Raw genomic sequence first — 111,274 nt, forward strand, 5'->3', positions numbered from 1 at the left:
AAGCCACCAAGGAAGCGACCCCCAAGACCCCGTAAGAAGCTAACCGCCGCCCACGTCTCTCTTTCTTCTCATCTCTGCAATTGTCAAAAAACACGGCGGAAAACTCCGCCGGCGGATCCATGCAGCGTCAGCCGCAAAAAATCCTGGAAACATCCCGATGATCTCGGATCGTTTCAATCACACTCAACAAGGCCAGATCACTTCGATCCGCTGACACAAGAGCGAACTCTTTCGCTCGCCGCCGGCGCCGCCCCGTCGATGAGCGGTTTATAGGATAACCACCCAAACCAAGTCAACAACCAAAATCAGGAAATCGACGCCAACAGCGCAAATTTCGTAAGGCGCTGTTCTAACACGCAAAATCAGACCGACGGCGCCAAGGCGATCCCGCACCGTGTCGGAAACATGACACCCAGGAGGACATGCCAAAGCGCGGAAAGCGCCTGTCGGCACGGCTCAAACGCCTGCGCACCTGCGCGACATCCTGCAGGTCGTCGNGCTGTTCTAACACGCAAAATCAGACCGACGGCGCCAAGGCGATCCCGCACCGTGTCGGAAACATGACACCCAGGAGGACATGCCAAAGCGCGGAAAGCGTGCCGTGATCCCGGCAGAAGCGGCACTTCGTGCGCCGTACGGGCGGCCTTGCCGGCCACCCGCTCGCTCGTTCCCCGATCCTTTCGGATCGACGGAATCGTCAGACCAGGCGGGCGTCCAGCGTCACCTCGATCGCGCCGAGGGCCTTCGACACCGGACATCCCTCCTTCGCCTTCCGGGCGAGCGCCTGGAACGTGGCGTCGTCGACACCGGGAACCTCGCCTTCCAGCGTGATGGTGCTCTGCTTGATTTCGAACCCGCCGGACACCTGTTCGACGCTCACCACCGCGCGGGCGTTCAAGCTCGTCGCGGGCGTGCCGTTTTCGGCGAGGAAGTGGGAGAGCTGCATCGCGAAGCAGCCGGCATGGGCTGCGGCGAGCAGCTCCTCGGGATTGGTGCCGGACTTGCCGCTCTCGTCCTCGAATCGCGCCTTGAAGGAATAGCCGTGCTCGGAGAGAGCGCCCGACTGCGTGGTGATCGTGCCCTTGCCGTCGCCGAGGGCGCCGTGCCAGACCGCGTTTGCATGACGTTTCATGATGGTGTCCTTTCCAGGTGGGTCGGGGGCAGCGTCGTCTGCGCCAAAGGCGCGCTCGCGCATCCCGTCGCGTCACCAACTCCATGCGGGTTCGAGCGTTCCCTCCGGCACGGAATGTCCGCCGGGCGACGCGCCGCCGCTTGGCCTTTCCTGCAGCGCGGCGCCCATCTCGTCACGTGGCGAGCCGATGCCTCGGGCGGTGCTCTTCTCGTGACGCGAGGCCGGTGTCCTTCGTGGCAGTGCCATGGCCTTCACGGGAGCGTAATGCGTCGCGCATCATGCTGCGGCAGCCTGTTCCGCCTTCGGCAACGCGTTGCCCGCCCCGACCTTCGACCGAGAAGCGATCCCGCCATGACACAGCCGTTCCTGATCTGCGCGACGCCGGACCTTCTCGGGCACAAGGGGGATTGGTTGCGCGCGTTGGAGGAGGAGCGCCGCGCGAGTCCCAACACCGTCGAGGCCTATGAGCGGGACGTCCGGCAGTTCCTCGGCTTTCTCACCGGCTATCACGGGCGTCCGGCGTCGCTCGGCGATCTCGCGGACCTGAAGCCGTCGGATCTGCGGGCGTTTCTTGCGGATCGGCGTCGCGACGGCGCGGGCGCGAAGACGCTCGGCCGCGGGCTGGCGGGCGTGCGCTCCTTCGTGCGTCACCTCGAGAAACGGGGCCTCGCCTCCGCGGCGGGTCCCCGCGCCATGCGCGCGCCCAAGCAACCCAAAAGCCTGCCGCGCCCCTTGAGCGTCGGCGATGCGCTGGCGGTGGCGGAAGACGGCGGCGCGCTCGGCACGCTGCCCTGGGTCTCCGCGCGCAACTCGGCCGTGATGACGCTTCTCTATGGCTGCGGCCTGCGCATCTCGGAAGCTCTGGACCTGCCCGGCGATGCGCTGGCCGACCCGGCCGCGCGCTCGTTCCGCGTCACCGGCAAGGGCGGCAAGGAGCGGCTGGTGCCGCTGCTGCCGGTCGTGCTCGCCGCCGTGGCGGATTATCGTCGCCTCTGCCCCTTCGATCTCGTCGCGGGCGAGCCGCTCTTCCGGGGCACGCGCGGCGGCCCGCTCCGGCCGCAGATCGTCCAGCGCGAGATGCAGAAGCTCCGAGGCTATCTCGGCCTTCCCGAGACCGCGACGCCGCACGCTCTGCGCCACTCCTTCGCGACGCATCTTCTGGCCAAGGGCGGTGATCTCCGCACGATCCAGGATCTTCTCGGCCATGCCAGCCTGTCGACGACCCAGGTCTATACCGGGGTCGACGGCGCACGGTTGATGGAGGTCTACGAGAGCGCCCATCCCCGCGCCCGCCGCTGACGGCGGCGCGCGGCACCGCAGGCAGGCGGAAAGGCATCCTCCATCGAATGGGCAAGGCCATCTTCAGGCTTTGGTCGCATTGCGGCCCTAAGCTTTGAATGACTTCTCTCCGCGGACCTCGCCCATGCCGACGATTCTCCCCCCGCGCCGTTTCGTCCCGGCGCGCCTGTCCGATCGGGTCCTGCCCTCGTCGGCGAGCCTTCGACCCGGCCTCGAGCGGGTCCGGCGCGGGGTCCTCGCCCTCGCCCTCGGCTTTCCCGCGCTGCTCCTCGCGGCCGTCCTCGTCGCCGGCTTCGTCCTGCCCGCGCGCGCGCAGACGCCGAAACCCGCATCGGGCGCCGATTGCCGCGCCGAGAGCCTTCTGTCCCGGCTCGAAGGCTCCGAGCGCCTTGCGCCGCTCGCCGCCGAGGCGGAAGCCGAGCCGAACGGTCGGGGAAAGCTCTTCCGCGTGGAGCGCGAGGGGCTCAAGCCTTCCTTCCTCTACGGCACCATGCACATGACCGATCCGCGCGTGCTGGCGCTGGAGCCGCAGGCGGACGCGGCTCTGGCGGGCGCCGATCGGCTGGTCATCGAGACCACGGACATTCTCGGCGGCAAGGACGCGAGCCTTGCCGTTCTCGCCCGGCCCGATCTCCTGACGCTTCCGGCCGGCAAGACGCTCGACGACTATCTGGCGCCCGAGGTGAGAACCCGCATCGAGGCGAAGCTCGACGAATACGGCATTCCCTTCGGCTCCGTGGAGCGGCTTCAGCCCTGGTTCTTCTCCGTCGGCCTGCTCCTGCCGCCCTGCGAGGCCGCCCGGCAGGAAAGCGGCGCGGAGGTCCTCGACGTCTCGCTCGCGAGCCGCGCCAAGGCGGCGGGCAAGCCGGTGCTCGGTCTGGAAACGGCGATCGAGCAGGTCGAGGCCATGGCCTCGCTCTCGATGGACCTCCAGGTCTCGAGCCTTCTCGCCATGCTGGAGCTGAAGCCCGACATGCCGGGCATCTTCGAATCCATGATCGAGCTCTACCTGTCCGGCGACATCGCGATGATCTCGGCCGTGGCGGAAGCCGCGATGCCGCTCTCGGACGTCCCGGCCGAATCGGTCGCCGCCTATGCCGAGTTCGAGGATCGCATCGTGGAGAAGCGAAACGTCCTCATGGCGGAGCGCCTGCAGCCGATCCTCTCGGCGGATGGCGGCACGTTCGTCGCGGTGGGCGCGCTGCATCTTCCCGGTCGGACCGGCCTCGTCGAGCTGCTGCGCAAGGCCGGCTACAGGGTGACGCGGGCGGACTGATCGCCGGCGAAGCACGGGGCCCGAGAACGGAACGGGGCAGCGGGGAAGGCCGAAGACGCCCTGGGCTCCCGGCGCCGCGGCGCCGATCCTCGGCGCCATCCCGGACCGATCGGCCGGTCGCGTCGTTTGCGCAACGTTCGGCGCGACGCGAGGCGGGCGCAGCGTGAGGACATCCTCGACGCCCGGGACATCTCGAAATGCCCTCGAGGCCGGCGGGAGCGCGCGGATCGCCGGCGCTCGGTTCAGCCGATCTCCTCGGCGACCAGAAGGTTCGTCCGGGGCAGCCTCAATCGGCTCGAGATCGTTTCGGGCCTGTGCACGCCTCGGATCGCCGCGACGAGATAAGCGAGGGCCGAGAGGAGATCGCCCTTCGTGAAGGGCTTCTCCAACACGCCGAACGCTCCGGCGAAATCCTCGGGCAGGCGTCGCACGTTCGCCGTCGTGTAGACGACCTTGGTCTTGCAGTTCTGGTGAATGAACTGGCCGATGGCCGGGCCGGTGACCCCGTCGGCCAGGCTGAGATCCACGAAGGCGATATCGGGTTCCGCCTCGATCGCCAGGCGGCAGGCCTCGCCGAGGGTCGTTGCGATCCCGACGACGGAATGCCCCGCCGCCGATGCGATCATTTCGACTTGCCGGGCGATCAGGAGTTGATCCTCGACGATCAGAATCTGCAAGCTGGGTGCGTTCATGCCCGGGATGGCTATCAATGAATCGGAAGCATGAACCTAACACACGTGCCCGGAGAAATGGGGATCCACTCGATGCTGGCGCGCAGTTGGCGAACCAATGTTTCGATCAGCGTATGGCCGAACCCGGTTCCCCGCGAGGTCGAATGGTGCATTCCGATGCCGTTGTCCTGGATGGCGATCTCGTAGGCCGCCTCGATGGGCCTGACGCTGACCCTGAGATCGCCGGATCGTCCCGCCGGAAACGCATGCTTCAAGGCATTCGTGATCATTTCGTTGATCACCAGGGCCACCGATGCCGCATCGTCCGCCTTGATCTTGATCATCTGCGTCTCGAGGATCAGGTCGATGTCGCTTCGTCCCGACGCACCGACGAGATTGGCCGCGATCTCTCGCGTGAATTCGCCGAGATCGAAATCCGTGATGCTTTCGGACTGGTAGAGACGCTTGTGCACGAGGCCCATCGCCTCGACCCGCTCCAACATCTCCTGCAGCGTATTCTTGATCTTCTCGTCCGGAATGCTCATCGACTGGAGCATCAGCATGGCGCTGATCATCTGGAGATTGTTCTTCACACGATGATCGACCTCATGCAGAAGCAGATGACTGGTGGACAGCGCCTCTTCGAGCTCTTTCGTGCGGGTTCGCACGCGCTGGTCGAACTCGGCGACGAGGCGCGTGCTGGAATCGAGGGCATCCTCGAGCTCTCGCGTCCGGATCGAAACGAGTCGCTCCAGGTCGCTCTGGAGATTGATCGCGTTCAGTTCAAGCCGCTTGCGCTCGCTCGCATCGATCTGCGAGGCGAAGAAGTACTGAATCTTCCCGTGCATGTCGTGCACGGGACTGATGTAGAGACCATTCCAGAAGGACGTTCCGTCCTTCCGGTAGTTCAGGATGTCGGCCGCGATGTCCTCTCCCCGGGCGAGGGCGTCGCGGATCTTGCGAACCGTCGCCGGGTCGGTGTCGGGACCTTGGAGGAAGCGGCAATTGCGACCGTTGACCTCTGGTCGGCTGTAGCCCGTCATCTCCAGAAAGGCATCGTTGGCGAAGATGATGGGATTGTCGACCCCGTGAGGATCCGTGACGATCATGGGCATGCGTGTCGCACGGATCGCAGCGGAAAACGGATCGGCCTGCCCATGCTGAACGTTCAGGGTCTCGGTCAAGAGCCACGCGTCTGATTTTTCCATAGACGATCCTCGACCCGGCCATTACGCAAAGATATGTGTACAAATTTAGCATTCACGTAAGAAATAAGAAATAATGCTTATATGACGGACAAAGAACCCCTTCGGCAGTGTTAAATCAAGAACATTGGCGTGTTCGTAAGTTGTACGTTTGAAATTTCCGCGACGTTATGTCAGTCGGCCGAATGAAAGCTGCCACCCGTCGGCGAGAACGGATTTCAGTCTCGGCCCGTCTTTGCCGCAGCCCCTGTCTTGTCACGGCGGCTTCCTGTCACGTCCCGGAGCCCGTCGATCACGTCGAGCCCGCGGCTGCGTCGCGTCAGAAGGCTTGGCGGTAGAGCGCCAGCGCGTCCGACGGCGTGACCTCGACCGGATTGTTCTGGAGGAGCCGTGTCTGCTGCATGGCATCGGCGGCCAGAAGCGGCAGTCCATCCTGCGTCACGCCGACATCGCGCAGCCGACGCGGCGCGCCGCTCTCGTCCATCAATCTCGTCATCGCTGCGATGAAGGCTTCGGCCCCCGCTTCCGCACCGGGCCCGCTTCCGGCGCCGATCACGGTGGCGAGTTCGGCGTAGAGGGGCCCTGCCGCCGAGGCGTTGAATGCGAGCACCGGCCCCAGCATGAGCGCGTTGGAGAGACCGTGCGGGATGTGATGGCGGCCGCCGAGCGGATAGGCCAGTGCGTGGACGGCGGCCACCGGCGCATTGGAGAAGGCCTGCCCCGCCAGCATCGCGCCGAGAAGCATGGCCTCCCGCGCCGGCCGGTTCGAGCCGTCGCGGCACGCCGGCACGAGATGGGCCGCGAGCAGCCGCAGAGCCTCCCGAGCCAGCGCATCCGACACGGGATTCTTGCGGTGGCGGCTCGTATAGGCCTCGATCGCGTGCACCATGGCGTCGATCCCCGTCGCAGCCGTGTGAATCGCGGGAAGGCCCAAGGTCAGCTCGGCATCGAGCAGCACGTGGTCGGCATAGAGCTGCGGCGCGACCACGCCCGTCTTGGTCGTCTCCCCCGTCGTGAGGATCGAGATGTTGGTCACCTCCGAACCCGTGCCGGCGGTCGTGGGGAGGAGAACGAGCGGCAGGCGCGATCCGGCGATCCGGTCGATTCCGTAGAGCGCCGACAGGGGCTGGTCGGCGGCGAGGAGCACGGCGGCGAGTTTGGCGACGTCGAGCGAGGACCCGCCGCCGATCCCGATCACGATGTCGGCGCCCGCCGCCTTCCCCTCGTCCACGCAGGCGAGAAGCACCGTCTCCGGCGGATCGGCCACGACCCGATCGAAGACCGCGACAAAAAAGCCATGCGCCCGGAGATCTCCTGCGATCGGCTCGATGAGGCCCGCTTGGACGAGGCCCCGATCGGTCACGAGGAGCGCCCGACGCGGGGCGAAGCGCGGCGCGAGGCGTGCGCCGAGCCGCTGCGCCCCCGACCATTCGACCGCGATGGCGGGAACGGTGCGAAACTCGAAGGGCCGCGACGACGTCTGAACGGAAGGCGGTTGCATGGCGCTGGTACTCCTGCAGAACGCCACCGCGATAACGCCGTTCCGACCTCGCGTCGAGACGATCGCCCGGCACCGGCCGGGCGTCACGGGAGTTGGCCGGGCATGGCGAGGCTTGGCAGGCTCCGGGCGGAACGGGCGAGCCGGCCGGGGCGGACTCCCGTCATCGTGAACGCGCAGCTCTTGCCCGACCCGTCTGCGAGGCACAGACTTCTCCGGACGACCCAGCCACAGGAGATTTGCAGCATGAAGACATGGATGAGCGCGACCCTCGCCCTCGGCCTCCTCGCCGCCGCCTCCGCGCCGGCGCTGGCCGAATGCCGCGGCCACAACAACACCGCCGATTCCGGGACCTCGACCCCGATCATCACCGCGGACACCGTGGCCATGCCCGGGATCTCCGGCGAGAAGGGCTGATCGGTCCTTCGGCACGGACGATGCACCAACGAAGAAGGGCCCGAGGCTGTCCGCCCCGGGCCCTTCTTCGTTGGTGAACGCCCCGGACGGGATCGAATCGATCCCGCCGGACCGCCTCAGGCGTGGATCGGCTTGCCGGAAAAGGCCGCGAAGGCCGCCTCGCGCACGGCCTCCGACAGGGTCGGATGGGCATGGCTGGTGCGGGCGAGATCCTCGGCCGAGCCGCCGAACTCCATCAGAACCGCCGCTTCCGCGATGAGGTCGCCGGCGCTGTGGCCGAGAATGTGGACGCCCAGCACCCGGTCGGTCGCGGCATCCGCGAGGATCTTCACGAAGCCGTCCGTCGCGATCATCGCGCGGGCGCGGCCGTTGGCGGTGAAGTTGAACTTGCCGGTCCGATAGGCGACGCCGTCCTTCTTCAGCTCCTCTTCCGTCTTGCCGACGGAGGCGACCTCGGGCGAGGTGTAGACGACGGACGGGATCGTCCCGTAGTTCACGTGCCCGGCCTGTCCGGCGAGGATTTCGGCGAGCGCGACCCCCTCGTCCTCCGCCTTGTGGGCGAGCATCGCCCCGCGCACCACGTCGCCGATGGCATAGACGCCCTTCACGCTGGTCTGGAAATGGTCGTCGATCTCGACGCGGCCCGCCTTGTCCATGGCGATGCCGAGCTCGCCGAGACCGAGGCCCTCCGTATAGGGTTTGCGGCCGGTCGCCACGAGCACGACGTCGGCTTCGAGGATTTCCGCCGCGCCGCCCGCCACCGGCTCGAACGTCACCGAAGCGCCCGCGCCGGTTTTCTCGACCTTCGTCACCTTGGCGTTCAGCTTGAACTCGACGCCCTGCTTGGCGAGCAGCTTCTGGAAGGCGTTGGAGATGTCGGCATCCATGCCGCCGAGCACCTTTCCGAGATATTCGACGACCGTGACCTTCGCCCCGAGGCGCGACCAGACCGAGCCGAGTTCGAGCCCGATCACCCCGCCGCCGACGACGACGAGATGCTGGGGCACGGCTTTCAGCGCGATCGCATGGTCGGACGAGACCACCGTCGTCTCGTCGAAGGTGACGTCGACGCCGGGAATGCCCGCGACCTCGGAGCCCGTCGCGATGCAGATCGCCTTGGCCTGCAGCACCTTCGTCCCGCCGTCCTCGGCGGTCACCTCGACCGTGCCGGCGGCCTTGATGCGTCCCGTTCCGATGATGCCGTCGATCTTGTTCTTCTTGAAGAGGAAGGCGATGCCGTCGACATTGGCCTTCACCGTCTTGTCCTTGTGGCCGAGCATGGCGGGGAGGTCGAGCTCCGGCTGAACCTTGATGCCGAGCTCGCCGAAGGAATGCCCCGCCTGCGCGAACATTTCGGACGCGTGAAGCAGCGCCTTGGACGGAATGCAGCCGACGTTCAGGCAGGTGCCGCCGTAGGTCTTGCGCTTTTCGACGACGGCGACCTTCAGGCCGAGCTGCGCGGCCTTGATGGCGCAGACATAGCCACCGGGGCCGGAGCCGATGACGACGAGATCGTAGGATGGCGTGTCGGACATGGGAGTTCGCGTTCTTTTTGAAGGATGGGAAAGGGTTCAGAGAAAGCGGATGAGCATCAGCACCAGCCCGAGCAGGGACGCGGCCCAGGCGAGGCTGCGAATATAGGGAATGCCGAAGAGGTAGAGCGGAATGTAGACGATCCGCGCGACGAGCCAAAGCCATGCGCCGGTCTCGCCGATGCCACCGGTGCGACCGGTGACGGCAAGGCCGAGCGCCAGCGCGACGAAGGCCGGATAGGTCTCCTGAAAGTTCTTCAACGCCCGTTCCGCGCGGCCGGCCATCGGACCGAGGGGCTTGGCCTCGCCGTCGCGGGCGCCGGCGTTCCAGCCCAGGCCGCGCTCGGCGGTCGCCAATTGTCCCTGCAGGGCCACATGGACGAGAAGCAGCACCACGGACCAGCCGAGAAGGGCGAGTTCGGTCGAAAGCGGAATGAAACTGTCCATGCTGTGGTCCTCGGATTTGGCGCCCTTTGCGGGCAGAAGCAGGCGATCATCCCTGATCTAGGGCAGAATCGCCCGGGCGCCCGAAACGTCGAGGATCGCGCCGGTGGAATAGCTGGCCGCCTCCGAAGCGAGCCAGAGCACGGCGCGGGCCACCTCCTCCGCCGTTCCCGGCCGCTGCATGGGCAGGCTCGGCGTGATGTCGCGCACCCGGTCGGGCAGCCCGCCGGAGGCGTGGATCTCGGTCTCGATGATGCCGGGACGCACGGCGGTGACGCGGATGCCCTCGGTCGCGAGTTCCTTGGCGAGCCCGATCGTGAACGTGTCGATGGCGCCCTTCGAGGCCGCGTAGTCGACATACTGGCCGGCCGCGCCGAGCTTGGTCGCGGCCGAGGAGAGGTTGACGATCGCCCCGCCCGCGCCCCCACGCCGCGTGGACATCCGTTTGACCGCCTCGCGGGCGCAGAGCATCGAGCCGATCGTGTTGACGCGGAACATCCGCTCCAGCCGCGCCGCACTCATGTCGGCGAGCGCCTGCGGCAGATCGACGATCCCGGCATTGTTGACGAGAACGGCGAGCCGCCCGAACCGGTCCGCGGCTTCGAAGAGCGACAGGATGTCGGCTTCGACCCCGACATCGCCTCGAACCGCGACGGCCCGCCCGCCGCCGGCCTCGATCTCCGCCACCAGTGCCTCGGCGGCATCCTTACGGGCCGCGTAGTTCACGACGACGTCGTAGCCGTCCCTGGCCCCGAGCCGGCACACCGCCGCCCCGATGCCGCGCGATCCGCCGGTGACGAGAAGGACGCCGCGATCACCCATGCATTCTCTCCGTCGCAAGCTCGCAGGCGGCGAAGGCGTCGATCGATGGGGTCATAAGTTTTCCTCGGCCTAAGCGCCACGCGTCGGACCAAAATGTGCGAACTGTGTCGATCGGACAGTCGCTCCACCGTCTCGTGGAAGCGACGGCCAATCGCTGCGGCTCAACCGCTACTCGGCTGCGGACGGGCGATCCGCGTCTGCTTCCACGCGGCGGATCCACGCCGCCGCTTCCGGATCCACTTCCGCCCGAAGCACATCCGGGCAGATATCGATGTCTGCTCCGTCGTGACCGATCCAATCGTTGGAATGTCCGTATTCGTAGAGCCGCACGTCGCGAAACACTGCGGGATCCCGCAACGGCGCAGAGGCCGGCACCTTACGGACGAAGCGTCCGAAATCCACCACACCCTTCAATCCATCGATCCAGACGATCTCCAGTCGGAGGCCGTCGACGGCGCGAGCCTGCTGGATGCGATAGGTCATCACGCGATCCCCTCGGGTCGGCGACCGGCCCCGATGTCGTTCCAAGCTCTCATCATATCGCCGCGATGGCCATCGAGCCACCGCGCCCATGTGCGTTCCATCGCGATCGGGCCGCCATCAACCATGACGGTGTCCGTAGCGATGATCATCCTCACGCTCGTCTCGCCGACGAGAGCAGGAAAGCGTGGCGGATCGTGATCCTTCGCAAAAGATCACGATCGGGAGGCCGCCGACGAAAGGCGACTGTCGGCATGATCTCTCAGAGATCGAGGACGAGCCGCTCCGGGTCCTCCAGCGAATCCTTGACGCGCACGAGGAAGGTCACCGCTTCCTTGCCGTCGACGATCCGGTGATCGTAGGAGAGCGCCAGATACATCATCGGCCGGATCTCGACCTTGCCGCCGATGGCGACCGGGCGCTCCTGGATCTTGTGCATGCCGAGAATGCCCGACTGCGGCGCGTTGAGGATCGGCGTCGACATCAGGGAGCCGTAGACGCCGCCGTTCGAGATCGTGAACGAGCCGCCCTGCATGTCGGAGACGCCGAGCTTGCCGTCGCGGGCGAGAAGCCCGAGGCGTCCGATCTCCTTCTCGATCTCGGCGATGCCCATCTGGTCGGCATCGCGCACGACCGGCACGACGAGGCCCTTCTCGGTCCCGACCGCGACGCCGATATGGGCATAGTTCTTGTAGATGAGATCGGTGCCGTCGATCTCGGCATTGACCGCCGGGATCTCCTTCAGCGCATGGCAGACCGCCTTGGTGAAGAAGCCCATGAAGCCGAGCTTCACCTTGTGCTTCTTCTCGAAGAGATCCTTGTACTTGGCGCGCAGCTGCATGACGGCCGTCATGTCCACCTCGTTGAAGGTGGTGAGCATGGCCGCCGTGTCCTGGGCGTCCTTGAGACGCCTGGCGATGGTCTGGCGCAGGCGCGTCATCTTCACCCGCTCCTCGCGCGGGCCATCGGCGGCCGGCGAGGCCGCGCGGGGTGCTGCGGCCGGCTTCTCCTGCGTGGAAGACGGCGCGCCGCGCGCGATCGCGGCGAGGACGTCGCCCTTCAGGACCTGGCCCCGGCGGCCCGATCCCTCGACGGCGCCCTCGGACAGGTTGTTCTCGGTCATGATCTTGCCGGCCGAGGGAGAAGCCGGCATGGCCGGACCCTTCGCGGCGGATGAACCGGCCTCGGCGGGTGCCGGGTCGGCCTTCGCGCCGCCGCCGTAATCGGCGGTCTGCGTGGGTGCTGCGGCCTGTGCGGGTGCGGCGGCCGGCGCGGGAGCGGGTGCCGCGGCAGGCTTGGAGGCCGCCGCGCCGTCGCCGGCGCCGATCGAGCCGAGAATGCCGCCGACTGCGACCGTCTCGCCGTCCTTCACCGAGATGTCCTCGAGAATGCCGGCGGCCGGCGCGGGAACCTCGACCGTGACCTTGTCGGTCTCGAGTTCGGCGATCGTCTCGTCCTGCTCGACGCGATCGCCGATCTTCTTGAACCACTGGCCGACCGTCGCCTCGGTGACGGATTCGCCCAGCGTCGGGACCTTGATTTCGGTGCTCATCGGGATGCTCGTTCTTTCAGCGAAGGGGGCGGCTTGCGAAATGGGAAGCGGCTCCGGCAGGATCTGCCGGAGCCCTTGCGTCGGGTCGGCTCAGCCGAGCGCTTCCTCGAGGAAGGCGGCGAGCTGCGAGAGATGCTTCGACATGGTGCCCGCGGCCGGCGAGGCCGCCGCGGCGCGGCCGGCATAGCGCACGCGCCGCTTGCTGGCGCCGATATGCTCCAGCACCCATTCGAGATAGGGATCGATGAAGCTCCAGGCGCCCATGTTCTTGGGCTCCTCCTGGCACCAGACCATCTCCGCCTGCTTGAAGCGCGAAAGCTCGCCGATCAGGGCCTTGGCCGGGAACGGATAGAGCTGCTCGAGCCGGAGCAGGTAGACGTCGTCGATGCCGCGCTTCTCGCGCTCCTCGTAGAGGTCGTAATAGACCTTGCCGGTGCACATCACGACGCGCTTCATCTTCGCGTCCTTCACGAGCTTGATGCCCGCGTCCTTCTTCATCTCCGCATCGTCCCAGAGGAGGCGGTGGAAGGACGTGTCGCCGGACATTTCGGAGAGGTCCGACACCGCCCGCTTGTGGCGGAGCAGCGACTTCGGCGTCATGAGGATCAGCGGCTTGCGGAAGTCGCGCTTCACCTGGCGGCGCAGCGCATGGAAGTAGTTCGCCGGCGTCGTGATGTTGGCGACCTGCATGTTGTCCTGCGCGCAGGCCTGCAGGAAGCGCTCCAGACGCGCCGAGGAATGCTCCGGACCCTGGCCCTCGTAGCCGTGCGGCAGGAGCATGACTAGGCCCGACATGCGCAGCCATTTCGCTTCGCCGGACGAGATGAACTGGTCGATCACGACCTGCGCCCCGTTCACGAAATCGCCGAACTGCGCCTCCCAGAGCGTCAGCGCGTTCGGCTCGGCGAGCGAATAGCCGTATTCGTAGCCCAGCACCGCCTCTTCCGAGAGCATCGAGTTGATGACCTCGTAGATCGCCTGCCCCTTGGCGAGGTTGGCGAGCGGCACGTAGCGCGTCTCGTCCTCCTGGTCGTAGAGCACGGAGTGACGCTGGCTGAACGTGCCGCGCTCGGAATCCTGACCCGACAGCCGAACCGGATAGCCTTCCGTCACGAGCGTGCCGAAGGCGAGCGCCTCGCCCGTCGCCCAGTCGATGTCCGAGCCGGTTTCGATGGCGTTGGAGCGGTTGTCGAGGAAGCGCTGGATCGTCTTGTGGACGTTGAAGCCCTCCGGCACCTTCGACAGCTTGCCGCCGATCTCGCGCAGCGTCTTCAGGGGAACGCCGGTCACGCCGCGGCGCGGCTCGTCCTCCTGCTCGGCCCGGCGCAGGCCGGACCACGCGCCGTCCAGCCAGTCGGCCTTGTTCGGATTGTAGGCCTGACCCGCCTCGTGCTCGTCTTCCAGATGCTTGCGCCATTCGGCCTTGCGCGCGTCGACCTCGGCCTGGCTGACCGTGCCTTCCGCGACGAGCTTCTTGGAATAGATCTCCAGCGTCGAGGGATGCTGGCGGATCACCTTGTACATGATCGGCTGCGTGAAGCCCGGCTCGTCGCCCTCGTTGTGGCCGAAGCGGCGATAGCAGAACATGTCGACCACCACCGGCTTGTGGAAGGTCATGCGGAACTCGGCCGCGATCTTGGCCGCGTAGGTCACCGCTTCCGGATCGTCGCCGTTCACGTGGAAGATCGGCGCCTCCACCATCTTGGCGACGTCGGACGGATAGGGCGAGGAGCGCGACAGGCGCGGATTGGTGGTGAAGCCGATCTGGTTGTTGATGATGAAGTGCACGGTGCCGCCGACGCGGTGGCCGCGCAGGCCCGACAGGCCGAAACACTCCGCCACGACGCCCTGGCCGGCGAAGGCGGCGTCGCCGTGGATCAGCAGCGGCATGACCTTGGCGCGCACCTCGAGCGGCACGATCTCGGTGCGCGTGCGCCCCAGGATCGCGTCCTGCTTGGCGCGCGCCTTGCCCATGACGACGGGATTGACGATTTCCAGATGCGACGGATTGGCGGTGAGCGAGAGGTGGACCTTGTTCTGGTCGAACTCGCGATCCGCCGAAGCGCCGAGATGGTACTTCACGTCGCCGGAGCCCTCGACGTCCTCGGGCTTGTAGGAGCCGCCCTTGAACTCGTGGAAGATCGCGCGATGCGGCTTGCCCATGACCTGGGCGAGCACGTTCAGGCGGCCGCGATGGGCCATGCCGAAGACGATTTCCTTGAGGCCGAGCTGGCCGCCGCGCTTGATGATCTGTTCGAGCGCCGGGATCAGCGCCTCGCCGCCGTCGAGGCCGAAGCGCTTGGTGCCCTTGTACTTGACGTCGATGAACTTCTCGAAGCCCTCGGCCTCGATCAGCTTGTTGAGGATGGCGCGCTTGCCCTCCGGCGTGAAGGTCACGCCCTTGTCGGCGCCCTCGATGCGCGACTGGATCCAGGCCTTCTCGGCCGGGTTCGAGATGTGCATGAACTCGATGCCGAGCGTCGAGCAATAGGTCCGCTCGAGAATGTCCACCATCTGGCGGAGCGTGGCGAACTCCATGCCGAGGACGTTGTCGATGAAGATCTTGCGGTCGTAGTCGGCCTCGGTGAAGCCGTAGGACTTCGGCGACAGCTCGTTGTAGTCGTTGTCGGGCTGGGCGGCGATGCCGAGCGGGTCGAGCTTGGCGTGGAGATGGCCGCGCACGCGATAGGCGCGGATCAGCATCAGGGCGCGGACCGAATCCTGCGTCGCCTGCGTCACGCCGGAGGCCGCGACCTCGACGCCCGCGTCCTTGGCCTTCTCCTTGACCTTGGTCTCGACCTTGGCCTGCACGGCGCCCCAGTCCCCGTCGAGCGCGGAGACGAGTTCGCCATTGGCCTGGATCGGCCAGCCGGGCTTCGCCCAGGACGCGCCCTCGGCGTTCTTGAGGACGGTCGCCTTCTCGTCCTTCAGTTCCCGGAAGAAGTCGGCCCATTCGGCCGCGACGGAGGTCGCGTCCTTCTCGTAGGCCGCATAGAGGCCCTCGATGTAGTCGGCGTTGCCGCCGTAGAGGAAGGAGGTCTGTGCGAAGATGTCGTTCGCCGGATCACGTGCCATGTGCGTTGCGGGGCGCCGGTCGAGGCGCCGTCTCCTTGAGGTTCATCGCTGACCACCGGCGGAAGGTCCTCGTCCGCACCGGTGGCCGTTCACTCCTGCGGGGATCCCCGATACAAGCGGGTCCCGCCATCCCGTCCCCTCGCCCCGAATTCCGGCCTTTTGCCGGCCGGCGCGCAAGATCGATCGATCCCTCGCGCCGCAGGACGGATCAGCCCTTCAGAACTTCCACCAGCGTCTTGCCGAGGCGCGCCGGCGAGGGCGAGACGCGGATGCCCGCGGCCTCCATCGCCGCGATCTTGTCCTCCGCGCCGCCCTTGCCGCCCGAGACGACCGCGCCGGCATGGCCCATCGTGCGGCCCGCCGGTGCCGTGCGGCCCGCGATGAAGCCGGCCATCGGCTTGCGGCGGCCGCGCTTGGCCTCGTCGGCGATGAACTGCGCGGCCTCTTCCTCGGCCGAACCGCCGATCTCGCCGATCATGATGATCGATTCCGTCGCGTCGTCGGCGAGGAACATTTCCAGCATGTCGATGAATTCGGTGCCCTTCACCGGATCGCCGCCGATGCCGACCGCAGTCGTCTGGCCGAGACCCTCGTTCGTCGTCTGGAACACCGCCTCGTAGGTGAGGGTTCCCGAGCGCGACACGATGCCGACCGAACCTTTCCGGAAGATGTTGCCGGGCATGATGCCGATCTTGCACTCGTCGGGCGTCAGCACGCCCGGGCAGTTCGGTCCGATGAGGCGCGAGGCGGACCGGTCGAGCCGCTCCTTGACCTTCACCATGTCCATGACCGGAATGCCTTCCGTGATGCAGACGATCAGCCCGATCTCGGCCTCGATGGCCTCGAGGATCGCGGCGGCGGCGCCGGCCGGCGGAACGTAGATCACGGAGGCATCCGCGCCGGTCTTGTCCTTGGCTTCGGCGACGGAGGCGAAGATCGGGAGCGTCTCCCCCTTCGATCCCGTCCACGTCTCGCCGCCCTTCTTCGGATGCGTTCCGCCGACCATCTGCGTGCCGTGATAGGCCAGCGCCTGCTCGGTGTGGAACGTGCCGGTCTTGCCGGTCAGGCCCTGCACGATGACCTTGGTGTTCTTGTCGACGAGAATGGACATGAGGTCCCCTAAGGATGAAACTTGAAGCCGCGCTTCGAAATCAGGTGATGCGGCCGGCGCCAGGGATCGAACCCGTGCTGTCTGGCCGTGGAAACGGTGCGGCGCGAGGAACGCCGGCGCATCGGGGCAAAGGAGAGCCGGGACGTTGCGCCCGGCCTGTCCGTCCGATGGCGATCGCTCCTCCCGCCGTCTCGGTCTTGCCTCAGCCGACCGCCGCCACGATCTTCTGCGCGGCGTCGTCGAGGTCGTCCGCCGCCGTGATGGCGAGGCCGCTCTCGTTCAGGATCTTCTTGCCGAGATCGACGTTCGTGCCCTCCAGGCGCACGACCAGCGGGACCTTGAGGCCGACGTCCTTCACCGCGGCGACCACGCCTTCCGCGATCACGTCGCACTTCATGATGCCGCCGAAGATGTTGACGAGGATGCCCTTCACGTTGGGATCGGCGGTGATGATCTTGAAGGCCGCGGTGACCTTCTCCTTGTTGGCGCCGCCGCCGACGTCGAGGAAGTTCGCCGGCTCCTTGCCGTAGAGCTTGATGATGTCCATCGTCGCCATGGCGAGGCCCGCGCCGTTGACCATGCAGCCGATGTCGCCGTCGAGCGCGACATAGGCGAGGTCGAACTTGGAGGCCTCGATCTCCTTGGCGTCCTCTTCGCTCTCGTCGCGAAGGGCCTTGATGTCGTCGTGCCGGTAGAGCGCGTTGCCGTCGAAGGAGACCTTGGCGTCGAGCACGCGAAGGCGCCCGTTCGTCATCACGATCAAGGGGTTGATCTCGAGGAGCGCCATGTCCTTCTCGGTGAAGGCCTGGTAGAGGATCGGGAAGAGCAGCATCCCGTCCTCGCGCGCCTTCTCCGTCAGGCCGAGCGCGTCGCAGAGCTTGCCCGCGTCTTCGTCGGTCACGCCCTGAGCCGGATCGATCGGGACGTTGATGATCTTCTCCGGCGTGTCGTGGGCCACCGTCTCGATGTCCATGCCGCCCTCGGTGGAGACCACGAAGGCGATGCGGCCGACCGAGCGGTCGACGAGGATCGAGAGGTAGAGCTCGCGCTCGATGTCGGCCCCGTCCTCGATGTAGAGGCGGTTGACCTGCTTGCCGGCCTCGCCCGTCTGCTTGGTGACGAGCGTGTTGCCGAGCATTTCCTTGGCGTGGGCGACCGCTTCCTCGATCGACTTGGCGAGCCGGACACCGCCCTTGGCGTCGGGACCGAGCTCCTTGAACTTGCCCTTGCCGCGCCCGCCGGCATGGATCTGGCTCTTCACGACGTAGAGCGGGCCCGGCAGCTGGCGGGCCGCGGCCTCGGCCTCGTCGGCGGAGGTGATCGGAACGCCGGCGGCGACCGGCGCGCCGAAGCTCTTGAGGACGTCCTTGGCCTGATACTCGTGGATGTTCATGAAATCTCTCGGAAGGTGGAGGAAGCGGCGCTGGCGGCGCTCTGCGTCAAAGGCTGAAAAAGCCGGGCGTCTCCGCCCGGCTCCTCGATCACTTCAGGTTCGGCGCGATGCCCTCGCAGGCTTCCATGAGCCCGCGCACGGAGGCGACCGATTTCTCGAACTGCGCCTTCTCGTCGCCGATGAGCTCGATCTCGATCACGCGCTCGACGCCGTCCGCGCCGATGACGCAGGGCACGCCGACATACATGTCCTTCTGGCCGTACTCGCCCTTGAGGGCGGCGGCGCAGGGCAGGACGCGCTTCTTGTCCTTCAGATAGCTCTCGGCCATCAGGATCGCGGATGCGGCCGGCGCGTAATAGGCCGAGCCGGTCTTCAGCAGGCCGACGATCTCAGCGCCGCCGTCGCGGGTGCGCTGGACGATCTCTTCCAGGCGTTCTGCCGTGATCCAGCCCATCTTCACGAGGTCCGTCAGCGGCACGCCCGCGACGGTCGAATACCGCGTCAGCGGCACCATCGTGTCGCCGTGGCCGCCCAGCACGAAGGCGGTGACGTCCTCGACCGAGACCTTGAACTCCTCGGCGAGGAAGGTGCGGAAGCGGCCGGAATCCAGGACGCCGGCCATGCCGACGACCTTGTTCTTCGGCAGGCCCGAGAACTTCTGCAGCGCCCAGACCATCGCGTCGAGCGGGTTGGTGATGCAGATGACGAAGGCGTTCGGCGCGTACTTCTTGAGGCCGGCGCCGACCTGCTCCATGACCTTGAGGTTGATGCCGAGAAGATCGTCGCGGCTCATGCCGGGCTTGCGCGGAACGCCCGCGGTGACGATGCACACGTCGGCGCCCTCGATCGCGGAATAGTCGTTGGCGCCGGAGAGCTTGGCGTCGAAGCCCTCGACCGGGCCGGACTGCGCGATGTCGAGCGCCTTGCCCTGGGGCGTGCCTTCCGCGATGTCGAAGAGGACGATGTCGCCGAGTTCCTTGAGACCCGCGAGATGGGCGAGCGTGCCGCCGATCATTCCGGAGCCGATGAGTGCGATCTTGTTGCGGGCCATCTTGTCCTGCTCGTCCTTTGCGGGGGAGATCGTTGCTGCCGTTCGGGAATCGACGCCGGAAACCCGGCGACCATCCCCTGGCGTTTCACGCCGGACCCGTCCCGAGGAACGGTCCGGGAGCGCCTGCGCCGACGGACGCGGCATCGTCGCCGCGCTCGTGCCCGTCGAACCGGCAACGCCGGAAGGGAATAGGCCGAGAACGCGTCAAATTCAACCGTCACACGGACGCTACAGCGAATTCAACCGGTTAGAACATGTGGCATTGACGTAAACGGAAGAGTGATTCGTTATGCGGATCAAGACGAAGCTTCGCTTGGGCATGGTAGCGAAAATTTCATGCGCTCTCTCGATCGGGCGACGAGAATGGCCGCCCGACCTCTGCCGGAGATGGCATCGGCATCATCGCGCCGGGATCGACGCGCCCGCTCCGCCCGGCGGGGCGACCTCGTGCGCGGCGAGATACTCGTCCGTGCGCATCTCGTTGAGGCGCGAGATGGTCCGGGCGAACTCGAAGGCCTCCGCCCCCTGTCGCCCGACATAGAGGTCCTCGGCCGGCGCCGCGGCGGAGACGACGATGCGGCGGCCGACGTCGTAGAGCGTGTCGACGAGGGTGATGAAGCGCTTGGCCTCGTTGCGCTCGCCCTCGCCCATCACCGGCACGCCGTCGAGGACCACGGTGTGGAAGCGCTTGGCGATGGCGAGGAAGTCCTGCGAGCCGACCGGACGGCGCATGAGGTCGTCGAAGGTGAAGCGGGCCGCGCCGTTGCCCGCGCGCGGCACGGGCACGGTGTGGCCCTTCACCGAGAGCGAGGCCGGCGACGCCTTCTGCCCGTCGAGAAGAAGACTCCAGATCGCGTCCACCCGCGCCGTTGCGTCCGCGCCGAGCGGCGTGACGTAGAGATCGGCCGAGCCGAGCGTCGCCATGCGGTAGTCGGTCGCCGCGTCCAGCCGCACCACGTCGGCATGCTGCTTCAGATCGTCCACGAAGGGCAGAAAGAGCGGCCGGTTGAGCCCGTTGCGATAGAGATCGTCGGGCGCGACGTTGGAGGTCGCGACGAGCACCACGCCTTCGGCGAAGAGAACCTTGAAGAGCCGCGACAGGATCATCGCGTCGGCGACGTCGGTCACGGTGAATTCGTCGAAGCAGAGAAGCCGGGCCTCGGACGCGATCGAAGCGCCGACCGGCGGCATCGGATCGTCGCCTTTCGCCGTGCCCGCCTTCACCGCCTCGCGGTGCGCTCCGATCCGGTCGTGCACATCCGCCATGAAGGCGTGAAAATGCACCCGTCGCTTGGGCTGCACGGTGGCGGAGCGGAAGAACATGTCCATGATCATGGTCTTGCCGCGGCCGACATCGCCATGGATGTAGACGCCGCGCACGGGTTCGGGCGCCTTGGCCCGCCCGAAGAGCCAGCCGAGCGCGCTCGACTTGGCGGCGAGCGTGGAGGCGGACAGGGCCTTGTCGAGCTGGTCCAACCGGTCCGCGAGGCGGCGCTGCGCGACGTCGGGCTCGATCTCGCCCGAGGCGACGAGCCGGTCGAGCGCCGCGCGCACGGGACCGGAGCGTGGGGAACCATCGGTGGGTCGCGATGAGGTCGGCATGTCGGGCTCCAGCCGCGGAGCGAAGACGGCGCTCCGGTTCAGCCGCCGGGGGATGGGGAGCGCGGCCCTGGCGGGTCGAAAGGGGGAAGGCAGGATCGCCGGCCGCTTCCGGCCGGCGTTTCGGGCGCGAGCGGCATGCGCGGGCACGGCGGCGCGCGGCCGGTGCCCACCGGCCGTCAGCGATAGAGGCTGATCGCCTGTCCGCCGGAGGTCGTGCCGTCATAGCGCGTGCCGCCGGAATTGGAGAGGTTGGCGACCGTCGTGCCGCTGGAATCCTTCAAGACGACCTGGCTGCCGGACACGTCCCAGGCCGAGACGTCCGCGACCTGTCCGGGGCAGCCGCGCGACGCGGCGCGGTAGCCGCCGGTCCACTTGGTGAGCGCCATGAAGATCTGGCAGTTCCCGCCGCCGGACGAGACCTTCCAGGCCCCGACGAGCCCGTCGCGCGAGACCGGCGCGGCCGAGGCCGTCTGCACGGGGGCCGTGGTGGCGGCCGGCGTCTCGGTAACCGGCGGGGGCGTCACGGGCGCGGCGGCCACCGGCGGCGGCGGAGCCGGCGGCGGCGGCAGCTGGCTGGATGCGACCTGACCCGTCGGCGCGGGCCGCAGCGGTTCCGGCCGCATCTCGCTGATCCGCGCGGGCTCCGAGGTCGAGGCACAACCTGCCGCCGCCAGTGCCAGCGCGAGAATTGCGCTCGTGGTGATCGTCCGCGTCATCGCTCAACTTCCCTTCGCCACGGCTCCGGCCCCTGGCTCGGATGCGCGTGTCGGCGTTCTCCGCACCGGTCCTGATGCCGATCGGGCCTTCAGGATGCCGGTCCGGGACCGCCTCGTGCCCCTTCGTCCGCCGCTCGGCGCCACTCGCCGTCCCGTTGTGGAACGAAGCGGCGTCGAACGACCTGTTCACTCTCTGTTAAAGCGGAGGTTCGACAGGCTTCGCAAGTCGCAATGCGCCGAGAAAGCGCTTCCAGCGTGGATTGCGTGCCAAAATCGATCAGTGCGCCACACTGAGCGCATCGCCAGCGAGGTGCGGGCGTCTCGATGCCTCGTCCCGCCCGGCGCGAGGCCGGGTTCAGTCGACCAGGCTCATATCGGTGACCGGACGCTTGAAATCGCCGGTTTCGGGGTCCATCGCCCAAAGCTCGCCGGTCGAGATGTCGAACCAGGCGCCGTGCAGCGTCAGGCGGCCCTTGCCTTCCAGGATCGACACGCAGGGGAACGTGCGCAGATTGGCCAGCGAGAAGCGGATGGAGATCCGCTCCAGCGCCGTCTGGCGCTCGCCCGCCGTCATCAGCTCGTTCGCCATCACCATGCGCGCGGGCGCCTCGACCATGCTCATCCACTTGCCGATGAAGTCGCCCGGCGACAGCGGCGCCGAACCCGGCGCGAGCGCGGCCTTGATGCCGCCGCAGCGGCCGTGGCCGAGCACGACGATATGCTCGACCTTCAGCGCCTGAACCGCGAATTCGAGCGCGGCCGAGGTCGAATGGTATTCTCCGTCCGGCTCGTAGGGCGGCACGAGATTGGCGACGTTGCGGATGACGAAGAGCTCGCCGGGCGCCGCGTCGAAGATGGTCTCGGGTGCGGCGCGGGAGTCGCAGCAGGCGATGACGAGGGTCTTGGGTTCCTGCCCGGCTTCGGCGAGAACGCGATATCGCTGCTCTTCCGTCCGGTAGCGGCCGGACATGAAGGCCTTGTGGCCGTCGAGGAGCGAAGCGGGCAGGATCTCCATGGGATTGGTCCTACCGCATTGCAGCGTCCGCGACAATCTGGATTGATTCCCATCGCGCGACCGTCGCCCGCCGGCGGAAGAAGAGGGCGTCCGCACCGCCCCGACCTTGGGTCTCGAGCCCCGTGCGACGGCGGAGGCGCTCGGCCCGGGAGGGGGACGAAAGCGAGCGCCGACGGGCGGATCACGGCGGGGCGTCGGGGCCGGCGGCGGATCGAATGGGACGATCCGCTGTCGGTCGGAAGGTCGGTCGGAAGACGCGGTCCCTCAGGCCCAGATCGCGATCGGCAGGCCTCTGGCGTCGCGCTCGGGCGGCTCGGGATGGGCGCGCGCCACGCCGGCCCGGTACCGCTCGGCGACGAGGAGCATCGCGCCGGCGTCGAGAAGGTCGTCCTGTCCCGCGCCCGCCGGCGGCGGCGCGTAGAGGAGCGCCCGCGGCAGTCCGCAGGCGACGAGCAACCGGCGCCGCTCCTCCAGTCCGGCGGGGTTCACCTGACCCTTGATCTTCTTGGGCAGGCGCATCGCGGCGCCGTCGTTGAGGACGCGGAAGGCGAATTCCGGATGGCTCTCGATCACCCGATCCGCCAGTGCGGGATCGGCGGCGAGCAGCCGGTCGATCTCCAGGATCTTGGGAAACAGGCCGAAGCCCTGGATCGAGATCCGGCGCGGCGGATGCGACAGGCGCTCGGCGATGCGGCAGGCCTCGGCGTGGCACTCGCGGCGGTGGAGCTCGGAGCGGAACGGTCCCGCCCCCGCCTCGACGGCGGCCCGCGCCGGAATCGAGAAGACGCTCGACTGCCGCTCGCCGAGGAGCGGGCGAACCGCCTTCTCCGCCGCCCGTCCCGCGCCCTCGATCCGCTCGGGCAGGCCGATCGGCATGTCCACGGCGATCACCGCGCCCGGTCCGGTCCCGTCGAGCAGGAAGTCGAAGCGCGGAAAGACCCGCGTCACCGGCGCCTCGTCCGCCGTCCGGCGCATCATGGCGATCCAGCCGGCCCGGCAGCCGTCCACGCCGACCGCCAGCGGCGCCACGCCCTCCTCCGCCGCCCCGCGTCCCGCGCCCGACGTCGTTTCGCTCACGCCCGGCGGTTGCCGTGCGGCAGGCCGAGACGGCGCAGTTGCACCATGGCCATCGGATGCTTCAGGCTTTCCGCGTCGGTTTCCAGCGTCAGCTCGTCCGCGCCGCGCTTGGTGGTCCGCGCGAGGATCTCGTAGACCGCGGCGGTCGTCGTCTGCAGCGCCTTCTCCGGCGTCGCGCCCGACAGGATGCGGGCGAGGAAGACCGCCGAGGTGAGATCCCCCAGCCCGTTCGGCGCATTGTCGATCTGGCGGTGCTCGGCGAGCAGCGCATGCGTGCCGTCCACGAGGAGGTTGCCGATGCCGCCGCGCAGCAAGGGAAAGGCCGAGGTGACGACCACCGTCTGCGGTCCGAGCGCCATCGCGGCATCGATGAGATGCGCGTTGTCGGAAAATTCGAGGCCGGTCAGGAATTCCAGTTCGAACCGGTTCGGCGTCGCGATGTCGGCGAGCGGCATCAGTCGGTCGCGGATCCCCTCCAGCGTTTCCTCGGGTTGGTAGAGCCGCCCGCCGTCGCCGGTCACGGGATCGCAGAGGTAGAGCGCCTGCGGGTTCGCCGCCTTCACCGCCTCGACGAGCCGAGCGGCCGGCTCCACCTGGTTCGAGGCGCCGAAATAGCCCGTCACGATCGCGCCGACCTCGCCGAGCCAGGGTGCGTTGCACAGGTCCGCCATCAGGCCCGCGAAATCCTCGGCCGACGCCACGATCCGCGTCGCCGGTCCGCGGCCGGGATGCCAAGGCAGCGTCACCGTCGGCACGCTCCACACGGGATGCCCGAGCGATTCCAGCGCGAAGACGACGGCGCGATTGCCGACCGTGCCGCGCGCGACATGGCTGGACACCGAAATCACCGCCGGCTTGTCGCGGCGGTCGGACGGGGTCGTCATGGACATGGCGCTCAGTCGTAGAGGAGTTGGGAGGCCAGGAGGACGGCCAGGGCCAGGAAGGCGACGAAGCCCAGAAGCCGCCCGATCCGCATGCCGACCACCTCGATCCGGTCGGCGGGATCGGCGTCGCGCGCGGCGAAGTGGCCGGCGATCCCGCCGAGCATCCCCATCGTGCCGGCACCGACCTGCGGCTCGGTCTCCTGGCGGACGCGCCGCAGGATGGCACGGGATTCAGCGACCCCCGCCTCCTCGTGCGGCTGCCGGGCGCCCGGCCTGTCCAACGTCTTTGTCATGCGGGAAGCCTGACGGAAAAGCCGGCAAAGGGCAAGGGATCGCGACGGCCCGTCCCCGTGCGGCGGTCCCCTCGCCCGTCCCGGCTTGCCCCTGTCGCGAAAACCGGCGCCGCGCTATAGAACGGGTCCGGCGACCGTCATCGCGCCGGGGTTGCCGGTGCCGCTTCCGCGGCGCGGCTGAGACCGGAGCCTCGACATGCCGTTCATCCCTTCGATCGCCGTCTCCCGCGCGCCCTCGCCAAGGGCCGTCGTCCTCGGTCTCCTCGCCCTTCTCCTGCCGCTCCTGTCCGCCTGCGGCATCAACAACGTGCCGACCTACGAGGAACAGGCCAAGGCCGCCTGGGCCCAGGTGCAGAACCAGTACCAGCGTCGCGCCGACCTCATCCCGAACCTCGTCGAGACGGTGAAAGGCTTCGCCGCGCAGGAGAAGGAGGTCCTCACCGCCGTCGTGGAGGCGCGGGCCAAGGCGACCTCCGTCAACATCGACGCCAGCCAATTGTCCGACCCCGCCGCGATCAAGGCGTTCCAGGAGGCGCAAGGGCAGTTGTCCGGGGCGCTCGGCCGCCTGCTCGCCACCGTCGAAGCCTATCCGGACCTGAAATCCAACGCCAATTTTCTCGCGCTCCAGAGCCAGCTCGAAGGCACCGAGAACCGCATCGCGGTCGCCCGCCGCGACTACATCGAGGCCGTGCGCGTCTATAACACCGAGCTTCGCACCATCCCCGGCTCCTGGTGGGCCTCGATCTTCTACCCCGAAGCCCAGCCCCTCCAGCCCTTCACCGCCGACGAGGCCGCCGCAAGGCCGCCGACCGTCACGTTCAACTGAGGCGGCGGCTTTGGGCGAGACAAAGCAGGGGACGCCGTCCCCCGCACCCCCGGCCAAGGGACAAGTCCCTTGGATCCCTCTTCGCTTTCCGTCTTCGCGAGGGACCGTCGGCCCCTCGCGAAGACGGACGAATGAAAAGAAGGGTCCGGGAATTCTTTCCCGGGCGGGGTTCGGGGTGGCAGCCCTGCTCCTTCTCGCTCTCCCGCTCGCCGCCCAGGAACTGCCGGCTCTGACCGGGCGCGTGGTCGATGGGGCGAACCTCATCGAACCCGCCGCCGAAGCGGCGCTGACGGAAAAGCTCGCATCCTTCGAGGCGACCTCGTCGGACCAGATCGTGGTCGCGACGGTCCCCGATCTCCAGGGCTACGCGATCGAGGAGTTCGGGGTCGCCCTCGGTCGCGCCTGGAAGATCGGTCAGGCCGGCGAGAACAACGGCGTCATCCTCCTCGTCTCCTCCGGCGACCGGAAGGTGCGGATCGAGGTCGGCTACGGTCTCGAAGGCCAGCTGACCGACGCCATCGCGAGAACCGTCATCGAGACCGCCATCGTGCCCCGCTTCAAGAGCGGCGACTATGCCGGCGGCATCGAGGCGGGCGTCGAGGACATCGTCGAGGTTCTGTCGGGCAATGCCGCGGAGCTCGAGGCGCGCGCCGAACGCAACCAGGAGGGGGCGGACTGGAGCGCCGAGGACACCGGATTCGCGCTCGCCATGGCGCTCTTCATCCTCGTCTGGGCGGTGATCATCGGCATCGGGATGCTCTCCTTCCTCGCCCGGATCTTCGGCCGCAAGACCGGACGCAACACCTGGCGCTGGCTCGGGCGCAACTGGACGTCGACGGCGACGCGCGGATCGGGCATCGCGATCGGGGGATCGTCCTGGTCGAGCGGCTCGTCCTCGGGCGGTTCATCGGGCGGCGGCTTTTCGGGCGGCGGCGGGTCTTTCGGCGGCGGAGGCTCGTCCGGTTCATGGTGAAGCGACTGACATTCTCGCCGGCGGACCACGCCCGCATCAGCGAGGCGATCCGACAGGCGGAGGCCGAAACGACGGGCGAGATCTTCGCCGTCTTCGCACGCTCCAGCGACACGTATCTCGGTCAGGCGACGGCCACCGCCCTCGCCTTCTCGCTCGCGGCGGGGCTGGTCACGTCCACGATCCTCTTCGCGGCCGGCATCCCGGTGCCGGCCCTCGCGCTGGAGCTCGCGCAGGCGCTCGGCGCCCTCGCCCTTGTCGGCCTGCTCATCGCCGTCCCCGCGTCCCGGCTGCTCCTCGTGCCCCGCGGCGTCCAGCTTCGCCATGCCAGGCGTCTCGCCCGCGCGCAGTTCCTGTCGCACAACGTCCACGCGACGGAGGCGCGGACGGGCATCCTCCTCTTCGTCTCCGAAGCCGAGCACCATGCCGAGGTCATCGCCGATTCCGGCATTGCCGCCAAGGTTCCCCAGGAGGCTTGGGATGCCGTGGTCGACCGCCTGACGGAAGCGGCCGGCGCCGATCGCCTCGCCGACGGCTTCGTCCTCGCCGCCGAAGACGCCGGCCGTCTTCTCGCCCGGCACTTTCCCGGCCGCCCCGGCGACCGCAACGAACTGCCGGACCGGATCGTCGAGATCTGACAGCGCGTCGTCCGGCTCGACCGGGGGCTCGCCGTGCCCCTCAGCCCGAGAGATCGCCGAGGAGACCGGCCGCCACCGTCAGCCGGGCGACCGAGGTCTCGCCCGATCCAGCCAGCTGCGTGATCTGCCGGCCGACCCGCTCGACCACGTCGCGCCGACGCTCGGCCCAGGCCGCGACCGGCGTCGCGCCCTCGGATGTCGCGCCCTTCAGGGCTTCGCCGGTCAAGGCTCGCCGCGCGCCCGCGATCTGTCCGGCGGCCCGGTCGAGCGCCAGCATCTCGAAGTAGTCCGTGGGCTCCAGCCGGTAGAGCGCCGATTCCAGCCGCCCGATCTCGAACAGCCGCGTGATGTCGAAATAGCTGGCGATCGTCTCCTCCATCGCCATCCCTGTTTCACGTGAAACGGCCGCGATATCGGGCACGAGCGCAAGAAGCGGCAGCAGCGCCATGTCGGCGGCGAGATCGTCCGGTGCGCCGGCCTGCACCCAGCGCCGACGACGATCCTCCGCCTCGGTGCGCGCGCGCTCCGTCGCCAGCGCCAGAAGGCGCGGCGCCAGCGTCTCCACGCCGCGACGCACCTCCGGCACGATCGCGCCGAGCCCCTCCCCCATCCGCCCGTTGCGCACGAACCAGCGCGTGGTCGTCTGCAGGAAGGCGCCGAGCGTTTCGTAGAGGCCGTTCTGCGCGTCGCCGGACACGGTGCCGTCGAGAGCGTCGATGCGTCGATAGAGATCGGCGGCGCCGAATCCGTCATGCGCCGCGAGGAAGCCCGCCACCACCTCCGCCGCCGAAGCTCCTGCGGCGTCGCGAAGCGCGGTGACGAAGGTCGGTCCGATCCGGTTCACGGCAAGGTTCGCAGCGACCGTCGCCACGATCTCGCGGGCGAGGCGATGGCGACGGATGTCGCCCGCGAAATCCCGGCGCATCGGCTCCGGGAAGTAAGCGTGCAGCCGACCTTCGAGATAGGGATCGTCCGGCAGCCCGCTCGCGATCAGCTGGTCGAAGAGCACGATCTTGGCATAGGCGAGGAGCACGGCCAGTTCCGGCCGCGTCAGGCCCCGGCCGGATGCGCGAAGGTCGGCCAAGGCGGCATCGCCGGGCAGCGTCTCCACGTCGCGGTTGAGAAGCCCCGCCTCCTCGAGGACGCTCATGAACCGCGCCTGCAGCGGCAGGGCCTTCACGCCCTTGCGCTCCTCCAGGGAGAGCGCCAGCGTCTGTTCGTAATTGTTGGCGAGCACCAGGCCGGCGACCTCGTCGGTCATGCCCGCGAGGAGCGTGTTGCGGGCCTCGCGGGTGAGGCGGCCCTCCTCCATCGCGCTCTTCAGCGCGATCTTGATGTTGACCTCGACGTCCGACGTGTTGACGCCGGCCGAATTGTCGATCGCATCGGTGTTGATGCGCCCGCCCTGGCGCGCGAACTCGATGCGCCCGCGCTGCGTCGCGCCGAGATTGGCGCCCTCGCCGACGACCTTGGCGCGGATGTCCCGGCCGGTGACGCGCAGCGCGTCGTTCGCGCGGTCGCCGACCTCGGCATTGGTCTCGCCCGTCGCGCGGATATAGGTGCCGATGCCGCCGAAGAAGAGGAGGTCGACCGGCGCCTTCAGGATGGCCGTGATCACCTCGGCCGGCGTTCCCGAGCGCCGGTCCCAGCCGATCGCCGCCGCGGCCTCCTCGGACAGGCGGATCTCCTTCTCGCGCCGGGAGAACACGCCGCCCCCCCTGGAGATCAGCGCCTTGTCGTAGTCGGCCCAGGACGAGCGCGGCGTGTCGAAGAGGCGTCGGCGTTCCCCGAAGGAGGTGCCGGCGTCCGGCGCGGGGTCGATGAAGATGTCGCGATGGTCGAAGGCCGCGATGAGACGCGTCTGCCGGGAGAGGAGCATTCCGTTGCCGAAGACGTCGCCCGACATGTCGCCGCAGCCCACCGCCGAGAAGGGCATGGTCTGGATGTCGACGGGCCGCCCGTCGCGGTCGATCTCCCGGAAGTGGCGCTTCACGGCCTCCCAGGCGCCGCGGGCGGTGATGCCCATGGCCTTGTGGTCGTAGCCGACCGAGCCGCCCGACGCGAAGGCGTCGTCGAGCCAGAAGCTCTCCGACTGCGCGATGGCGTTGGCCGTGTCGGAGAAGGTCGCGGTGCCCTTGTCGGCGGCGACGACGAAATACGGGTCCTCGCCGTCGAAGCGGACCACGTTGTCGGGCGTGGCGATGTCCGTTCCCACGATGTTGTCGGTGACCGAGAGAAGCGAGGCGATGAACACGACATAGGCCGATCGCCCGGCTTCGAAGATCGCCTGCCGGTCGCCCGATTCGGGCAGGCGCTTGGGGTAGAAGCCGCCCTTGGCGCCGACCGGCACGATCACGGCGTTCTTCACCTGCTGCGCCTTCACGAGGCCGAGCACCTCGGTGCGGTAGTCCTGCGCCCGGTCCGACCAGCGCAGGCCGCCGCGCGCCACCCGCCCGAAGCGCAGATGAACGCCTTCCACCCGGGCGTCGAAGACGAAGATCTCGCGGAACGGAACCGGCGCCGGCAGGCCCTCCACGCAAGCGGAATCCAGCTTGAAGGCGAGCGCCGGCTCGACATGGCCGGGCTCGGACCCCGCGAGGGCGGAGATGCCCTCGACCGCGTAGAAATTGGTGCGCAGCGTGGCGAGGATCACGCCGAGGAGACGGTTGAGGATCCGATCCTCGTCGAGGCTCTCGACCGCCTCCAGCGCCTGCCGGATCTCGGCGAGGACGCCCAGCCCGCCGCGCTCGGCGGCCAGCCGGCTCTGGCGGTCCTCGCTGCCGTCGGCATGGGCGGGCGCGGCCTCCAGCCGGTCGCGAACGTCGCGCTTGGCCGGATCGAAGGCGGCGTCGAAGAGCTTGAAGAGCAGCGCCGCAATGGCGGGCTGGCGCACGAGCACGCTGGCGAGGAGGTCCTGGCCGTAGGGAAGGCCGGCCTGCCGCAGGTAGCGCGCATAGGCGCGCAGGACGTTCGCCTCGCGGAAGGAGAGGCCCGCCTCCAGCACGAGAGCATTGAACCCGTCGCTCTCGATGCGCCCGGCCGCGACGGCCTCGTAGGTCGCCTCCAGCGCCGGGCCGCGATCCCCGAGCGGGATCGATCCGCCGCGCTGGCGGCGCAGCTCCATGTCGTGGAGGTGGACCGTCTCGCCGTCCGCCCGGCGCATCTCGAAGGTCCGCTCGGAGACGACCGCGAAACCCATGGCCTCCAGCACCGGCACGCGCGTCGAGAGCGCGACCGCGCCGCCGAGATGGGTGAGCTTCAGGCGCAGGAGATCGTCCCAGTCCTCGGCGCGGCGATAGAAGTCGATCGAGAGCGGGCGATCCGCCGTCAGGCCCGCGATCGCCACGACGTCGCCGACCGCGTCGGCCGGCGAGAAGGCCTCCCGGTAGCCGTTCGGCAGCCGGGCCGCGGTGCGCGAGAGCTCGGCCGGCCGGCCGGCCTCCGCGAGCGCCCGGTCGAAACCGTCGTTCCAGGTCTTCGACATCTCCACGATGCGCGCTTCGAGTTCGGCCGGGTCGATCTCGGGCGTCGCGCCGCCGCGGCGGCCGATGATGAAGTGGACGCGCGCGAGCGGTCCCTCGGGAAGCGCGGGATAGAAGGCTGAGACATGGCCGGCGAAGCGGCTTGCGAGGAGTTCCCCGATCCGCTCGCGAAGCCGCGCGTCGTAGCGTTCGCGCGGAACGTAGACGAGGACCGAGACGAAGCGGTCGAAGCGGTCCGGCCGCACCAGCACGCGCACGCGCGGCCGTTCGCCGAGATCGAGGATCACGCCGGCGAAGCGCTCCAGCCGGTCGACGTCGAGCTGGAAGAGATCGTCGCGGGGATAGGATTCCAGCGTGTTCAGGAGCGCCTTGTCCGAATGCGAACCGGGCTGCAGGCCGAAGCGCGAGATCACCGTCTCGGCCTTCAGCCGAAGATAGGGGATGGTCAGGATCGAGCGTGTGTAGGCGGTCGAGGTGAACAGGCCGACGATCCGAAGTTCGCCGGCGAAGTTTCCGGCCGCGTCGTAGCGCTTGACGCCGATGTAATCCATGTAGGCGCGGCGATGCACCAGCGATCGCGAATTGGCCTTGGTGACGATCAGCGGGTTGGGCGCGTTGAGAAAGGCGCGGATCTCCGGCGTCGTCGTGACCGGCTGCCCGGAACGCGAGAGAACGCGCACGTCCGGATCGGCGAGGATGCCGAGCGGCGGCTCGTCGCGGCGCTCCAGCGCCTCCTCGTTCTCGCCGCCGACATAGTCGAACTCGCGCGCGCCGAGGAAGATGAAGTTGTCGTCGAGCAGCCAGGCGAGGAGCCTTGCCGATTCCGCGACCATGTCCCGCGTGCCCGGATCGGACTGCGCCGCCGCGCGGGCCTCCAGATCGGCGACCGCCGCCGAGACGCGCTGGCGCATCGCGGAGAAGTCGGTGACCGCCATGCGGACCTGCCCGAGAACGCGCTCCAGACCTGCGGCGAGAGCGGCATCGCCGTCCGCGCCGCCGCCGAGCGCCAGCGCCACCTGGATCAGGCTGACGCGCGAGCCGCCCGGCGCCGCGACCGGGCCGGCCGCCGCATAGCGTGCGATGCGCCCGTCCGCGTCCCGCGAAACGTCGAGGATCGGATGTGAGATGTAGTGAATGTCGGGCGTCCGCTCCGTGATCTCCGCCATCACGGAATCGAAGAGAAACGGCATGTCGTCGTTGACGATCGTGACGAGAGCCAGTGCCTCGGAACCGGCGGCGAAGCCCTCGGGTCGCTCGACCCGCACGACGGGATGTCCGGACCGGTGCTCCGAAAGGGCGACGCCCGCCCGGTTCACGGCCCGCGAAAGCGCGTCCGGCGCGAAGGGGTGAAGATCCTCCACCGGCGGCCGCGCCAGGAGAAGGTCGCCGAGCGAGGCCTCGAAGCGCGATGGCGCGATGTGCGACGCCACCGCCGCCAGTAGTTCCGCCTTGGTCATGTCGTGTCCCCCTCGGCACCGCCGACCTGTGTCCGCCGGCTGCGATGCGCCATCCGTCCGGTCGGGTCTCCCCGACGCCATCCTGATCGCCGAAGCTGACACCTGGGTGACCAGACGGAAAAGTCCCGCCAACGAGTGCGGATATTTTCACGACGGGTTGCGCGAGGAGGGCGGCGCGAGGGGCGCGCGACGGTGCCGTTTGGATGGTCCGTTCGGATCGACGCTCGGGAAGCGTCCCGGATCGGGTTCTGCGTCCGACGGTCCGCCGCGCGCCGCGGGCCCGGCCTCCTCCGGCTACTTCTTCTTCGGCGCGGAGGGCGTGTCCTTCTGGGGCGCCGCGAACTTGCTCGTCACCGTCGCGGGCGCCGCCGCCTTGGTTTTGTCCGCCTTCGGCTTGCGGGTTTCCTTGTTGCTGCGCATCTGACCCTTGGCCATGTCCTGTCCTCCTCTGGTGCTGGCGATCCCGGCCAAACTAGCACGCGCCGTGCCGCGCGAAACGGGCTCCGGGGGCCCGGCCGCCAAATTTCGTCGCGACCCGGGATACCTCGGTTCTCCGACGCGCTAGAAGCCCATCGCAGCCCTCTGCGCAAGGAACCGTCCATGACGATGACCCCGCTGAAACCGCCGCTCCGGCGCGCCGCCGTTCGGGGCTGGATGAGCTTCGACGTCGCCGCCCAGCCCTTCTTCACCGTGGTGATCACCTTCGTCTTCGGTCCCTATGTCGTGGCGAACCTGGCCGAGAACCCGGCGGCGGGTCAGGCGGCCTGGGGTGCTGCGGCGACTGTGACAGGTCTCCTCGTCGCGGTCCTCTCGCCCGTCTTCGGCGCGATCGCCGACCGGGCCGGCCCGCGAAAGCCCTGGATCGCGGCTTTCGCCACGGTGAAGATCGCAGCCCTCGCCCTTCTCTGGTTCGCCGCGCCCGGCGTGCCGATCCTGCCCGTTCTCCTCCTCGTCGTCGCCGCGCAGGCTGCCGCCGAGTTCTCCATCGTCTTCAACGACGCGATGCTGCCGAGCCTTGTCGAACCGGACGCCATCGGGCGCGTGTCCAACATCGCCTGGGGCATCGGCTATGCCGGCGGCCTGGTCTTCCTCGTCGCGGTCCTCGCCTTCCTGGCCGCCGACGCCGCGACGGGCCTGACCCTTCTCGGCATTCCCCCGCTCTTCTCGCTCGATCCCGCGACCGGCGAAGGCGCCAGGGCCACCGCTCCCCTCGCCGGCCTCTGGTACCTCCTCCTTCTCCTCCCGATGATGATCTTCACGCCGGACCGGGCGCAGCGCGCCGCCCTTGGTCCCGCCGTCGGCGGCGCGATGTCCGACCTTCTCGCCACCGGCCGCGAGGTGCGCCGGCGCCCCCATCTCTTCCGCTTTCTCCTCGCGCGGATGATCTACCAGGACGGCGTCAACGCCCTTCTCGTTCTCGGCGGCACCTTCGCCGCCGTGCTCTTCGGCTGGTCGATCACCGAAAGCGGCCTCTTCGGCATCCTCCTCAACGTCGCGGCCATCGTCGGCTGTCTCCTGGCCGGCCGGCTCGACGAACGGGCGGGGCCGAAGCCGGTGATCGCGCTCTCGATCCTCGTCCTCTTCGCCGCGACGCTCGGCATCGTCTCGACCGGACCGGCTTCGACCCTGTTCGGCCTCCTCGTCTTCGAGCCGTCGGGCGGCACGGGGCTCTTCGGCTCGCCCGCGGAGAAGGCCTATCTCGTCTGGGGCAGCCTCATCGGCCTTGCCTTCGGGCCGGTTCAGGCCTCCTCGCGGTCCTGGCTCGCCCGCAGCGTCGCGCCCGAAGAGGCCGGCCGCTTCTTCGGCTTCTACGCCCTCACCGGGCGCGCGACGTCGTTTCTCGCGACGCTCTCGGTTTCGGCCCTGACGGCCGCCGCCCTGCCCTTCGCCACCGCCGAACTCGCCGCGCGGATCGGCATGTCCGCGCTCGTCGGCTTCTTCGCCGTCGGCCTCGTCCTTCTCCTCGCGACGCCCGCGCCGGCCGCGCCCGGCGACAAGACGCTTTCCTGACGGGCCGGCATCTGGAACATGGGCCGGCGCGGCGCAGCGGCCGCGAAGCGGAGAGCCCGATGTCGCCCGACCTTCCAACCCTCGCCTGCCTCGCCGCCCTCGCCATGGCCTCGCCCGCGCTCGCCAACGATTCCGCCGCGCAGAAGGCGGCTGGCGGTCTCGTGCTCGTGGAAAGCGGGACCGTCGCGATGGAAAGCGAGGATCTCACGATCTCGCCGACCCGGATCGACATCGCCTATGTCTTTCGGAACGCCGGCGATACCGACGAAACGCTGACCGTCGCCTTTCCCCTGCCGCCGATCGAGGGCTACGGCGTCGACATGCAGCCGGTGGAGCTTCCGCGCCTGGACGAGCCGAACTTCGTCGGCTTCACGGTCGAGGTGGAAGGCGAGCGGATCGAACCCGATCTCGACGAGCAGGCCTATGTCGGGGCCGCCAACGTCACGGAGCTCCTGGAGAAGCACGCGATTCCCCTGAACCCGCTGACGCCCGCCAGCGGCGAAGCGGTGTCGAAACTGTCCGATGCCGCCTATGCCGAACTCGAAGGCGCCGGCCTGCTCGCGCCGCGCGATTTCGGCGAGGCCCTCTGGCGCTACGAGGCGAGCTTCCACTTCGACGTGACCTTTCCCGCCGGCGAGCCGGTGGAGGTCCGTCATTCCTATCAGCCGGTGGCGGGCATGAGCTTCCTGTCGGCCGCCGACGTCGAGCCCGGCACCGACCTCTCCGACACCTATTGCATCGATGCGGGAACGCGGAAGGCCCTCGGCGCCGTCATCCGCAAGGCCGCCGATGCGGCGGGAACGGACGATCCGTCCAACGCCCTCGCCTTCCTCAGGACCGTTCCCTACATCCTGACGACGGCGAACAACTGGTCCGGCCCGATCGGCCGCTTCCACCTGACGATCGACAAGGCCGCGCCCGGCAATGTCGTCAGCCTCTGCGAAAACCGCATCGAGAAGATCGGCCCGACGCGCTTCGAGGTCACCTTCGAGGACTACACACCCGCCCGCGATCTCGCGATCCTCTTCGCCGCGCCCGATCCGGCAAATTTTCAGGCGAGGTAAGCCGCCCCGCGCCAGCCCGGCCTCAACGTCCGGTGCAGGGGATCCATGGGCTCGCCGACCGTTTCGAGGTCACCGCCGCGCCCGGAGCCGCGCGGCTTCCACGGCCACGCCGAGCAGCGTCGCCTGGACGATCGTGTGGGCCAGAGCCGATTCCTTGCGGCTTTGCAGGATGTCGGCCTCGATCCGCGCCAGCACCGTCGAGAGTTCCGACAGAGGCCAGAGGCCGAGCGCGGTCTCCAGCGCCGCCTTGCGCCGAAAATGCGGATGCCGGCTTTCCGCGACGCGCGACACGCTCTGGCCACCCTTCTCGACCGACTGGCGCATCAGCTGGAGAGACTGGAAGTGGCGGAGCAGGCCCTGCTGCAGGAGGAACCCCTGCGTTCCCGCCGCGGTCAGCCGCTCGATCAGTTCGGGCAGCTTCTTGACCTCGCCCGTCGCCGCCGCGTCGATCGTCTCATCGACCGTGTCGACCGAGACGTCGCCGACGATCGCCTCGATATCCGCGATCTCGATCGCGCCCTTTCCGTGGCAGTAGAGGCAGAGCTTCTGCACTTCGCCGCGCGAGGCGAGACGGTCGGCGCCGAGGCGCTCGCGCAGGGCCTCGCGGGCCTCCTTCGAAATCGACAGGGCCGCGATCTTCAGCTCCGCGTCGATCATGCCGTCGAGCGCCCGCGCCTCGTCGGGATAGCAGGGCAAGGCCATCGCGGCCCGGCCCTTCTCCGCGGCCAGACGCAGCGGCGCGCCCTTCTTCATGTCGCCGCCCTCGACGACGATGGTCGCATCGCGCGGCGGATCGTCACCGAGGGCTGCGACGGCCGAGGCGAGGTTCTTGCCCGAGCCCGAGCCCGCGCCGCGCACCCGGACGAAGCGCCGGCCGCCGAAGAGCGAGAGCGTGCGCGCCTCGTCGAAGAGCCGCCCGACATCCTTCTCCACCTCGTCCGCCTGGAGCGTGACGGCGGAGAAGGGATCGGCGGCGTCGACGCCGGAGAGTTCGGCGATCTTCGCGGCCCGCTCCGAAACGAGACCGGCGTCCGGTCCGTAGAGGAGCACGACGGGAAAGCTCGTATCTCGCCGCGACAGAAAAGCCTCGACCTCGCCGGCCTTCTTCTGTGCCATCAGCCGAAGACCGAAAGCCGGCTCACGACCGGCCTTCCAGATCCTTCGCGATCGCATTCGCCACCGCCAGCGTCACGCGCTCGGCGGCTTCCTTGCCCGCGGTCTCGCGCGCGTCGAGCACGGCCCGCGATGCGGCGAAGAGCTGCTCGCTGCGGTCGAAGGGCGTGGAGGCGAAGCGCGTTCCGCTCGCGATCACCTGCGAATCCGAGATGCGCACCACCTGATAGCTGACCGTTACGCGGAAGAGGCTGGCGGAGGGAACGCCCGTGCCCCGCTGGATCGACACGACCTGCTCGGCCCCGCGCACGATCGGACGGATCTCGTAGAGCAGCGGCGAAACCGGTTCGCGGCCGCCGTTCAGACCGAAGATCAGCTGGTTGCGCACGATCTGCGCGGTGCGATCGTTGGCGGGGGCGACGCCGATGCGCCCGCGTGCGGCGGCGAGCCCGCCGATCGTCGGGGCCTTCAGGTCGAGCGAGGCGTCGCCGCCCCGGTAGAGCGGCTGCACCGTGCAGCCGGCCGCCATCGTCAGCGCGGCGAGAAGCGCCAGGCCTCTTCCACGCGACCCCAGACCCTCAAACCACGACATTCACGATCCTTCCGGGTACCACCACGATGCGCTTCGGCGTGCGCCCCTCGAGGGCGCTGGCGACGAAATCGAGCGCCATGACGGCGGCCTCGACATCAGCTTGGACGGCCTTGGCCGAGACGGTCAAGTCGCCGCGCTTCTTCCCATTGACCTGGACCGGCAGCGTGATCTCGTCGACGACGAGGAGCGCGGGATCGGCCGCCGGCCAGGACGCGGCGGCGCAGAGGCCCTCCTGCCCGAGCGCCGCCCAGCATTCCTCGGCCAGATGCGGCATCATCGGCGCGACCAGCCGCACGAGATAGGAGAGAGCCTCGCGCGCCGCCTCCCGCTGCGCCGCATCGCTCTCCAGGTCCGCTTCGCCGAAGGCGGCCGACAGCGTGTTGACGAGTTCGTAGAGCCGCGCGACCGCCTTGTTGAAGGCGAGCCGCTCGATGTCGTCGCCGATGCCGGCCGCGGTGCGGTGCGCCGCCCGGCGCAGGGCCGTAGCCTTCACCGCGTCCGTGCCGGCCGCGCCGCCCGTCGCCCTGAGGCGGGGCGCCGTCTCCGACACGAGCCGCCAGAGCCGCTGCACGAAGCGGTGCGCGCCTTCGACGCCCGCCTCCGTCCAGATCACGTCGCGCTCCGGCGGGGAATCCGACAGCATGAACCAGCGCGCGGTGTCCGCCCCGTAGGAGGCGATGATGTCGTCGGGATCGACCACGTTCTTCTTCGACTTCGACATCTTCTCGATCGAGCCGATCTCGAGCGGCGCGCCGTCGGAGATGCGCGTCGCCGTGCGCGTGCCGTCCTTCTCCTCTAGGCGGATGTCGGCCGGCGCGACCCAGTCGCGGCCCGAGCGATAGGTCTCGTGGACGACCATGCCTTGCGTGAAGAGGCCCTTGAAGGGCTCGACGAGGTCGAGATGCCCGCAATCCTTCATCGCGCGGACGAAGAAGCGGGAATAGAGGAGGTGCAGGATCGCGTGCTCGATGCCGCCGATATACTGGTCGACCGGCAGCCAGCGATTGGCGATCTGCGGATCGGTCGGCTCGTGGGCACGCGGCGCGGTGAAGCGCGCGAAATACCAGGAGCTGTCGACGAACGTGTCCATCGTGTCGGTTTCGCGCAAAGCCGGCCCGCCGCATTGCGGGCAGGTGGCGTTGCGCCAGGTCGGATGGCGGTCGAGCGGATTGCCGGGCTTGTCGAAGTCGATGTCGTCGGGAAGCTTGACCGGCAGGTTCGCCTTCGCTTCCGGCACGACGCCGCAGGACTCGCAGTGGAGCACCGGGATCGGACAGCCCCAATAGCGCTGGCGCGACACGCCCCAGTCGCGCAGGCGAAAGTTCACGCGACGCTCGGCCTGCGGACGGCCGTCGAGGAGGTTCGCCTCCAATTGCCGGGCGACGGCGTCGAAACCCTCCGAGGGCGTCATCCCGTCGAGGAAGCGCGAATGGAAGAGCCGCCCCTCGCCGTCATAGGCGGTCGTCGCGACCTCGAAGGTCGCGGCATCCGCGCCCTCCGGCAGGACGACGGGCACGACCGGTAGCTCGTACTTGCGGGCGAAGTCGAGGTCGCGCTGGTCGTGCGCGGGGCAGCCGAAGATCGCGCCCGTGCCGTAGTCCATGAGGACGAAATTCGCGACATAGACCGGTAGCGTCCAGTTCGGATCGAACGGATGAACCGCCTGGATGCCGGTGTCGAAGCCCCGCTTCTCCGCCGTCTCGATCTCCTCCGCCGAGGTGCCCCCGCGCTTCACCTCCTCGATGAAGGCGGCGAGCGCCGGGTTGGTCTGGGCAGCGGCCTTCGCCAGGGGATGGTCGGCCGCGACCGCCAGGAACGACGCGCCGAACAGCGTGTCCGGCCGCGTCGTGAAGACGGAGAGCTCGGCCTGGCCGGCCGGCGCCCCGGCTAGCGCCCAGCGGACCACGAGGCCTTCCGAGCGGCCGATCCAGTTCTTCTGCATGAGCCGGACCTTGTCCGGCCAGTTCGGCAACGTGTCGAGCGCGGCGAGCAGGTCCTCGGCATAATCGGTGATGCGGAAGAACCATTGCGTCAGTTCGCGCTGCTCGACCTCCGCGCCCGAGCGCCAGCCGCGCCCGTCGATCACCTGCTCGTTGGCGAGCACGGTGTTGTCGACGGGGTCCCAGTTCACCTTGGATTTCCGGCGATAGGCGATGCCTTTCTCGAGGAAGTCGAGAAAGAGCATCTGCTGGCGGTGATAGTATTCGACGTCGCAGGTCGCGAACTCGCGGGACCAGTCGAGCGACAGGCCCATGCTCTTGAGCTGCCCGCGCATGGTCGCGATGTTCTGGTAGGTCCAGTCGCGCGGATGCACCTTGTTCTGCATGGCGGCGTTCTCGGCCGGCATTCCGAAGGCGTCCCAGCCCATCGGGTGCAGCACGTTGAAGCCCTTGGCCCGCTTGTAGCGCGCCACCACGTCGCCCATCGCGTAGTTGCGCACATGGCCCATGTGGATGCGCCCCGACGGATAGGGAAACATTTCCAGGACGTAATAGGTCTCGCCCGCCGCATCGTCCCGTGTCTCGAAGAGCTTGGCCGCCTCCCAGGCCTCCCGCCAGCGCGGCTCGGCCTCGCGGGGGTGGTAGCGTTCGATGGCTCGGTCGCTCGACCGGTCGCTGGTGGTGGACATGAGGGTCGCGTCTCGTTGAAGGTCGGGCGTCGATCGGGATCGGCTTGTATCTCGGCTGTCGCCGTTCAACACGGGAGCCGGACGCGCGTCAACCAAATCGCGCCGGTGTCTGGGCGGGATCGAAGCGCTGGGATAGAAGATGACAGGATCGGTTTTCGGGGGCGGAAGCAGCAGCGCCGGGCCAGCGGCGCGACCGGGGGAGACGGGCTCCCCCAGCTGAGGCGACAGCCTCGCTCCCGAGAAGGAGGTGATGCCATGTGGTTCATACCACTCAGCATCGCGCTGGATGTGAAACGGACACCGAGTGGCTGGCGAGTCACTCTCCGGGTCCTGATCTGACTCTCGTAAAGGATGCTGGCCCTAGGTTCAGCAGCCGCTCCTGCAATGTAGCCCATTCCGGTCTCATTTTCATAGCATCCGTTCGAAAGCCCAGATATGACCGTCCTCGATCAGTACCGCGCCGTCGCCGCCGCCATCGCGGAGGCGGAAAGCGAGGCCGGCCGTCCCGCCGGTTCCGTCGCCCTTGTCGCGGTGTCGAAGACCTATGATGGCGAGGCGATCCGCCCGGTGCTCGACGCCGGACAGCGCGTTTTCGGCGAAAACCGCGTGCAGGAGGCCATGGGCAAGTGGCCCGCCCTTCGCGAGGCCTATCCCGGCGTGGAACTCCACCTCATCGGCCCGCTCCAGTCGAACAAGTCCGCGGAAGCGGTCGCGACCTTCGACGTGATCGAGACGGTCGACCGCGAAAAGATCGCCGCCGCCCTTTCGGCGGAGATGATGAAGCAGGGCCGAAGGCTCGCGGTCTACGTTCAGGTGAACACCGGGGAGGAGCCGCAGAAGGCCGGCATTCCCCCTCGCGAAGCCGTCGCCTTCGTGACCCGCTGCCGCAGCGTCCACGGTCTCGATGTCGTCGGCCTCATGTGCATTCCGCCCGCCGACGAGAATCCTGGCCCGCATTTCGCCCTTCTGGCGAAACTGGCAAAGGAATCCGGCTTACCGAAGCTCTCCATGGGCATGTCCGGCGATTACGAGACCGCCATCGCCTTCGGCGCGACCAGCGTGCGCGTCGGCTCCGCGATCTTCGGCGCGCGCCCGCCGCAGGGCTGAGAGTATCCGGCCGGGTTTCGTCGCCTGTCCCCGCGTGACATGACCGGCGAGACGGAGCCGGCGAAACGTGGTGGATAAGACGAGCGGATAAGACGGAGCGGGCGGGCCGGCGAGCGGGCTGCGCGCCCTCCGGCTGCCCGCTGTCCGGCCTACTCCCGCAAAGGGGGAGAAGACCTCCGTCCCGAACGGTTCCGTCGTCCCTCGCCCCCACGCGCCGCGAGGATCGATACCGTCCGATCCGATGGAACGGCCGCCCCGTCCCCGCATTCCCGTGTCGCCGCCGCGCAAGGGGCGCTCGAAGCCGGGGGAATGCCGATGTCCGACGTCACCGCGGGAGCGCACCGGCGCAGGGTCGCCAGCGATACGCTGGTCGTCACGGGCATCGTCCTCGCTTCGGTCCTTCTCGTCCTCGTCGTCTATGCCGCCTCGACGGCCTTCCTTCTCGTGTTCGCGGCCCTGCTGCTCGCCGCGATCTTCTGCGGCCTCGGCCATCTCCTGCAGCGGCTCGGCCTGCCGCGCGCGATCGCCATGGTCGCGGTCTATCTCCTGGCGCTGGCCGCCATTGTCGTCCCCATCGCCTGGGGCGGCATCGCTCTGGTCCAGGAGTTCAACTCGCTCCTCGCAGGTGCGCTGAAGCAGGCCGACAGGCTCTGGACGATGCTGGGCGACATGGGCTTGCCCGTCGGCGGCGAGGATGGAAAGCCGATGGCCTCGACGCTGCAGGACCTTCTTCCCAACTCCTCGGGCCTGGCCGCCTCGGCGCAGAAGGCGATCTTCTCCTTCCTCGGCGGTTTCGGAAACCTCTTCGTCGTCGTCTTCCTCGCGATCTTCATCTCCTGGCAGCCGCGCCTCTACCGCTCGGGCGTGACCAGCCTCTTCCCCCGCCACAAGCGCGCCCGCATCGGCGACGTGCTGGACAGATCGGCCCGCTCGCTGATCCTCTGGGTGGCGGGCGACGCGATCTCGATGGCGACGATCTTCGTCGTCTCCTGGGCGGGCCTCTGGCTCATCTCGATGCCGAACGCCTTTCTCCTCGCGCTGCAGGCGGGCCTTCTCGCCTTCATCCCGACGCTCGGCGCCTTCGTGGCGGGCGTCATTATCCTTCTCTCCGCGCTGGCCGTCTCGCCCGAAATGGCGCTCTGGGCGCTCGGCGTCTACGTGCTCATCCAGGGCATCGAGAGCAACGTCACGACCCCGATCGCGCAGCGCTACATGACCGCGCTCGCGCCGGCCCTGACCCTCGGCTTCCAGATCCTGTTCGGCCTCCTCTTCGGCCTTCTCGGCTTCATCCTCGCGGTGCCCTTCCTGGCGGTGCTGAAGGTGCTGGTGGACGAACTCTACATCAGGGACGTGCTCGGCGGCGCCGAGCCGGCCGAGACCTGAGCCGCTGCGGAAGCCTTCGAAAGTATGAGACCGGCCGTCTGGAACTCTCCCCGCCGCCTGTTTAGATTGCGCGGGTGACGCAACAGCACCCCCCGAGGATCGGGCACGATCCTCGGACCGGACGGGTGTGGAAGCGCCAGCACGGATAGAGAGATTCACAAGCGTTGGAGCGTCCTTCGTGCGTCCGGAAGGACGCCCGGCGCTCGAAGGGCGGCCGGTCGGGTCGCCAGGGACGACGCCGTCGCGCGGAGAGGCCCGGATCCGGGTGCGCGGACGGCATCGGACAGACACGAGGCGTCCGGTGTTTCCGCGTGGAAGCGCCCGGCGCCCGAAGGGCTTCCGCCGAAGAGAAGCCGCATCGGGATCAAGGGGGAGAACGGGCATGGTGACGATCGCGGTCAAGGACGAATGGAAGGCGGGTGCTCATATCGACGAGGCCGGCTATGAAGCCGGCTATCGCCGGTCGGTCGAGGATCCCGACGGCTTCTGGGCCGAGGCCGCCCAGCGCATCACCTGGATCGAGCCCTTCCAGACGGTGAAGAACGCCTCCTTCGAGCCCGGCGCCGTGTCCATCAAATGGTTCGAGGACGGCAAGCTCAACGTTTCCGCCAATTGCCTCGACCGGCACCTCGCCTCGCGGGGCGACCAGACCGCCATTCTCTTCGAGGGCGACGATCCGACCGATTCGCGGGCGATCACCTACCGCGAGGCCTATGAGGAGGTCTGCCGCATGGCGAACGTCCTGAAGGGCCGGGGCGTGAAGCGCGGCGACCGCGTGACGATCTACATGCCGATGATCCCCGAAGCCGCCTATGCCATGCTCGCCTGCGCGCGGATCGGCGCGGTCCATTCCGTCGTGTTCGGCGGCTTCTCGCCGGATGCGCTCGCGGGCCGCATCGAGGGCGCGGCATCGACGGTCGTCATCACGTCCGACGAGGGCCGGCGCGGTGGCAGGACCGTGCCGCTGAAGGCCAATGTCGACCGCGCCGTCGAGATCGCGGCCAAGGCCGGCCAGGCCGTCGAGACCGTGCTCGTCGTGAAGCGGACGGGCGGCGACGTCGCGGTCACGCAAGGCCGCGACCTCTGGTGGCACGAAGCGCGCGAGAGCGTTCCCGCGACCTGCGAGCCCGTGGCGATGGGCGCGGAGGACCCGCTCTTCATCCTCTACACGTCGGGCTCGACCGGCAAGCCGAAGGGCGTGCTGCACACGTCCGGCGGCTATCTCGTCTACGCCGCGATGACGCACCAGTATGTCTTCGATTACCGCGAGGGCGAGGTCTACTGGTGCACGGCCGATGTCGGCTGGGTCACCGGTCACAGCTACATCGTCTACGGCCCCCTCGCCAACGGCGCGACGACCGTGATGTTCGAGGGCGTGCCGAACTATCCCGACGCCTCGCGCTTCTGGCAGGTCATCGACAAGCACAAGGTCAACATCTTCTACACCGCCCCGACCGCCATCCGCGCCCTGATGAGCCAGGGCGAGGGTCCGGTGAAGTCGACCTCGCGCGCCTCGCTCCGCGTGCTCGGCTCGGTCGGCGAGCCGATCAACCCGGAAGCCTGGAACTGGTACTACCGCGTCGTCGGCGACGAGCGCTGCCCGGTCGTCGACACGTGGTGGCAGACCGAGACGGGCGGCATCCTCATCACGCCCCTCCCCGGCGCGACGCCGCTGAAGCCCGGCTCCGCCACCCGCCCCTTCTTCGGCGTCGTGCCGGAGCTCGTCGACAACGAGGGCCATGTCCTCGAAGGCGCCGCCGAGGGCAATCTCTGCATCACGCAGAGTTGGCCCGGCCAGATGCGCACCGTCTACGGCGATCACGAGCGCTTCGAGCAGACCTATTTCTCGACCTATCCCGGCAAGTACTTCACCGGCGACGGCGCACGGCGCGACGAGGACGGCTATTGGTGGATCACCGGCCGCGTCGACGACGTCATCAACGTCTCCGGCCACCGCATGGGCACGGCCGAAGTGGAATCCGCGCTGGTCGCCCATCCCAAGGTCTCGGAAGCCGCCGTCGTCGGCTATCCCCACGACCTGAAGGGTCAGGGCATTTACTGCTATGTCACGCTGATGGCCGGCATCGAGCCCTCGGACGAGCTGAGACGAGAACTCGTCGCGCATGTGCGCCATGAGATCGGCCCGATCGCATCGCCCGACAAGATCCAGTTCTCGCCGGGCCTGCCCAAGACCCGCTCCGGCAAGATCATGCGCCGCATCCTGCGCAAGATCGCGGAGGACGATTTCGGCGCGCTCGGCGACACCTCGACGCTGGCCGATCCCGGGGTCGTGGACGACCTCATCGGCAACCGCCAGAACAAGCGGGGCTGAAAGGCGTCGGGTCGGAGGAACGAGAGGACGGGCTCCCGTGAGGACAGGAGGGAGCCCCGTCCCCGGCGGCTTGCCCCGCCGTTGGAACTTGAGCAGAAACGTCCTTTTCCGCCCAAGGCTTGCGTCAATCTGACGTCTTTTTCCTCACGCCCTTGCGCTGCCACATTTCGCGTCCCATAGTCTTCTCGTGTTCAACGAAGGAAAAGGAGGTGATCCAATGTCGAGTGATTTCCAAATGCCGGTTGGGTCTTTGTATCTCAGCGTCGGGACGAAGCAGCCTTCTTCCTTCGTTTAAAGATATGTCGATCCGGTAAGGTCGTCCGACCCCCGGCATGACAGACGTCACGGGGCCGCTCCTTAACGATAGGGAGCGGCCTTTTGCGTTCGTATGCAGATGTGTCATGGCCGTGGAGCCGTTCCCGCCGGGCCGGCCACGGTTGCCGAGGCGGCCGCAAGACCCCGTCTATGGCCGAGGCGAGACGGAAACGGTCAATCCGGAGCTTGTTCGCGCACGCCCATGACCACCACCGCGGCCCCGCGAGCCCCGCGCCTGGCCCGGTGTCCGGCCGAGACCCTAGACGTCCGTCTGCCGGAACCGCCGAAACGTCCCGCGCCCGGCGGATTTGGCGGCGTAGAGCGCGCTGTCGGCCTGTTGGAAGAGCTCCGTCGGCGTGACGGCCCTGCCCGAACGATCCACGGCGGCGATACCGACCGAGGCACCGATCTGAAAGCGCCGGCTCTCGTGCTCGATGGGCGATCGCAAGGCCGCGACGATGTCGCCGGCGATGCGATCGGCGATATCGTCCTCGTGTCCGGCTCGAAGGAGCACCGCGAACTCGTCGCCGCCGATCCGCGCGACGAGGATCGCGCCCGCACAGACGGACGCGATGGCTCGGCCGGCCGCTCTCAGGCATTCGTCGCCGAGAACGTGTCCGAACGTGTCGTTGACCTGCTTGAAGCCGTCGAGATCGATGATGAGAAGAGCGCCGAGCCCGGCCTCCTCGTCCATGCCGGCGGACAGACAGGATTGAAAGCGGGTTCGGTTGGCGAGGCCGGTGACGATGTCGAACTCCGCCAGATACCGCGTGCGGTCCGACAGGAGCTTCTCCTCGGTGATGTCCTGTTTCATGCCGAAGATGCGGACGGGCTCGCCATTCTCGCATTCGACGGTCGCCGTCACCCGGATCCAGCGCTGCCGGCCCGACGTCGTCGTGATGGCGGCATCGAATTCGAAGCCGGATCGCTCTGCGATGGCCCGGCTTCTCAGCGTCTGAAGCTCCGCGGCGGAGGCCTCGGAATAGCAGCGGAGCGTCAGTTGCCGGCTCGGCCGGCTGCCGCGCGGCAGTTCGAACATGTCGTAGACGCCGTCCGTCCAGCGCAGCGTCTCGCTCGGCAGATCGCATTCCCAGACGCCGATGCGCGCGACGCGAGCCGCCCGCTCGAAGATCTTAGCGCTATGGGCGAGTTCCGCGGCCTGGGCCCGGATGATGGCGGCCTGCGCGGCGATCTCGGCTTCGAGGACGGCGATCCTCAGCGCCGCGCCCTGTCCGACCATCGGTGCTCCCCCATCGTCCTCTCGGGACTCCGCGACGAAGCTGTGGCGTTCCTGAACGATTGAACCGGGACGAGCGGACATGGAAGGGATGCTTTCTCCACTTCTGGCTGTCCTAAAATAGGAGCACACCCTTAAGAATTTATAAGGGTGGCTTGAAGTGACCTCGTCGCGACGGCTTCAGGCGTAGAGGTCGGCCCGTGTCGCCGGCATTCCCGATGCGCCCCGCCGCTTCTTCGTCGCCACCGTCTGGAATATCCCGACCGTGTTGCGCTCGAAGGCGATCGAGCAGGCACCGAGATAGGCGAGCCAGAGCCGCGTCTTCGCCTCGCCGACCTCCGCCACGGCCGCGTCGTAATTCGCCAGGAGCCGGTCGTGCCAGTGTCGGCAGGTGCGCTGGTAGTGCTCGCGCCAGCCTTCCACGTCGTGCACCTCGAACCCGTTCTGCTCCAGCCGCATCAGCGTGTCGCCGATATGGTCGAGTTCGCCGCCGGGAAAGATGTGCTTCGTGAGGAGGGCGAATTCCTGGTTCTTCCGGCGGAACCGCTTCTTCTTCGCCGGCCGCGTGATCGCATGGTTGAGGAAGATGCCGCCGGGTTTGAGGACGCGCTTGACGGTCTTGTAATAAGTGTCGTGGTTGTCGAGCCCGATATGCTCCTGCATGCCGATCGAGGAGATCTTGTCGTAGGGTCCCGTCACCGTCGTATAGTCGCGAAGTTCGATCGTGACGCGATCCTCGAGACCGAGCCTCCGCACCTTTTCCTGGGCATAGGCGACCTGCTCCTCCGACAACGTGACGCCGTGAGCCGTCACGCCATGGTGGAGAGCCGCGTGGCAGACGAGCGCGCCCCAGCCGCATCCGATGTCGAGCAGGTGGTCGCCGGGCTGGAGGCGCAGCTTGCGGCAGATCATCTCCAGCTTGTCCGCCTGCATCCGGTCGAGGTCCCCGGAATGGACATCGTCCCAGTCGGTCGCATAGCCGCAGGTGTAGACCATCTCCCGGTCGAGAAAGAGCGCGTAGAAGGCGTTGGAGACATCGTAGTGATAAGCGATGTTCGCCTTGTTCGCCTTAGGGTCTCCGTCGCCCGGCTTTTCCGATGGCTGGGTCTCCAGAGGCCAGGGGCCGCCGCGCGGCAGCGTCAGGAACTTCCAGCCCGTCCTCAGCGCCAGCCCCTTGTCGAGGCTCTTTCGAAAGGCGCGCGTCTTCACGCTGGGCCGCTGCCTCACGAGATCGAACATCGTGCCGTTGACGATGTCGATCCGCTTGGCGACCCAGAGATTGGCGAGCGTCTCGATGCCCGGCTTGCGGACGAGGGCGGCCACGAGGTTCTCGTCGGCGAGGCGGATTGCCAGATCCGTGGACCCCAGATCCTCCGGAACGGTCGAACCGTCCCAGAGATGGAAGCCGATCGTCAGTCCCAGTCGTTCGCGGGCATGGGTGAGAAGTCGGCGCATCGACTGCGCGCGATCCCGCGCCTTTTCATCCATCACCGGGGGCTCCTCGTCAGCTTCGCGGGAGGTTAGGCGTTTAGCCACGCCCTGTCATCGCAAGGGATAGGGAGCTAGGGTCTTTTCAGCCGGGCCCTCAAACCCATGTTTCACGTGAGACGCCGGCCTGCGCTGCAGCCCGGCCCGACCATGTCTGCTACGGATGTCCCACCCATGCTGAGCCGCTTGAGCCTTGCCATCGCCGTCGCCGCCGGCTTCGCTTCGGCCGGCTGCGTCTCCGCCCAGGAGGAGGCGCCGCGTCCCGCGCCGACCGTGCAGGGCATGCTGCAGGAACAGGTCGCAAAATGCTGGAAACCGGTGGTCGTGAAGGGCACGGAAGCCGAGGGCGGCGTTGCGCGCATCCGCCTCGCGCTCCTTCCCGACGGAACGCTGGAGCACGAACCGCTGATCATCGACAAGCCGGCCGGTCCGATCGGACTGCGCTTCGCCGAAAGCGCGGCAAAGGCCGTGCAGCAATGCGCCCCCTTCCAGCTCCCGTTGGAGCTCTACGACAATTGGAAGGACATCATGCTGCACTTCGACACGATCGCCTTCGACGCGAGCGTTCCGTCGCCGGGCCTGCCCGCCACGAACCGGGCGCCCTGAAGGTCGACGTCGCTTTCGTTCCTCGCCGAGGCGGCGTCAACCGGGCAGGACGCTCGACAGGCTCGACAGCGTGCCCTCGCACCAGTCGCGTCGCCGGCCGCCGTCATAGGGCGCGACCAGGCCCTCCTCGAGGAGACGCTTGCTGAGGTCGCTCTCCGCGCCGGCCGACAGGCGCGCCAGCACGCGACCGAAATACTTGTCGCCCGCAACGTCCGACAGCGCGACATCGCCGCCGGCGACGAGTTCGATCAGCCGATCCCGCGCGGCCAGAGCGGCGGTCTTCTCGCCCTCGCATTTCGCCTTCAGCTCCGGCGCGTCGATGCCCCGGAGCCGAACCGCGACGCGCACGACCTGCTGCGGCCAGATGAAGGCCTCGACCTCGACGGTATCGCCGTCCCTCACCTTCAGGATCGTCGCCGCCACCGGTCCGGCGATCCGCTCCCCGACCTCGTCCGCTCGCAAACCACTCGTCGCGCCGAGAAGCGTGGCGAAGAGGCAACCCGTCAGGGCCAGCATGCGAAACATGGGAAGGATCTTTCCAATTCTAGGACAACGATCCTAAAATAAGGAGGATCCGTCCGGGGATCAAGATCTCACCCCCGTCTTTCGAAGCGGTTAAACCCGGGTCGCGCCATCGAGGTAAGATTTGAATCCCTTCACCCCTTTCCATCGAGACGGGCACGGGCTCCCGGCGCAGGGGTTCAAAAGTCCGAGATGATCCCGTTCTTCTCCCAGTCGCCGTAGCGGACGGGCTCGGGTCCGTCGCGACCGCCGCGCTCCGCCGGCAGCTTCAGGCTCTCGGCCGCTTCGCGGCGCGTCTGCGCTTCCGCCAGCGCGCGGCGCGCGGCGTCGCTGAGGGGTCGCTCCCGGGAAGGGGCGTCGGATGGAGCCTCGGTTTCGGTCGGCATGAACGTCATCCTGTTGCACGGCGGCGACGCGCGCCGCCGAAGCGACCGCATGCGCACGGGCCCGATGTAGGGGGACGGCGCCGCCGGGAGAAGATGTCTTCGCCTGCAAGTCCCCGCTCGGCGCGGATATGGCGCAGGAGCATCGCCCCTCGATTGAAGCGCTTCCGGCCCGCCCCCAAATAGATCATGACACGGGCACCCCTTCGCGAAAACGCGGGTACCCCCTTCGGAAAGGCGATCAATCTCCATGAACAGCCTGAAGACCGCGATGCTCATCGGCTTCATGACCGCGCTCTTCATGGGCGTCGGTCTCCTCATCGGCGGCGGCCGGGGCATGATGATCGCCTTCCTCGTCGCGATCGCAACGAACCTCTTCGCCTACTGGAACGCCGACAAGATGGTCCTTCGCATGCACAATGCGCAGGAGGTCGATGCCCGCACGGCGCCGGCCTATTACGGGATCGTGGAGGGTCTCGCCGCCCGCTCCGGCCTGCCCATGCCGCGGGTCTATCTCGTGCACGAGGACCAGCCGAACGCGTTCGCGACCGGTCGCAATCCCGAGAACGCGGCGGTCGCCGCGACGACGGGCCTCCTGCAGCGCCTGTCGCCGGAAGAGGTCGCGGGCGTCATGGCGCACGAGCTCGCCCACATCCAGAACCGCGACACGTTGATCATGACGATCACGGCGACCTTGGCGGGCGCCATCTCGATGCTCGGCAATTTCGCCTTCTTCTTCGGTGGAAACCGCGATAGCAACCAACCGCTGGGTGGCATCGGCGTCCTCGTCGGCATGATCGTCGCGCCCTTCGCGGCGATGATCGTGCAGATGGCGATCTCGCGCACCCGGGAATATTCCGCCGACCGCCGCGGCGCGGAGATCTGCGGCCAGCCCTTGTGGCTGGCCTCGGCCCTCGCCAAGATCGCGACCGCGGCCGGCCGCACCGTCAACGTTCCCGCCGAGCGCAATCCCGCGACGGCGCACATGTTCATCATCAATCCTTTGAACGGCCAGCGGATGGACGGGCTCTTCTCCACCCATCCCGACACCGGCAACCGCATCGAGGCCCTTCGCGCCATGACCGACATCGCACCTCACACCGAAGGGACCCGCCTTCGTGAAGACGCGGCCCCCGCCTCGGGACAGCCCGGCCCCTGGTCGAGCGGCGTCGATCGCGGCCGTGCGCCCGGCGCCGGGCGCCGCCGGGGACCCTGGGGTTGAGCGGCGGTCCGGACGGCCCGAAATCGTCGAACGGCTCGAAGGCGCGGCGCGGCGGAAACTTCGACTCCTCGCGGTCCGCGCCCCGCAAGCGTCCCCTCTCCGCAAAATCCGTCAACCAGAAGCCCGTGACCCTGAAGCCGGACGGCTCCGTGATGCCGGACGGCTACGATGCCGGCGACCGTCCGGGCCTCGGTGCGAGGCTCGTCGCGGCCAAGCTCCTCTCGGCCATCGTCGATGCCCGCACCTCCGCCGACGGTCTGCTCGACGCGCGCACCGGCCATCCCGGCCTGCGCGCGCTGGAGCCGCGCGACCAGTCTCTGGTGCGCGCCATCATCCTCTCGGCGCTGCGCTTTCGCGGAAGCCTGGAGCGCGCCGTCTCGGACCGGCTCGACCGGCCCCTGCCGCCGAACGCGATCTCGCTGCGCCACATCCTGCATGTCGGCGCGACGCAGATCCTTCATCTCGACGTTCCCGATTCCGCCGCCGTGGACCTCGCGGTCGCCTCCGCCGCGGTGGATTCGCGCACCCAACGCTTCACGGGCATGGTCAACGCGGTCCTGCGCCGCCTCGCCCGTGAGAAAGACGCGGTCCTCGCCGCCGCCGATCCCGCGCGCGATGCGCTGGACGCCATGCCGTCCTGGCTCCGCGTCCGCCTCGTCGCCGCCTACGGAGACGCCGCCGCGGGCGCCATCGCGCGCGCCCACCTGACCCCGGCTCCGCTCGACATCACGGTGAAATCCGATCCGGAGGACTGGGCAGCGCGGCTCGGCGGCATCGCCCTTCCCACCGGCACGATCCGGCTCGGCTCGGTGGACGGCCCGATCACCGCACTGCCCGGCTTCGCCGAGGGGATCTGGTGGGTCCAGGACGCGGCGGCCGCCCTACCCGCGCGGCTGATGGGCGATCTCGCCGGCCGGCGCGTGCTGGATGCCTGCGCGGCGCCCGGCGGCAAGACGGCGCAGCTCGCCTCCGCCGGCGCGGCCGTCACCGCGCTCGACATCAACGCCAACCGCATGAAGCGCCTGCGCGAGAACATCGAGCGTCTCGGCCTCGACGTGAAGACCGAGATCGTCGACCTCGCGAGCTTCGTGCCGGAGGCCGGTCCCTTCGAGGCGGTGCTTCTCGACGCACCCTGCTCCTCCACCGGCACGATCCGCCGCCATCCCGACGTCGCCTTCACCAAGGACGCCGCGGAGATCGAAAAGCTCGCGGGCGTCCAAGCGCGGCTGCTGCGCGAGGCGGCCCGGCTCGTCGCGCCCGGCGGCCTTCTCCTCTTCTCCAACTGCTCGCTCGATCCCCGGGAGGGCGAGGCCATCATTCCGGCCTTTCTCGCCGAGCATCCGGACTTCGCCGTCGAACCCGTTCGTCCGGACGAGCTTCCCGGTCTCGAAGCCGCGATCGACGGCAGCGGCTTCCTGCGCACGACGCCCGCCATGCTGCCGAACGAGGACCCGCGCCTCGCCGGCCTCGACGGGTTCTTTGCAGCGAGGTTGCGCCGCCGCCCGGCCTGACGCACTCTGCCGGGTGTTCGCCTTAGGGAAGCGTTTACCTTGTTGAGAGAAACTTCGCTGATCGTTGCGACGGCGCAGCGACGGACGGGTCGAGGCGGTGCGAAGGCGCCGCCGCGACACCAGAGGGCGGGTGTCTCATGGGAGCGGGAGTGGCGGGGGACTTGGCCGATGCACCGCGCCTTGCGGGACTGGTCCTGTCGGAGGCCGTGCGTCGCGCGCGGCGGCGTCTGGCGATCGGCCCCCTGCATCGCTGGCGGTTCTCCGGCACGGCGCCCGAGCGCCTTCTCGTCACGCCGCCCGACCTGCGCAAGGGCGATTCCCACATCGCCGCCGACATCTATGCGGGCCGCTTCCATCTCGGCGGCGAAGTGCTGGAGACCGAAGGCCGCTCGCCCTTCCTGCTGAAGGCGCCCTCGCCCGCCTGGCAGGCCGAGCTTCACGCCTTCGGCTGGCTGCGCCATCTCAGCGAGGCCGACGATCCCCTCGCCCGCTCCAACGCCCGCGCGCTCGTTTCCGACTGGATCCGCTGCGCCGGTCCTTCGCTCGGGGCCCGCTCGCACGGCGTCGAGGTCACGTCGCGGCGCATCGTCGCCTGGCTGAGCCATGCCGGCACGATCCTCGGCGAGGCCGACTACCCCTTCTACCGCCGCTTCATGCGCTCGCTGGCCCGCCAGCTGCGCTATCTGCGCTCCGTCGCCTCCGAGGCGCCGGACGGCCCGCCGCGCCTGCGCGCCCGCATCGCGCTGGCCTACGGCTCGCTCTGCATGCCGACGCCGATCAAGCACATGAAGAACGCGGCGCGTCATCTCTCCGACGAGCTGGACCGCCAGGTCTTCGCCGACGGCACGGTGATCACCCGCAATCCCGCGGCGATCCTCGATCTTCTCGCCGACCTCCTGCCGCTTCGCCAGACCTTCGTCGAGCAGTCGCAGCCGGTTCCCCGCGGGCTCTTCACCGCCATCGACCGGATGCTCCCGGCGCTGCGCTTCTTCCGCCATGCCGATGGCGCGCTCGCGCTCTTCAACGGGGCGGGCGTCACCGAGGCCCATCTCCTCGCCGCGCTCCTGCGCCACGACGAGACCCTGGGCGAGCCGATCAGCCAGGCGCGCCAGGGCGGGTACCAGCGCCTGGCCGCCGGCGGCACCGTCGTCCTCGCCGATACCGGCCTTCCCCCGCCCTCCGCCCTTTCGGCGGACGCCCATGCGGGCACGCTGTCCTTCGAGCTTTCCACCATGGCGGGCCGCCTCGTCGTGAACTGCGGCGCACCCACGCGGCGCGACATCGAATGGCGACGCCTCTCGCGCACCACGGCGGCGCATTCGACGCTGGCCGTGGCCGACCAATCCTCTTCCCGCGTGACGCAGCCGGGTCTGGCGGAGCGGTTCATCGGCTCGACGCTGGTCGCCGGGCCCACCCGCGTCGCCGTGTCCCGCGAGGATTCCGACGACGGCCAGCGCTTCATCGCGGCGCATGACGGCTACATGAAGCGCTTCGGCCTCGTCCACGAGCGCCAGCTGTTCCTGTCGCGCGACGGACGCTTGGTGGAGGGCACCGACCGGCTGACGAGCCCCGGCCATCGCGCGGGGGGACGCCATCCCGAGCCGGCCTCGATCCGCTTCCATCTCCATCCCGCCGTCGCGGCGGCGACCGTCGGCGATGCGGTGGAGCTGGTGTTGAAGCGCGAGGTCTGGCGCTTCGAGGCCGACACGACGGTGATGCTCGAGGATTCCATCTTCTTCGCCGACAGCGCCGGCGCGCGCCGAACGCTGCAGATCGTGCTGCCCTTCGATCCCCGCCATCGCGACGACGTGTCGTGGCGCTTCGAGCGGCTGCGCTGAGGCGCCGAACCGAAGCGCGGCGGGATGCGTTGTCCCGGCACAGCCAGGAGTTCGCGATGTCCCGCACGTCTCTCGCCGTCACCCTTGTCCTCGCCGCTTCGGTCCTTGCCGGCTGCGGCGGCATGACCCGCGCGGTCGCCGTCTTGCCGAACACGACCGACGATCTCGCACAGAAGAGCGCGGACTTCCGCAAGCCGGCCACGGATCCGGCTCGCCGCCAGCCCTGAACCGCCGACCCTCCATGCCTCGGCCAGCTCCCGCGAAGACCGCGGGCGCTGGCGCCTCCGGCGTTGTGCGCGGACGGTGCGTTCTTTAAGGGACGGCAGGAGCCCGCGCCGCATCGAGGCGGCCGGGCGAACCCGCCGCCCGCCGAGGAGCCGAGCCATGGCCGTTGCCGCCAATTCCCATCCCGCGCCGGACCGCGTCCGCGTCGCGCGCGCGCTCCTCTCCGTCTCGGACAAGACCGGCCTCCTCGATTTCGCGACCGCCCTCGCCGGAATGGGCGTCGAGCTGGTCTCGACCGGTGGAACGCGCAAGACGCTCGCCGAGGCCGGCCTTCCCGTCCGCGACGTGTCCGAACTGACCGGCTTTCCCGAGATCATGGACGGCCGCGTCAAGACGCTGCATCCCGGCGTCCATGGCGGGCTCCTCGCCGTCCGTGCCGATCCCGCGCACGCGCAGGCGATGACCGCGCACGCCATCGCGCCGATCGATCTTCTCGTCGTCAACCTCTACCCGTTCGAGGAGACCGTCCGCTCCGGAGCCGATTTCGCGGCGTGCATCGAGAATGTCGACATCGGCGGACCCGCGATGATCCGCGCCGCATCCAAGAACCACGCCTATCTCACCGTCGCGACGGATCCGGCCGACTATGCCGAGATTCTGGAGGCGCTGGGGCAGACGGGCGGCGAGACCACGCTGGCGCTGCGCCGAACGCTCGCGGCCCGTGCCTTTGCCCGCACCGCCGCCTATGACGGCGCGATCGCGACTTGGTTTGCCGGCGAACTGAACGAAGGCGCACCGCGTCACGCCAGCTTTTCCGGCCGCATCGCCGAGACCCTGCGCTATGGCGAGAACCCGCATCAGAGCGCGAGCTTCTACCTCACCGGGGATCCGAGACCGGGTGTCGCGACGGCACGGCAGATCCAGGGCAAGGCGCTCTCCTACAACAACCTCAACGACACGGACGCCGCCTTCGAGCTCGTCGCCGAGTTCGACGCCGCCCGCACGGCCGCCGTCGCCATCATCAAGCACGCCAATCCCTGCGGCGTCGCGGAAGGTGCCGATCTGCTCGACGCCTATCAGGCCGCGCTCGCCTGCGACCCCGTCTCCGCCTTCGGTGGCATCGTCGCGTTGAACCGGACGCTCGACGCGAACGCCGCCCGCGCCATCACCGAGATCTTCACGGAAGTGATCGTCGCTCCGGATGCCGACGCCGAGGCCATCGCCATCGTCGCCGCCAAGAAGAACCTTCGGCTGCTCCTGACCGGCGCCTTGCCGGATCCCCGCGCGGCCGGTCGGATGGTGAAGTCGCTCGCCGGTGGCCTCCTTGTCCAGTCGCGCGACAACGGCGTCGTCGACGACCTCGATCTGCGCGTCGTGACGCAGCGCGCGCCGAGCGAGACGGAAATGGCGGACCTCCGCTTCGCCTTCCGCGTCGCCAAGCACGTGAAGTCGAACGCAATCGTCTATGCGAGGGACCTCGCGACGGTCGGCATCGGCGCCGGCCAGATGAGCCGGGTCGACTCCGCCCGCATCGCCGCCCGCAAGGCCGAGGACGCGGCCATGGCGCTTCTGGTGGAATCGGTCGGCCTGGAACAGGCGACGGGGCAGCGCACGACCGGACATCTCAAGCCGAAGACCCACGGCTCCGTCGTCGCCTCCGACGCTTTCTTCCCCTTCGCGGACGGCCTTCTGTCGGCGGTGGAAGCCGGTGCCACGGCCGTGATCCAGCCGGGCGGCTCGATGCGCGACGACGAGGTGATCGCTGCCGCGGATGCTCACGGCCTCGCCATGGTCTTCACCGGCATGCGGCACTTCCGCCACTGAAACCACGGGCCCGGAGTGCATCCTCCGGCGGCATCGACGGCGCCGCCGGAGGATCCGTCCGCCTCGATCAGAAGCTGCGGATCTTTGGCTCCGCGCCGGCTTCCAGGCGCCGGGTCTGAAGCCGTCGGCAGATCTCGTCGAGCTGCTCCAGCGTCCCGTAGTCGATCCGGATGTCGCCGCCTTCGCCGGGCAAGCGGATTTCGACGCTCATGCCGAGCGCATCGCCGAGCAGTCGCTCCAAGGCGGCGGTGTCGGAATCCTTGGTCGGGGCTTCGTCCTTCGCTCCGGTCTCCACGGCCGGAGCCGGGGAGGGGGCTTCGGCGCCGGCCCGCGCGCCGGCTTTCGAACCCCGTGGCCGCTTGGCCGGCGACGTTCCGGCCTCGACCGGTCCTCGGGCGAGATCCTCGGCCTGTCGCACGCTGAGACCGCCGTCGACGATGCGGCGGGCAAAGGCCTCCGGATCCTCGGCGGACACCGCCGTCCGCGCATGTCCGGCCGAGAGCTCGCCGCGCGAAAGCATGCCCCGCACCGCCTCGGGCAGCTTCAGGAGGCGCAGCGTGTTCGCGACATGGCTGCGGCTCTTGCCGAGCACGTCGGCGAGATCGCTCTGGGTGTAGCCGTGCTGCTCGATCAGCATCTCGTAGGCCTGCGCCTCTTCGAGCGCGTTGAGATCGGCCCGCTGCACGTTCTCGATGATCGCGATCTCGAGCGACTCGCGATCCGTGATGTCGCGCACCACCACCGGCATCTCGGAGAGACCGGCCATCTGGCCCGCCCGGAACCGCCGCTCGCCGGCGACGATCTCGAAGGATCCCGGCACGCCCGGCTTGGGCCGCACCAGAATGGGCTGAACGACGCCGTGCGTGCGGATGGAATTGGTGAGGTCGCCGAGCTCGGCCTCGTCGAAATTCCGGCGGGGATTGCGCGGATTGGGCGTCAGGCGGGAGACCGCGACCTTCCGGCTTCCGCTTCCCTCGCCATTGGGCTGGCCACCGGCTCCCATGGCGCGAACGGGACCGCCGATGCCGCCGCTGCCGATCAGCGAGGCGAGGCCACGACCCAGCCGCTGCCGGGACCGATCTTCGTTGCTGTCGCTCATGGGCTGGAGCTCCCTGTTCGTCATGCTGCGGTCAACCGTCGCTCGCGCTGGATGACCTCGGAGGCGAGGCGGATGTACGCCTGACTTCCCGAGCATTTCATATCGTAGAGAATGGCGGGCTTGCCGAAACTCGGCGCTTCGGAGACCCGCACATTGCGTGGAATGATCGTCTCGTAGACATGATCGCCCATGTAGGAGCGAACGTCCCGCACGACCTGGCTCGCCAGATTGTTGCGCCCGTCGAACATCGTCAGCACGATGCCATGCAGGTCGAGCGCTGGATTCAGGGTGTCGCGGACCTGCTCCACCGTCTGAAGCAGCTGGCTGAGCCCCTCCAGCGCGAAGAACTCGCATTGCAGGGGAACCAGGATCGAATCCGCCGCCGCCATCGCATTGACCGTCAGGAGATTCAGCGAGGGCGGGCAGTCGATCAGCACGAAGTCGAACTGCGGATCTCCGATCGAATGGAAATGCAAGGCGTCGCGCAGGCGATAGGCGCGGCCGGTCGCACCGGAAATCTCGGCCTCCAGGCCGAGAAGGTCGAGCGTGGACGGAATGACGAAGAGGTTCGGCACCGCCGTCATCATCGCGCCGTCGCTGATCGAGGCCGTCTCCATGAGGACGTCGTAGGACGAAACCTCGCGATCGTCCCGGTCGATACCGAGACCCGTCGAAGCATTTCCCTGGGGATCGAGGTCGATCAACAGGGTTCGGCGTCCGACGGCCGCAAGGGCCGTCGCGAGGTTGATCGCGGTCGTGGTCTTGCCGACGCCGCCTTTCTGGTTCGCCAGGGTGATCACCCGCATGCGACGCACCGGTCCTGCATCCATGGAACTCGATCTCCTCCCTTGGAAGGCTCGTTCGGACATCGTTTCGCTGATGAAACGAAGCGCTCTATCGACGGACCGCATCCCCGCGACGAGCGATGTCGCGGAGTTCGAGAATGACGGAGTCCGGCTCGACCGTTGAGGGATGCTTTACCATGCTGAATCGCCAATGGGCAGACGCTTCCTCGATTTCCCCCGCGTGACCGCGTCCCTTGGGAAAATAGCAGGGAACGTCCGGTGCGATGCGGCCATCGACGAGGCCCAGGAGCACGTCGAGACTGGCCAAGGCCCGCGCGCTGACAGCCTGGGCCCGTCCCAGCACGGCCGACGCCGATTCGATGCGCACGGCATGGACCTTTGCGGGAAGGCCGAGTTCGCGGATCACCAGACGCAGAAACGCGGCCTTCTTTTCGGTGCTCTCGACGAGATGAACCTCCGCATCGCTCTCGTCGCGAAGGAGAATGGCTGTCACCAAGCCCGGAAATCCGCCGCCCGACCCCAGGTCCACCCAGCGCCGGACGTCCGGCGCAAGCGTGACGAAAACCAGCGAGTCCGCGATGTGACGCGACCAAATTTGGGGGAGGGTGGAGGGCGCGACGAGGTTCGTCTTCGCCTGCCATTGATGCAAGAGAGCGACATAACGGTCGAGCCGCTCCAGCGTTTCACGTGAAACAGCATAGCGTTCGGTGAAGACCGACCGGTCCTCCCTGTCCTCAGGCGGCATGGTGCAGGCCGGTCCGGCGAAGGGAAACCAGAATCAAGGCGAGCGCGGAGGGAGTCATCCCGTCGATCCGCTCGGCATCGGCAAGCGTCGCGGGACGTCGTTCTTCCAGCTTCTGTCGCAGTTCGTTCGACAAACCCTTGAGACGGCCGAAGTCGAATCCTACTGGAATTTCCAAGGATTCACTCCGCCGAAGCCGCTCGAGATCGCGGATTTGACGATCCAGATAGACGTCGTATCCGGCCTCGATTTCGATCCGTGTCCGAATCGATGTCGACATGGCCGAGAGTTCCGGCCAGATGGAGGACAATCGTTCGATGGTCACGCTCTGCTGCGAGAGAAGCTGCCAAGCCGTGCGAAGACGCCCGTCCTGGTTCACCGCAAGGCCGGCCTTGGCCGCCTGCGCCGAGGTGAGGCTCAGCGCCTCCAGCCGCTGACGCGCCTCGGTCAGTTGGCCTTCGGACGTCTCGAAGACCGACTTGCGCCGTCCGTCGACGAGGCCGAGGCGAAGACCGAGCGGCGTCAAGCGGCGATCGGCATTGTCGGCGCGCAGCGTCAGCCGGAATTCGGCGCGCGAGGTGAACATCCGGTACGGCTCGCTGACGCCGGTCCGCGTGAGGTCGTCGAGCATCACGCCGAGATACGCGTCGCCTCGACCGATCGTCATCGGCTCCGATCCGCCAGCGCGCCTCGCCGCGTTCATCCCGGCCCAGAGCCCCTGTGCGGCCGCTTCCTCGTAGCCCGTCGTCCCGTTGATCTGGCCCGCGAGGAAGAGACCCTTCGCTTGCCGAACCTCCAGACTGGCATGGAGTTCGCAGGGATCGACGTGATCGTATTCGATCGCATAACCCGGCTTCAGGATCTCGACCGCTTCGAGGCCCGGAATCGAGCGAAGGAATGCCGTCTGGACATCCTCCGGCAGCGAGGTCGACAGGCCGTTCGGATAGATGGTCGGGTCGTCCAACCCTTCGGGTTCGAGAAAGATCTGGTGTCCGTCGCGCTCGCCGAACTTCACGATCTTGTCTTCGATCGAAGGGCAGTAGCGCGGTCCGACGCCTTCGATCTCCCCCGAATACAGCGCCGAACGCTGCAGGTTCTCGCGAATGATGCGGTGGGTTTCCGGCGTGGTGCGCGTGATGGCGCACTCGACCTGCGCGTTGGTGATCGATGTCGTCAGATAGGAGAACGGCACCGGCTCGACGTCTCCCGCCTGCCGTTCCAGACCCGACCAGTCGATCGTCCGCCCATCCAAGCGCGCCGGTGTTCCCGTCTTCAGGCGACCGAGCCGCAAGCCGAGGCGTCGCAGCGTGCCGGAGAGACCGAGAGAGGGATCCTCCCCCATGCGCCCCGCCGGGATCTTGCGCGAGCCGATGTGGATCAAGCCGGAAAGGAAGGTCCCGCTCGTGAGCACCACGGCGCCGCAGGCGATCCGCCGACCGTCGGCGAAGACCACGCCGCACAGGTTGGCCGCATCGTCCCATTCGAGATCGAACACGTCGCCTTCGAGAACTTCGAGACCCGACTGCCCGCGGATCGCCGCCTGCATGGCTCCTGCATAGAGCTTTCGATCGGCCTGCGTCCGTGGTCCATGAACCGCCGCGCCCTTGCTCCGGTTGAGAACGCGGAACTGGATGCCGGCGGCATCGGCGACCTCGCCCATCAGGCCGCCCAGGGCATCGATCTCGCGCACGAGATGACCCTTGCCGATGCCGCCGATGGCGGGATTGCAGCTCATGGCGCCGATCGTGCGGGCCTGATGCGTAACGAGGGCCGTTCGGGCACCGGACCGTGCGGCAGCGCTCGCGGCTTCGCAGCCGGCATGCCCGCCGCCGATCACGACGACATCGAAGCGGTTCTGAGATGCGTTCATGCCATGGGTTAAGCCGCCGGAGGGGCTCAAAGTCAATCCGTCAGGCCGCGTTCGCGTCGAGGTCCAGGGGAGACCGGATGTTTCACGTGAGTCACTTGCCGATGCAGAATTCGGAGAAGATGACGTCGAGAAGGTCCTCTACCCCGGTCCGGCCCGTCAGTGCTCCCAACCGCTCGGCGACGGTCCGAAGCTCCTCCGCGAAGATCTCGTCCGGAGGCGCGTCGACCAGAACCGCGGCCAACCGGCTGCGGGACGCGGCAACGATCTCGCGGTGCCGCACGCGTGTCGGCACCAGTTCGGCAGGGTCTCCGACGGCGTTCGAGGCAGCCGTCCCGATGGCGGCGATGAGATCGTCGAGGCCTTCCCCGGTCCGGGTGGAGATGGCGAGCATCCCGTCCGGCGCCGGGAAAAGATCGCGTTTGCTCCGAACGGGAAGGACACGGCGATCCGGTACGTCGGAGATGTCGGGCGACGCCTCGCCGTCGCTGAGGAGAAGCACGAGATCGGCTTGCGCCATCGCCGCCTGAGCACGCGCGATGCCTTCGGTCTCCAGACTGTCCTCGCTCTCGCGAAGCCCGGCCGTGTCGGTCAGCCGCACGGGAAGACCGCCGAGGTCGAGCGTCACGTCGATCAGGTCCCGCGTCGTGCCGGGCCGGTCCGAGACGATGGCGACGTCGCGGTCGGCCAGCGCGTTGAGGAGGCTGGACTTGCCCGCATTGGGGCGGCCCGCGATGACGACCCGAAACCCGTCGCGCAGGATCTCGCCGCGACGCGCGCCCGCGAGATGACGATCCATCTCGGCGACGAGCCCGGTGAGCGCCGGACGAACGGCATCCGCGACATCCGAGGCGACGTCGCCTTCGTCGGAAAAGTCGAAAGAGGCTTCGAGAAGGGCGCGGGCGCGCACCAGCTGCGCCATCCAGCCTTCGTAGAGACGACGGAGCGACCCGCCGCTCTGGGCGAGGGCCTGCCGATGCTGGCTTCGGGTCTCGGCCGAAAGGAGCTCGGCCAGCCCTTCCGCTTCGGTGAGGTCGATCCGTCCGTTCTCGAAGGCTCGGCGGGTGAATTCGCCCGCCTGTGCGAGACGGATCCCGGGCAGGGACGTCAACGTTTCGAGACAGGCGCCGACGACGGCCCTCCCGCCATGGAGATGCAACTCGCCGAGGTCTTCGCCGGTCACGGTGGTGGGCCCTTCGAAAAAGAGGACGAGACCGCGATCGATCGGTTCGCCGCCGCCATTCCGGATCCAGCGTAGGCTGGCCCGACGCGTGAGGGGCAGGGGGCCTGCGACGCGTTGCAGGGCGTCGCGGGTGGCCGGTCCGCTGATCCGCACGACGGCGATGCCGGCAGGCAGGGCACCGGACGACAGGGCGACGATCGTTTCGCTCACGACTCGATCTCCATGCTCCCTTGATCGAATCGATCCAACGGCGCGCACATCATCGTTTCAGGTCCGAATCGAGAGGTCTGGGTCAAGCCTTCAAGACGAGAACCGCCGCGCCTGTCGCGCTGCGAAGCGCCAACGGCACGATCTCGAACACATGAAGCGGCGTGCCCGCCGAGGCCCAGACGGTCGGATGGGCGAAGAGGTCTTCGTCCATCAGGATCTGGACGTCGCCCGTCGCACCGAAGGGCGACACGCCGCCGATGGCGAAGCCGGTCGCTTCCCGGACCTCCTCCGCACTCGCTCGCCGAACTGCGCCGCCGACATGGGCCGCCAGCCGGGCCTCGTCCACCCGGTTGGAGCCGGACACGAGAAGGAGAAGCGGCAGGTCACTGCCCGACAGGATGAAGACAAGCGACTTCACGATCCGGCCGACGGGAGCACCGACGGCCCGCGCGGCGTCCTCCGAGCTCCGGGCGCCGGCTGTTTCCCGGATCTCCAGGTTGAGACCCTTGGCGGCCGCCGCGGCCGCGACGCGTTCGACGGACGGGTGCATCGAGGCCTCTCCGCGTCGATCCCGACGTCCCGAGACGGGACCGGGATCAGGTGTTCATGGAGTCGAAGAAGTCGGCATTGCTCTTCGTCTGCTTCAGCTTGTCGTTCAGGAACTCGACGGCATCCGTCGTGCCCATGGGCGCCAGGATCCGACGCAGCACGAAGATCTTCTGCAGGTCGGCGCGCGGCACGAGGAGGTCCTCCTTGCGCGTTCCCGACTTCAGGATGTCCATGGCCGGATAGATGCGCTTGTCCGCGACCTTGCGGTCGAGCACGATTTCCGAATTGCCGGTGCCCTTGAACTCTTCGAAGATGACCTCGTCCATGCGGCTGCCGGTGTCGATGAGGGCCGTCGCGATGATCGTCAGCGAGCCGCCTTCCTCGATGTTGCGCGCCGCGCCGAAGAAGCGCTTCGGCCGCTGCAGGGCGTTGGCGTCGACGCCGCCGGTCAGGACCTTGCCTGAAGAGGGCACGACCGTGTTGTAGGCACGGCCAAGGCGCGTGATGGAGTCGAGAAGGATCACGACGTCGCGGCCGTGCTCGACGAGGCGCTTGGCCTTCTCGATCACCATCTCGGCGACTTGCACGTGGCGCACGGCCGGCTCGTCGAAGGTCGAGGAGACGACCTCGCCGCGCACCGAGCGCTGCATGTCGGTCACTTCCTCGGGGCGCTCGTCGATGAGGAGCACGATGAGGTAGCATTCCGGATGGTTCGCCGTGATGGAATGGGCGATGTTCTGGAGGAGAACCGTCTTGCCGGTGCGCGGCGGCGCGACGATGAGCGCGCGCTGTCCCTTGCCGAGAGGCGCCACGAGATCGATCACGCGGGCCGAGAGATCCTTGGAGGTCGGAACCTCCAATTCCATCTTGAAACGCTCGTTCGGGTAGAGCGGCGTCAGGTTGTCGAAATGGCTCTTGTGCTTGATGCGTTCGGGGTCGTCGAAATTGATCGTGTTGACCTTGAGAAGCGCGAAATAGCGCTCGCCGTCCTTGGGACTGCGGATCGGGCCCTCGACCGTGTCGCCGGTCTTCAGCGAGAAGCGGCGGAGTTGGGAGGGCGAGATGTAGATGTCGTCGGGGCCGGGCAGATAGTTGGCATCGGGCGAGCGCAGGAAGCCGAAACCGTCCTGCAGGACCTCCACGACGCCTTCGCCGATGATCTCCACGCCTTCGGCGGCGAGATTCTTCAGGATGGCGAACATCAGTTCCTGCTTGCGCAGGACGGGCGCGTTCTCGACCCCGTTCTCCTCGGCGAAGGCGATGAGTTCGGGGGCCTTCTTGTTCTTCAGGTCCTGAAGCTTCATTTCGGACATGGTGTTCGGGTGCTCCAACCCACCGGACGCATCAGGGTCTATCGGCGGGACATATCGGGACAAAGGCGGTGGGGGAGGAGATGCAAGGGGCCTGAACCCTTCGGGCGAAAAACCCGGACGGGACGGCAGTGCGCAAGCGAGTCGGACGCGACGGGACATTGCATCGGTATGCGGAAGGACCTCAGACATAGCGCCGGAGTTCTCGCCGCGCAAGCGGTTTCGCTGACGGGAGGACACAGCGGCGGCCGGACATGACCCCCGCCGGTACCGTCATGGGGGCCGAGACGGACCGATGTCCCGCACCCGCGCGGCCTGTGCACCCCTCCCGCCGGTTGCTGCGGTGCAACCCGGAACCGGTCCCGACGTTGAGCGCAAACTCGCGTCGTTCAAGGATGTTCCCCATGTCGCCTCGTCGAAGCCCGATCCTCTGGATCGCGGTCGCCCTCCTCGTCCTGTGCGGGACCGGCAGCGCCGTCGGGGGCATCTGGCTCGCCGCGCTCGGCGGCTCGCTCTACTACGTCGTGGCCGCCGTGGCCTTCCTGGCGACCGCCGGTCTACTCGCCGTCGGCAGCCCACGCGCCCTGGGCCTCTACGCCCTCTTCGTTCTCGGCACCCTCGCCTGGGCCCTCTGGGAGGTCGGCCTCGACTGGTGGCCGCTCGCCGCGAGGGGTGACGTGATCTTCCTTCTCGGCCTGCTCCTCCTCACGCCCTTCGTCACCCGCTCGCTCGGCCGGCGCGACGTCGCCGACGTTCTCGATGGGCGGCGCACGCATCCTTCCGCCTTTGCCGGCGGCGGCCTCGCGCTCTCGCTGTCGCTCCTCCTCGTGATGGGCGTCGCGGTCGTCTCCTGGTTCACCGATCTCCACCGCATCGACGGCACGCTGCCCGAGCGTCGCGAGGCGGGCCGGAGCCCCTCCGGCGTTCCGCCGGTCCCGCCCGGCGAATGGCAGGCTTACGGGCGCACCGGTGCCGGCGAGCGCTTCTCGCCGCTCGCCGAGATCACGCCGCAGAACGTCTCCTCCCTCGAAGTCGCCTGGCAGTACCACACCGGCGACGTCAAACAGGCGGGCGACCCGAAGGAGACGACCTTCGAGGTCACGCCGCTGAAGATCGGCAACCGCCTCTTCCTCTGCACGCCCCACCAGAACGTCATCGCGCTCGACGCCGACACGGGTCGCGAGGTCTGGCGCTACGAGCCGGAGGTGAAGGGCGAGCTCGCGCTTCAGCATCTCACCTGCCGCGGCCTCTCCTACCGCTCAGCCGAGGCCGCGGCTGCAGCCCTCGCGGCCAGCGCTTCGACGGCCGGTGTTCCGGCGGAACCGGGCACCGCGCCTTCGCAGGCCTCGCCCGCTGCGATCCCCGCCACGACCGGCGATCCCGCGAACCTTCCCGTCGCCGCCTCCAACGCCGCGCTCGCCACCTGCTCGGCCAAGCTCTACATGCCGACCGCCGATGGACGCCTGATCGCGCTCGATCCCGAGACCGGCCATGTCTGCGGGAATTTCGGCGGCGGAGACGGTCAGATCGATCTCTGGACGCAGATGCCGAACGTGAAGCCCGGCGCCTATTATTCGACCTCGCCGGTGGTCGTGGCGAACGACCGCCTCATCGTCGGCGGCACGGTGCTCGACAACGTCTCGACCGCCGAGCAGTCCGGCGTCATCCGCGGCTACGACGCTGACTCCGGCGCGCTTGTCTGGGCGTGGGATTCCGGGCGCCCCGATCGCACCGAGCCCTTGCCGGCGGGCGAAACCTACACGCCGAACTCCCCCAATTCCTGGTCGATCTCGGCGGTGGACGAAGGCCTCGGCCTCGTCTACGTGCCGCTCGGCAACCAGCCGCCGGACCAGTGGGGCGGCGACCGGTCCGAGACTGTCGAACGCTTCTCCTCCTCCGTCGTCGCGCTCGACACCCGCACCGGCGCACTGCGCTGGAGCTTCCAGACCGTCCATCACGATCTCTGGGACTACGACGTGCCGGCCCAGCCGAGCCTCGTCGACCTCGACGTCGGCGGCGCACGCGTTCCCGCTCTCGTCCAGCCGACCAAGCAGGGCGAACTCTTCGTTCTCGACCGCCGCACGGGCACGCCGGTTCTTCCGGTGACGGAGGTTCCCGCTCCCCAGGGCGCGGCGAAAGGCGACCGAACGGCGCCGACGCAGCCGAAATCGAACCTCTCCTTCGATCCCCCGGCTTTGACGGACCGCGACATGTGGGGCGTCTCCATGTTCGACCAGCTGGCCTGCCGGATCAGCCTGAAGCGCCTGCGCTACGAAGGCCGCTTCACGCCGCCCTCCGAACAGGGCTCGCTGATCTATCCCGGCAATTTCGGCGTCTTCAACTGGGGCGGCATCGCGGTCGATCCGGAGCGGCAGATCGCCTTCACGACGCCGACCTATCTCGCCTTCGTCTCGCAACTCGTGCCCCGCGAGAACAGCTCGGAGCTCTACGTTCAGGACCAGCAGTTCGCACCGGGCGGCGCCCTACCGGCGCTGAACGAAAACTTCGGCGCGCCCTTCGCCGTGAAGCTGAACCCCTTCGTCTCCGCGCTCGGCCTGCCCTGCCAGTCCCCGCCCTGGGGCTATGTCGCCGCCGCCGATCTGACGACCGGCAAGGTGATCTGGCAGCACAAGAACGGCACCGTCCGCGACCAGTCGCCGATCCCCGTTCCGTTCCGCATGGGCGTTCCGAACCTCGGCGGTCCCCTGATGACGGCCGGCGGCGTCGCCTTCCTGTCCGGCACGCTCGACTACTACCTGCGCGCCTACGACGTCTCGAACGGCCGCGAGATCTGGAAGGCGCGGCTTCCCGCCGGCGGTCAGGCGACGCCGATGACCTATCAGGGCTCCGATGGGCGACAGTACGTGCTGGCGGTCGCGGGCGGCCACGGCTCGCTCGGCACCAAGACCGGCGATGCCGTGATCGCGTATCGGTTGCCCGCCGCGAACTGACCAACGACCTTCCCGGATGTGAAAAAGGCGGCTCCCTCACGGGCGCCGCCTTTTTCATGCGATAGGCTCAAAGCCTCGACGGGGGCGCCCGGTGCCTTGGGTCGCCGAAGCACCCGGAACCGCTTGCGACAGCGTCGCCGCTTCGGGCGACCCCTCCAGCCCCCTCAGAACGGCTTCACGATCACCAGGATCACGATCGCCGCCAGCAGCACCGCGGGAACCTCGTTCACGATCCGCCAGAACTTCGAGGACTTGGTGTTGCGATCGGCCGCGAAGCGCTTGGAGGATGCGGAGAGATAGCCGTGAAGGCCGGACAGGATCACCACGAGAAGGATCTTGGTGTGCAGCCAGCCGCCCTGGAAGGCGAAGCTCGACCAGGCGAGCCAGAGGCCGGCGGCCCAGGTGACGAGCATCGAGGGCAGCATGATGCCCTTCAGGAGCCGCCGCTCCATGACCTTGAAGGTCTCCGACTGCGGCGTGCCGGGTCCCGCTTCCGCGTGGTAGACGAAAAGGCGCGGCAGATAGAGCATTCCCGCCATCCAAGAGACGACGGCGAAGACGTGAACCGCCTTGATCCAGAGGTCGAGATCCATCGTCATCCCTTGTAGCTGCGAACGCGCCGAAGCAGCGCCTCGACATGAGCGATCGGCGCATCCGGCGTGATGCCATGGCCGAGATTGAAGATCAAAGGCCCATGCCCGAGCGCGCCGAGGATCCGGTCGATCCCCTCGTCCAGCGCCTGGCCGCCGGCGATCAGCCGCAGCGGGTCGAGATTGCCCTGCACCGCGCCCTCGCTCTGGAGCTCGGCGGCGAGCGAGAGCGGCACCTGCCAGTCGAGCCCGACCGCATCGACGCCCGTGCGCCGGCGATAATCGCGCAGAAGCGCGCCCGCCCCCTTGGCGAAGCCGATGATCTTGGCGCCGGGCACCGCCGCGCGCACCGTGTCGACGATCTTCTTCACCGGGGCGACCGCGTAGGCCTCGAAGGCCGCCTCGTCGAGGACACCGGCCCAGGAATCGAAGATCTGCACGCAGTCCGCGCCGGCTTTGAGCTGCCGGATGAGATAGGCGGCCGACATGTCCGCGAGGAGATCGATCAGCGCCGCCATGGCCTGCGGGTGGCGATAGGAGAAGAGCCGGGCCGGCGCCTGGTCGGGCGTGCCGTGTCCCGCGATCATGTAGGTCGCGACCGTCCAGGGCGCCCCGCAGAATCCGATCAGCGCCGTCTCCTCCGGCAGTTCTCGGCGAAGGCGCGAGACGGTCTCGATGACCGGGGCGAGATGGGCCTCCGCCCGCGTCGGGTCGAGATCGCCGATCTCGTCGGCATGGATCGGCCGGAGCATCGGTCCCTCGCCCTGCACGAAGCGCAGGTCCCGGTCGAGCGCGTCGGGAATGACGAGGATGTCGGAGAAGAGGATCGAGGCGTCGAAGCCGAAGCGGCGGATCGGCTGGAGCGTGACCTCGACGGCGAGATCGGGATTGTAGCAGAGGTCGAGAAAGCCCCCGGCCTTTTCGCGCGTCGCCCGGTATTCCGGAAGATAGCGTCCGGCCTGCCGCATCAGCCAGACCGGCGGCGGGAAGAGCGCTTCGCCCTCCAGAGCCCGGACGAGGTTTCGCTGTCCCATCAGGTCCGGCTCCCATCTTCTCTTCTAAAAGATCTTATAGATCTGGATTCTGATTCTATGAGTCGGTGGATAGCCGGAATTCACAGAGCTCGATACGCCGCGATGCCGGTTTGCCCCGGTCGAAATGTCTCAACAGGCGGCAGCGGCCGATATCGGGCGCCCTGGGGATAAGTCCAGAAATCGCAGGAACGGCAGGCTTTTGACGACGGGGAGCGTGGTGGACACATCGCCGCTTTCTCCTCGCAACGCCCAAAAGCCACAACTCCTCCCCGCAATCCAAGTCTTCGATCCACAGGCAGGGGCCTGCAGCCAAATGTGGAGAAACCGACCCTTCGACCCCCGCCCGAGCCGGCGAAAAAAGCGCCTGGGGACAAGTCCCGGCTTCTCAACAGGGTCCCGATTTCAGCGGGTGAAACCGCACGAAGTGCTTGCGGTCCTCGAGAGAATCGAGTCCGACACGTCCCGCGGCCGATGGCGGCACAGGGATGGGGACCGGCATGATTCAGAACCTCGAAGCCTCGCTGGTCCTCGCCTCGGGCAGCGTCCACCGCGCCAAGCTCCTGGCCGATGCCGGCGTCTCCGTCCGGATCGAGCGCCCGCTTCTCGACGAGCGTGCGCTCGAGGCGCCGCTGCTCGAGGCGGGCGTCGACCCCGAGGACCTTGCTCTCGTTCTGGCCGAGGCGAAGGCGATCGAGGTCTCCGAGCGGCTGCCGGGCGCGCTCGTCATCGGCTGCGACCAGACGCTGTCGCTAGGCGACCGCCTCTTCCACAAGCCGGCCGATGCTGAGGCGGCGCGGGATACGCTGCTGGCTCTCTCCGGGCGGACCCATCAGCTGAACAGCGCCGTCGTCCTTGCGCGGGACGGGATCGCGACCTGGCGTCATGTGGCGGTGGCATCGATGACCGTTCGGGATCTCGATCCCGGCTTCGTCGGCCGCTATCTCGCCGCGTCCGGCGCGGCCATCCTCTCCAGCGTCGGCGCCTACCAGATCGAGGGACGCGGCATCCAGCTGATGGAGCGGATCGAGGGGGATCACTTCACGATCATCGGCCTTCCCCTCCTTCCCCTTCTCGCCCGGCTGCGCGAAGAAGGCGCGATCGACGGCTGAAGACGAGGACAGGGAGAGGCGCGATGGCTCATGTGTTCGAGGACGACGAGGCTGCAAGCCCTCCCCCGGAGGGACCGGAGGCCTTCGTCACGGGTTGGCCGGTCTGGCAGTCGCGTTCCCCGCTGATCCACGGAACCTGGCTGGCGACGCTCGGCCTTCCCGGCTCCTATGTCCGCCTCGGCATCCCGCCCGAGGAGATGGAGGATTTCCTCGCCGGCTTCCTCGACGGCCCCTATGTCGGCGGCAACGTCACGATCCCGCACAAGGAGGCCGTGTTCCGCGCCGTGTCGAAGCGCGACGCGGCGGCCGATGCGATCGGCGCGGTCAACACGCTTTGGCGCGAAGGGACGGCGCTCGTCGGCGGCAACACCGATTCCTACGGCTTCGCCGCCAATCTCGACGAGCGCCTGTCCGGCTGGGCGGATGCCGGTGAGGCGGTTGTTCTGGGCGCCGGAGGGGCCGCGCGGGCGGTGGTCCACGCGCTCCTCGAACGCGGCGTGAAGCGCGTCTCGATCCTCAACCGCACGTCTGCGCGGGCCGAGGCGCTGGCGGAAAGCTTCGGGCCCGGCGTCTCCGGTCATGGCGAGGAGGAGCGAGCAGCGCTCTTCGGCCGCGCCGATCTCCTGGTCAACACGGTGCCGATCCCGCCCGTCGATCCCGAGATGGCCCGATACGGCTACGAACCGAAGCTGCCGGATCTCTGCGCCCTGCCGGATCATGCCCTCGTCACCGACATCGTCTACGTCCCCGTGGAAACCCCGACGCTGCGCGCCGCCGCCGCGCGCGGCCTTCGCACGGCGGACGGTCTCGGCATGCTCCTCCATCAGGCGGTCCCTGGTTTCGAGCGCTGGTTCGGCCGGCGGCCCGAGGTGACCGAAGACCTCCGGGCGCTCGTGCTCGCCGACATCGCCAAAGCGGGATGACGGCCGTGATCGTCCTCGGCCTCACCGGCTCGATCGGCATGGGCAAGTCCGCGACCGCCGCCCTCTTCGAGGAGGAGGGCGTGCCCGTCCATTCGGCCGATGCCGCCGTCCATCGGCTCTATGCCGGCAAGGCCGCACCCGCCGTCGAGGCGCTGTTTTCCGGCACGGTGGTCGAGGGCGTCGTCGACCGCGAGCGTCTCGCCGCGCGCGTCCTCGGCGATGCCGAAGCCTTGAAGGCGCTGGAGGCGCTCGTCCATCCCCTGGTGCGCGAGGAGGAGACGGCGTTTCTCGACGCCGCGAGGGCGCGCGGCGAGCCGCTGGTGGTTCTCGACATCCCGCTGCTCTTCGAGACGGCCGGGGAAGGGCGCGTCGACCGCATCCTCGTCGTCACCGCTCCGGCGGATGTCCAGCGCGCCCGCATCCTCGCGCGGCCCGGCATGACGCCTGAGCGCTTCGCGGCGATCCTCGACAAGCAGATGCCGGACGCGGAGAAGCGGCGCCGGGCCGATGTCGTGATCGACACGTCTCGGGGCTTCGACGCGGCGCGGGCGGAGGTGCGGGCGCTGGTGGAGCGGCTGCGGAGAGAAAGTCCGACATAGTCTGACGCTCGCGACACAGCCGAACATACAGCGAACCCTCGCCCTCGCCCCTTGCACGGAGCCCTCCAGACTCCCACAAGAACAAGCCTCTAAGGGGCTGGACATGCGCGAGATCGTCTTCGACACCGAGACCACCGGGCTCGATTTCGAGTCCGACCGGATCATCGAATTCGGCGGCATCGAGCTTTGGAACCACATTCCGACGGGCAAGCATTTCCACGCGTTCATCCGCCCGGCGGGCCGGCGGGTCGATCCCGGCGCCTTCGACGTCCACGGCATCTCCGACGATTTCCTGAAGGACAAGCCGCTCTTCGAGGCGGTGGTCGACGAGATCCTGGAATTTTTCGGCGACGCCACGCTGATCGCGCACAATGCGACTTTCGACATCCGCTTCATCAATGCCGAACTGGCGCGGCTCGGGCGCAAGCCGATCGACATGGGCGTCGTCATCGACACGCTGCAGATGGCGCGGCGCAAGTTTCCCATGGCGCCGGCGACGCTGGACGCGCTTTGCTCGCGCTTCTCCATCGATACGACCAAGCGCGACAAGCACGGCGCGCTCGTCGATTCCGAGCTTCTCGCCAGCGTCTATATCGAACTGATCGGCGGCCGGCAGGCCGCGCTCGGTCTCGTCTCGGCGCATCAGGAGGATCGGCGCGACGCCGACGGCACGCCGACGCGGATCGAGATGCGGGCGACGCCGCTGCCACCCCGCCTGTCCCGGGCGGAAGAAGCCGCGCATCGCGCCTTTGTCGCGTCGCTCGGCGCGGAGGCGGCCTGGACGCCTCACCTTCCACCGGAGCCGGCAACGGGCGTCTCGGACAGCGCTGGATAGACCGCAGCGTCTCTCCGTCTATCCCGATTGGTCATCCCACGAAAAAGGGCGCCGCAGCGCCCTTCCCGTTCATTCCCTCGCGTTGGCTCAGGACATCTGGACCTGCGACTTGGCGCGCTCCTCCGCCATCCGCTGGGTGAAGAGGGCCGCGAAGTCGATCGGGTCGATCATCAGCGGCGGGAAGCCGGCACTGCGCGTGGCGTCCGCGATGATCTGGCGCGCGAAGGGGAAGAGCAGGCGCGGACACTCGATGAAGAGCAGCGGCAGCAGGTGCTCCTGGGGAAAGCCCTGGAGGCGGAAGACGCCGCCATATTCGAGCTCGACATGGAACAGGATGTCCTTTTCCTCGCCGGCCTTGGCGTTCAGCGTCAGGCGGACGTCGTAGTCGCCCTCCGCGCCGTTCACCGGATTGGCGCCGACATTGACGCCGATATTGATGCCGGGGGCGCGGCCCTGGTTGCGCAGGGAGGCCGGTGCGTTCGGGCTCTCGAAGGAAAGGTCCTTGATGTACTGGGCGAGGATGTTGAGCTGCGGCGCGACGCCGCCCTCGGGAACGTTTCCGTTCGTCTGGGTGTCCGACATGAAGTGCCTCCCGCCCGCATCGGGCGCTGTTTCCGCCCGCTCGGCGCGGCCGGCATGCCCTTGTCGCGGGCGTTGCGTTCGGCGGCTGCGCTAACATTTCGGGGCCGAGCCTGCAAGTTCGACGCCGCGCCCGGCCCTGTCGGGCACGGCGGCCGGCGCCGTCGATGCGCGATCCCCGAAGGCTCTTGCCGTCCCGCCTCGCCCGCTCCGCGACCGCTCTCTCAGTGAAGCGTCGGCTTCTGCGGCTGGTCGTCGTTCGCCCAGGGCGAGTTCGGATCGGGCCGTCGCCGGTAGTCCTCGTCGGAGAGCTCGACCACCTCCGGGCGGTTGAACGTCGGCGAGGTCGGGCCGGGCCGCGATCCCATGCCGGAGCGTCCCGTCGCATCGAACCGTCCTGCGCCGAACCGCTGGAAGCCCATGGGCGAGGTCGCGACCACGGTGACGCTCCGACCGAGGGCGCGCCACAAAAGGTCGCGCACCGGCGGCAGGAAAAGAAGAAGGCCGACCGCATCGCCGATGAGGCCGGGCAGGAGCAGGAGCACGCCGGCCACCACGATCATCACGCCATGCACGATGTCGCGTCCCGGCACCCGGCCGGCCGCGGCCTCCGCGCGGATCCGCCCGAGCGCGGCAAAGCCTTGACGCTTCAGGAGAAGCGCGCCGAGAACGGCGCTGCCGAGAACGATGCCGAGCGTCGCCAGGAGCCCGATCTGTTCGCCGACGAGGATGAGGACGGCGATCTCCAGGATCGGCAGACCGAGAAGGAGAATGGGAACGATCGGCATCGGGCCTCTCCGATTGAGCAACGCAGCCTCCCACCTTCGGGCGCAAGACCGTCTCGGCATGGAGATAGGATCGCTGCCAGAAAAATTGAATGCGCGCGCCGATCTCTTATATGCAGCCGGACCATTCTCCGCCATGTCTGCCGCCGAACCGCCCGGCGACGACGGGTCATGACAAGCCGGCTGTTTCACCGCCTTCAAACAGGGACATTTGCACGATGGGTTTCGGGACGATCTTCTTCATAGTCCTGGCGGCGGTCGTCCTCTTTCAGCTGCGAAACGTGCTCGGTCGCCGCACGGGGAACGAGAGGCCGCCCTTCGATCCCTACACGCGGCCCGAGAAGGTCGAGGGAGCCGCACCCCAGGGCAATGTCGTGACCCTGCCGCGTCGCGACGTGCCGCCGGCCGAAATGGTCTCGGCCGATCCCTATGAGGCGATCGACCGTGTCGTGCCGGTGAGCGATCCGGTCAATGCCGATCTGCGCGCCGTGCGGGATGCCGATCCGTCCTTCGATCCCAAGGAATTCCTCGAAGGCGCCAAGATCGCCTACGAGATGATCGTCACGGCCTTCGCAGCCGGCGATCGCAAGGGTCTTCGCAATCTTCTCTCCGCCGAGGTCTATTCCGGCTTCGAGGCCGCGATCTCCGATCGGGAAGCCAAGGGCGAGGTCATGAAGTCGACCTTCGTCGGCATCGACGACGCCAAGATCGTCGGCGCCGCCGTGAAGGACCGCGAGGTCGTCGTGACCCTTCGCATCGTCTCGCAGCTGGTCTCGGCCGTGCAGTCGGCGACCGGCGAGGTGGTCGACGGCGATCTCGAGGCCATCGTCGAGGTGAAGGACGTCTGGACCTTCGCGCGCGACACGCGCTCGAAGGACCCGAACTGGAAGCTCGTCGCGACCGAATCCGACTGAGACGGTCGCCGCCATGCCCGAGCTTTCGAACCTCCTGACGCGCGCCGACTTCGCCGATCTTCCTCGGTGGGGCGAGGCCGATCTCGGCGATGCACTGGCCGCCTTCCGCCGATCCGCCGATCGCTTTCGGATGGGCGAGGTCGCGACGGGACGTCTCGGCCTGGAGGCCGATGCCTTCCGTGTCGCCGCCGAAGCCGCGTTCGGCGTCGACGAGGCCGGAGCCCGCGCCTTCTTCGAGACCGCCTTCCGACCGGCGCGGCTGGCCGCATCCGCGACGGATCCGTCGGCCCGCGGCTTCCTCACCGGCTATTACGAACCGGAGGTCTCCGCGTCTCCGGTCGAGACCGATCGCTTCCGATATCCGCTCTATGCACCGCCGGCCGATCTCGTGAAGGTCGACGACATCTCCCGGCCGGTGGGTCTCGATCCCTATTTCCGCTTTGCGCGGCGCCGGCCCGACGGCATGCTCGACGAATATCCCGATCGTGCCGCGATCGAGGCGGGCTTCCTCGAGGGCAAGGGTCTGGAGATCGCCTGGCTCGCCGATCCCGTCGACGCCTTCTTCATCCACATCCAGGGTTCCGCGCGCCTGGCGCTTCCCGATGGTCGGCGCATCCGCGTCACCTATGCGGCCAAGACCGGCCACCCCTTCACCGCCATCGGCCGCATCCTCGTGGAGGAGGGCGAGCTGACGCTGGCGGAGGCGGACATGGACGGCATCCGTGCCTGGCTCGCCGCGCATCCGGGCCGCGTGCGCCCGCTGCTCGACCGGAACCGCTCCTTCATCTTCTTCCGCGAAGCACCGGTCGCCGACGAGAGCCTCGGCCCGGTCGCGGCCGCCAAGGTCCCGCTGACGCCGATGGCCTCGATCGCGGTGGATCGCGAGCTTCACACGTTCGGCCTTCCCGTTTTCATCGCCGCGCCGACGCTGGCTCTGGAGGGTCGTCCCTTCCACCGTCTGATGATCGCGCAGGACACCGGCTCGGCGATCCTCGGCCCCGCGCGCGCCGACATCTTCGTTGGCTCCGGTCTCGAGGCGGGCCGTGCGGCGGGCCGGGTGCGCCATCCCGGCGACTTCTACGCTCTCCTGCCGGTCTCGCTCTGGCAGCGTCTGGCCTCGTGACATGAAACGGCCGAGGTCCCTCAGCGAGGAGGAGCGGGCGCTCTGGGCGACAATCGCGCGCACCGCGACCCCGCTCGGCCAGCGCCGTCGCAGCCGCCTCGACGAGGAGGCCCCGATCTCGGCTCCCCCGGTCTCTGCGCCTTCGGTCGAGACGTCGAAGGACGCGGCGCGGCGCGGCGCGCCCGCGATCCCGCCGCCGCCTCCGGCGCGGCCCTCGGTGATGCCGAGCTATCAGGCACGGGGTCCCGCCGGACCTGCGGCTCCGTCTTCCCCCTTCCATCCGATCGAACGGCCCGTCCGCCGCAAGATCGCCAAGGGCCGGCTGCCGATCGAAGCGCGGATCGACCTTCACGACCGCACGCAGGTCGTCGCGCATTACGTGCTGCTCGGCTTCCTGCGGCAGGCGCAGGGGCAGGGGCTGCGGATGGTGCTCGTCATCACCGGACGGGGCGCGTCCTTCGGCTCGCGCGGCGTCATCCGCCGCCAGCTGCCGCATTGGTTCGACACGCCGGAATTTCGCCCGCTCGTCTCGGGCTTCGAGCCGGCCGAGCGCGAGCACGGCGGCGACGGCGCCTTCTACGTCCGGATCCGCCGGCGATGACGCCCTTCGGCGAGCGCGTGCGGGCGCTGCGGCGCGAGAAGGGCGTGACGCAGGTCGAGATGGCGCGGGCGCTGGGCGTGTCCAGCGCCTATCTCTCGGCCCTCGAACATGGCCGCCGCGGCCGTCCGACCTGGCAGCTCCTGCAGCGCATCATCGGCTATCTCAACGTGATCTGGGACGATGCGGAGGAGTTGGAGCGGCTGGCGGAGCTCTCGCATCCCAAGGTCAGCGTCGAGACCGCCGGTCTCGGAGCCTCGGCGACGGCGCTCGCCAACCGTCTCGCCGAGACGATCGCGCTCCTGTCTCCCGAGGATATCGACGCGCTTCTCGCGCAACTGGAAGCCGCCGCGGCGCGGGCCGAGGCGATCCAGCGGGCCCGTCGGCGGCGCTGATCCCGGCAAGCGAGCCGTGGGCTCGACGAAAACGGCCGGCGCTCCCCTCGGGGATCGCCGGCCGTTCTTCGATCATCATCCGGGCCCCGCGGGCGCCGCGGGTCCTCTTTCAGTTCGCCAGCTTCGAGGCGAACAGCGCCAGGGCCTGCTGGTAGACGCCGGCGCGGTTCCAGTCGCGGAACACGCCGTAATTGGTCTCGCCCGGACCGTAGCCGGCGCCGGCGACCCAGCCGTGCTGCTGCATGAAGTTCGCCGTGGAGGCGAGGACGTCCGCCTTGGAGCGGATGAGGTCGCGGCGGCCGTCGCCGTCGCCGTCCACGGCGAAGCGCAGGTAGTTCTTGGCCAGGAACTGCGTCTGGCCGATCTCGCCGGCCCAGGCGCCGCGCATGTCGGAGGCGCGCTTGTCGCCGCGCTCGACGATCTGCAGGGCCGCGAGCAATTCCTCGGTGAAGAAGTCCGACCGGCGGCAATCGTAGGACAGGGTCGCGAGCGAGCGGAAGATGTTCATGTTGCCGGAATTGGCGCCGAAGCCGGTCTCCATGCCCCAGATCGCGACGAGCACTTCCTTCTGCACGCCGTAGCGCTTCTCGATGGCATTCAGCATGCCGGCGTTCTGCGCGATGATGCCCTTGCCCTTCTTGACGAAGGACGAGGGCGCACGACGCTCCATGAACTGGTCGAGCGAGAGCTTGAAGCTCTTCTGGTTCCGATCGAGGCCGATGACCTTCTTGTCGTAGGATACGTCGCCGAGCGCGGCCTGGATCGTGCCCTGCGAGATCCCTTGCGCCCGCGCCTCGCCCTTGAAGTCTTCGAGCCAGGCGGGAAAGCCCGCGGCGTTGTTGCCGCAGGTGGCGGCGAGGGCCGGGGCGGCGAGGGCAGCGGACAGAGCGAGGGCGGCGAGAAGCGTCCTCGCGGTTGTCTTCATCGCGGACATGAATGCGGATCCTTGAAATGGCGGGAGGAGAGGAGCGGAAGCGCTCGATGCTGATGACAAAGCACGCAAACGCCTGCATCGGAGCTGAAAGCAGGCTTTAACGGATTGCATCCGCTCTGCGAAGAGGCGTGGAACACGACTTGGAGAGGAGGATGCGACCGGTTCGCCCGTTCATTCTGGTGGGGAACGATTGATCATTTCCTAATCCTACCTGAAGAACAGGCGAGGGGAACATCGGCGCGAACCTCGAAAAGGATCCACGCAAGGCCCGATGCCCGGCGAAGGGCATGGGAGGGGACAATGGGCCTGCGATCGGCTGTCGGCTTGCGCTAGACCTTGGGCACGAGGGCGAGGACGAAGACGAAATGGGTCAGCTGATGGGCGGCCTGATCCGAACCGAAAGCCCACCAGAAGGCCCCGTTGGAAACGTCCAGGCCACGGGACCAGACTGCCTTGGCGCGATCGATGGCCGCGTGAACCACCAGATCGACGAGGCCGAGCCACCACAGCGCCGGTGCGATCGCAAGAGCGATGAGGAACGTGCCGAGCGCATGGATCGCGGCATGGACGAGCAGCGGCGCCAGCCATCCCGCCTCGGCCTTCTTCCCGAAGACCATCCACCCCGACTGGAGAAAAAAGTCAGCCAGCAGTTGCTTGGCGACGAAGGCGAGGTACACGAGCACGAGGGGTTGGAGAGGGATGTGCACCGGTTCGTCCCGCGACTGACTGACGGGCGAGCATCCAGGGCGGGCTCGTCTCGGCATCCGATCCTGACGGCAAAGCGCTAAATTTGCATTGCCGATTTCGCATGAGGGACGCCGGCCGCACCGCCGAAGCGTCCGGGGAGACGACCGACATGTCCACCGACACCGCCGCCCTGCCGGCCAGGGCCGATGCGCCGGGCCTCGGCCTCGCCCTGATGCTGCTCGGCGTCCTCATGTTCTCGCTGAACGACACGATGGGCAAGATCCTCGTCGCGGATTATTCCGTGGGACAGGTTCTGCTCCTGCGCAGCGTCTCGGCCCTCGTCGTTCTCGCGCCCGCGATCTGGCGGATCGGCTGGCGTCCGATCCTGCAGCCGTCCCAGCCGCGGTTGAACGCGCTTCGCGTCCTCTTCACCACGGTCGAGGTCTTCCTCTTCTATCTCGCGGTCAAGGCGCTGCCGCTCGCCGACGTGATGACCTATTGGCTGGCCGCGCCGATCTACGTCGCGGCGCTCTCGCCCTTCCTGCTCGGCGAGCGCGTGGGCTGGCGGCGCTGGACGGCGATCGTCGTCGGCTTCGCCGGCGTCGTCGTCGCGCTCGAGCCCTCCGCCGCCACGTTGACGCCCGCTGCCTTCATCTGCATCGCAGGCTCCTTCCTCTTCGGCCTGATCCTCCTCACCGGACGAATGCTGCGGGGAACGCCGGACACGGTGCTCGTCACGTGGCATCTCGTCGGCTCGGCTCTGGCCGGCGCGGTCACCGCGCCCTTCGGCTGGGTTCAGCCGAGCGGCCTGCACTTCCTCCTCCTCGCCATTCTCGGCGTCGTCGCCATGCTCGCGCATTTCTGCGTCAACCGGGCCCTGAAGCTCACCGACGCCGCCGTGACCGCGCCCGCGCAATACACGCTGCTCGTCTGGGCAATCCTCTTCGGCTGGATCGTCTTCGGCGACATTCCTCGCCCGGCCGTTCTTCTCGGCGCGGCGATCATCGTCGCGTCCGGGCTCTACATCGCCCTGCGGGAGCGCCAGCTCGGCAAGGTTCCGACGCCGATCAATCCGCCGCCGGCCTGATCACGGGCATCGGCGCGGATCACGGAGCACTGGCCGCTCGCGCCTTGAACTGATATCCCAGTTCGGCCATGTTTTGCGTGTCTCACGTGAAACGCTTCTTCTCCACCTCCTGGATCATTGCCCGCCATGGCCTCCAATACCGTCCGCCTCGATCCCGCCGACAACGTCGTCACGGCGTTGCGCAATCTGGAGGCGGGGGCGCCCGTCGAGGAAACGGCGACTCTCGCGCTCATTCCGCGCGGCCACAAGATCGCGAGCCGAGCCATTCCCGCCGGCGAGAAGGTCGTGAAATATGCGCAGATCATCGGCTATGCGAGCCGCGACATCGCGCCCGGCGAGCATGTCCATGTCCACAACATCGAGTTTCGCAACACGGCCCATGACTACCAGTTCTCGACCGATCTGCGCCCGGTCGCCATGGTCGAGCCCGAGAAGCGCGACACGTTCATGGGCTATCGCCGCCGCAACGGCGCGGTCGGCACGCGCAACACCATCGCCATCCTGACCTCGGTCAACTGTTCGGCGACGGCTGCTCGGAAGATCGCCGCCCATTTCACGCCGGAGGTGCTCAGCGCCTATCCCAATGTCGACGGCGTCACCGCCTTCGTCCACGGCACCGGCTGCGGCATGGCGAGCGACGGCGAGGGTTTCGACGCCCTCCAGCGCGTCATGTGGGGCTATGCGCGCCATCCCAATGTCGCGGGCGTCCTGATGGTCGGACTCGGCTGCGAGGTGAACCAGATCGACTGGCTGCTTGAAGCCAACGGCATCGAGAAGGGCCCGCTCTTCCACGCCATGAACATCCAGGACGTCGCCGGCCTCCGCCGCACCGTCGAGGTCGGCATCGAGCGCGTCGCGGCCATGCTGCCGCTCGCCAACGAGTTTCGCCGCGAGCCCTGCCCGGCCTCCGAGATCATGGTCGGCCTCCAGTGCGGCGGCTCCGATGCCTGGTCCGGCATCACCGCCAACCCTGCGCTGGGCTATGCCTGCGATCTTCTCGTCGCGCAGGGCGGCACCGGCGTCCTGTCGGAAACCCCGGAGATCTACGGCGCCGAGCATCTCCTCACCCGCCGCGCCGTGGACGGCAAGGTGGGACAGAAGCTCGTCAAGCTCATCGACTGGTGGGAAGACTACACCGCCCGCAACAAGGGCTCGATGGACAACAATCCAAGCCCCGGCAACAAGAAGGGCGGCCTCACCACGATTCTCGAGAAGTCCCTCGGCGCCGCAGCCAAGGGCGGCACGAGCCCGCTCGTCGGCGTCTACAAATACGGCGAGCCCATCCGCTCCCGCGGTTTCGTTTTCATGGACTCGCCCGGCTACGATCCCGCCTCCGTCACCGGCCAGATCGCATCCGGCTGCAACATGATCGCCTTCACCACCGGCCGCGGCTCCGCGTCGGGCTACAAGCCCGCTCCCTCGATCAAGATCGCGACGAACACCGAAATGTATCGCCGCATGACCGAGGACATGGACGTCGACTCCGGTCGCATCGTCTCCGAAGGCATCACCATCGAACAGTCCGGCCGCGAGATCTACGACCTCATCCTGCGCGTGGCCTCCGGCGAACAGTCGAAGTCCGAAGCCCAGGGCCTCGGCGACTACGAATTCGTCCCCTGGCAAATCGGCGCCACGATGTGAGGTCGGCAAGGGAGGGGACGCCGTCCCCTCCACCCCTGCCAGGGGACAGTCGTCCCCTGGACCCCCTTCGTTGATCTGAAAAAGGGGCCACGAGGGCCCCTTTTTCAGATCAAACAAGAAGAAGGGTCCGGGACTTCTGTCCCGGGCGGGGGTTCGGGGCGGCAGCCCCGCTCCCGGCCGACCCTCACAGCACGAAGCGCGAGAGGTCGACATTGCCCGCGATGCCGTCGAGCGCCTTGTGAACGTAGGCGGCGTCGACCGTGTAGTGCTCGCCGGGTTTGTCCGGCGCCTCGAACGAGATGTCGTCGAGGACGCGCTCCATGACGGTCTGGAGGCGCCGGGCGCCGATGTTCTCGATCGAGCCGTTGAGCGAGACGGCGAGATCGGCGATGGCGTCGATCGCGTCGTCGGTGATTTCGAGATCGACATTCTCGGTCTTCATCAGGGCGATATACTGCTTGATCAGCGAGGCTTCGGTCTCGGTGAGGATGCGGCGGAAATCGTCCTTGGTGAGGGCCTTCAGCTCGACCCGGATGGGCAGGCGACCCTGGAGTTCGGGAAGGAGGTCCGAGGGCTTGGAGACGTGGAACGCGCCGGATGCGATGAAGAGAATGTGGTCGGTCTTCACCGGCCCGTGCTTGGTGGCGACGGTCGTGCCTTCGACGAGCGGGAGGAGATCGCGCTGGACGCCTTCGCGCGACACGCCGGCGCCGCCGTAGCCGTCCTTGTTGGCGACCTTGTCGATCTCGTCGAGGAAGACGATGCCGTTGTTCTCGACCGCCTGGACGGCTTCGCGCACGACGTCCTCGTTGTCGAGGAGCTTGTCGGACTCCTCGCCGATCAGGAGGCCGTAGCTCTCCTTGACGGTGGTGCGGCGCTGCTTGGTGCGCCCGCCCATCGCCTTGCCGAGCATTTCGGAGATGTTGAGGACGCCGATATTGGCGCCGGGCATGCCGGGAATGTCCATGCCGCCCATCGGGTTTCCGGTATCGGCGACCTCGATGTCGATCTCCTTGTCGTCGAGCTCGCCGGAGCGGAGCTTCTTACGAAACGAGTCGCGCGTGGCGGGGGAGGCGGTCTTGCCGACGAGGGCGTCAAGCACGCGGTCCTCGGCGCCCTGATGGGCTTTGGCCTTCACGTCCTCGCGCTTCTTCTCGCGCACGAGGCCGATCCCGATCTCGACGAGATCGCGGATGATCTGCTCGACGTCGCGGCCGACATAGCCGACCTCGGTGAACTTGGTGGCCTCGACCTTGATGAAGGGCGCGCCGGCCAGGCGCGCGAGGCGGCGCGAGATCTCGGTCTTGCCGACGCCGGTCGGTCCGATCATCAGGATGTTCTTGGGCGAGACCTCCTCGCGCAAGGCTCCCTCGAGCTGCTGGCGACGCCAGCGGTTGCGCAGCGCGACGGCGACCGCCCGCTTGGCGTCGCTCTGGCCGATGATGTGACGGTCGAGTTCGCTGACGATCTCGCGGGGAGAAAAATCTGTCATGGGGCTCTCTGTGATGCCCGCCGGACGGCGGGACCCGGAACTGAAGAGCCGGTACGGCGCCGGCTCATGCAAGCCTAGATGGGATGGCGACAGCCGTTGTGCCAGACGTCTGAGGCCGGTGGAACGGATCACGGCGGCGGGCCTGCCCGAGCCGCCGACGGATCCTCGATCCCGGTCCCGAACAGGCAGGCCACTCGTGCTGCCGTCTTCGTCGCACCGGTCGTACCGGAGGTGACGGTCGCGCTCCCTCTGCTCGCAAAGCGTGTGGGGCGAAAGCGAAGGCCGGAACGGACGATTGGCGCTTTTCGTCACGTCTTCGGGTGCGGAAACGAGAAAAGCGCGCCAAAACCGACGATCCATGCTGTAGGGTTTGATTCGATTCTCGATAGGCTCGCGGACAGATTCGAACGTCCGGCAACGTCCGTGGAGGGCGCGATCCGCTCCGCGCGCGACATCGGCACACAAAGGGAGACGATCGTCGATGGCGCCTGCTTTGACGATTCTGGGCCGTCTGCCGAGGCCCTGGGAGGAATCGGTTCTGGCCGCTGCCCTCCTCGAAATCGCCGAGGCCTACGGCTATAGCCGGTATGCCATCCTGCACATTCCCTCGGCGGACGACGTGCGTGCCGAGATGAAGATCATCATCAGCAACTGGGAGCCCGCCTTCCAGAAGGCCTATGACAAGCTCGGCCTGTTCCGCTTCACCCCGGTGATCCGCGCGCTGAAGGCGGGGCCGACGCCCTTTCCCTGGGACGCGGAGATGCTGCACGGCTACGACGAGCCGAACGAGCCCAACCCGCCCGCGCGGCTCCTCGCCTCGGCGGGCTTTCACGGGGGCGTCTACCTGCCCATCCACGGCATGACGACGTTCCATGGGGCCCTCGGCTTCGCGGGCGCGCGCACCGACATCTCGGAGGGCGAGATGAGCGAATTGCAGATCGCCGCCTTCGGCATTTTCGGCGTCCTCGCCGCCTGCCGCTTCGACGACAACAAGCGCTCAAACCCCCTGACGCCGCGCGAGCGCGATTGCCTGAAGCTCGCCATGCTCGGAAAGACCTCCTCCGAGATCGGCACGATCCTGTCCTTGTCCGAGCATACGGTCTCGCAGCATCTGACGACCGCGACCCGCAAGGTCGATGCGTCGAACCGCACGCATGCCGTCGCGATCGCCGCGCAGATGGGCTATCTCAGTTGACGGCTCGTCGGCTCGGGCTTCGCCCGATCGGGCGCAGACGCGCGTGAACGTGCTTCCCCGGGGCGTTCGGCATATCGCGGCGTGCCTCGATCGCGACGAGCAGATCGCCCTCGTCGAGGAGATCCGCGCCGTCGTCGAGGCGGCTCCGCTCTACCGCCCCGAGATGCCCGGCACGGGAAAGCCGTTCAGCGTGCGCATGACCAATTGCGGCCGGCTGGGCTGGGTCTCCGACCGGAGCGGCTATCGCTACCAGCCGCTTCATCCCGCGACCGGAACGCCCTGGCCTCCCATCCCGGAACGGCTGCTCGCCCTCTGGCGCAGCGTCGCCGCCTACCCACATCCCCCCGAAGCCTGCCTGGTCAACCATTACGACGCGCAAGCCCGCCTCGGCCTTCACCAGGACCGCGACGAGGACGACCTCGCCGCGCCCGTCGTCTCCGTCTCGCTCGGCGACGCCTGCCGGTTTCGCGTGGGCGAGACCACGCGCGGCGGGCGAACCACCTCGCTGAAGCTCGTCTCGGGCGATGTGCTGGTGCTCGGCGGCGAGGGGCGGCTCGCCTATCACGGCGTCGACCGGATCTATCCCGGCACCTCGGCGCTTCTGCGCAAGAGCGGGCGGATCAACCTGACGCTTCGCCGGGTGACGAAGCCGGAGCCGGACGCCTCATAGCTTGCGCAGCGCCACCTGCCGGATCCGGTGGTCCGCGCCCTTGGTGAGGACGAGATCGGCGCGCGGCCGCGTCGGCAGGATGTTCTCGTAGAGGTTCTTCTCGTTGATCCCCGTCCAGAGCCGCTCGGCGGTGGCGAGCGCATCCGCGTCGTCGATCTTGGAGTAGCGATGGAAGAAGGAGTCGGCATGCCGGAACGCCGTCTCGCGCAGGCGCATGAAGCGGTCGATGTACCAGCGCTTGATGTCGGCGACCTCCGCGTCGATGTAGATCGAATAGTCGAAGAAGTCGGACACGAAGGGAACGACCTTTCCGTCCTTGGGAAGATCGCGCACCTGAAGGACGTTGAGCCCTTCGAAGATCAGGATGTCCGGCTGGTCGACGTCGACCGTCCGGTTGGCGAGGACATCGTAGGAGAAGTGGGAATAGAGCGGCGCCTCGACATGGCGCACGCCCGCCTTGAGGTCCGACAGGAAGCGCAGGATGCGCCCGACGTCGTAGCTTTCCGGAAAGCCCTTGCGCGTCATCAGCCCTTCGGCCTCCAAGACGGCGTTCGGGTAGAGAAAGCCGTCGGTCGTCACGAGATCGACCTTGGGAGAGGAGGGCCAGCGGGCCATCAGCTCGGCGAGGATGCGGGCCGTCGTCGACTTGCCGACCGCCACCGAACCCGCAATGCCGATGATGAAGGGCGTCTTGGCCGAGTCCGGCCGGGCGAGGAAGGCCTGCCGCTGGCGAAAGAGAAGCTGCGAGGCCTCCACATGCGCCGAGAGGAGGCGCGAGATCGACAGGTAGATCCGCGCGACCTCGTCGAGATCCACGGGATCGCCGAGCCCGCGCAGGCGCCGCACCTCCTCGGCCGACAGGGTCAGCGGCTGGTCGGCCCGGAAGAGCGACCAGTCGTCCGCGGTGAAGAAACGATAGGGCGAGAAGGTGGAGGGCGTCATCTGATCCATCAGGACGCCGCGTCTCCGGCGACGCGACCGCCGTCCGGGGGTCGCCGCGCCTTTTCCTCGAGCCCGGTCTCGGCCGTGCGGCGCTCGAGTTCGGCCAAGACGTCGCCGAGCGGCACCTGGCGCAGGTGCAGCACCACCAGCAGATGATAGAGGAGATCCGCGCTTTCGGAGGCCAGCGCCGCATCGTCCTCCGATATCGCCGCGATCACGGTCTCGACGGCCTCTTCGCCGAGCTTCTTCGCCGTTTTGGCGACGCCCTTGGCGGCGAGCTTGGCCGTGTAGGAACCGCCGTCGCCCGATGTCGCGCGCCGCGCGACGATCGCCTCGAGATCGGTGAGGGTGAAGGTGCTCATGGCCGCAAGCCCGGAAGGATCACATCGGGCGGGTCCCGGCGCATCGCGATGCCGGCGGCAGCCATGTGGTCCTTGGCCTCGGCGATCGTGTGCGTGCCGAAATGGAAGATCGAGGCGGCGAGCACCGCCGCGGCATGGCCGTCGCGAATGCCGGCGACGAGGTGATCGAGCGTGCCGACCCCGCCCGATGCGATCACTGGTACGGCGACCGCATCCGCCACGGCCCGCGTGAGCTCGATGTCGAAGCCGGACTTCGTGCCGTCGCGATCCATCGAGGTCAGGAGGATCTCGCCGGCCCCGAGGGCGGTCACGCGCCGGGCGAACTCCACCGCGTCGAGGCCGGTGGCCGTGCGCCCGCCATGGGTGAAGATCTCCCACCGCAGCGCTTCCCCGGCACGGCTGACGCGCTTGGCGTCGATGGCGACGACGATGCACTGGTTGCCGAACTTGTCCGCGGCTTCCGCCACGAATTCGGGGCGCTTCACCGCGCTCGTGTTGATCGAGACCTTGTCGGCGCCGGCCAGGAGGAGCTTTCGGATATCGGCGATCTCGCGAACCCCGCCGCCGACCGTGACCGGCATGAAGCAGCGCTCGGCGGTCGCGGCGACGACATCGAAGATCGTCTCGCGCTGATCGGAGGAAGCGGTGATGTCGAGGAAGCAGAGCTCGTCCGCGCCCGCCGCATCGTAGGCGGCGGCGATCGCGACGGGATCGCCGGCATCGACGAGGCCCTCGAAATTGACGCCCTTGACGACCCGGCCGTCCTTGACGTCGAGACAGGGAATGATGCGCGCCTTGAGGGTCACTGTCCCGCCATCCGTCGCCAAGGGTCTATCGGTCCGGCCTTTCGACCCGCATTCGCTTGCTTATGCGACGCCGTGATAGAGATCGGCAAGGGCGATCCGCGCCTCCAAGGCACTCGGCGTAACGCCTGCGTCCATCCCGACGATGCGGTCGGGGCCTTGGAAGCGATCCTCTTCGCCATGCGGGATCCAGGTCCGCGCTTCGTCCGGGCTGAAAGACCGCAGGGTCACCCGGTGCTTCGATGTCCGCAGGTCCCTGTGCATCGGGACTGAAATCCATGGCGTTGGACGGCGGCGATAGACGTTCGGTGCGGAGAATTGACGTTGGCGACGCGAGATCTCGGCCGGTCGCGCCCGTCTTTCCACATCGAGATCGGGATGGCGGACACCCGATCGCGTCCCCATGCCATCGTCCGCAGGACGGAAGTCATCAGACGACGATCGGGAAACGCGCCGCTGGCGATGACGAGGTTCGTCTCAATGATCCGCCCGTCGACAGAGCCGCGCCGTCCCTCCCGCCCTTCGTTCCAGGCGAGACCGTCGTCGGCGGTGCGATGACGAGGCCGGGTATCCGGATGTCATGAGGAAACGATAGCAGCAATCCCTTCAGCCTTGAAGGATATCTCGGCGCGACGTTTCACGTGAAACAGCGGAGCGCCGCTTGTGGCGCTGAAGATCAAGCAATCTGCCCGGTTCGCGAGAAACGCTTCAGCCGGCGATCCGGGCAAAGGCGGCGTCGATCATCGCGTTGGCGATCGTCATCCGCTGGTTGGCGCGGTCTCGGAACGGGGCTTCCACCCGGTCTGGATGGTTGAGCCTCGCGAAGCGTCGACGCAGGATGGAGAGTTCCTCGGGGGTCGAGACGCTGTCGAGATCGAGTTCGTATGCGATGTCGTCGGGATCGAGGCTGAGATCGGAGGCCTGAAGGGCGCTGTCGAAGCTGGTGTCGAGCCGGTCGGGCTTGGCATCCGGTCGATAGGCTTGGCGAGCCGAGAGGTCGGAGACAGGGGCTGCCGCCGAGATGCGGTCGAGAACGCTCCAGAAAGCGGGGTTCTGCCCGCTGCGGCCATAGATCTCGCTGCTGCCGCCGGAGGAGCGGGGCTTGGCGATGTCGTCGAGGATATCGGCGAAGTTCATGACACCAACCTGGAGAACGGGGCGCCCGAAGCTTGCCCGAACCTGTTCTGCCCGAAGCCTCTCATACACCGGGTGAAGCCAATCTTAAACCGATCCGTCAAAGAAGCGGGCCGGGTCGGATTCACGGACGCGCAGACGGACGGATGGACGAGCCGAACCGTTTCAGAGCCGAATCGATCAGGGCATTGGCGACCATCATCCGCTGGTTCGCCCGATCCTGGAAGGCCGGGGGCCATCGGTCGGGGTGGTTGCGGGCAGCGAACTCCCGCCGCAGACGCTGAAGGGCCCGCACGGAGGCGAAGCGGGAGAGGCCGAGTTCGCGGGCGATCTCGGCGGGTCCGGTCGCGAGATCTCCTGCTCCGACACCGGGTCGGCCGATCGCGCGCGTCGGCCGTGCTCCTGCGGTCTCGCCGCGCGTGTCCACCGGACGTTCCCGTGCGACGGGATCGTCGCTGGATCCCGAACGGGTCGGCGGTTGTCTGAACAAGGACCACAGCCTGTCCGAGGCCAGGGATGCGGTCGGCCGCGACAGGCGATCGGGTGATCCGGCCATCCCGTCGCGATGTCGATCGCTGCCATTCCGCATCATCAGCTTCCCTGCTTTTCGGACGTTCCAGAAAGGCGCGTCGCAGCATCGGGTTCCATGACCCGCCTCGCTTCCGGGCCGTCCTCGGTTCCCGGTTGCCCTCTGTTCCGAGACGCCCTCTGTTCCAAGTCTCGGCGACCCACAGGGAACCCGGCCTCGCCGACCGCGTCTCCCCGATGGGCATAACGGTAAGGAGCACGTCAGGTGGAAAAGACGACGGCGGACGACGGCGATGTCTCGCCCATGGAAGCGCAGAATGCGGGACCTCTTCACAAGGGACCGGTCGAGAAGCCTCTGCGACAGGAGAAGCCGGGTGTTTCGAGCACCGAACGGGAAAGCCCGGACTCTCCGATCAAGCCCGGCGGGGAAGCATCGACGCGGGACGATCTCTGACATCACGGCAGGGTGTGGCGGCTCGGAACCACCGAGGTGGCTCGCCCTTTTGCCCTCAGGGCCGCGATGGGAGCGGCTTCAACCCATGGGAGGAACGACGACATGACACAGGATTCGACGCAGACCGGCAAGCCCGCAACGCCGAGCGAGGGTGACGCCGAGGCGGCAGCGAAGTCGGCGACCAACGAGGCGGAGCGCCACAAGACGGGCGAAATGCCCGCGAAAGCCGGCAAGGTGAAGCCGACGGCTTGAGGCGCTTCGCTCGCGCCCATGACCCGATCGACGGCAAAAGGCCCGCGGAGATCGCTCTCCGCGGGCCTTTTCTCGTTTCGACGCTCGAAGCCCTGTCGGGCCGGCGGCTTACTCCTCGTCGCGGCCCTTGAGGGCGGCGCCGAGAATGTCGCCGAGCGAGGCGCCCGAGTCGGACGAACCGTACTGTGCGACGGCCTCCTTCTCTTCGGCGATCTGCAGGGCCTTGATCGACACGCCGACGCGGCGGGCCTTCTTGTCGAACTGCGTGATCCGCGCATCGACCTTCTGGCCGACCGAGAAGCGCTCCGGACGCTGGTCCTCGCGATCGCGGGCGAGATCGGCACGACGGATGAAGGCGGTGAGATCGCTGTCGGCGATCGTGACCTCCAGGCCGCCGTCGGTGACCGCGGTGACCTCGCAGGTGACGATCGAGCCGCGACGCATTTCACCGGCCTCGCCGGCCGTGACGAACGGATCGCCGCCGACCTGCTTCATGCCGAGCGAGATGCGCTCCTTCTCGATGTCCACGTCGAGGACCTGGGCCTTGACCATGTCGCCCTTGTTGAACTCCTCGATGACCTGCTCGCCCGGACGGTTCCAGTCGAGATCGGAGAGATGGACCATGCCGTCCACGTCGCCGTCGAGGCCGATGAAGAGACCGAACTCGGTCTTGTTCTTGACCTCCCCCTCGACGATCGAGCCGACGGGGAAATGGTCGCGGAACGCCTCCCAGGGGTTCTGCAGGGTCTGCTTAAGACCGAGCGAGATGCGGCGCTTGACCGGATCCACCTCGAGCACGACGACCTCGACCTCCTGGGTGGTGGAGAGGATCTTGCCGGGATGGACGTTCTTCTTGGTCCAGCTCATCTCGGAGACGTGGATGAGGCCTTCGATGCCGGGCTCCAGCTCGACGAACGCACCGTAGTCGGTGATGTTCGTGACGCGGCCGGTGACCTTGACGCCCATCGGGTACTTCACGCCGATGCCGTCCCAAGGATCGGCCTCGAGCTGCTTCATGCCGAGCGAGATGCGGTGGGTTTCCTGGTTGATGCGGATGATCTGGACCTTGACGGTCTGGCCGATCTGCAGGATCTCGGTCGGGTGGTTGACGCGGCGCCAGGCCATGTCGGTGACGTGCAGCAGGCCGTCGATGCCGCCGAGGTCGACGAACGCACCGTAATCGGTGATGTTCTTGACGACGCCGTCGACGGTCTGGCCTTCCTCGAGGTTCTGCACGATTTCCGAGCGCTGCTCGGCGCGGGACTCTTCGAGAACCGTCCGGCGCGACACGACGATGTTGCCGCGGCGCTTGTCCATCTTGAGGATCTGGAAGGGCTGGGGCGTGTTCATCAGCGGGCCGACGTCGCGGATCGGACGGATGTCGACCTGGGAGCGCGGCAGGAAGGCCACGGCGCCGTCGAGGTCGACCGTGAAGCCGCCCTTGACCTGGTTGAAGATCTGGCCTTCGACCTTCTCGTTGTTGTTGAACTTGACCTCGAGATTGGCCCAGCTCTCCTCGCGGCGCGCCTTGTCGCGCGACAGGACGGCCTCGCCCAGCGCATTCTCGATGCGCTCGACATAGACCTCGACCGTGTCGCCGACCTGCAGCTCGGGCTGGCCCTTGCCGCTGAATTCCTTCAGCGCGACGCGTCCCTCGACCTTGAGGCCGGCGTCGATGACCGCCATGTCCTTCTCGATCGCGACGACGATGCCCTTGACCACCGCGCCTTCGGCGACGTCGTGGTCATGGTAGGATGCTTCCAAGAGCGCTGCGAAATCATCGCGCGACGGTTGGGTGTTCGACATTCTCTCTCCTCGGGAGACCTCTTCGGCGAGGCCGGCCGGGCAAGACCCCTGGACAGGGGAACGCCGCTCGGTCGGTCGGGAAGAGATCGGTGCGCCGTCTGGTTCGTGTTTCGGGTCGCTCGCAGGATGGGTCCGCTTGCCCCGCCGTTCTGCGGAGAAGCCCGAAGCCGCTGCATCTCGCAAGGCGGGTTCGGATGGCGCGATGGACCCGCCCTTGAACATGGTTCTGGTCGTCGTCGTCATGCGCTTTGCCTTTCCGGGATACCGGATCGTCAAAGGCCAAAAAGGCCGCCCTTCGAAAAGGACCGCCGTCTAGACGCCGCTCCGGCGGGCCAGAAACCGATCGATCAGTTCGCAGGCCGCCTGGAAGGCCGTTTCTATATCGAGTTCGCTTGTGTCGAGCAAGTGCGCATCCGCCGCGGCCCGCAGCGGCGCGGTGGCGCGTCCCGCATCGCGCTCGTCGCGCTCGCGAACCTCGGCGAGGATCCGCTCGTAGGTCGCCTCGCGGCCCTTGGCCACAAGCTCGTCGGTGCGCCGCCGGGCCCGGACCTCGGGACTGGCCGTGACGAAGATCTTCACGTCCGCGCCCGGACAGATCACCGTGCCGATGTCCCGGCCGTCCAGCACGGCGCCCTTCGCCGAGCGCGCGAAATCGCGCTGGAACGCCTCGAGGGCCGCGCGGACGGGCGGGTGGACGGCGACGCGCGACGCGAGCTCGCCGGCCTCGCGGCCCCGCAGGCTCCCGTCGTCGAGCGCGCGCGTGTCGAGGGTCCGAGCGATGGCGGCGGTCGCCTCGGCATCGTCGGGATCGACGCCGCTCGCCGCCGCGAGGCGTCCGATCGCGCGGTAGAGAAGGCCCGTGTCGAGATAGGGGAGGGCGTAATGCGCCGCGATGCGCAGCGCGAGCGTTCCCTTGCCGGCGGCGGCCGGTCCGTCGATCGCCACGACGAGGGGAGCGGGAGCGGGGGATGTCAGGTCTGGGTCGGCCACGCGGCGCGTCCTTTGGAAGGGGAATGGGTCAAGCTTCGCCGTCGGTCCCGTTCTCCGGCGCCTCGGCTGTCTCGCGCGAGGGCGGCGGGAGAAGACGTCCGGTCTGCGCCGCCGCGATGCCGAAGGCGCTGCCCATCACATAGGGCAGGCTGAGGAAGAAGAGCATCAGGGCGAGTCCCCCGATCGTGTCGAGCAGCCAGAGGGCGAGGAGCACCCCGCCGTTCCGCCCGAGCGCCGCGGGAAGCTCCGCCGCGATCGTCTCGCGGCTCGTCACGGCGACGACGAGCGCCAGCACGACGAGCGCGGCGCGCAGGATGCGTCCCGTCGCCAGGCGCAGGACCGGCCGTCCCGTCGCCGCGGCGGCGCGATGAAGGCCGTGCGCCACATGGCGGCCGTAGACGAAGGCGAGCGGCGCGAAGAAGAGGAGGGCGAGCGCCGCCGTCAGTCCCGTCACGCGCCGACGGGCTCCAGGATCGCGCCGAGCCCGCCCATCAGACCGACGAATTCGGGAAAGCTCGTCGCGATCATCGTCGCGTCGTCGACCGTGACGGGCTTTTCCGCGGCAAGGCCGAGGACGAGGAAGCTCATGGCGATGCGATGGTCGAGATGCGTCGCGACGGTGCCGCCGCCAAGCCCCGCGCCGTCTGGACGGCCGGTGACGCTCAGCCAGTCGTGGCCTTCCTCGTGCGAAACGCCGTTCGCGGCAAGGCCGGCGGCGACGGCCGCGAGCCGGTCGGATTCCTTGACGCGCAGTTCGTCGAGACCGCGCATCACGGTCGTGCCCTTGGCGAAGGCCGCCGCGACCGCGAGAACCGGATATTCGTCGATCATTGAGGGCGCGCGCTCCTCCGGCACCGCGACGCCGGAGAGTTCGGCATGCCGCACGCGAAGATCCGCGACCGCCTCGCCGCCGGACAGGCGCTCGTTCAGGATCTCGATCGAAGCGCCCATCTCGAGGAGGGTCTGGACGAGGCCGGTGCGGGTCGGGTTCATCAGGACGTTCTCGATCGTGACGTCCGATCCCGGCACGATCGTCGCCGCCACCACGGCGAAGGCGGCGGAGGACGGATCGCCCGGCACGACGAAGTCGGGAACGCCGACGAGGCGGCCCTGGCCTTCGAGGCGGATCGTGCGCACGCCGGCGCCGTCCGTCTCCACGCCGACCGAAGCGCCGAAGCCGTCCAGCATCTTTTCCGTGTGGTCGCGGGTCATCACGGGCTCGATCACGGTCGTGACGCCCGGCGCGTTGAGTCCTGCGAGGAGCACGGCCGACTTCACCTGCGCGGAGGCCATCGGCACGCGGTAGGTGATGGGCGCGGCGACGCGGGGGCCCCGCACCGAGAGCGGCAGCCGGTCGCCCGTGCGTCCCGCCACCTGCACGCCCATCTCGCGCAAGGGATCGAGGACGCGGCCCATCGGCCGGCGCGAGAGCGAGGCGTCGCCGACGAAGGTCGCGCCGAAATCGTAAGGCCCGACGAGACCCATGGTCAGGCGCACGCCCGTGCCGGCATTGCCGAAGTCGAGGACGTCTTCGGGCTCCAGGAGGCAACCGTTGCCGACGCCGTCGATGATCCAGGCCTCACCCTCGCGCTCGATCCGCGCGCCCATGGCCCGCATGGCCCGGCCGGTGGCGAGCACGTCCTCGCCTTCGAGAAGACCGGTGACGCGGGTGCGGCCCGCCGCGATCCCGCCGAACAGGAAGGCGCGGTGGGAGATGGACTTGTCGCCGGGCACCGCCGCGCGGCCCTGGAGCGCCTTGCCGCGCCGGGCCGTCATCGGCCGGGCCTTCACCTCTGCGCTCATGTCCGTCTCGTCCCTTCGCTCGATCTCGGCCGCCGGCAGGAACCGCCGGGCCGCTGCGGGTGGGTCTTCCCGAGGTGAAGACGTCGCCCCGCGTTTTCGCGCCCTGCGTTACCACGAGAAAAAGCGCGGCGTCACCCGCGATGCCGTCCGCGATTCGAAGGGCACGGGATGCCTTGCGTCTGCCGCTTTGACAAGCCACATGGCAGGCCGTAAGGGACCTTCCCCAGTCGGCAAGCCGCGGCGACGGCGGGGCGCAGCCAAGCCAGGGCTCGAATCACCCGGCGCGGCGCCTCTCTCGGTGCCGGCGCTTCTGCCGCTGTCCTTCGATCTCGAACGACCGAATCTTTTCAGAGAACATCCCCTCGAGCGCCCCTTCCTTCGAGCGCGAGACGGCACGGAACACGAGGATTTCATGGCGAAACCCGAACTCGGCACCAAGCGCGTCTGTCCGGAGACGGGACGCAAGTTCTACGATCTCGGCAAGGACCCGATCGTCTCCCCCTATACCGGCACGTCCTATCCGCTGTCCTTCTTCGAGGCGCCGGCCCGGGTCTCCAAGCGCGGCCCCGTCGCCGCCGTGGCGGAAGAAGAGGAAGAGGTCGAGACCGAGGTCGTGGAGCCGGTCGACGAGGCGGTCGAGACCGTGTCGCTGACCGATGTCGAGGAGGACGAGGACACGACGCCCAAGACCGAGAGCATCGACATCGACGACGACGAGGAGGTCGAGGTGGACGATGCCGACGACACGTTCCTCGAAGCCGACGAGGACGAAGACGACGATATGACCGACATCATCGGATCGCGCGACGACGACGACGATTGATCGCGCGCCGGCGGGAAGAGCGGGAGAAACGGGTCGTTTGCGAAAAGGCGCTTGACCCGCTTCGAAAGCTTCTCTAGGAACCCGCCTCACGGAAGACGACGGGTCGCCCAGACCCGCCGCCCTCGGATGGCTCCCCGGCAAGCGGGAGAGGCCGTCGGACGGATGGGGCCATAGCTCAGCTGGGAGAGCGCTACAATGGCATTGTAGAGGTCAGCGGTTCGATCCCGCTTGGCTCCACCAACTCCAAAAGATCATCTCTGCCGACCCGATCGATGGCGATCCGACCGCACCGCGTCGCTTTGTGCCCTCATGTCTTGCGGCCGCATGCGGGAAACTCCTGACGGATCGAACGATTCGAGCGTCGACATGCGGAGCCGGGACATGCGCTATCATCTGACCTTGGCGGCCCTTGCCGTCTCCACCGGCATCGCCAGCGCCGGCGATCTCTCCCTGTCGATCGACGGATTGCGCAATCGCCAGGGGAATGTCTCGATCTGCCTCTTTCTCCGCCAGGGCCGGTTTCCGGACTGCGCGGATCCGTCGTCCACCGTGCGTCGCACCGTTCCAGCAAAGGCTGCGGGAACGCCGATCCTGTTTCGGGACCTGCCGCCCGGCACCTATGCGGTGACCGTGTTGCACGACGAAGATGCCGACGGAGCGCTCGACTCGAACCTCCTCGGCATTCCCCGGGAAGGCATCGGCATCACCAACAACCGGCTGCCACGCTTCTCCGCGCCGACCTATGCGGACGCCGCCTTCGACCTGCCGGCGGGGCGACGCCAGTCGGTGACGCTGGTCTATTGGTGACGTCGCTGCATCGGTGACGCGGGATCGATTCCTTTCGGGGTGCGGCGATGCGCGCCCGTCAGGCTCGTGTCCAGGTCTGCGTCTTGCAGAGGACCTTCAAGGCGCAGCCCTTCAGCTTCAGGACATCGCCGTCGACGGCGGCACGGCCTGAATAGCTCCGGTCGTCGCGCGGGTCGGTGACGGTGCCCTCGTAGGTGCCTTCGCTGCCGTTCATGCGGCCGGCCGTCTTGCCCTTGTGGCGACCGCTGACGACGGTCGCGCAATAGGCCCCGCCGCAATTGGTGACCTCGACGATGCCGCCGCCCGGCGCCCGCCATTTGCCGAGGATCGGCTCCTCGGCCGACGCGCTGGAGGACGCGAAGGCCAGAAGAGCCGCGGACAGGAGAAACCGTCTCATCTCTGCAGATCCCATTCGTTTCGAATGAAGAAGGATGCGCGAGGTCGCCGGTTGGTTCCCAGTCCAGGTCACCCTACGTCCCGGTGCCGCGCGTCTCGACCGGGTTCGCGCGAGATCGCAGGTCCTGTCCGGGCATCGCTTCCGTCGTGGGGCGATCCGTCACGCCGTCCCCTTGGGAGGATCGTTCCGGAGCCGACTCGATCTCTCAGGACAGGTCGATCCCTTCGAGAATGACGCTGTCATTGGTGTAGATGCAGATCTCCGCCGCGATCTTCATCGCCCGGCGCGCGATGGCATCGGCATCGAGATCGGTGTCGGCGAGGGCCTTGGCGGCGGCGAGAGCGAAATTACCGCCGGAACCGATCGCCATGACGCCCTCCTCGGGTTCGAGCACGTCGCCGTTGCCGGTCAAGGTCAGCGTCACAGACTTGTCCGCCACGATCATCATGGCTTCGAGCCGCCGGAGATAGCGATCCGTGCGCCAGTCTTTCGCCAGTTCCACCGAGGCGCGCATCAGCTGGTCGGGATATTGTTCGAGCTTGGCCTCCAGGCGCTCCAGAAGCGTGAAGGCATCCGCGGTCGCACCCGCAAAGCCCGCGATCACGCGCCCCTCCTTGCCGAGGCGGCGAACCTTGCGGGCGTTGCCCTTCATGACCGTATTCCCGAGCGACACCTGTCCGTCGCCGGCAATGACCACGCGGCCGCCCTTGCGCACCGTGACGATGGTCGTGCCGTACATCGTCGCGGGGTCGTGTCTGTCCATCATGTGCCTGTCCTTCGCATCCGGCGGCCGGTCCCTGGGATCCGGCGATCCGCGCTCGCCGATCGGCGCTCATGTATGGGCGCATCGGCCGTCTTCCAAGCGTCCGGCTGCCGTCGAAAGACGAGCGGCCTTGACGCGCGGGTCAAAAAGCCCTTTGCGAGAGCACGGAGTGCGAAGCGGCGACGCGATGCGGATCAACAGTCCATGCGATGGAGACGACCGATGGGCGAGACGGCAGGACGGCGCGACGCCACCATCGAACGGTCCACGAACGAAACCTCGATCCGGGTCCGAATCGATCTCGACGGCAGAGGCTCGTCCAAGATCTCGACGGGGGTCGGCTTCTTCGACCACATGCTCGACCAGCTCGCCCGTCATTCGCTCATCGACATGACGATCGAAGCCAGGGGCGATCTCCACATCGACGATCACCACACGGTGGAGGATACGGGAATCGCCATCGGCCTCGCCATCAAGGCGGCCCTCGGCGATCGCCGCGGTATCCGTCGCTATGCCTCGCTCGACCTCGCCATGGACGAATGCCTTTCGCGGGCCGCGATCGATGTATCGGGACGGCCCTTTTTGATCTTTCGCACGCAGTTTCCGCGCGAGAAGATCGGGACCTTCGACACCGAACTCGTTCGCGAATTCTTCAACGCCCTCGCCATCAACGCCGGCATCACGCTCCACATCGAGACCCTCTACGGCGAGAACGCGCACCACATCGCCGAATCCTGCTTCAAGGCGGTGGCCCGGGTTCTGGGCGAGGCGATCTCGATCGATCCCCGGCAATCGGATCTCGTGCCTTCGACCAAAGGCACGATCGCATGATCCTCGACGGGAACCGGCGATGAGCCGCTATCGCGTTTTCGAGCCGAAGACGTCAGAGGGTCCGAGCGCGGAGGCCCGCTTCGTACGCGATGCCTTCACGAAGTGGGCCGTTCTCTTCCCGTTCGTCTGGCTGGTCCGGCATGGGCTCTGGCTGTCCGGCCTCATCGTCTTTCTGGCCTGGATCGGCCTTGGCCTCCTTGCCGAGATCAAGGGCCTCGCCTTGGCCGGCGCCGTGCTTCCGATCCTCCTGGGATGTCTGATCGCTCTCGAAGGCCCTTCGCTCCGCGCCCGGAAGCTGCAACGGGCCGGTTTCGAGGAGCGCGCCGTGGTGGAGGCCGACGACGAGGACGAGGCTGCGATCCTCTATGGTGCAAGCGCAGGCGCGGCGACTGTCACACGTGAAACACCGAGGCCCCCGCCTTTCGTCGGACGTCCCGCGAGCGCGGCTTCCAGCCTTCTCGATACGCCCCGGAGGGTGTCATGAGCGAAATCCTGGCCATCCTCGACTATGGCTCCGGCAATCTGCGATCCGCCACGAAGGCGTTCGAGAGAGCCGCGCGGGAAGCGGGCGTCGACACGCAGATCCGGCTGACGAACGATCCCGACCTCGTGCGACGCGCCGATCGCATCCTCCTGCCCGGCGTCGGGGCCTATGCCGATTGTCGGCGCGGTCTGGCCGACGTTGCGGGGCTGGAGGAGGCGCTTCGCGAAGCCGTGGAGTTGAAGGGGCGGCCGTTTCTCGGGATCTGCGTCGGCATGCAGCTGATGGCGACGCGCGGTCTGGAGAAGACGATCACGGACGGCTTCGGATGGATTGCGGGCGATGTGGTGCCGATCGTGCCGAGCGATCCCGACCTCAAGATCCCGCAGATCGGCTGGAACACGCTGACGGAGATCCGGCCGCATGCGATCCTCGAGGGTATCGCGACGGGCGAGGACGGGCTTCACGCCTATTTCGTCCATTCCTACCAGCTGCAGGCCGAGGATCCGGGCACCGTGATCGCAACGTCCGACTATGGCGGATCCGTCACCGCGATCGTGGCGCGCGACAACAAGGTCGGCACGCAGTTCCACCCGGAGAAGAGCCAGCGCCTCGGCCTCGCGCTCCTGACCAATTTCCTCTCCTGGAGACCTTGAGCCCGTGCCGATCCTCTTTCCCGCCATCGACCTGAAGGACGGCGCCTGCGTGCGCCTGAAGCTCGGGGACATGGAGCAGGCCACCGTCTACAACGCCGATCCCGCAAGCCAAGCGCGAGACTTCGCAGCGGACGGCTTCTCCCATCTCCACGTCGTCGATCTCAACGGCGCCTTCGAAGGACGTGCCGTGAACGCGGCAGCCGTGGAGGCGATCCTCGGGGCGGTGGGGCAGGACATGAAGGTCCAGCTCGGCGGCGGCATCCGCACGCTTCGGGATGTCGAGCGCTGGTTGGCGGCCGGTCTGTCGCGCGTCATCCTCGGCACGGTCGCCGTTCGCGATCCGGGTCTCGTGCGCGAGGCGGCGCGGCTGTTTCCGGGACAGGTGGCGGTCGGGATCGACGCGAAGGGCGGCAGGGTGGCCGTCGAAGGCTGGGCCGAGACGTCGGAGCTGATGGTCGTCGACCTCGCGCGACGCTTCGAGGATGCCGGCGTCGCCGCCGTGATCTACACCGATATCGACCGGGACGGCATTCTCGCCGGCATCAACTGGGACGCCACGATCGATCTGGCGACCGCGATCGACATTCCGGTGATCGCATCCGGCGGTCTCGCTTCGATCGCGGATGTCGTTCGGCTGAGCATGCCGGACGCCGCGATCCTCGAAGGCGCGATTTCCGGCCGCGCGATCTACGACGGCCGGATCGATGCAGGGGAAGCGCTGCGCATTCTCGCCTGAGCCAAGGTCCCTGCCGAGGGAAGGGGGCGCCGTCCACGGACGACGCCTTTCAGGCGGGCTGAGGCTCGACGCCGTCGTTCAGACGCCGTGCGAGAAGATGTCCTGCTCGTCCCAGCCGAGAAGGTCGAGCTTGGCGCGGGTCGGCAGATAGGCGAAGGAGGCACGGGCGAGATCCATCCGATCCTCGCGCTCCAGGCGCTTGAGGAGCACGCCCATCATGTCGTGGAGATAGAGGACGTCCGAGGCGGCATATTCGATCTGGGCCGGCGACAGCGTTTCGGCTGCCCAGTCGGACGATTGCTGCTGCTTGGAGAGATCGACGCCCACGAGCTCGCGGGCGAGATCCTTGAGACCGTGCCGGTCGGTATAGGTGCGCACGAGGCGCGAGGCGATCTTGGTGCAGAAGACCGGCTGCGTCATCACGCCAAAGGCATGATAGAGCGCGGCAATGTCGAAACGGGCGTAGTGGAAGATCTTCGTCTTCGCGGGATCGGCGAGCAGGGCCGCGAGGTTCGGTGCTTCGCGCTGATCCTTCGCGATCTGGACGATATCGGCCGTCCCGTCGCCGGGCGACAGTTGCACCACGCAGAGACGGTCGCGGCGCGTGTCGAGGCCAAGCGTTTCCGTGTCGATCGCGACCGAGCCGGTGTAGCGGGAAAGGTCCGGCAGATCGCCCTTGTGGACTCGGATCGTCATGGTGGAAGGCCCCTGCCTCTGCGGTCGGACCCTTGCCCGCCCATCGTGGAGCCGTGACAAACGGGAAAGCGCCTCGCGCGTCAAGCCATGGCGAGGGAGGAGCGCGGCAGAGGCCGAGGCGTTCGGCCGGTCAGGCCGCCTCGATATCGGTCGCCGCGAATTTCGGTCCCTTGTAGAGAAGGGGAACGCGATAGTAGCGCGCGCAGGCATAGGCGAGGCAGTCGCCGGTGTTGAGACCGGCGGGATGTCCCGCACCGCGCCCGAAGCGACCGAGCGCCTCGATGGCCATGGGAACGACCTGTACCGGCAAAGACACGACCTGGATTCCCATCAGTTCGAGGAACTTGCGCAGCGCCAACTCGCTTTCCTCCACGCGAAGTCCGAGCGTGCGCGCGACGCTCGCGCTCGCCTCGAAGACCGCGATGGGAGAGGTCATGCGCTTGGGATGGGATTGCAGGCGTGCCGCAAAGATCCGGGCGTCGCCTTCGTCGGTCAGCATCGCGATGAGAGCGGACGCATCCACGAACATCAGCGACGACCCACGCTCTTCTCCCGCAAGGCGCGGCAAAACTCGGCTGCGACGTCCGGCAAGGACGGCTTGGCGGTCTCCCGTTCGAGCTCGTTCTGAAGGGCGAGATGGACGGCCTCCGTGAGGCCGATCTTCTTCAAAGAGGCGAGTTTGCGCGCCAAAGCATCGGTTTCGGGATTCTTGATATGAAACGGCATGGAGAGATCGCGGTCTATCGAGCAAGCGTTACACGTATAGCCACACAGTCATAGACGGGAAAGGCCTTCGTGGAAAGGGTTTCTACACGTGGTGAAACACGCGTCTATCCCTGATTCACGAAGATGAAGAGGCTTCGTTTCGCTCTGGGATCGAAAAAGGCCGCCGTTTGCTAGCCTTTGGATTCTAGCCCTGACACCTCACGGTGCCTGTCTGCCAAACAACGAAAAACGTTAGCAAAATACCCGTCAGCCCGATCCGGTCTAGCCGATGGTCGCGGGATAGAAGCCGTGGCTCGACACGAGGATTCTAGAGTCTGTGAGTCCACGGGGATAGGCCTTCCCACGTCGATCCACAGGACTCGGCGGATGGGCTGTCGCACGCTGTCACATCACCTTCACACGAATGCGCCAAAGGCTTGCCGCGTTCGTTCCAGCGCGATCCCCGATGGACCGGATGACCTCCCGACCGCCCCGTCCCGACCGACCGAGGAACGAGCCATGGACCGTGCCGATACGTTTGCCGCTGATGTCGAGCGCATTCGCGACGAACTGGCCGATGCGCTCGATGAGGAGCTGGAGCTCGCCTTGGACGAAGAGCGTCTCGATCGCATGCAGGCCGGGTCGCTGGCGGCACGGCGCGCGAGCCTCGATCGCGGAGTCTATTTCAAGGAACTGGTGCGCCTGCAGCGCGAACTCGTCCGGCTGCAGGACTGGGTGCAGCATTCCGGGCTGAAGGTCGTGGTGCTGTTCGAGGGACGCGATTCCGCGGGGAAGGGCGGCGCGATCAAGCGCATCACGCAGCGGCTCAATCCACGGGTCTGCCGCGTCGTCGCGCTGCCCGCGCCGTCGACGCGCGAACGGACGCAATGGTATTTTCAGCGTTATGTCTCGCATCTGCCGGCGGCCGGCGAGGTGGTCCTCTTCGACCGGTCCTGGTACAACCGCGCCGGGGTCGAGCGCGTGATGGGGTTCTGCACCGAGGACGAGGTCGAGGAGTTCTTCCGCACGGTTCCCGATTTCGAGCGCATGCTCACGCGCTCGGGCATCATTCTCATCAAGTACTGGTTCTCGATCACCGACGAGGAGCAGGCGTTCCGCTTCCACATGCGCATCAACGATCCGTTGAAGCAGTGGAAGCTTTCGCCGATGGACGTGGAATCGCGCCGGCGCTGGGAGGATTACACCCGCGCCAAGGAGGCCATGCTGGAGCGCACGCACAGCGAGGACGCGCCTTGGTGGATCGTGGAGGCGGTGGACAAGAAGCGCGCGCGCCTCAACTGCATCGCCCATCTCCTGGCGCAGATCCCCTACCAGGACGTCGAGAAGCCGCCGGTGACCTTGCCCGCCCGCGTGCGCCATGCCGACTACACGCGTCATCCCGTACCACGCGAGCTCTACGTTCCCGACGTCTACGGAGCGCCATGACGCCCATCGCGACGCGTCCGGGGCCCCATCTCGTTTGGGCCTTCGCCTTTTCGGGCCTGGACGCCTGGGCGATCGACCGTCCGGTCGATCCGGACGCTGCCGTCGAACGAACGGCGTCGTCCCCCCAGCCTCTCCTCTGGCTGCATCTGAACCTTGCGGACCAATCGACCATTCGCTGGCTCGACGCCGACACGGACCTGCCGGCGGAGGTTCGCGAACTCCTCGTCGGCCCCGATACGCATGCCCGCGCCCTCGTCGCCCGGGACTGCGTCGCCTGCGTCGTCCACGATTTCGAAGTCGATTTCGCGGCCGGAGCGACCTCCCGGGTCGGCGCGCTGCGCTTCGCGCTCTGCCCGGGGCGCATTCTCACCGCCCGCCATCATCCGCTTCACGCCGCCGACGTCATCCGGCGGCGCATCGATGCCGGCGTGCGGCCGGACGGAGCGGCGGCGGCTTTGGATCTCATCGTCACCTCGATCGCGAGCGTCGCGGCGAAGACGGCGGCGGAGCTCGCCGCGGGCGTGGAGGCGGCCGAGGACGCGCTGCTCCAGGACGATTTCGAGCCCGACGCCAAGACGCTCGCCTCGACGCGCCGCCAGGCCAAGCAGCTGCACCGCCAGCTCGGCGGGCTCCGGGCCGTGCTCGCGCGCCTGGAGGAGGACGAGGATCTGCCCGATGACCTGCGGCCGGCCGTCGAGCGTTTGGCCCAGCGCATCGCCTCGCTGGAGGGCGACGTGCGCGGCATCGAGGGGGATGTCCGCCTCCTGCGCGACGAGCTCGATCTCCAGGCGGCGCGGCGGACCAATGCCAATCTCTACGTCCTCTCCATCCTCTCCGCGCTGCTCCTGCCGGCAACGCTCGTGACGGGCTTCTTCGGCATGAACACGAGCGCCTTGCCCTTCGAGAGCGGGTCCTTCGGCACGCTGGCCGCCGGAGCCGTCGCCGCGGGCTCGGCCTTCGCGGTCTATCTCTGGCTCCGGGCGAAGGGCTTTCTCGGCGGCGGTTGACGCGAGCGAAGCGCCATCGGGAGTTGGCGGGCGGGTCCTTCCGCGCTATGCCGCCCGCAACGCACCGATGAGATCTTCGAGAGACCTGTCATGACCGACGAGACCGAGACGACGACACCCGCCTTGCCCGACCGCCTCGCGGCCGATCCGGCGAGCCCCTTCCACGACGCCGAGCTTCTGCAGCGCGGCGTCGGCGTGCGCTTCAAGGGCGTGGAGAAGACCAATGTCGAGGAATATTGCGTGAGCGAGGGCTGGATCCGCGTTCCCGCCGGCAATGCCCGCGATCGCCGGGGCAATCCGATGACGTTGAAGCTGAAGGGTCCGGTCGAGGTCTGGCTGCGCGAGGACGCCGAGGGCGGCGAGCCCGGCGGAGCCTGAGGAAACGGTGCGGTTCCGGTCGAGCCGCGTGGGCCGCCGGAGCGCTGCGGCGAGGCTGGCGCGGGGCTGGCGACGCGCGCGCGCCGGGTTTGACAGGCCCGCCGCGACCGGACCATCAAGGGCGCTGGCGCGTCGGGATTTCGGATGATGATGGATTTGCGGCTTTGGCGGACGGGCATGGCGCCCCTTCTCGCGCTGGCTCTGGTCGCCTGTCAGTCGGCGGACCTGTCCGGACCGAACTCGCCGCTCGATCCCCGCATCGCGGCTGCCGAGGCCACCGCCGCACCGGAGATCCGGGCGCGCTCGGCCTATGTCGTGGACGCCGGTACGGGCAAGGTCCTTCTCGACGAGGAGGGCGACGCGCCCCGCTATCCCGCCTCGCTCACGAAGATGATGACGCTGCATCTTCTCTTCGACGCCGTCGCGGCCGGCCGGCTTTCGCTCGACAGCGACCTCAAGGTCTCCGCCTTCGCGGCGGCGCGCGCGCCCTCCAAGCTCGGCCTCAAGGCGGGCGAGACGATCAAGGTGCGGGACGCCGCGCAAGCGCTCGCGGTGAAATCGGCCAACGACGCGGCGACCGTCATCGCGGAGAACCTGGCCGGTTCCGAAGCGGCCTTCGCCGCTCAAATGACCGCCCGGGCGCGCGCCCTCGGCATGCGCCGCACCCGCTTCGTCAACGCCTCGGGACTGCCGCAGGAGGGACAGGTCACGACCGCCCACGACATGGCGATCCTCGCTCTGTCGCTGCGCGCCCGCCATCCCCGCTACGCCCCCTACTTCGCCGCCACCGAATTCACCTATGCCGGCAAGACCTACAAGGCGACGAACAAGCTGCTCGGCCGGGGTCTCGGCGTCGACGGCATGAAGACCGGCTTCATCCGCGATTCCGGCTTCCACCTCGTCGCCTCGGCCGGTCGCGACGGGCACCGCATCATCGTCGTCGTCATGGGCGGAGCGACGGGGCGCGACCGCGATGCGAGAGTGGCGGCGCTGGTCGAGCACTATCTCTGAGGGCGAGGAGCGTTTCGCCGGCAGGATGGAGCGCCTCGGCGGCACGACGTCCGGCATTTCCCTCGCGATTACCGGGTGATCGTCCCCGGCCTGCAACATCCGGCCGCTTCGGGTGCGTCGTCCAACCCCGTCGTTCCCCGTTTCGCGTCGCCCCTCCTGCCGGGATGAGCGCCCGCTCGGCGCGGGTTCAGGATCGGCCGGACGCGATCTCCGCTTCGCTCAGCGGCGCCATTCCATGGGTGGCGCGCGCGAGATCGCATTCGGGGTCGCCGGGCTGGCACTCGCGGCAGACCTCCGGGCGAAGCGCGTAGATCGTGCAGGCGGCGGCCTCCCCGATCGTGCCGGACAGCGCCAGGCAGCGATCGCCCTCGCAGCGCATGCCGGACAGATCGGCCTTCACCAAGGCCTCGGGAATACGGTCGAGCTGCTCGTCCGGCTCCAGCGAGAAACGCGGCCAGTCCGCCGAGGTCGCGCAACAGGCGCCGCAAGTCCGGCAGTCGAAACCCGCTTGGTCCAAAACGCCTGTCTCCGATCGTCGAGGTCCTGCCCGCCAGAGGCCGCAGGCCCGCGCCCGGGACGAGACTACAACATCGCAGGGCCCCGTGCGGCGGAAAAGCCCTCTCCTGCGGGAAGATCTCCTCGACCTCGCCACGCGCAACCTTGCCCCCCGCCGCTCGATCGGCTAAGAAGCGGCAGAACGGGACATCGTTGACCCGCCGCCGGTCCGCCCGGCTTTCGCATCCGTAGCTCAGCTGGATAGAGCGCTGCCCTCCGAAGGCAGAGGTCAGGGGTTCGAATCCCTTCGGATGCACCAGTTTCCTTTGGTTGATTCCCATCGTCTCTAGGCCGGAATGCCGTCGCGTGAGGTTCGTCGCACGCGGCCAGCGGCACGGCATGAGGGGGAAGCGCGTCGACCCGGGTTGCGGGACGGGGCGGCCTCGTCCAGACAGCACCGACAGCAATGGCGGGTGAGCAGATGGCCGAGATCACGGACGTCCAAACGATCTACGAGGGATGGGCGAACTTCCACGTGGCGACGGTGCGCCGAGAGGATGGAGCGATCCTGTCTCACGTCGTGGAGGATCACGGAAACGCGGTCGCCGTCCTGCCCTACGATCCCGTGCGGGGCATCGCGATCCTCGTTCGGCAGATGCGCACGCCGGTTCTCTTCGCCAAGGCCGATCCGCGAACCCTCGAGCTTCCCGCGGGACGGGCGGATCACGGCTCCTCGGAAGCGTCCGTGCGGGCCGAGGCGCTGGAGGAGGCGGGCCTGCGCCTTTCCAACCTCCGGCTCGTGGTTTCCGCCTGGACCATGCCGGGCGTCTCGACGGAATGCGCCGATCTCTACCTCGCCGAATTCTCCGACGAGGACCGCGTCTCCAGCGGCGGCGGGCTGGCGCATGAGGACGAGGACATCGAGGTCGTCGAGGTCCCGCTCCGGGATCTCGCCGCCATGGCGGATGCGGGAGAGCTCCGGGAGCTCAAGGCTTTCGCGCTTCTCGCGGCGCTCCGGCTTCGGCGCGGCGACCTCTTCGCCTGACAGGGGCGGTTCGGGAGATCGAGCGCTTCAGCCGCTGACGGCTCGGCGAGGGGTCTTCGATCAGGCCGCTCGAAGCCGGGCGGGACGGGCCTCCAGACCCTCTTCGATCCGGCGGGCGAGGTGAAGCGCCTCCTCCTGCGAAAGGCAGCGGACGGGCGCGCGTTTGCGGCCGTCGATCTCGGCTTCGACGAACCAGCGACCATAAGGGTCCTGCGTCACGGACACGCTGCCACTCATCGACCATTCCTCTCCACGACAGATGACCCCCACGTCATCACAAGATGGGGCGCGGCTGAAGCGATCGGCGAGCGACATCTGCGTTCATCATGAACGTGAGGGCGGCGGCGATCCGAAGCGCGCCGCGCCTCGGCCCATCCCAAAGCTCGATCCCCAAAAGGCGGATGCGTCCTCGAAGCGGCAGAGCGTCCTTCGCGCGTTCGGATCGTTGCGCGGCGCGTCAGCCGGCTTCCCGCTCCGCGCTTGCCTGGACTTCGCGCGCGATCGCATCGAGAAGGGCCGTGTCGTCGCCCGCGATCGCGTCCATGGCGGACATGCGGGCGAGAACCAAGGCGGCGATGCGCTCTTCGACGGTCCCTTCCGCATACGTGTAGGAGATGAGGGCGCGCTGGCCGTCGCGATGGCAGCGACCTTCGATCTGCTGGAGCTGGATGGCGCTGTGGCGCATGTCGTGGACGACCAGCGAGCGCTCGCGATCGCCGCCTTCCATCTCGCCGCGATGGAGCGAGATGGATTCGGTGACGGTGAAGACCACGACGTCGAGCGCGCCGGTCTGGAAGGCGACGCGCACGGTCTCGTTGGCTTCGCCGCCTTGCCTTCCGTTGATCTCGCCGACGCGCCAGCCGCGGCCCCGCAAGGTGTCGGACAACAGCGCGCTGGTCTCCAGAAAGGCGACGGAGATCGCCACCTGCTGGTCCTCGTCCAGCCGGTCGGCGACGAAGTCGGCCGTGCCGGCGCAGCGCACGAGGCTCGCCTTCTGGCGGAACCGCAGGTCCGCCGCCCAGCCGACGGGGCGGCGCGTGGAGCCGCCGAGAAGGCCGAGCTCCCGGCGGAACTCGCGCCAGGTCGCGTCGTAGAGGCGCCGGCTCGCGGCATCGAGGGCAGTCGGGCTGAGTTCGCGCTGCACCTCCGGCCAGCCCGCGATCTCCTCGGGTCGGCGCCGCAGGCCGATCGCGGACTCGCCCTTGTAGAGAAGGCCGGACATCAGGATGCGGTCGCGCTCGTTCGGCTCCCAGGCCCAGTTCTTCCAGCGCCCCTTGGCCCGCCCGATCTTCAGCCGCTTCATGAGCGCGCGGAAATCGTCCATCTCGCCGCCGAGACCGCCGCTCGCGACGGCGAGGAGCCGGCCGAGATAGGACAATTCGTGCGGCGACTGCCCGGCGGTCGCGCTCATGTAGATCGTGAAATCCGCCGCCGCGGCGACCTGCCGGCAGACGAGGCCCTGCTGCGATGCCGGGTTTCGGATCCGGTGGCTCTCGTCGATCACGACGAGCGGCCAGCGCGCCTTGAGGCTGCCGGCTTTGGCGAGCTCGTTGTTCCGGGCGCGCGTCGAGCGGCGCGTGGAGGCTTCGGGCGGCTTCATCAGCGATTTCGTGCGCTCGAAATTGACGATCGTCACCCGCTTGCCCGCCTCTGGCGAGCCCGCGATCGTGCGCCGCCATTGCGGGATCGCACCCTTGGGGCAGATGAGGAGCACGTCGGTCTCCGCCATGGCGGACACGGCGAGCCAGGCCGACAGCGTCTTGCCGAGCCCGGTGAGGTCGCCGAGCAGAAATCCCGGTCGCCCGCTCCGCCGCGCGGCGAGGATCGCCTCCTTCGCTTCGAGCTGATGCGGGCGGGGAACGAAGACGGGCGCAGAGGGCGGTGCCGTGTCGAACGTGGCGGCGGGCAGCTGTGTCGGATCGATCCTCATGCCGCGGTGTCTACCGGTCCGGCGGCATTTGGGCGAGGGCGCCCATGCCTGCCCCGGCGCGAAGGATCCGGTTTCGGTCGCGTCGAACGCGAAGGGAAGGAGAAGGGAAGGGGAGGGAAGGGAAGGGGACGCCGCCGTGACGGGAACGTGATGAGGACGGGGGCTTCCCGGCGGATGGGGTATTCCTGTCAGACAGATTGCATTAATCACCTTCCGAGTATTGCGCGCGAAGTATACTCAGTCCTTCGGAATTTAAGGCATCAATGAAAGAGTCGATCGCGACCGGCTGCAGAGATGGCGACCATGAGCCCAGCAAAGGAAGTTAAAAGAGCGCCTTACGAAAAGAGTCCTCTTTTTTTCCGTCGAGTTGAAACCTTACGGCAGGCGGAGGAGCTCAGCGCATCTGGACTGACGCCCCTCGAGTTTCGACCCAGAGTTGCTGGAGCGTTCGATCTCGCGTTCGACGGCGGCCAGTCCGGTCATTTCAGCATCTGGACCACCCGCTCGCTCAGCGGCTTCGTCACGACGCCCTTCACCAATGTCGACGTCGTCTCGATCCGCTTCGTCAGCAGCGGACGGCTCCTGCGGCGCGACGGGTCGGGAGACGAGGTGCTGGCTCAGCCGGGACTGGGTCTCCTGCAGTCGTTCAGTCCGGTGCGCATGGAGGAAATGTCCGAGAATTTCGCCGCCATCGCGGCAACGGTCGACCGCAGGACGCTGGCGGCCCATTACAACGCTCTCGAAGGGGGCGAGCCCGGAAGTCTGCCCGATTTCGCGGCCATCGCCGACACCCGTATTCCCGGCGTGCGCGCCTTCATGCGGTCCCTGCTCCTGATCCACGAGCGCATTCGGGCGGACCGATCCCCCGACGGCATCGAGGTTCCGCTGCTGCACGAGATCATGCTCTATCAGTTTCTGGGCGCCTGGCCCCGCAACCTTGTCAAGGAGCCCGGCCGGTCCGACCTGCCGCAATCCCGGCGCATCCGGCTCGCGCTCGACTTCATCGAGGCCAACATCGCCGGACGTCTCAAGCTGGCGGACGTCGCGCAGGCCTGCGATGTCAGCGTCCGCACGCTTCAGATGCTCTTCAAGCGGGAAATGGGAACCTCGGTGGTGCAGGTGATCATCGACGGCCGGCTCGATCGGGTCCATGCCGACCTCCTGCGCGCGGCGAACTCGCCGACATTCGTCAACCAGATCGCCCGGCGCTGGGGTTTCCAGTACATGGGCGACTTCAGCCGCCGCTATCGCGCGCGTTTCGGCTGCACGCCCTCGGAAACGCTGCGCACGCGCCATCACTGACGAGCGGTTCCGCCGGACCCGCCTTCCAATTTTCCGCTCCGGCGTCGGAGCGGATGCTATAGGCATGTCCTGTCTGGAACAGGAAGTCTCGATGATAACCGGTGATGACATCTCCGCGCCGCTGCCGGATCTCGGTTGGTCGGCCTTCTTCTCGGAGCAGATCGCGCCCGAAGAAGCCGATCTCGTGCCGGCCCGCGTCACCTCCGTCCACCGGGCCCGCATCCGGGCGCTGTCCGCGGAGGGTCCGGTCGAGCCCGTCCTGCCGCCCCAGACCTGGACCAGCGAATTCGCGGTCGGCGACTTCGTGCTCCTCGAGCCCGGGACGGCGCTGGTGCGCCGTCGCCTCGACCGGCGGTCCGTCGTCGAGCGGCGCGTGTCCGGCTCGGACATTCCCCAACTCGCCGGCGCCAACATCGACACGCTCTTCATCGTGACGTCCTGCAATGCGGACTTCAATCCCGCGCGGCTGGAGCGCTATCTCGCGCTCGCCAACAAGGCCGGCACGACGCCCGTCATCCTCCTGACCAAGGCCGATCTGACCGAGGACCTTCCAGCCTTCGAGGAGCAGGCGCGGGCCTTGCAGCGGGGGCTCGACGTCGTGGTGATCCATCCGAAGTCGCAGGCGGCGATCGCGGCGCTGGCGCGCTGGTGCATCCCCGGATCGACCGCCGCCGTCGTCGGCTCGTCCGGCGTCGGCAAGTCGACCCTCGTCAACACGCTGCTGGGCGAAGCACACGCCGCGCCGCAGGAGACGGGCTCGGTGCGCGAGCACGACGCCAAGGGTCGGCACACGACGACCGCGCGCTCGCTCCACCGCATGGCGGGCGGCGGATGGATCCTCGATTCACCGGGAATCCGCAGCCTCCAGATCAGCGATGTCGGCGACGGTCTCGACACGCTCTTCGCCGAGATCACGGAGCTCGCGCCGCTCTGCCGGTTCCGCGCCTGCAGCCACACGCACGAGCCGGGTTGCGCGGTGCTGGCGGCGGTCGCCGCGGGCGAGATCGACCCGCGCCGGCTGGAGCGCTGGCGCAAGCTTTCGGCGGAAAATGCCGGCCAGGCGGCAGCGGGAGCCAAGCGGAGCGGCGGGGCCGGCCCGGCGCACCGCCGCAGGCGCTGAAATCCGGCCGCGTCCTCAGCGCCCCGTCTTCAGCTCCTCGTCGTCAACACTCCGTCGTCAACGCAATGTCAGGCCGCCGTCCACCGTGTGGATCTCGCCGGTGGTGAAGGAGGATGCGTCGCTGGCCAGATAGACGACCGCCCCGGCGAGCTCGTCCACCGTCCCGATGCGATCCATGACCGCGCCCTTCGCCCAATGGTCCCGGACGACCTCGGGATTGTCGCGCAGAACGTCCTCGGTGAGTTCGGTCAGAATGTAGCCGGGCGCGATGGCGTTGACGCGGATCTTGTGCTCGGCCCATTCGGTCGCGAGGCACTTGGTCAGCATGTGGACGGCCGCCTTCGAGACGTTGTAGGCGGCGTGGCGGAAGGGCCAGTTCACGATGCGGCCGGACATCGAGCCGATGTTGATGATCGAGCCGGAGCCCTGGCGGATCATCAGGCGGCCGATCGCCTGCGACATCAGGAGGACGCCCTCGACATTGACGCTCATCGTGTCGCGCCAGAGATCGAGCCGGTAGTCGTCGATCGGGCCGGGATGGATGATGCCGGCATTGTTGACGAGGATGTCCGCGCGGCCCCAGCGCGCCTCGACCTCGGCCGCCAGCCGCTCGACGTCGCCGGGCTGCGAGACGTCGGCCTGGATGGCGAAGCTGTCGCCGCCCGATGCGTTGAAGCCCGCGACGAGGTCCTCGGCGATGTCCAGCGAGGAGCGCACGACGACGGCGACATTGGCGCCCTGCGCGGCGAGCGCCTCGCTGAGGGCGCGCCCGATGCCGCGCGAACCGCCGGTGACGATCGCCTTGCGGCCGGTGAGATCGAACAGGCGCGTATAGTCTCGGCTTCCAGCCATGGGTTTTCCATTCCTCCCGAATGCGATGTCGTTGAGATGGGCCGAGGGGAGCGCGCTGCCGCGCGGTCGCCCCGGTCGTGCGCCGTCAGGCCGCGACCGTCTCCGGCAGACGGATCGGCGGCGAGACGACCTCGCTCTCGCCGAGCTCCTTCAGGATGCGCTCGCTGGTGCGCAGGGCCTGCGCGACGATGGTCAGCGAGGGGTTGAAGCCGGTGGAGGAGGGCAGGAACGAGGCGTCGACGACGTAGAGATTGTCGACGTCCCAGACCTTGCAGTCGGTGTCGAGCACCGAGGTGGACGGATCCGTTCCGAAGCGGGCGGTGCCGCATTGGTGCATGGAGACCTTGATGTCCATCTTCTGCGTGATGATGATGGGATAACCGAGCGAACGCATCATGCGGCTCCAGACCTTCACCAGCTCGCCATGGGCTTTCAGGTTGTTCTCGGTATAGGCGAGGCGGATCTTCCCGTCGGCATCGACGCTGACCCGGTTTTCCGGATCGGGCAGGTCCTCCGACATCAGCCACCAGTCGACCGAGCGCTCGGCGAACAGCGCCATCATGCGCTCCGGCGCCCATTTGACGCTCGCCGTCAGCATGCCGGCCTGCAGCTTGCCGAGGCCCTGGATGTTGCCGAGCGGATAGGGGCGCTCGGCGTTGGCGAGGTAGAAATCGTTGATCGCCATCGACTTCTGGAAGACGACGCGGTTCTTCCTGAAGGGCGACACCGCCATCATCGCCGTGTTGTTGTGGGCCATGTAGTTGCGGCCGAGCTGGTCGGACGTGTTGTTGCCGAGCCCGCGGGGATGCCGGTCGTTGGCCGAGCGCAGGAGCAGCGCCGAGGAATTGATCGCGCCGGCGGCCGAGACGAAGATCCTCGCCGAGACGGTGCGCCGCTCGCCGCCGTGCTCCAGTTCGACGGCGGTCACGCGCCGTCCGGACGGGTCGGTCACGAGGCGGTGGACGAAGGCTTCCGTCAACAGCGTGACGCCGCCCTTGGCGAGCGCGGGATTGACGAGCCGGACCTCCGCGTCGCCCTTCGCGCCGATCTTGCAGGCGAAGCCGTCGCAGGTCGCGCAGCGCGCGCAGGACCCGCCGTCGTGATAGTCGATCGCGATCGGCAGCGGGAAGGGATGGAGCCCCCGCGCGCGCAGCTTCGTCTCGAAGGCGGCGATCTCGGGCTCGTGGCCGATGGCGGGATAGGGCATCGGGCCGGAGCGCGGAGGCTCGATCGGATCGAGGCCCGCCTGTCCATGCGTCCCCATCAGCCGCTCGGCCCTGGCATAATAGGGCTCTAAGGTCTCGTAGGAGACCGGCCAGGCCGGCGCGACGCCCGCCTCGTGCTCCAATGCGCCGAAATCCTCCTGGCGGAAGCGCACGGTCGCCGCGCCGAAGAACTTCGAGTTGCCGCCCACATAGTAATAGGTCGAGGGGCTGAAGAGCTCGCCGTTCTTGTCGCGCCACTGTTCCTTGGCCGCGTATTTGCGCTTGTGG

At 68.0% G+C, this 111,274-nt stretch carries 106 protein-coding genes and 2 tRNA genes (1 of these 108 cut by a window edge); 47 read left to right on the top strand and 61 right to left on the bottom strand.

Annotated features, from left to right (window positions below; genetic code table 11):
* Positions 1 to 697: 697 nt before the first annotated feature.
* Positions 698 to 1,132 carry an OsmC family protein gene (locus tag ASG43_RS19325; RefSeq protein ID WP_056508434.1) on the bottom strand — a complete coding sequence of 145 codons (435 nt, stop codon included), beginning with the start codon at positions 1,130 to 1,132 and terminating at the stop codon, positions 698 to 700.
* 351 nt (positions 1,133 to 1,483) lie between these two features.
* Between ASG43_RS19325 and ASG43_RS19330 the strand changes: the two genes are divergently transcribed.
* Together ASG43_RS19330 and ASG43_RS19335 are read left to right on the top strand one after the other, a co-directional pair.
* Positions 1,484 to 2,431 (top strand): tyrosine recombinase XerC, encoded by a 948-nt coding sequence (locus tag ASG43_RS19330; RefSeq protein WP_056508437.1) that lies wholly within the window; start codon positions 1,484 to 1,486, stop codon positions 2,429 to 2,431.
* Positions 2,432 to 2,555: 124 nt separating this feature from the next.
* Positions 2,556 to 3,707 (top strand): TraB/GumN family protein, encoded by a 1,152-nt coding sequence (locus ASG43_RS19335; RefSeq protein WP_082491067.1) that lies wholly within the window; start codon positions 2,556 to 2,558, stop codon positions 3,705 to 3,707.
* A gap of 242 nt (positions 3,708 to 3,949) precedes the next feature.
* On the opposite strand, the gene ASG43_RS19340 is transcribed toward ASG43_RS19335, so the two are convergent.
* The 3 genes from ASG43_RS19340 to ASG43_RS19350 form a co-directional block, all read right to left on the bottom strand.
* Positions 3,950 to 4,384, bottom strand: a complete 435-nt coding sequence (locus ASG43_RS19340) for a response regulator (protein ID WP_162244748.1) — start codon at positions 4,382 to 4,384, stop codon at positions 3,950 to 3,952.
* A 29-nt stretch (positions 4,385 to 4,413) separates the two neighbouring features.
* The gene (locus ASG43_RS19345) at positions 4,414 to 5,586 is read right to left on the bottom strand and encodes a histidine kinase dimerization/phosphoacceptor domain -containing protein (RefSeq protein WP_056508441.1); all 1,173 of its coding nucleotides are present in this window, start codon (positions 5,584 to 5,586) and stop codon (positions 4,414 to 4,416) included.
* 316 nt (positions 5,587 to 5,902) lie between these two features.
* The gene (locus ASG43_RS19350; protein WP_056508443.1) at positions 5,903 to 7,084 is read right to left on the bottom strand and encodes an iron-containing alcohol dehydrogenase; all 1,182 of its coding nucleotides are present in this window, start codon (positions 7,082 to 7,084) and stop codon (positions 5,903 to 5,905) included.
* 243 nt (positions 7,085 to 7,327) lie between these two features.
* Between ASG43_RS19350 and ASG43_RS22980 the strand changes: the two genes are divergently transcribed.
* Entirely contained in the window at positions 7,328 to 7,498 is a 171-nt protein-coding gene (locus ASG43_RS22980; protein WP_156386797.1) for a hypothetical protein, read from the top strand.
* Between the two features lie 116 nt (positions 7,499 to 7,614).
* On the opposite strand, the gene lpdA is transcribed toward ASG43_RS22980, so the two are convergent.
* The 15 genes from lpdA to ASG43_RS19425 form a co-directional block, all read right to left on the bottom strand.
* On the bottom strand, positions 7,615 to 9,033 hold the full coding sequence (lpdA, locus tag ASG43_RS19355) for a dihydrolipoyl dehydrogenase (RefSeq protein ID WP_056508445.1): 1,419 nt from the start codon (positions 9,031 to 9,033) through the stop codon (positions 7,615 to 7,617).
* A 36-nt stretch (positions 9,034 to 9,069) separates the two neighbouring features.
* A complete protein-coding gene (locus tag ASG43_RS19360) occupies positions 9,070 to 9,477 on the bottom strand; it encodes an MAPEG family protein (protein ID WP_056508447.1) in 408 nt (135 codons plus the stop codon).
* Between the two features lie 57 nt (positions 9,478 to 9,534).
* Positions 9,535 to 10,296 carry an SDR family oxidoreductase gene (locus ASG43_RS19365; RefSeq protein WP_056508449.1) on the bottom strand — a complete coding sequence of 254 codons (762 nt, stop codon included), beginning with the start codon at positions 10,294 to 10,296 and terminating at the stop codon, positions 9,535 to 9,537.
* Positions 10,297 to 10,464: 168 nt separating this feature from the next.
* Complete coding sequence (locus tag ASG43_RS19370; RefSeq protein WP_056508451.1) at positions 10,465 to 10,779, bottom strand: DUF2442 domain-containing protein; 315 nt, start codon at positions 10,777 to 10,779, stop codon at positions 10,465 to 10,467.
* Positions 10,780 to 11,038: 259 nt separating this feature from the next.
* Positions 11,039 to 12,328 (bottom strand): 2-oxoglutarate dehydrogenase complex dihydrolipoyllysine-residue succinyltransferase, encoded by a 1,290-nt coding sequence (odhB, locus tag ASG43_RS19375; RefSeq protein WP_056508453.1) that lies wholly within the window; start codon positions 12,326 to 12,328, stop codon positions 11,039 to 11,041.
* Positions 12,329 to 12,418: 90 nt separating this feature from the next.
* A complete protein-coding gene (locus ASG43_RS19380; RefSeq protein WP_056508455.1) occupies positions 12,419 to 15,403 on the bottom strand; it encodes a 2-oxoglutarate dehydrogenase E1 component in 2,985 nt (994 codons plus the stop codon).
* Between the two features lie 208 nt (positions 15,404 to 15,611).
* On the bottom strand, positions 15,612 to 16,514 hold the full coding sequence (gene sucD / locus ASG43_RS19385; RefSeq protein WP_056508458.1) for a succinate--CoA ligase subunit alpha: 903 nt from the start codon (positions 16,512 to 16,514) through the stop codon (positions 15,612 to 15,614).
* Between the two features lie 202 nt (positions 16,515 to 16,716).
* Positions 16,717 to 17,907, bottom strand: a complete 1,191-nt coding sequence (gene sucC / locus ASG43_RS19390; protein WP_056508460.1) for an ADP-forming succinate--CoA ligase subunit beta — start codon at positions 17,905 to 17,907, stop codon at positions 16,717 to 16,719.
* 88 nt (positions 17,908 to 17,995) lie between these two features.
* Complete coding sequence (gene mdh / locus ASG43_RS19395) at positions 17,996 to 18,958, bottom strand: malate dehydrogenase (RefSeq protein WP_056508461.1); 963 nt, start codon at positions 18,956 to 18,958, stop codon at positions 17,996 to 17,998.
* A 399-nt stretch (positions 18,959 to 19,357) separates the two neighbouring features.
* The gene (gene zapE, locus ASG43_RS19400; protein ID WP_056508463.1) at positions 19,358 to 20,560 is read right to left on the bottom strand and encodes a cell division protein ZapE; all 1,203 of its coding nucleotides are present in this window, start codon (positions 20,558 to 20,560) and stop codon (positions 19,358 to 19,360) included.
* A gap of 176 nt (positions 20,561 to 20,736) precedes the next feature.
* Positions 20,737 to 21,276: a protease inhibitor Inh/omp19 family protein gene (locus tag ASG43_RS19405; RefSeq protein WP_056508464.1), complete on the bottom strand. Its 540-nt coding sequence runs from the start codon at positions 21,274 to 21,276 to the stop codon at positions 20,737 to 20,739.
* 355 nt (positions 21,277 to 21,631) lie between these two features.
* Positions 21,632 to 22,291, bottom strand: coding sequence for a carbonic anhydrase (locus ASG43_RS19410; RefSeq protein ID WP_056508466.1), 660 nt, complete (start codon positions 22,289 to 22,291; stop codon positions 21,632 to 21,634).
* A 264-nt stretch (positions 22,292 to 22,555) separates the two neighbouring features.
* The gene (locus tag ASG43_RS19415; RefSeq protein WP_244488166.1) at positions 22,556 to 23,368 is read right to left on the bottom strand and encodes a DUF429 domain-containing protein; all 813 of its coding nucleotides are present in this window, start codon (positions 23,366 to 23,368) and stop codon (positions 22,556 to 22,558) included.
* A complete protein-coding gene (gene pdxY, locus ASG43_RS19420; RefSeq protein ID WP_056508468.1) occupies positions 23,365 to 24,258 on the bottom strand; it encodes a pyridoxal kinase PdxY in 894 nt (297 codons plus the stop codon). Before pdxY ends, ASG43_RS19415 begins: the two co-directional genes overlap by 4 nt.
* Before the next feature lie 5 nt (positions 24,259 to 24,263).
* A complete protein-coding gene (locus ASG43_RS19425) occupies positions 24,264 to 24,545 on the bottom strand; it encodes a hypothetical protein (RefSeq protein ID WP_056508470.1) in 282 nt (93 codons plus the stop codon).
* Between the two features lie 196 nt (positions 24,546 to 24,741).
* On the opposite strand from ASG43_RS19425, the gene ASG43_RS19430 reads away from it, so the two are divergent.
* The 3 genes from ASG43_RS19430 (at position 24,742) to ASG43_RS19440 (ending at position 26,979) form a co-directional block, all read left to right on the top strand.
* Complete coding sequence (locus ASG43_RS19430; protein WP_056508472.1) at positions 24,742 to 25,371, top strand: LemA family protein; 630 nt, start codon at positions 24,742 to 24,744, stop codon at positions 25,369 to 25,371.
* A 175-nt stretch (positions 25,372 to 25,546) separates the two neighbouring features.
* A complete protein-coding gene (locus tag ASG43_RS19435) occupies positions 25,547 to 26,344 on the top strand; it encodes a TPM domain-containing protein (protein ID WP_056508474.1) in 798 nt (265 codons plus the stop codon).
* Positions 26,338 to 26,979 (top strand): hypothetical protein, encoded by a 642-nt coding sequence (locus tag ASG43_RS19440; protein WP_056508475.1) that lies wholly within the window; start codon positions 26,338 to 26,340, stop codon positions 26,977 to 26,979. The genes ASG43_RS19435 and ASG43_RS19440 overlap by 7 nt, the downstream gene beginning before the upstream one ends.
* 40 nt (positions 26,980 to 27,019) lie before the next feature.
* Here the strand turns inward: ASG43_RS19440 and ASG43_RS19445 are convergent, their stop codons facing one another.
* A complete protein-coding gene (locus ASG43_RS19445; RefSeq protein ID WP_348271095.1) occupies positions 27,020 to 31,999 on the bottom strand; it encodes an NAD-glutamate dehydrogenase in 4,980 nt (1,659 codons plus the stop codon).
* Positions 32,000 to 32,212: 213 nt separating this feature from the next.
* On the bottom strand, positions 32,213 to 32,353 hold the full coding sequence (locus ASG43_RS23340; protein WP_200939537.1) for a hypothetical protein: 141 nt from the start codon (positions 32,351 to 32,353) through the stop codon (positions 32,213 to 32,215).
* A gap of 165 nt (positions 32,354 to 32,518) precedes the next feature.
* Here ASG43_RS23340 and ASG43_RS19450 point away from each other — a divergent pair, with 165 nt between their 5' ends.
* On the top strand, positions 32,519 to 33,928 hold the full coding sequence (locus ASG43_RS19450) for an MFS transporter (RefSeq protein ID WP_244488167.1): 1,410 nt from the start codon (positions 32,519 to 32,521) through the stop codon (positions 33,926 to 33,928).
* A gap of 59 nt (positions 33,929 to 33,987) precedes the next feature.
* Complete coding sequence (locus tag ASG43_RS19455; protein WP_056508479.1) at positions 33,988 to 34,992, top strand: DUF4424 family protein; 1,005 nt, start codon at positions 33,988 to 33,990, stop codon at positions 34,990 to 34,992.
* Between the two features lie 69 nt (positions 34,993 to 35,061).
* On the opposite strand, the gene holA is transcribed toward ASG43_RS19455, so the two are convergent.
* From holA to leuS, 3 genes are read right to left on the bottom strand one after another with little or no spacing between them, the layout of a single operon-like run.
* Positions 35,062 to 36,108 carry a DNA polymerase III subunit delta gene (gene holA / locus ASG43_RS19460; protein ID WP_056508481.1) on the bottom strand — a complete coding sequence of 349 codons (1,047 nt, stop codon included), beginning with the start codon at positions 36,106 to 36,108 and terminating at the stop codon, positions 35,062 to 35,064.
* Positions 36,109 to 36,130: 22 nt separating this feature from the next.
* Positions 36,131 to 36,697, bottom strand: coding sequence for a hypothetical protein (locus ASG43_RS19465; RefSeq protein WP_082491069.1), 567 nt, complete (start codon positions 36,695 to 36,697; stop codon positions 36,131 to 36,133).
* On the bottom strand, positions 36,684 to 39,326 hold the full coding sequence (gene leuS / locus ASG43_RS19470) for a leucine--tRNA ligase (protein WP_056508485.1): 2,643 nt from the start codon (positions 39,324 to 39,326) through the stop codon (positions 36,684 to 36,686). Before leuS ends, ASG43_RS19465 begins: the two co-directional genes overlap by 14 nt.
* A gap of 435 nt (positions 39,327 to 39,761) precedes the next feature.
* Here leuS and ASG43_RS19475 point away from each other — a divergent pair, with 435 nt between their 5' ends.
* From ASG43_RS19475 to acs, 3 genes are all read left to right on the top strand, one after another.
* The gene (locus ASG43_RS19475) at positions 39,762 to 40,433 is read left to right on the top strand and encodes a YggS family pyridoxal phosphate-dependent enzyme (RefSeq protein ID WP_056508487.1); all 672 of its coding nucleotides are present in this window, start codon (positions 39,762 to 39,764) and stop codon (positions 40,431 to 40,433) included.
* A 315-nt stretch (positions 40,434 to 40,748) separates the two neighbouring features.
* On the top strand, positions 40,749 to 41,816 hold the full coding sequence (locus tag ASG43_RS19480; protein WP_162244749.1) for an AI-2E family transporter: 1,068 nt from the start codon (positions 40,749 to 40,751) through the stop codon (positions 41,814 to 41,816).
* 382 nt (positions 41,817 to 42,198) lie between these two features.
* Positions 42,199 to 44,148 carry an acetate--CoA ligase gene (acs, locus tag ASG43_RS19485; protein ID WP_056508491.1) on the top strand — a complete coding sequence of 650 codons (1,950 nt, stop codon included), beginning with the start codon at positions 42,199 to 42,201 and terminating at the stop codon, positions 44,146 to 44,148.
* Between the two features lie 574 nt (positions 44,149 to 44,722).
* Here acs and ASG43_RS19490 read toward each other — a convergent pair.
* Both ASG43_RS19490 and ASG43_RS19495 read right to left on the bottom strand, forming a co-directional pair.
* The gene (locus ASG43_RS19490; protein WP_156386798.1) at positions 44,723 to 45,703 is read right to left on the bottom strand and encodes a diguanylate cyclase; all 981 of its coding nucleotides are present in this window, start codon (positions 45,701 to 45,703) and stop codon (positions 44,723 to 44,725) included.
* Between the two features lie 177 nt (positions 45,704 to 45,880).
* Complete coding sequence (locus ASG43_RS19495; protein WP_056508494.1) at positions 45,881 to 47,188, bottom strand: cyclopropane-fatty-acyl-phospholipid synthase family protein; 1,308 nt, start codon at positions 47,186 to 47,188, stop codon at positions 45,881 to 45,883.
* A gap of 174 nt (positions 47,189 to 47,362) precedes the next feature.
* Here ASG43_RS19495 and ASG43_RS19500 point away from each other — a divergent pair, with 174 nt between their 5' ends.
* Positions 47,363 to 47,794, top strand: a complete 432-nt coding sequence (locus ASG43_RS19500) for a hypothetical protein (protein WP_056508496.1) — start codon at positions 47,363 to 47,365, stop codon at positions 47,792 to 47,794.
* A 36-nt stretch (positions 47,795 to 47,830) separates the two neighbouring features.
* Here ASG43_RS19500 and ASG43_RS19505 read toward each other — a convergent pair whose 3' ends face one another.
* Together ASG43_RS19505 and ASG43_RS19510 are read right to left on the bottom strand one after the other, a co-directional pair.
* The gene (locus ASG43_RS19505; RefSeq protein ID WP_056508499.1) at positions 47,831 to 48,319 is read right to left on the bottom strand and encodes a thermonuclease family protein; all 489 of its coding nucleotides are present in this window, start codon (positions 48,317 to 48,319) and stop codon (positions 47,831 to 47,833) included.
* A gap of 176 nt (positions 48,320 to 48,495) precedes the next feature.
* The gene (locus ASG43_RS19510; protein ID WP_200939538.1) at positions 48,496 to 48,702 is read right to left on the bottom strand and encodes a DUF1674 domain-containing protein; all 207 of its coding nucleotides are present in this window, start codon (positions 48,700 to 48,702) and stop codon (positions 48,496 to 48,498) included.
* Positions 48,703 to 48,949: 247 nt separating this feature from the next.
* Between ASG43_RS19510 and htpX the strand changes: the two genes are divergently transcribed.
* The 5 genes from htpX to purH all read left to right on the top strand — a co-directional run bounded on the left by htpX (position 48,950) and on the right by purH (position 55,319).
* Positions 48,950 to 49,921, top strand: coding sequence for a zinc metalloprotease HtpX (gene htpX, locus ASG43_RS19515; protein ID WP_056508503.1), 972 nt, complete (start codon positions 48,950 to 48,952; stop codon positions 49,919 to 49,921).
* On the top strand, positions 49,918 to 51,432 hold the full coding sequence (locus ASG43_RS19520; RefSeq protein ID WP_348271096.1) for an RsmB/NOP family class I SAM-dependent RNA methyltransferase: 1,515 nt from the start codon (positions 49,918 to 49,920) through the stop codon (positions 51,430 to 51,432). The genes htpX and ASG43_RS19520 overlap by 4 nt, the downstream gene beginning before the upstream one ends.
* Positions 51,433 to 51,581: 149 nt before the next feature.
* A complete protein-coding gene (locus ASG43_RS19525) occupies positions 51,582 to 53,270 on the top strand; it encodes a heparinase II/III family protein (protein WP_162244750.1) in 1,689 nt (562 codons plus the stop codon).
* Between the two features lie 56 nt (positions 53,271 to 53,326).
* Positions 53,327 to 53,497, top strand: a complete 171-nt coding sequence (locus ASG43_RS19530) for a hypothetical protein (RefSeq protein WP_156386799.1) — start codon at positions 53,327 to 53,329, stop codon at positions 53,495 to 53,497.
* Between the two features lie 157 nt (positions 53,498 to 53,654).
* A complete protein-coding gene (purH, locus tag ASG43_RS19535; RefSeq protein WP_056508509.1) occupies positions 53,655 to 55,319 on the top strand; it encodes a bifunctional phosphoribosylaminoimidazolecarboxamide formyltransferase/IMP cyclohydrolase in 1,665 nt (554 codons plus the stop codon).
* A 67-nt stretch (positions 55,320 to 55,386) separates the two neighbouring features.
* Here the strand turns inward: purH and ASG43_RS19540 are convergent, their stop codons facing one another.
* The 7 genes from ASG43_RS19540 to rho form a co-directional block, all read right to left on the bottom strand.
* Positions 55,387 to 56,418 (bottom strand): ParB/RepB/Spo0J family partition protein, encoded by a 1,032-nt coding sequence (locus ASG43_RS19540; protein ID WP_056508511.1) that lies wholly within the window; start codon positions 56,416 to 56,418, stop codon positions 55,387 to 55,389.
* A 20-nt stretch (positions 56,419 to 56,438) separates the two neighbouring features.
* Positions 56,439 to 57,233, bottom strand: a complete 795-nt coding sequence (locus tag ASG43_RS19545) for a ParA family protein (protein ID WP_056509143.1) — start codon at positions 57,231 to 57,233, stop codon at positions 56,439 to 56,441.
* A gap of 79 nt (positions 57,234 to 57,312) precedes the next feature.
* A complete protein-coding gene (rsmG, locus tag ASG43_RS19550) occupies positions 57,313 to 57,969 on the bottom strand; it encodes a 16S rRNA (guanine(527)-N(7))-methyltransferase RsmG (protein WP_056508513.1) in 657 nt (218 codons plus the stop codon).
* Positions 57,959 to 59,836 (bottom strand): tRNA uridine-5-carboxymethylaminomethyl(34) synthesis enzyme MnmG, encoded by a 1,878-nt coding sequence (gene mnmG, locus ASG43_RS19555; RefSeq protein ID WP_056508515.1) that lies wholly within the window; start codon positions 59,834 to 59,836, stop codon positions 57,959 to 57,961. Before mnmG ends, rsmG begins: the two co-directional genes overlap by 11 nt.
* Positions 59,837 to 59,927: 91 nt before the next feature.
* Positions 59,928 to 61,226: a tRNA uridine-5-carboxymethylaminomethyl(34) synthesis GTPase MnmE gene (gene mnmE / locus ASG43_RS19560; protein WP_056508517.1), complete on the bottom strand. Its 1,299-nt coding sequence runs from the start codon at positions 61,224 to 61,226 to the stop codon at positions 59,928 to 59,930.
* An 82-nt stretch (positions 61,227 to 61,308) separates the two neighbouring features.
* The gene (locus ASG43_RS19565; protein WP_056508518.1) at positions 61,309 to 61,776 is read right to left on the bottom strand and encodes a YbaK/EbsC family protein; all 468 of its coding nucleotides are present in this window, start codon (positions 61,774 to 61,776) and stop codon (positions 61,309 to 61,311) included.
* A gap of 46 nt (positions 61,777 to 61,822) precedes the next feature.
* Positions 61,823 to 63,088, bottom strand: a complete 1,266-nt coding sequence (rho, locus tag ASG43_RS19570) for a transcription termination factor Rho (RefSeq protein WP_156386800.1) — start codon at positions 63,086 to 63,088, stop codon at positions 61,823 to 61,825.
* A 401-nt stretch (positions 63,089 to 63,489) separates the two neighbouring features.
* On the opposite strand from rho, the gene ASG43_RS19575 reads away from it, so the two are divergent.
* Complete coding sequence (locus ASG43_RS19575) at positions 63,490 to 66,036, top strand: membrane-bound PQQ-dependent dehydrogenase, glucose/quinate/shikimate family (protein ID WP_056508521.1); 2,547 nt, start codon at positions 63,490 to 63,492, stop codon at positions 66,034 to 66,036.
* Between the two features lie 164 nt (positions 66,037 to 66,200).
* Here the strand turns inward: ASG43_RS19575 and hemJ are convergent, their stop codons facing one another.
* Both hemJ and hemE read right to left on the bottom strand, forming a co-directional pair.
* Positions 66,201 to 66,629 carry a protoporphyrinogen oxidase HemJ gene (hemJ, locus tag ASG43_RS19580; protein WP_244488168.1) on the bottom strand — a complete coding sequence of 143 codons (429 nt, stop codon included), beginning with the start codon at positions 66,627 to 66,629 and terminating at the stop codon, positions 66,201 to 66,203.
* A gap of 2 nt (positions 66,630 to 66,631) precedes the next feature.
* Positions 66,632 to 67,660, bottom strand: coding sequence for a uroporphyrinogen decarboxylase (gene hemE, locus ASG43_RS19585; protein WP_056508525.1), 1,029 nt, complete (start codon positions 67,658 to 67,660; stop codon positions 66,632 to 66,634).
* A gap of 497 nt (positions 67,661 to 68,157) precedes the next feature.
* Between hemE and ASG43_RS19590 the strand changes: the two genes are divergently transcribed.
* The 4 genes from ASG43_RS19590 (at position 68,158) to dnaQ (ending at position 71,126) form a co-directional block, all read left to right on the top strand.
* Entirely contained in the window at positions 68,158 to 68,769 is a 612-nt protein-coding gene (locus tag ASG43_RS19590; protein WP_056509150.1) for a Maf-like protein, read from the top strand.
* Between the two features lie 23 nt (positions 68,770 to 68,792).
* Positions 68,793 to 69,692: a shikimate dehydrogenase gene (locus ASG43_RS19595; RefSeq protein WP_056508526.1), complete on the top strand. Its 900-nt coding sequence runs from the start codon at positions 68,793 to 68,795 to the stop codon at positions 69,690 to 69,692.
* Positions 69,693 to 69,697: 5 nt separating this feature from the next.
* Positions 69,698 to 70,291, top strand: coding sequence for a dephospho-CoA kinase (gene coaE, locus ASG43_RS19600; protein ID WP_056509153.1), 594 nt, complete (start codon positions 69,698 to 69,700; stop codon positions 70,289 to 70,291).
* Between the two features lie 103 nt (positions 70,292 to 70,394).
* Entirely contained in the window at positions 70,395 to 71,126 is a 732-nt protein-coding gene (gene dnaQ, locus ASG43_RS19605; RefSeq protein ID WP_056508528.1) for a DNA polymerase III subunit epsilon, read from the top strand.
* Between the two features lie 87 nt (positions 71,127 to 71,213).
* On the opposite strand, the gene secB is transcribed toward dnaQ, so the two are convergent.
* Together secB and ASG43_RS19615 are read right to left on the bottom strand one after the other, a co-directional pair.
* Entirely contained in the window at positions 71,214 to 71,708 is a 495-nt protein-coding gene (gene secB, locus ASG43_RS19610; RefSeq protein WP_056508529.1) for a protein-export chaperone SecB, read from the bottom strand.
* 221 nt (positions 71,709 to 71,929) lie between these two features.
* Positions 71,930 to 72,493, bottom strand: coding sequence for an FxsA family protein (locus ASG43_RS19615; RefSeq protein WP_056508531.1), 564 nt, complete (start codon positions 72,491 to 72,493; stop codon positions 71,930 to 71,932).
* Positions 72,494 to 72,708: 215 nt separating this feature from the next.
* Here ASG43_RS19615 and ASG43_RS19620 point away from each other — a divergent pair, with 215 nt between their 5' ends.
* Genes ASG43_RS19620 through ASG43_RS19635 form a run of 4 tightly spaced genes read left to right on the top strand, consistent with a single transcriptional unit; the run spans position 72,709 to position 75,520 of the window.
* Positions 72,709 to 73,404: a Tim44/TimA family putative adaptor protein gene (locus ASG43_RS19620; protein ID WP_056508533.1), complete on the top strand. Its 696-nt coding sequence runs from the start codon at positions 72,709 to 72,711 to the stop codon at positions 73,402 to 73,404.
* Between the two features lie 13 nt (positions 73,405 to 73,417).
* Positions 73,418 to 74,527, top strand: coding sequence for a murein transglycosylase A (locus tag ASG43_RS19625; protein ID WP_056508535.1), 1,110 nt, complete (start codon positions 73,418 to 73,420; stop codon positions 74,525 to 74,527).
* A gap of 1 nt (position 74,528) precedes the next feature.
* Positions 74,529 to 75,128 (top strand): Smr/MutS family protein, encoded by a 600-nt coding sequence (locus ASG43_RS19630; protein ID WP_056508537.1) that lies wholly within the window; start codon positions 74,529 to 74,531, stop codon positions 75,126 to 75,128.
* The gene (locus ASG43_RS19635; RefSeq protein ID WP_056508539.1) at positions 75,125 to 75,520 is read left to right on the top strand and encodes a helix-turn-helix transcriptional regulator; all 396 of its coding nucleotides are present in this window, start codon (positions 75,125 to 75,127) and stop codon (positions 75,518 to 75,520) included. Before ASG43_RS19630 ends, ASG43_RS19635 begins: the two co-directional genes overlap by 4 nt.
* A 109-nt stretch (positions 75,521 to 75,629) precedes the next feature.
* On the opposite strand, the gene ASG43_RS19640 is transcribed toward ASG43_RS19635, so the two are convergent.
* Positions 75,630 to 76,454 carry a lytic murein transglycosylase gene (locus tag ASG43_RS19640; RefSeq protein WP_056508541.1) on the bottom strand — a complete coding sequence of 275 codons (825 nt, stop codon included), beginning with the start codon at positions 76,452 to 76,454 and terminating at the stop codon, positions 75,630 to 75,632.
* A gap of 329 nt (positions 76,455 to 76,783) precedes the next feature.
* Positions 76,784 to 77,161 (bottom strand): DUF3307 domain-containing protein, encoded by a 378-nt coding sequence (locus ASG43_RS19645; protein WP_056508543.1) that lies wholly within the window; start codon positions 77,159 to 77,161, stop codon positions 76,784 to 76,786.
* A gap of 149 nt (positions 77,162 to 77,310) precedes the next feature.
* Here ASG43_RS19645 and ASG43_RS19650 point away from each other — a divergent pair, with 149 nt between their 5' ends.
* Both ASG43_RS19650 and ASG43_RS19655 read left to right on the top strand, forming a co-directional pair.
* Entirely contained in the window at positions 77,311 to 78,228 is a 918-nt protein-coding gene (locus ASG43_RS19650; protein ID WP_056509156.1) for a DMT family transporter, read from the top strand.
* Positions 78,229 to 78,354: 126 nt separating this feature from the next.
* Positions 78,355 to 79,869 (top strand): altronate dehydratase family protein, encoded by a 1,515-nt coding sequence (locus ASG43_RS19655; protein WP_056508545.1) that lies wholly within the window; start codon positions 78,355 to 78,357, stop codon positions 79,867 to 79,869.
* A 184-nt stretch (positions 79,870 to 80,053) separates the two neighbouring features.
* Here the strand turns inward: ASG43_RS19655 and hslU are convergent, their stop codons facing one another.
* Positions 80,054 to 81,361 carry an ATP-dependent protease ATPase subunit HslU gene (gene hslU / locus ASG43_RS19660; RefSeq protein ID WP_056508546.1) on the bottom strand — a complete coding sequence of 436 codons (1,308 nt, stop codon included), beginning with the start codon at positions 81,359 to 81,361 and terminating at the stop codon, positions 80,054 to 80,056.
* 481 nt (positions 81,362 to 81,842) lie between these two features.
* Between hslU and ASG43_RS19665 the strand changes: the two genes are divergently transcribed.
* Entirely contained in the window at positions 81,843 to 82,556 is a 714-nt protein-coding gene (locus ASG43_RS19665) for a LuxR family transcriptional regulator (protein ID WP_056508548.1), read from the top strand.
* A 43-nt stretch (positions 82,557 to 82,599) separates the two neighbouring features.
* Entirely contained in the window at positions 82,600 to 83,226 is a 627-nt protein-coding gene (locus ASG43_RS19670) for an alpha-ketoglutarate-dependent dioxygenase AlkB (RefSeq protein WP_056508550.1), read from the top strand.
* On the opposite strand, the gene coaA is transcribed toward ASG43_RS19670, so the two are convergent.
* The 5 genes from coaA to ASG43_RS19700 form a co-directional block, all read right to left on the bottom strand.
* Positions 83,221 to 84,177: a type I pantothenate kinase gene (gene coaA, locus ASG43_RS19675; protein ID WP_056508551.1), complete on the bottom strand. Its 957-nt coding sequence runs from the start codon at positions 84,175 to 84,177 to the stop codon at positions 83,221 to 83,223. The two genes, ASG43_RS19670 and coaA, sit on opposite strands and share 6 nt — an antisense overlap.
* On the bottom strand, positions 84,177 to 84,530 hold the full coding sequence (locus tag ASG43_RS19680; protein WP_056508553.1) for a phosphoribosyl-ATP diphosphatase: 354 nt from the start codon (positions 84,528 to 84,530) through the stop codon (positions 84,177 to 84,179). The genes coaA and ASG43_RS19680 overlap by 1 nt, the downstream gene beginning before the upstream one ends.
* Positions 84,527 to 85,336, bottom strand: coding sequence for an imidazole glycerol phosphate synthase subunit HisF (gene hisF, locus ASG43_RS19685; protein ID WP_056508555.1), 810 nt, complete (start codon positions 85,334 to 85,336; stop codon positions 84,527 to 84,529). The genes ASG43_RS19680 and hisF overlap by 4 nt, the downstream gene beginning before the upstream one ends.
* Positions 85,337 to 86,041: 705 nt before the next feature.
* Positions 86,042 to 86,470 carry a hypothetical protein gene (locus ASG43_RS19695; protein ID WP_056508560.1) on the bottom strand — a complete coding sequence of 143 codons (429 nt, stop codon included), beginning with the start codon at positions 86,468 to 86,470 and terminating at the stop codon, positions 86,042 to 86,044.
* Positions 86,471 to 86,591: 121 nt separating this feature from the next.
* The gene (locus ASG43_RS19700; RefSeq protein WP_156386801.1) at positions 86,592 to 86,957 is read right to left on the bottom strand and encodes a hypothetical protein; all 366 of its coding nucleotides are present in this window, start codon (positions 86,955 to 86,957) and stop codon (positions 86,592 to 86,594) included.
* A 303-nt stretch (positions 86,958 to 87,260) separates the two neighbouring features.
* Between ASG43_RS19700 and ASG43_RS19705 the strand changes: the two genes are divergently transcribed.
* Both ASG43_RS19705 and ASG43_RS22985 read left to right on the top strand, forming a co-directional pair.
* Positions 87,261 to 87,449 carry a hypothetical protein gene (locus ASG43_RS19705; protein ID WP_056508564.1) on the top strand — a complete coding sequence of 63 codons (189 nt, stop codon included), beginning with the start codon at positions 87,261 to 87,263 and terminating at the stop codon, positions 87,447 to 87,449.
* Between the two features lie 102 nt (positions 87,450 to 87,551).
* Positions 87,552 to 87,701: a hypothetical protein gene (locus ASG43_RS22985; protein ID WP_156386802.1), complete on the top strand. Its 150-nt coding sequence runs from the start codon at positions 87,552 to 87,554 to the stop codon at positions 87,699 to 87,701.
* Positions 87,702 to 87,809: 108 nt separating this feature from the next.
* Here the strand turns inward: ASG43_RS22985 and rpsA are convergent, their stop codons facing one another.
* The 4 genes from rpsA to aroA all read right to left on the bottom strand — a co-directional run bounded on the left by rpsA (position 87,810) and on the right by aroA (position 92,300).
* Complete coding sequence (gene rpsA / locus ASG43_RS19710; protein ID WP_056508566.1) at positions 87,810 to 89,507, bottom strand: 30S ribosomal protein S1; 1,698 nt, start codon at positions 89,505 to 89,507, stop codon at positions 87,810 to 87,812.
* Between the two features lie 312 nt (positions 89,508 to 89,819).
* Complete coding sequence (gene cmk / locus ASG43_RS19715; RefSeq protein WP_244488169.1) at positions 89,820 to 90,497, bottom strand: (d)CMP kinase; 678 nt, start codon at positions 90,495 to 90,497, stop codon at positions 89,820 to 89,822.
* A 28-nt stretch (positions 90,498 to 90,525) separates the two neighbouring features.
* Entirely contained in the window at positions 90,526 to 90,951 is a 426-nt protein-coding gene (locus ASG43_RS19720; RefSeq protein ID WP_056508568.1) for a hypothetical protein, read from the bottom strand.
* Entirely contained in the window at positions 90,948 to 92,300 is a 1,353-nt protein-coding gene (gene aroA, locus ASG43_RS19725) for a 3-phosphoshikimate 1-carboxyvinyltransferase (RefSeq protein ID WP_056508570.1), read from the bottom strand. The genes ASG43_RS19720 and aroA overlap by 4 nt, the downstream gene beginning before the upstream one ends.
* A gap of 412 nt (positions 92,301 to 92,712) precedes the next feature.
* Between aroA and ASG43_RS19730 the strand changes: the two genes are divergently transcribed.
* The 3 genes from ASG43_RS19730 to ASG43_RS19740 all read left to right on the top strand — a co-directional run bounded on the left by ASG43_RS19730 (position 92,713) and on the right by ASG43_RS19740 (position 93,930).
* Positions 92,713 to 93,123 carry a TIGR02300 family protein gene (locus ASG43_RS19730; protein WP_056509163.1) on the top strand — a complete coding sequence of 137 codons (411 nt, stop codon included), beginning with the start codon at positions 92,713 to 92,715 and terminating at the stop codon, positions 93,121 to 93,123.
* A gap of 164 nt (positions 93,124 to 93,287) precedes the next feature.
* Positions 93,288 to 93,363, top strand: a tRNA-Ala gene (locus ASG43_RS19735).
* 141 nt (positions 93,364 to 93,504) lie between these two features.
* Positions 93,505 to 93,930, top strand: a complete 426-nt coding sequence (locus ASG43_RS19740) for a DUF2141 domain-containing protein (protein ID WP_162244751.1) — start codon at positions 93,505 to 93,507, stop codon at positions 93,928 to 93,930.
* Between the two features lie 58 nt (positions 93,931 to 93,988).
* Here the strand turns inward: ASG43_RS19740 and ASG43_RS19745 are convergent, their stop codons facing one another.
* Together ASG43_RS19745 and hslV are read right to left on the bottom strand one after the other, a co-directional pair.
* Positions 93,989 to 94,327 carry a DUF2147 domain-containing protein gene (locus ASG43_RS19745; RefSeq protein WP_056508573.1) on the bottom strand — a complete coding sequence of 113 codons (339 nt, stop codon included), beginning with the start codon at positions 94,325 to 94,327 and terminating at the stop codon, positions 93,989 to 93,991.
* 205 nt (positions 94,328 to 94,532) lie between these two features.
* The gene (gene hslV / locus ASG43_RS19750; protein ID WP_056509166.1) at positions 94,533 to 95,090 is read right to left on the bottom strand and encodes an ATP-dependent protease subunit HslV; all 558 of its coding nucleotides are present in this window, start codon (positions 95,088 to 95,090) and stop codon (positions 94,533 to 94,535) included.
* Between the two features lie 222 nt (positions 95,091 to 95,312).
* On the opposite strand from hslV, the gene hisB reads away from it, so the two are divergent.
* The 4 genes from hisB to hisA are packed head-to-tail and all read left to right on the top strand — an operon-like array spanning position 95,313 to position 97,794.
* Positions 95,313 to 95,921, top strand: coding sequence for an imidazoleglycerol-phosphate dehydratase HisB (hisB, locus tag ASG43_RS19755; RefSeq protein ID WP_056508575.1), 609 nt, complete (start codon positions 95,313 to 95,315; stop codon positions 95,919 to 95,921).
* A 19-nt stretch (positions 95,922 to 95,940) separates the two neighbouring features.
* The gene (locus ASG43_RS19760) at positions 95,941 to 96,405 is read left to right on the top strand and encodes a DUF2628 domain-containing protein (protein WP_056508577.1); all 465 of its coding nucleotides are present in this window, start codon (positions 95,941 to 95,943) and stop codon (positions 96,403 to 96,405) included.
* Positions 96,402 to 97,058: an imidazole glycerol phosphate synthase subunit HisH gene (gene hisH / locus ASG43_RS19765; protein WP_056508578.1), complete on the top strand. Its 657-nt coding sequence runs from the start codon at positions 96,402 to 96,404 to the stop codon at positions 97,056 to 97,058. The genes ASG43_RS19760 and hisH overlap by 4 nt, the downstream gene beginning before the upstream one ends.
* 4 nt (positions 97,059 to 97,062) lie before the next feature.
* The gene (gene hisA / locus ASG43_RS19770) at positions 97,063 to 97,794 is read left to right on the top strand and encodes a 1-(5-phosphoribosyl)-5-[(5-phosphoribosylamino)methylideneamino]imidazole-4-carboxamide isomerase (protein WP_056508580.1); all 732 of its coding nucleotides are present in this window, start codon (positions 97,063 to 97,065) and stop codon (positions 97,792 to 97,794) included.
* Positions 97,795 to 97,872: 78 nt separating this feature from the next.
* On the opposite strand, the gene ASG43_RS19775 is transcribed toward hisA, so the two are convergent.
* The 3 genes from ASG43_RS19775 to ASG43_RS19785 form a co-directional block, all read right to left on the bottom strand.
* Positions 97,873 to 98,490, bottom strand: a complete 618-nt coding sequence (locus tag ASG43_RS19775) for a ribonuclease H-like domain-containing protein (protein WP_056508582.1) — start codon at positions 98,488 to 98,490, stop codon at positions 97,873 to 97,875.
* 130 nt (positions 98,491 to 98,620) lie between these two features.
* On the bottom strand, positions 98,621 to 99,019 hold the full coding sequence (locus tag ASG43_RS19780) for a type II toxin-antitoxin system VapC family toxin (RefSeq protein WP_056508584.1): 399 nt from the start codon (positions 99,017 to 99,019) through the stop codon (positions 98,621 to 98,623).
* The gene (locus ASG43_RS19785) at positions 99,019 to 99,216 is read right to left on the bottom strand and encodes a type II toxin-antitoxin system VapB family antitoxin (protein ID WP_056508586.1); all 198 of its coding nucleotides are present in this window, start codon (positions 99,214 to 99,216) and stop codon (positions 99,019 to 99,021) included. The genes ASG43_RS19780 and ASG43_RS19785 overlap by 1 nt, the downstream gene beginning before the upstream one ends.
* 498 nt (positions 99,217 to 99,714) lie before the next feature.
* On the opposite strand from ASG43_RS19785, the gene ppk2 reads away from it, so the two are divergent.
* The 4 genes from ppk2 to ASG43_RS19805 all read left to right on the top strand — a co-directional run bounded on the left by ppk2 (position 99,715) and on the right by ASG43_RS19805 (position 103,037).
* The gene (ppk2, locus tag ASG43_RS19790) at positions 99,715 to 100,641 is read left to right on the top strand and encodes a polyphosphate kinase 2 (protein ID WP_056508589.1); all 927 of its coding nucleotides are present in this window, start codon (positions 99,715 to 99,717) and stop codon (positions 100,639 to 100,641) included.
* Positions 100,638 to 101,648 carry a CorA family divalent cation transporter gene (locus tag ASG43_RS19795; protein ID WP_056508591.1) on the top strand — a complete coding sequence of 337 codons (1,011 nt, stop codon included), beginning with the start codon at positions 100,638 to 100,640 and terminating at the stop codon, positions 101,646 to 101,648. Before ppk2 ends, ASG43_RS19795 begins: the two co-directional genes overlap by 4 nt.
* Before the next feature lie 90 nt (positions 101,649 to 101,738).
* On the top strand, positions 101,739 to 102,026 hold the full coding sequence (locus ASG43_RS19800; RefSeq protein ID WP_056508592.1) for a DUF3297 family protein: 288 nt from the start codon (positions 101,739 to 101,741) through the stop codon (positions 102,024 to 102,026).
* Positions 102,027 to 102,203: 177 nt separating this feature from the next.
* Positions 102,204 to 103,037: a D-alanyl-D-alanine carboxypeptidase family protein gene (locus ASG43_RS19805; protein WP_244488170.1), complete on the top strand. Its 834-nt coding sequence runs from the start codon at positions 102,204 to 102,206 to the stop codon at positions 103,035 to 103,037.
* Positions 103,038 to 103,224: 187 nt separating this feature from the next.
* On the opposite strand, the gene ASG43_RS19810 is transcribed toward ASG43_RS19805, so the two are convergent.
* Positions 103,225 to 103,554, bottom strand: coding sequence for a YkgJ family cysteine cluster protein (locus ASG43_RS19810; protein ID WP_056508597.1), 330 nt, complete (start codon positions 103,552 to 103,554; stop codon positions 103,225 to 103,227).
* 220 nt (positions 103,555 to 103,774) lie between these two features.
* Between ASG43_RS19810 and ASG43_RS19815 the strand changes: the two genes are divergently transcribed.
* Both ASG43_RS19815 and ASG43_RS19820 read left to right on the top strand, forming a co-directional pair.
* Positions 103,775 to 103,851 (top strand) — tRNA-Arg (locus ASG43_RS19815).
* 162 nt (positions 103,852 to 104,013) lie between these two features.
* Positions 104,014 to 104,577 (top strand): NUDIX hydrolase, encoded by a 564-nt coding sequence (locus ASG43_RS19820; RefSeq protein WP_056508599.1) that lies wholly within the window; start codon positions 104,014 to 104,016, stop codon positions 104,575 to 104,577.
* Between the two features lie 60 nt (positions 104,578 to 104,637).
* Here ASG43_RS19820 and ASG43_RS22990 read toward each other — a convergent pair whose 3' ends face one another.
* Both ASG43_RS22990 and ASG43_RS19825 read right to left on the bottom strand, forming a co-directional pair.
* On the bottom strand, positions 104,638 to 104,814 hold the full coding sequence (locus ASG43_RS22990) for a hypothetical protein (RefSeq protein ID WP_156386804.1): 177 nt from the start codon (positions 104,812 to 104,814) through the stop codon (positions 104,638 to 104,640).
* Positions 104,815 to 105,034: 220 nt separating this feature from the next.
* A complete protein-coding gene (locus ASG43_RS19825; protein WP_056508602.1) occupies positions 105,035 to 106,507 on the bottom strand; it encodes a DEAD/DEAH box helicase in 1,473 nt (490 codons plus the stop codon).
* A gap of 303 nt (positions 106,508 to 106,810) precedes the next feature.
* Between ASG43_RS19825 and ASG43_RS19830 the strand changes: the two genes are divergently transcribed.
* Positions 106,811 to 107,809: a helix-turn-helix transcriptional regulator gene (locus tag ASG43_RS19830; protein ID WP_162244752.1), complete on the top strand. Its 999-nt coding sequence runs from the start codon at positions 106,811 to 106,813 to the stop codon at positions 107,807 to 107,809.
* A gap of 91 nt (positions 107,810 to 107,900) precedes the next feature.
* Complete coding sequence (rsgA, locus tag ASG43_RS19835; RefSeq protein ID WP_056509169.1) at positions 107,901 to 108,929, top strand: ribosome small subunit-dependent GTPase A; 1,029 nt, start codon at positions 107,901 to 107,903, stop codon at positions 108,927 to 108,929.
* A 57-nt stretch (positions 108,930 to 108,986) separates the two neighbouring features.
* Here the strand turns inward: rsgA and ASG43_RS19840 are convergent, their stop codons facing one another.
* Positions 108,987 to 109,781, bottom strand: coding sequence for a 3-oxoacyl-ACP reductase family protein (locus ASG43_RS19840; RefSeq protein ID WP_056508606.1), 795 nt, complete (start codon positions 109,779 to 109,781; stop codon positions 108,987 to 108,989).
* Positions 109,782 to 109,866: 85 nt separating this feature from the next.
* A protein-coding gene (locus ASG43_RS19845) for a GMC family oxidoreductase (protein WP_056508609.1) crosses the window boundary here: on the bottom strand, positions 109,867 to 111,274 show its 3' portion. The gene runs 164 nt beyond the window's last position; 1,408 of the gene's 1,572 nt are visible here — the last part of the coding sequence; its start codon lies beyond the right edge, outside the window; its stop codon occupies positions 109,867 to 109,869.

It is taken from the genome of Aureimonas sp. Leaf454, assembly GCF_001424685.1.
Taxonomy (GTDB): domain Bacteria; phylum Pseudomonadota; class Alphaproteobacteria; order Rhizobiales; family Rhizobiaceae; genus Plantimonas.

Bases quoted from the DNA above. Each gene is read 5' to 3' on its own strand.
- ASG43_RS19795 (WP_056508591.1), top strand. From the start codon at position 100,638: ATGACGCCCATCGCGACGCGTCCGGGGCCCCATCTCGTTTGGGCCTTC.
- ASG43_RS19595 (WP_056508526.1), top strand. From the start codon at position 68,793: ATGGCTCATGTGTTCGAGGACGACGAGGCTGCAAGCCCTCCCCCGGAG.
- ASG43_RS19325 (WP_056508434.1), bottom strand. From the start codon at position 1,132: ATGAAACGTCATGCAAACGCGGTCTGGCACGGCGCCCTCGGCGACGGC.
- lpdA (WP_056508445.1), bottom strand. From the start codon at position 9,033: ATGTCCGACACGCCATCCTACGATCTCGTCGTCATCGGCTCCGGCCCC.
- ASG43_RS19335 (WP_082491067.1), top strand. From the start codon at position 2,556: ATGCCGACGATTCTCCCCCCGCGCCGTTTCGTCCCGGCGCGCCTGTCC.
- hslV (WP_056509166.1), bottom strand. From the start codon at position 95,090: ATGGACAGACACGACCCCGCGACGATGTACGGCACGACCATCGTCACG.
- ASG43_RS19630 (WP_056508537.1), top strand. From the start codon at position 74,529: ATGAAACGGCCGAGGTCCCTCAGCGAGGAGGAGCGGGCGCTCTGGGCG.
- rho (WP_156386800.1), bottom strand. From the start codon at position 63,088: ATGTCCGAAATGAAGCTTCAGGACCTGAAGAACAAGAAGGCCCCCGAA.
- ASG43_RS19760 (WP_056508577.1), top strand. From the start codon at position 95,941: ATGAGCCGCTATCGCGTTTTCGAGCCGAAGACGTCAGAGGGTCCGAGC.
- ASG43_RS19540 (WP_056508511.1), bottom strand. From the start codon at position 56,418: ATGAGCGACAGCAACGAAGATCGGTCCCGGCAGCGGCTGGGTCGTGGC.
- ASG43_RS19330 (WP_056508437.1), top strand. From the start codon at position 1,484: ATGACACAGCCGTTCCTGATCTGCGCGACGCCGGACCTTCTCGGGCAC.
- ASG43_RS19505 (WP_056508499.1), bottom strand. From the start codon at position 48,319: ATGTTTCGCATGCTGGCCCTGACGGGTTGCCTCTTCGCCACGCTTCTC.
- ASG43_RS19665 (WP_056508548.1), top strand. From the start codon at position 81,843: ATGGCGCCTGCTTTGACGATTCTGGGCCGTCTGCCGAGGCCCTGGGAG.
- ppk2 (WP_056508589.1), top strand. From the start codon at position 99,715: ATGGACCGTGCCGATACGTTTGCCGCTGATGTCGAGCGCATTCGCGAC.
- ASG43_RS19445 (WP_348271095.1), bottom strand. From the start codon at position 31,999: ATGGCGTCGGGGAGACCCGACCGGACGGATGGCGCATCGCAGCCGGCG.
- ASG43_RS19360 (WP_056508447.1), bottom strand. From the start codon at position 9,477: ATGGACAGTTTCATTCCGCTTTCGACCGAACTCGCCCTTCTCGGCTGG.
- pdxY (WP_056508468.1), bottom strand. From the start codon at position 24,258: ATGTCCATGACGACCCCGTCCGACCGCCGCGACAAGCCGGCGGTGATT.
- ASG43_RS19510 (WP_200939538.1), bottom strand. From the start codon at position 48,702: ATGCCGACCGAAACCGAGGCTCCATCCGACGCCCCTTCCCGGGAGCGA.
- acs (WP_056508491.1), top strand. From the start codon at position 42,199: ATGGTGACGATCGCGGTCAAGGACGAATGGAAGGCGGGTGCTCATATC.
- ASG43_RS19640 (WP_056508541.1), bottom strand. From the start codon at position 76,454: ATGTCCGCGATGAAGACAACCGCGAGGACGCTTCTCGCCGCCCTCGCT.
- mnmG (WP_056508515.1), bottom strand. From the start codon at position 59,836: ATGAACGCATCTCAGAACCGCTTCGATGTCGTCGTGATCGGCGGCGGG.
- hisB (WP_056508575.1), top strand. From the start codon at position 95,313: ATGGGCGAGACGGCAGGACGGCGCGACGCCACCATCGAACGGTCCACG.
- coaA (WP_056508551.1), bottom strand. From the start codon at position 84,177: ATGGATCAGATGACGCCCTCCACCTTCTCGCCCTATCGTTTCTTCACC.
- ASG43_RS19490 (WP_156386798.1), bottom strand. From the start codon at position 45,703: ATGGTCGGACAGGGCGCGGCGCTGAGGATCGCCGTCCTCGAAGCCGAG.
- rsgA (WP_056509169.1), top strand. From the start codon at position 107,901: ATGATAACCGGTGATGACATCTCCGCGCCGCTGCCGGATCTCGGTTGG.
- ASG43_RS19805 (WP_244488170.1), top strand. From the start codon at position 102,204: ATGGCGCCCCTTCTCGCGCTGGCTCTGGTCGCCTGTCAGTCGGCGGAC.
- ASG43_RS19650 (WP_056509156.1), top strand. From the start codon at position 77,311: ATGTCCACCGACACCGCCGCCCTGCCGGCCAGGGCCGATGCGCCGGGC.
- hemE (WP_056508525.1), bottom strand. From the start codon at position 67,660: ATGGGACAGCGAAACCTCGTCCGGGCTCTGGAGGGCGAAGCGCTCTTC.
- ASG43_RS19785 (WP_056508586.1), bottom strand. From the start codon at position 99,216: ATGCCGTTTCATATCAAGAATCCCGAAACCGATGCTTTGGCGCGCAAA.
- ASG43_RS19820 (WP_056508599.1), top strand. From the start codon at position 104,014: ATGGCCGAGATCACGGACGTCCAAACGATCTACGAGGGATGGGCGAAC.
- ASG43_RS19425 (WP_056508470.1), bottom strand. From the start codon at position 24,545: ATGACAAAGACGTTGGACAGGCCGGGCGCCCGGCAGCCGCACGAGGAG.
- ASG43_RS19565 (WP_056508518.1), bottom strand. From the start codon at position 61,776: ATGCACCCGTCCGTCGAACGCGTCGCGGCCGCGGCGGCCGCCAAGGGT.
- ASG43_RS19730 (WP_056509163.1), top strand. From the start codon at position 92,713: ATGGCGAAACCCGAACTCGGCACCAAGCGCGTCTGTCCGGAGACGGGA.
- ASG43_RS19575 (WP_056508521.1), top strand. From the start codon at position 63,490: ATGTCGCCTCGTCGAAGCCCGATCCTCTGGATCGCGGTCGCCCTCCTC.
- odhB (WP_056508453.1), bottom strand. From the start codon at position 12,328: ATGAGCACCGAAATCAAGGTCCCGACGCTGGGCGAATCCGTCACCGAG.
- ASG43_RS19800 (WP_056508592.1), top strand. From the start codon at position 101,739: ATGACCGACGAGACCGAGACGACGACACCCGCCTTGCCCGACCGCCTC.
- purH (WP_056508509.1), top strand. From the start codon at position 53,655: ATGGCCGTTGCCGCCAATTCCCATCCCGCGCCGGACCGCGTCCGCGTC.
- ASG43_RS19380 (WP_056508455.1), bottom strand. From the start codon at position 15,403: ATGGCACGTGATCCGGCGAACGACATCTTCGCACAGACCTCCTTCCTC.
- ASG43_RS19370 (WP_056508451.1), bottom strand. From the start codon at position 10,779: ATGACCTATCGCATCCAGCAGGCTCGCGCCGTCGACGGCCTCCGACTG.
- ASG43_RS19740 (WP_162244751.1), top strand. From the start codon at position 93,505: ATGCGCTATCATCTGACCTTGGCGGCCCTTGCCGTCTCCACCGGCATC.
- ASG43_RS19745 (WP_056508573.1), bottom strand. From the start codon at position 94,327: ATGAGACGGTTTCTCCTGTCCGCGGCTCTTCTGGCCTTCGCGTCCTCC.
- ASG43_RS19405 (WP_056508464.1), bottom strand. From the start codon at position 21,276: ATGACGCGGACGATCACCACGAGCGCAATTCTCGCGCTGGCACTGGCG.
- ASG43_RS19830 (WP_162244752.1), top strand. From the start codon at position 106,811: ATGAGCCCAGCAAAGGAAGTTAAAAGAGCGCCTTACGAAAAGAGTCCT.
- ASG43_RS19475 (WP_056508487.1), top strand. From the start codon at position 39,762: ATGACCGTCCTCGATCAGTACCGCGCCGTCGCCGCCGCCATCGCGGAG.
- ASG43_RS22985 (WP_156386802.1), top strand. From the start codon at position 87,552: ATGACACAGGATTCGACGCAGACCGGCAAGCCCGCAACGCCGAGCGAG.
- hemJ (WP_244488168.1), bottom strand. From the start codon at position 66,629: ATGGATCTCGACCTCTGGATCAAGGCGGTTCACGTCTTCGCCGTCGTC.
- ASG43_RS19440 (WP_056508475.1), top strand. From the start codon at position 26,338: ATGGTGAAGCGACTGACATTCTCGCCGGCGGACCACGCCCGCATCAGC.
- sucC (WP_056508460.1), bottom strand. From the start codon at position 17,907: ATGAACATCCACGAGTATCAGGCCAAGGACGTCCTCAAGAGCTTCGGC.
- rpsA (WP_056508566.1), bottom strand. From the start codon at position 89,507: ATGTCGAACACCCAACCGTCGCGCGATGATTTCGCAGCGCTCTTGGAA.
- aroA (WP_056508570.1), bottom strand. From the start codon at position 92,300: ATGAGCGCAGAGGTGAAGGCCCGGCCGATGACGGCCCGGCGCGGCAAG.
- ASG43_RS19695 (WP_056508560.1), bottom strand. From the start codon at position 86,470: ATGAACTTCGCCGATATCCTCGACGACATCGCCAAGCCCCGCTCCTCC.
- dnaQ (WP_056508528.1), top strand. From the start codon at position 70,395: ATGCGCGAGATCGTCTTCGACACCGAGACCACCGGGCTCGATTTCGAG.
- ASG43_RS19365 (WP_056508449.1), bottom strand. From the start codon at position 10,296: ATGGGTGATCGCGGCGTCCTTCTCGTCACCGGCGGATCGCGCGGCATC.
- ASG43_RS19840 (WP_056508606.1), bottom strand. From the start codon at position 109,781: ATGGCTGGAAGCCGAGACTATACGCGCCTGTTCGATCTCACCGGCCGC.
- leuS (WP_056508485.1), bottom strand. From the start codon at position 39,326: ATGTCCACCACCAGCGACCGGTCGAGCGACCGAGCCATCGAACGCTAC.
- mdh (WP_056508461.1), bottom strand. From the start codon at position 18,958: ATGGCCCGCAACAAGATCGCACTCATCGGCTCCGGAATGATCGGCGGC.
- secB (WP_056508529.1), bottom strand. From the start codon at position 71,708: ATGTCGGACACCCAGACGAACGGAAACGTTCCCGAGGGCGGCGTCGCG.
- ASG43_RS19625 (WP_056508535.1), top strand. From the start codon at position 73,418: ATGCCCGAGCTTTCGAACCTCCTGACGCGCGCCGACTTCGCCGATCTT.
- ASG43_RS19615 (WP_056508531.1), bottom strand. From the start codon at position 72,493: ATGCCGATCGTTCCCATTCTCCTTCTCGGTCTGCCGATCCTGGAGATC.
- ASG43_RS19350 (WP_056508443.1), bottom strand. From the start codon at position 7,084: ATGCAACCGCCTTCCGTTCAGACGTCGTCGCGGCCCTTCGAGTTTCGC.
- ASG43_RS19775 (WP_056508582.1), bottom strand. From the start codon at position 98,490: ATGACGATCCGAGTCCACAAGGGCGATCTGCCGGACCTTTCCCGCTAC.
- holA (WP_056508481.1), bottom strand. From the start codon at position 36,108: ATGGCACAGAAGAAGGCCGGCGAGGTCGAGGCTTTTCTGTCGCGGCGA.
- ASG43_RS19635 (WP_056508539.1), top strand. From the start codon at position 75,125: ATGACGCCCTTCGGCGAGCGCGTGCGGGCGCTGCGGCGCGAGAAGGGC.
- htpX (WP_056508503.1), top strand. From the start codon at position 48,950: ATGAACAGCCTGAAGACCGCGATGCTCATCGGCTTCATGACCGCGCTC.
- ASG43_RS19480 (WP_162244749.1), top strand. From the start codon at position 40,749: ATGTCCGACGTCACCGCGGGAGCGCACCGGCGCAGGGTCGCCAGCGAT.
- ASG43_RS19655 (WP_056508545.1), top strand. From the start codon at position 78,355: ATGGCCTCCAATACCGTCCGCCTCGATCCCGCCGACAACGTCGTCACG.
- ASG43_RS19455 (WP_056508479.1), top strand. From the start codon at position 33,988: ATGTCGCCCGACCTTCCAACCCTCGCCTGCCTCGCCGCCCTCGCCATG.
- ASG43_RS19430 (WP_056508472.1), top strand. From the start codon at position 24,742: ATGCCGTTCATCCCTTCGATCGCCGTCTCCCGCGCGCCCTCGCCAAGG.
- ASG43_RS19825 (WP_056508602.1), bottom strand. From the start codon at position 106,507: ATGAGGATCGATCCGACACAGCTGCCCGCCGCCACGTTCGACACGGCA.
- ASG43_RS19495 (WP_056508494.1), bottom strand. From the start codon at position 47,188: ATGGATGAAAAGGCGCGGGATCGCGCGCAGTCGATGCGCCGACTTCTC.
- ASG43_RS19590 (WP_056509150.1), top strand. From the start codon at position 68,158: ATGATTCAGAACCTCGAAGCCTCGCTGGTCCTCGCCTCGGGCAGCGTC.
- ASG43_RS22980 (WP_156386797.1), top strand. From the start codon at position 7,328: ATGAAGACATGGATGAGCGCGACCCTCGCCCTCGGCCTCCTCGCCGCC.
- ASG43_RS19465 (WP_082491069.1), bottom strand. From the start codon at position 36,697: ATGTCGTGGTTTGAGGGTCTGGGGTCGCGTGGAAGAGGCCTGGCGCTT.
- ASG43_RS19680 (WP_056508553.1), bottom strand. From the start codon at position 84,530: ATGAGCACCTTCACCCTCACCGATCTCGAGGCGATCGTCGCGCGGCGC.
- ASG43_RS19345 (WP_056508441.1), bottom strand. From the start codon at position 5,586: ATGGAAAAATCAGACGCGTGGCTCTTGACCGAGACCCTGAACGTTCAG.
- ASG43_RS19410 (WP_056508466.1), bottom strand. From the start codon at position 22,291: ATGGAGATCCTGCCCGCTTCGCTCCTCGACGGCCACAAGGCCTTCATG.
- sucD (WP_056508458.1), bottom strand. From the start codon at position 16,514: ATGTCCATTCTCGTCGACAAGAACACCAAGGTCATCGTGCAGGGCCTG.
- ASG43_RS19500 (WP_056508496.1), top strand. From the start codon at position 47,363: ATGCTGAGCCGCTTGAGCCTTGCCATCGCCGTCGCCGCCGGCTTCGCT.
- ASG43_RS19450 (WP_244488167.1), top strand. From the start codon at position 32,519: ATGACGATGACCCCGCTGAAACCGCCGCTCCGGCGCGCCGCCGTTCGG.
- ASG43_RS19620 (WP_056508533.1), top strand. From the start codon at position 72,709: ATGGGTTTCGGGACGATCTTCTTCATAGTCCTGGCGGCGGTCGTCCTC.
- ASG43_RS19530 (WP_156386799.1), top strand. From the start codon at position 53,327: ATGTCCCGCACGTCTCTCGCCGTCACCCTTGTCCTCGCCGCTTCGGTC.
- ASG43_RS19780 (WP_056508584.1), bottom strand. From the start codon at position 99,019: ATGTTCGTGGATGCGTCCGCTCTCATCGCGATGCTGACCGACGAAGGC.
- ASG43_RS22990 (WP_156386804.1), bottom strand. From the start codon at position 104,814: ATGAGTGGCAGCGTGTCCGTGACGCAGGACCCTTATGGTCGCTGGTTC.
- rsmG (WP_056508513.1), bottom strand. From the start codon at position 57,969: ATGCCGCCTGAGGACAGGGAGGACCGGTCGGTCTTCACCGAACGCTAT.
- zapE (WP_056508463.1), bottom strand. From the start codon at position 20,560: ATGCCGACCTCATCGCGACCCACCGATGGTTCCCCACGCTCCGGTCCC.
- hslU (WP_056508546.1), bottom strand. From the start codon at position 81,361: ATGACAGATTTTTCTCCCCGCGAGATCGTCAGCGAACTCGACCGTCAC.
- hisH (WP_056508578.1), top strand. From the start codon at position 96,402: ATGAGCGAAATCCTGGCCATCCTCGACTATGGCTCCGGCAATCTGCGA.
- ASG43_RS23340 (WP_200939537.1), bottom strand. From the start codon at position 32,353: ATGGCCAAGGGTCAGATGCGCAGCAACAAGGAAACCCGCAAGCCGAAG.